The organism is Bradyrhizobium stylosanthis (genome assembly GCF_001641335.1).
Classification (GTDB): Bacteria; Pseudomonadota; Alphaproteobacteria; order Rhizobiales; family Xanthobacteraceae; genus Bradyrhizobium; species Bradyrhizobium stylosanthis.
On record NZ_LVEM01000003.1, the window covers coordinates 1 to 115,343 of the forward strand.

General features: G+C 66.1%; 98 protein-coding genes (1 of these 98 running past the window's edge). 39 read left to right on the plus strand and 59 right to left on the minus strand.

What is annotated here, in order from left to right:
* A partial coding sequence (locus A7X65_RS19865; protein ID WP_156527916.1) for a DUF1522 domain-containing protein occupies positions 1-919 on the minus strand: 919 nt, incomplete at its 3' end.
* A gap of 322 nt (positions 920-1,241) precedes the next feature.
* Here A7X65_RS19865 and flbT point away from each other — a divergent pair.
* Positions 1,242-1,682, plus strand: a complete 441-nt coding sequence (flbT, locus tag A7X65_RS19870) for a flagellar biosynthesis repressor FlbT (RefSeq protein WP_063687851.1) — start codon at positions 1,242-1,244, stop codon at positions 1,680-1,682.
* An 89-nt stretch (positions 1,683-1,771) separates the two neighbouring features.
* Here the strand turns inward: flbT and A7X65_RS19875 are convergent, their stop codons facing one another.
* The 9 genes from A7X65_RS19875 to A7X65_RS19915 form a co-directional block, all read right to left on the minus strand.
* The gene (locus A7X65_RS19875) at positions 1,772-3,268 is read right to left on the minus strand and encodes a pyridoxal phosphate-dependent decarboxylase family protein (protein ID WP_063687853.1); all 1,497 of its coding nucleotides are present in this window, start codon (positions 3,266-3,268) and stop codon (positions 1,772-1,774) included.
* Positions 3,265-4,509 carry an ATP-grasp domain-containing protein gene (locus A7X65_RS19880; protein ID WP_063687855.1) on the minus strand — a complete coding sequence of 415 codons (1,245 nt, stop codon included), beginning with the start codon at positions 4,507-4,509 and terminating at the stop codon, positions 3,265-3,267. Before A7X65_RS19880 ends, A7X65_RS19875 begins: the two co-directional genes overlap by 4 nt.
* Before the next feature lies 1 nt (position 4,510).
* A complete protein-coding gene (locus A7X65_RS19885) occupies positions 4,511-6,136 on the minus strand; it encodes a hypothetical protein (protein WP_063687857.1) in 1,626 nt (541 codons plus the stop codon).
* A gap of 10 nt (positions 6,137-6,146) precedes the next feature.
* Positions 6,147-6,929 (minus strand): methylenetetrahydrofolate reductase, encoded by a 783-nt coding sequence (locus tag A7X65_RS19890; protein ID WP_063687859.1) that lies wholly within the window; start codon positions 6,927-6,929, stop codon positions 6,147-6,149.
* A 71-nt stretch (positions 6,930-7,000) separates the two neighbouring features.
* On the minus strand, positions 7,001-8,884 hold the full coding sequence (locus A7X65_RS19895) for a flagellin family protein (protein ID WP_063687861.1): 1,884 nt from the start codon (positions 8,882-8,884) through the stop codon (positions 7,001-7,003).
* A gap of 21 nt (positions 8,885-8,905) precedes the next feature.
* Complete coding sequence (gene flgK / locus A7X65_RS19900) at positions 8,906-10,789, minus strand: flagellar hook-associated protein FlgK (RefSeq protein ID WP_063687863.1); 1,884 nt, start codon at positions 10,787-10,789, stop codon at positions 8,906-8,908.
* A gap of 34 nt (positions 10,790-10,823) precedes the next feature.
* Positions 10,824-13,100 (minus strand): flagellar hook-basal body complex protein, encoded by a 2,277-nt coding sequence (locus tag A7X65_RS19905; protein WP_063687865.1) that lies wholly within the window; start codon positions 13,098-13,100, stop codon positions 10,824-10,826.
* Between the two features lie 245 nt (positions 13,101-13,345).
* Complete coding sequence (gene msrB / locus A7X65_RS19910) at positions 13,346-13,858, minus strand: peptide-methionine (R)-S-oxide reductase MsrB (RefSeq protein ID WP_063687867.1); 513 nt, start codon at positions 13,856-13,858, stop codon at positions 13,346-13,348.
* A gap of 87 nt (positions 13,859-13,945) precedes the next feature.
* A complete protein-coding gene (locus A7X65_RS19915) occupies positions 13,946-15,415 on the minus strand; it encodes an NAD(P)/FAD-dependent oxidoreductase (RefSeq protein WP_063687869.1) in 1,470 nt (489 codons plus the stop codon).
* 195 nt (positions 15,416-15,610) lie between these two features.
* On the opposite strand from A7X65_RS19915, the gene A7X65_RS19920 reads away from it, so the two are divergent.
* Positions 15,611-16,147, plus strand: coding sequence for a SixA phosphatase family protein (locus tag A7X65_RS19920; RefSeq protein ID WP_063687871.1), 537 nt, complete (start codon positions 15,611-15,613; stop codon positions 16,145-16,147).
* A gap of 56 nt (positions 16,148-16,203) precedes the next feature.
* Positions 16,204-16,629, plus strand: coding sequence for a universal stress protein (locus A7X65_RS19925; RefSeq protein ID WP_063687873.1), 426 nt, complete (start codon positions 16,204-16,206; stop codon positions 16,627-16,629).
* Positions 16,630-17,702: 1,073 nt separating this feature from the next.
* Here A7X65_RS19925 and A7X65_RS19930 read toward each other — a convergent pair.
* Positions 17,703-17,936 (minus strand): DUF1127 domain-containing protein, encoded by a 234-nt coding sequence (locus A7X65_RS19930; RefSeq protein ID WP_063687875.1) that lies wholly within the window; start codon positions 17,934-17,936, stop codon positions 17,703-17,705.
* 186 nt (positions 17,937-18,122) lie between these two features.
* On the opposite strand from A7X65_RS19930, the gene A7X65_RS19935 reads away from it, so the two are divergent.
* Entirely contained in the window at positions 18,123-19,466 is a 1,344-nt protein-coding gene (locus tag A7X65_RS19935) for an aminotransferase-like domain-containing protein (RefSeq protein WP_063687877.1), read from the plus strand.
* A gap of 13 nt (positions 19,467-19,479) precedes the next feature.
* Here the strand turns inward: A7X65_RS19935 and A7X65_RS19940 are convergent, their stop codons facing one another.
* The gene (locus A7X65_RS19940) at positions 19,480-20,061 is read right to left on the minus strand and encodes a hypothetical protein (RefSeq protein ID WP_063687879.1); all 582 of its coding nucleotides are present in this window, start codon (positions 20,059-20,061) and stop codon (positions 19,480-19,482) included.
* A gap of 64 nt (positions 20,062-20,125) precedes the next feature.
* Between A7X65_RS19940 and A7X65_RS19945 the strand changes: the two genes are divergently transcribed.
* Positions 20,126-20,560, plus strand: coding sequence for a hypothetical protein (locus tag A7X65_RS19945; RefSeq protein WP_063687881.1), 435 nt, complete (start codon positions 20,126-20,128; stop codon positions 20,558-20,560).
* A gap of 4 nt (positions 20,561-20,564) precedes the next feature.
* Here A7X65_RS19945 and A7X65_RS19950 read toward each other — a convergent pair whose 3' ends face one another.
* The 3 genes from A7X65_RS19950 to A7X65_RS19960 all read right to left on the minus strand — a co-directional run bounded on the left by A7X65_RS19950 (position 20,565) and on the right by A7X65_RS19960 (position 25,147).
* Positions 20,565-22,964, minus strand: coding sequence for a bifunctional diguanylate cyclase/phosphodiesterase (locus A7X65_RS19950; protein ID WP_063687882.1), 2,400 nt, complete (start codon positions 22,962-22,964; stop codon positions 20,565-20,567).
* A 113-nt stretch (positions 22,965-23,077) separates the two neighbouring features.
* On the minus strand, positions 23,078-24,487 hold the full coding sequence (locus tag A7X65_RS19955) for an MFS transporter (RefSeq protein WP_063690607.1): 1,410 nt from the start codon (positions 24,485-24,487) through the stop codon (positions 23,078-23,080).
* A gap of 153 nt (positions 24,488-24,640) precedes the next feature.
* Positions 24,641-25,147 carry a YciE/YciF ferroxidase family protein gene (locus A7X65_RS19960; RefSeq protein WP_063690609.1) on the minus strand — a complete coding sequence of 169 codons (507 nt, stop codon included), beginning with the start codon at positions 25,145-25,147 and terminating at the stop codon, positions 24,641-24,643.
* Positions 25,148-25,574: 427 nt separating this feature from the next.
* Between A7X65_RS19960 and A7X65_RS19965 the strand changes: the two genes are divergently transcribed.
* The 8 genes from A7X65_RS19965 (at position 25,575) to garD (ending at position 37,074) form a co-directional block, all read left to right on the plus strand.
* A complete protein-coding gene (locus A7X65_RS19965; protein WP_063687884.1) occupies positions 25,575-26,657 on the plus strand; it encodes a lysylphosphatidylglycerol synthase transmembrane domain-containing protein in 1,083 nt (360 codons plus the stop codon).
* A 100-nt stretch (positions 26,658-26,757) separates the two neighbouring features.
* Positions 26,758-28,704: an SGNH/GDSL hydrolase family protein gene (locus tag A7X65_RS19970; RefSeq protein ID WP_063690611.1), complete on the plus strand. Its 1,947-nt coding sequence runs from the start codon at positions 26,758-26,760 to the stop codon at positions 28,702-28,704.
* 346 nt (positions 28,705-29,050) lie between these two features.
* Complete coding sequence (locus tag A7X65_RS19975) at positions 29,051-30,403, plus strand: MFS transporter (RefSeq protein ID WP_063690613.1); 1,353 nt, start codon at positions 29,051-29,053, stop codon at positions 30,401-30,403.
* Between the two features lie 124 nt (positions 30,404-30,527).
* Positions 30,528-31,433 (plus strand): LysR family transcriptional regulator, encoded by a 906-nt coding sequence (locus A7X65_RS19980; RefSeq protein WP_063687886.1) that lies wholly within the window; start codon positions 30,528-30,530, stop codon positions 31,431-31,433.
* Between the two features lie 129 nt (positions 31,434-31,562).
* Positions 31,563-32,507 (plus strand): 5-dehydro-4-deoxyglucarate dehydratase, encoded by a 945-nt coding sequence (gene kdgD, locus A7X65_RS19985; protein ID WP_063687888.1) that lies wholly within the window; start codon positions 31,563-31,565, stop codon positions 32,505-32,507.
* A gap of 26 nt (positions 32,508-32,533) precedes the next feature.
* Positions 32,534-33,877, plus strand: coding sequence for a glucarate dehydratase (gudD, locus tag A7X65_RS19990; RefSeq protein ID WP_063687890.1), 1,344 nt, complete (start codon positions 32,534-32,536; stop codon positions 33,875-33,877).
* Between the two features lie 82 nt (positions 33,878-33,959).
* The gene (locus A7X65_RS19995; protein ID WP_063687892.1) at positions 33,960-35,408 is read left to right on the plus strand and encodes an aldehyde dehydrogenase family protein; all 1,449 of its coding nucleotides are present in this window, start codon (positions 33,960-33,962) and stop codon (positions 35,406-35,408) included.
* 124 nt (positions 35,409-35,532) lie between these two features.
* The gene (gene garD / locus A7X65_RS20000; protein ID WP_063687894.1) at positions 35,533-37,074 is read left to right on the plus strand and encodes a galactarate dehydratase; all 1,542 of its coding nucleotides are present in this window, start codon (positions 35,533-35,535) and stop codon (positions 37,072-37,074) included.
* Positions 37,075-37,086: 12 nt separating this feature from the next.
* Here garD and A7X65_RS20005 read toward each other — a convergent pair whose 3' ends face one another.
* Both A7X65_RS20005 and A7X65_RS20010 read right to left on the minus strand, forming a co-directional pair.
* On the minus strand, positions 37,087-37,827 hold the full coding sequence (locus tag A7X65_RS20005) for a hypothetical protein (protein ID WP_063687897.1): 741 nt from the start codon (positions 37,825-37,827) through the stop codon (positions 37,087-37,089).
* 6 nt (positions 37,828-37,833) lie between these two features.
* The gene (locus A7X65_RS20010) at positions 37,834-38,721 is read right to left on the minus strand and encodes a MipA/OmpV family protein (protein ID WP_063687899.1); all 888 of its coding nucleotides are present in this window, start codon (positions 38,719-38,721) and stop codon (positions 37,834-37,836) included.
* Positions 38,722-39,060: 339 nt separating this feature from the next.
* On the opposite strand from A7X65_RS20010, the gene A7X65_RS20015 reads away from it, so the two are divergent.
* From A7X65_RS20015 to A7X65_RS20025, 3 genes are all read left to right on the plus strand, one after another.
* The gene (locus A7X65_RS20015) at positions 39,061-39,741 is read left to right on the plus strand and encodes a response regulator transcription factor (RefSeq protein WP_063687901.1); all 681 of its coding nucleotides are present in this window, start codon (positions 39,061-39,063) and stop codon (positions 39,739-39,741) included.
* Positions 39,738-41,102 (plus strand): sensor histidine kinase, encoded by a 1,365-nt coding sequence (locus A7X65_RS20020; protein WP_063687903.1) that lies wholly within the window; start codon positions 39,738-39,740, stop codon positions 41,100-41,102. Before A7X65_RS20015 ends, A7X65_RS20020 begins: the two co-directional genes overlap by 4 nt.
* A gap of 190 nt (positions 41,103-41,292) precedes the next feature.
* The gene (locus tag A7X65_RS20025) at positions 41,293-41,562 is read left to right on the plus strand and encodes a hypothetical protein (protein WP_063690615.1); all 270 of its coding nucleotides are present in this window, start codon (positions 41,293-41,295) and stop codon (positions 41,560-41,562) included.
* Positions 41,563-41,719: 157 nt separating this feature from the next.
* Here A7X65_RS20025 and A7X65_RS42700 read toward each other — a convergent pair whose 3' ends face one another.
* The gene (locus tag A7X65_RS42700) at positions 41,720-42,076 is read right to left on the minus strand and encodes a hypothetical protein (protein WP_063687905.1); all 357 of its coding nucleotides are present in this window, start codon (positions 42,074-42,076) and stop codon (positions 41,720-41,722) included.
* A 364-nt stretch (positions 42,077-42,440) separates the two neighbouring features.
* On the opposite strand from A7X65_RS42700, the gene A7X65_RS20035 reads away from it, so the two are divergent.
* Positions 42,441-43,571: a hypothetical protein gene (locus A7X65_RS20035; RefSeq protein ID WP_245323678.1), complete on the plus strand. Its 1,131-nt coding sequence runs from the start codon at positions 42,441-42,443 to the stop codon at positions 43,569-43,571.
* 127 nt (positions 43,572-43,698) lie between these two features.
* Here the strand turns inward: A7X65_RS20035 and A7X65_RS20040 are convergent, their stop codons facing one another.
* Entirely contained in the window at positions 43,699-44,313 is a 615-nt protein-coding gene (locus A7X65_RS20040) for a DUF2147 domain-containing protein (RefSeq protein ID WP_063687909.1), read from the minus strand.
* Between the two features lie 126 nt (positions 44,314-44,439).
* Complete coding sequence (locus A7X65_RS20045) at positions 44,440-45,468, minus strand: NAD(P)/FAD-dependent oxidoreductase (RefSeq protein WP_063687911.1); 1,029 nt, start codon at positions 45,466-45,468, stop codon at positions 44,440-44,442.
* A 182-nt stretch (positions 45,469-45,650) separates the two neighbouring features.
* Between A7X65_RS20045 and A7X65_RS20050 the strand changes: the two genes are divergently transcribed.
* The gene (locus A7X65_RS20050; protein WP_025037433.1) at positions 45,651-46,118 is read left to right on the plus strand and encodes an acyl-CoA thioesterase; all 468 of its coding nucleotides are present in this window, start codon (positions 45,651-45,653) and stop codon (positions 46,116-46,118) included.
* Positions 46,119-46,133: 15 nt separating this feature from the next.
* On the opposite strand, the gene A7X65_RS20055 is transcribed toward A7X65_RS20050, so the two are convergent.
* Both A7X65_RS20055 and A7X65_RS20060 read right to left on the minus strand, forming a co-directional pair.
* The gene (locus A7X65_RS20055; RefSeq protein ID WP_063687913.1) at positions 46,134-46,454 is read right to left on the minus strand and encodes a 2Fe-2S iron-sulfur cluster-binding protein; all 321 of its coding nucleotides are present in this window, start codon (positions 46,452-46,454) and stop codon (positions 46,134-46,136) included.
* Positions 46,455-46,628: 174 nt separating this feature from the next.
* Positions 46,629-47,003 carry an Hpt domain-containing protein gene (locus A7X65_RS20060; RefSeq protein WP_145661278.1) on the minus strand — a complete coding sequence of 125 codons (375 nt, stop codon included), beginning with the start codon at positions 47,001-47,003 and terminating at the stop codon, positions 46,629-46,631.
* Positions 47,004-47,399: 396 nt separating this feature from the next.
* Here A7X65_RS20060 and A7X65_RS20065 point away from each other — a divergent pair, with 396 nt between their 5' ends.
* A complete protein-coding gene (locus tag A7X65_RS20065) occupies positions 47,400-53,114 on the plus strand; it encodes an apolipoprotein A-IV repeat region-like domain-containing protein (RefSeq protein ID WP_063687916.1) in 5,715 nt (1,904 codons plus the stop codon).
* A gap of 67 nt (positions 53,115-53,181) precedes the next feature.
* On the opposite strand, the gene A7X65_RS20070 is transcribed toward A7X65_RS20065, so the two are convergent.
* The 7 genes from A7X65_RS20070 to A7X65_RS20100 form a co-directional block, all read right to left on the minus strand.
* Positions 53,182-53,835 (minus strand): response regulator, encoded by a 654-nt coding sequence (locus A7X65_RS20070; RefSeq protein WP_082885008.1) that lies wholly within the window; start codon positions 53,833-53,835, stop codon positions 53,182-53,184.
* A complete protein-coding gene (locus A7X65_RS20075) occupies positions 53,832-57,377 on the minus strand; it encodes a hybrid sensor histidine kinase/response regulator (protein WP_063690617.1) in 3,546 nt (1,181 codons plus the stop codon). Before A7X65_RS20075 ends, A7X65_RS20070 begins: the two co-directional genes overlap by 4 nt.
* 147 nt (positions 57,378-57,524) lie before the next feature.
* A complete protein-coding gene (mctP, locus tag A7X65_RS20080; RefSeq protein ID WP_063687920.1) occupies positions 57,525-59,018 on the minus strand; it encodes a monocarboxylate uptake permease MctP in 1,494 nt (497 codons plus the stop codon).
* Positions 59,008-59,184: a DUF3311 domain-containing protein gene (locus A7X65_RS20085; protein ID WP_063687922.1), complete on the minus strand. Its 177-nt coding sequence runs from the start codon at positions 59,182-59,184 to the stop codon at positions 59,008-59,010. Before A7X65_RS20085 ends, mctP begins: the two co-directional genes overlap by 11 nt.
* Before the next feature lie 273 nt (positions 59,185-59,457).
* Complete coding sequence (locus A7X65_RS20090) at positions 59,458-60,333, minus strand: MlaD family protein (RefSeq protein ID WP_063687924.1); 876 nt, start codon at positions 60,331-60,333, stop codon at positions 59,458-59,460.
* A gap of 28 nt (positions 60,334-60,361) precedes the next feature.
* Positions 60,362-61,132: an ABC transporter ATP-binding protein gene (locus tag A7X65_RS20095; protein ID WP_063687926.1), complete on the minus strand. Its 771-nt coding sequence runs from the start codon at positions 61,130-61,132 to the stop codon at positions 60,362-60,364.
* Positions 61,133-61,134: 2 nt separating this feature from the next.
* A complete protein-coding gene (locus tag A7X65_RS20100) occupies positions 61,135-62,268 on the minus strand; it encodes an MlaE family ABC transporter permease (protein ID WP_063687928.1) in 1,134 nt (377 codons plus the stop codon).
* Between the two features lie 134 nt (positions 62,269-62,402).
* Between A7X65_RS20100 and dgcA the strand changes: the two genes are divergently transcribed.
* Complete coding sequence (gene dgcA / locus A7X65_RS20105) at positions 62,403-63,398, plus strand: N-acetyl-D-Glu racemase DgcA (protein WP_063687930.1); 996 nt, start codon at positions 62,403-62,405, stop codon at positions 63,396-63,398.
* Here the strand turns inward: dgcA and A7X65_RS20110 are convergent.
* Positions 63,368-64,564, minus strand: coding sequence for an MFS transporter (locus A7X65_RS20110; RefSeq protein ID WP_063687932.1), 1,197 nt, complete (start codon positions 64,562-64,564; stop codon positions 63,368-63,370). The genes dgcA and A7X65_RS20110 overlap by 31 nt on opposite strands.
* A 75-nt stretch (positions 64,565-64,639) precedes the next feature.
* Between A7X65_RS20110 and A7X65_RS20115 the strand changes: the two genes are divergently transcribed.
* The 3 genes from A7X65_RS20115 (at position 64,640) to A7X65_RS20125 (ending at position 67,926) form a co-directional block, all read left to right on the plus strand.
* Positions 64,640-66,079, plus strand: a complete 1,440-nt coding sequence (locus A7X65_RS20115) for a hypothetical protein (RefSeq protein WP_063687934.1) — start codon at positions 64,640-64,642, stop codon at positions 66,077-66,079.
* A 336-nt stretch (positions 66,080-66,415) separates the two neighbouring features.
* A complete protein-coding gene (locus A7X65_RS20120) occupies positions 66,416-67,549 on the plus strand; it encodes a PDDEXK family nuclease (protein WP_156527924.1) in 1,134 nt (377 codons plus the stop codon).
* 17 nt (positions 67,550-67,566) lie between these two features.
* Entirely contained in the window at positions 67,567-67,926 is a 360-nt protein-coding gene (locus tag A7X65_RS20125; protein ID WP_063687938.1) for a hypothetical protein, read from the plus strand.
* Positions 67,927-67,930: 4 nt separating this feature from the next.
* Here the strand turns inward: A7X65_RS20125 and A7X65_RS20130 are convergent, their stop codons facing one another.
* Positions 67,931-68,290: a hypothetical protein gene (locus A7X65_RS20130; RefSeq protein ID WP_063690619.1), complete on the minus strand. Its 360-nt coding sequence runs from the start codon at positions 68,288-68,290 to the stop codon at positions 67,931-67,933.
* A gap of 173 nt (positions 68,291-68,463) precedes the next feature.
* Here A7X65_RS20130 and A7X65_RS20135 point away from each other — a divergent pair, with 173 nt between their 5' ends.
* Entirely contained in the window at positions 68,464-70,143 is a 1,680-nt protein-coding gene (locus A7X65_RS20135; protein WP_063687940.1) for a Na/Pi cotransporter family protein, read from the plus strand.
* Here the strand turns inward: A7X65_RS20135 and A7X65_RS20140 are convergent.
* The gene (locus A7X65_RS20140) at positions 70,140-70,586 is read right to left on the minus strand and encodes an RbsD/FucU family protein (protein ID WP_063687942.1); all 447 of its coding nucleotides are present in this window, start codon (positions 70,584-70,586) and stop codon (positions 70,140-70,142) included. The genes A7X65_RS20135 and A7X65_RS20140 overlap by 4 nt on opposite strands.
* Before the next feature lie 176 nt (positions 70,587-70,762).
* Between A7X65_RS20140 and A7X65_RS20145 the strand changes: the two genes are divergently transcribed.
* Positions 70,763-72,595 carry a caspase family protein gene (locus A7X65_RS20145; protein WP_063687944.1) on the plus strand — a complete coding sequence of 611 codons (1,833 nt, stop codon included), beginning with the start codon at positions 70,763-70,765 and terminating at the stop codon, positions 72,593-72,595.
* Between the two features lie 227 nt (positions 72,596-72,822).
* Here A7X65_RS20145 and A7X65_RS20150 read toward each other — a convergent pair whose 3' ends face one another.
* From A7X65_RS20150 to thiD, 4 genes are all read right to left on the minus strand, one after another.
* The gene (locus A7X65_RS20150; protein ID WP_063687946.1) at positions 72,823-73,806 is read right to left on the minus strand and encodes a threonine/serine dehydratase family protein; all 984 of its coding nucleotides are present in this window, start codon (positions 73,804-73,806) and stop codon (positions 72,823-72,825) included.
* Between the two features lie 128 nt (positions 73,807-73,934).
* Complete coding sequence (locus tag A7X65_RS20155; RefSeq protein WP_063687948.1) at positions 73,935-74,993, minus strand: glycosyltransferase family 4 protein; 1,059 nt, start codon at positions 74,991-74,993, stop codon at positions 73,935-73,937.
* Positions 74,993-75,805, minus strand: a complete 813-nt coding sequence (locus tag A7X65_RS20160) for a UDP-2,3-diacylglucosamine diphosphatase (protein WP_063687950.1) — start codon at positions 75,803-75,805, stop codon at positions 74,993-74,995. The genes A7X65_RS20155 and A7X65_RS20160 overlap by 1 nt, the downstream gene beginning before the upstream one ends.
* Before the next feature lie 216 nt (positions 75,806-76,021).
* Complete coding sequence (gene thiD, locus A7X65_RS20165; protein ID WP_063687953.1) at positions 76,022-76,822, minus strand: bifunctional hydroxymethylpyrimidine kinase/phosphomethylpyrimidine kinase; 801 nt, start codon at positions 76,820-76,822, stop codon at positions 76,022-76,024.
* A gap of 286 nt (positions 76,823-77,108) precedes the next feature.
* Between thiD and A7X65_RS20170 the strand changes: the two genes are divergently transcribed.
* Together A7X65_RS20170 and A7X65_RS20175 are read left to right on the plus strand one after the other, a co-directional pair.
* On the plus strand, positions 77,109-79,085 hold the full coding sequence (locus tag A7X65_RS20170) for an ATP-binding protein (protein WP_063687955.1): 1,977 nt from the start codon (positions 77,109-77,111) through the stop codon (positions 79,083-79,085).
* Between the two features lie 91 nt (positions 79,086-79,176).
* On the plus strand, positions 79,177-79,422 hold the full coding sequence (locus tag A7X65_RS20175) for an Lrp/AsnC ligand binding domain-containing protein (RefSeq protein WP_018317369.1): 246 nt from the start codon (positions 79,177-79,179) through the stop codon (positions 79,420-79,422).
* Between the two features lie 34 nt (positions 79,423-79,456).
* Here the strand turns inward: A7X65_RS20175 and A7X65_RS20180 are convergent, their stop codons facing one another.
* Entirely contained in the window at positions 79,457-80,386 is a 930-nt protein-coding gene (locus A7X65_RS20180; protein ID WP_063687957.1) for a c-type cytochrome, read from the minus strand.
* Positions 80,387-80,539: 153 nt separating this feature from the next.
* Between A7X65_RS20180 and A7X65_RS20185 the strand changes: the two genes are divergently transcribed.
* Both A7X65_RS20185 and A7X65_RS43580 read left to right on the plus strand, forming a co-directional pair.
* Positions 80,540-80,956, plus strand: a complete 417-nt coding sequence (locus A7X65_RS20185) for a CHRD domain-containing protein (protein WP_063687959.1) — start codon at positions 80,540-80,542, stop codon at positions 80,954-80,956.
* An 82-nt stretch (positions 80,957-81,038) separates the two neighbouring features.
* Positions 81,039-81,485 carry a VF_A0006 family four-cysteine protein gene (locus A7X65_RS43580; protein ID WP_283806165.1) on the plus strand — a complete coding sequence of 149 codons (447 nt, stop codon included), beginning with the start codon at positions 81,039-81,041 and terminating at the stop codon, positions 81,483-81,485.
* A 9-nt stretch (positions 81,486-81,494) separates the two neighbouring features.
* Here the strand turns inward: A7X65_RS43580 and A7X65_RS20195 are convergent, their stop codons facing one another.
* The 11 genes from A7X65_RS20195 to A7X65_RS20245 all read right to left on the minus strand — a co-directional run bounded on the left by A7X65_RS20195 (position 81,495) and on the right by A7X65_RS20245 (position 94,273).
* The gene (locus tag A7X65_RS20195; protein WP_063687963.1) at positions 81,495-82,778 is read right to left on the minus strand and encodes a cystathionine gamma-synthase family protein; all 1,284 of its coding nucleotides are present in this window, start codon (positions 82,776-82,778) and stop codon (positions 81,495-81,497) included.
* A gap of 298 nt (positions 82,779-83,076) precedes the next feature.
* A complete protein-coding gene (locus A7X65_RS20200; RefSeq protein WP_063687965.1) occupies positions 83,077-83,523 on the minus strand; it encodes a c-type cytochrome in 447 nt (148 codons plus the stop codon).
* A 182-nt stretch (positions 83,524-83,705) separates the two neighbouring features.
* Positions 83,706-86,015, minus strand: a complete 2,310-nt coding sequence (locus A7X65_RS20205; RefSeq protein WP_063687967.1) for a xanthine dehydrogenase family protein molybdopterin-binding subunit — start codon at positions 86,013-86,015, stop codon at positions 83,706-83,708.
* 99 nt (positions 86,016-86,114) lie between these two features.
* The gene (locus A7X65_RS20210) at positions 86,115-87,080 is read right to left on the minus strand and encodes a DUF1152 domain-containing protein (RefSeq protein ID WP_167358276.1); all 966 of its coding nucleotides are present in this window, start codon (positions 87,078-87,080) and stop codon (positions 86,115-86,117) included.
* The gene (locus A7X65_RS20215; protein WP_063687969.1) at positions 87,077-87,457 is read right to left on the minus strand and encodes a DUF1127 domain-containing protein; all 381 of its coding nucleotides are present in this window, start codon (positions 87,455-87,457) and stop codon (positions 87,077-87,079) included. Before A7X65_RS20215 ends, A7X65_RS20210 begins: the two co-directional genes overlap by 4 nt.
* A 268-nt stretch (positions 87,458-87,725) precedes the next feature.
* Positions 87,726-88,058: a hypothetical protein gene (locus tag A7X65_RS20220; RefSeq protein ID WP_063687971.1), complete on the minus strand. Its 333-nt coding sequence runs from the start codon at positions 88,056-88,058 to the stop codon at positions 87,726-87,728.
* Positions 88,059-88,157: 99 nt separating this feature from the next.
* Entirely contained in the window at positions 88,158-89,684 is a 1,527-nt protein-coding gene (murJ, locus tag A7X65_RS20225) for a murein biosynthesis integral membrane protein MurJ (protein WP_063687973.1), read from the minus strand.
* Positions 89,685-89,920: 236 nt separating this feature from the next.
* A complete protein-coding gene (locus A7X65_RS20230) occupies positions 89,921-91,072 on the minus strand; it encodes a DegT/DnrJ/EryC1/StrS family aminotransferase (protein ID WP_063687975.1) in 1,152 nt (383 codons plus the stop codon).
* Between the two features lie 33 nt (positions 91,073-91,105).
* Positions 91,106-92,110: a Gfo/Idh/MocA family protein gene (locus A7X65_RS20235; protein ID WP_063687976.1), complete on the minus strand. Its 1,005-nt coding sequence runs from the start codon at positions 92,108-92,110 to the stop codon at positions 91,106-91,108.
* Positions 92,111-92,292: 182 nt separating this feature from the next.
* Entirely contained in the window at positions 92,293-93,705 is a 1,413-nt protein-coding gene (locus tag A7X65_RS20240; RefSeq protein WP_063687978.1) for a mannose-1-phosphate guanylyltransferase/mannose-6-phosphate isomerase, read from the minus strand.
* A 7-nt stretch (positions 93,706-93,712) separates the two neighbouring features.
* Positions 93,713-94,273 carry a Rossmann-fold NAD(P)-binding domain-containing protein gene (locus tag A7X65_RS20245; RefSeq protein ID WP_063687980.1) on the minus strand — a complete coding sequence of 187 codons (561 nt, stop codon included), beginning with the start codon at positions 94,271-94,273 and terminating at the stop codon, positions 93,713-93,715.
* A gap of 243 nt (positions 94,274-94,516) precedes the next feature.
* Here A7X65_RS20245 and A7X65_RS20250 point away from each other — a divergent pair, with 243 nt between their 5' ends.
* Both A7X65_RS20250 and A7X65_RS20255 read left to right on the plus strand, forming a co-directional pair.
* Positions 94,517-95,476, plus strand: a complete 960-nt coding sequence (locus tag A7X65_RS20250) for a lysylphosphatidylglycerol synthase transmembrane domain-containing protein (RefSeq protein WP_063687982.1) — start codon at positions 94,517-94,519, stop codon at positions 95,474-95,476.
* 2 nt (positions 95,477-95,478) lie between these two features.
* Positions 95,479-96,492 carry an MraY family glycosyltransferase gene (locus tag A7X65_RS20255; protein WP_063687984.1) on the plus strand — a complete coding sequence of 338 codons (1,014 nt, stop codon included), beginning with the start codon at positions 95,479-95,481 and terminating at the stop codon, positions 96,490-96,492.
* Here A7X65_RS20255 and A7X65_RS20260 read toward each other — a convergent pair.
* The 6 genes from A7X65_RS20260 to rfaD form a co-directional block, all read right to left on the minus strand.
* A complete protein-coding gene (locus tag A7X65_RS20260) occupies positions 96,480-97,427 on the minus strand; it encodes an NAD-dependent epimerase/dehydratase family protein (protein ID WP_063687986.1) in 948 nt (315 codons plus the stop codon). The genes A7X65_RS20255 and A7X65_RS20260 overlap by 13 nt on opposite strands.
* Positions 97,424-98,644 carry a glycosyltransferase family 4 protein gene (locus A7X65_RS20265; RefSeq protein ID WP_063687988.1) on the minus strand — a complete coding sequence of 407 codons (1,221 nt, stop codon included), beginning with the start codon at positions 98,642-98,644 and terminating at the stop codon, positions 97,424-97,426. Before A7X65_RS20265 ends, A7X65_RS20260 begins: the two co-directional genes overlap by 4 nt.
* A 2-nt stretch (positions 98,645-98,646) precedes the next feature.
* The gene (locus tag A7X65_RS20270) at positions 98,647-100,560 is read right to left on the minus strand and encodes an SDR family NAD(P)-dependent oxidoreductase (RefSeq protein ID WP_063690623.1); all 1,914 of its coding nucleotides are present in this window, start codon (positions 100,558-100,560) and stop codon (positions 98,647-98,649) included.
* An 84-nt stretch (positions 100,561-100,644) separates the two neighbouring features.
* On the minus strand, positions 100,645-101,907 hold the full coding sequence (locus A7X65_RS20275) for an O-antigen ligase family protein (protein WP_063690625.1): 1,263 nt from the start codon (positions 101,905-101,907) through the stop codon (positions 100,645-100,647).
* 44 nt (positions 101,908-101,951) lie between these two features.
* Positions 101,952-103,436, minus strand: coding sequence for a D-glycero-beta-D-manno-heptose-7-phosphate kinase (rfaE1, locus tag A7X65_RS20280; protein WP_063687990.1), 1,485 nt, complete (start codon positions 103,434-103,436; stop codon positions 101,952-101,954).
* A 12-nt stretch (positions 103,437-103,448) separates the two neighbouring features.
* Complete coding sequence (gene rfaD / locus A7X65_RS20285) at positions 103,449-104,429, minus strand: ADP-glyceromanno-heptose 6-epimerase (RefSeq protein WP_063687996.1); 981 nt, start codon at positions 104,427-104,429, stop codon at positions 103,449-103,451.
* A 169-nt stretch (positions 104,430-104,598) separates the two neighbouring features.
* Here rfaD and waaF point away from each other — a divergent pair, with 169 nt between their 5' ends.
* The 3 genes from waaF to A7X65_RS20300 all read left to right on the plus strand — a co-directional run bounded on the left by waaF (position 104,599) and on the right by A7X65_RS20300 (position 106,256).
* The gene (gene waaF / locus A7X65_RS20290) at positions 104,599-105,669 is read left to right on the plus strand and encodes a lipopolysaccharide heptosyltransferase II (RefSeq protein ID WP_063687998.1); all 1,071 of its coding nucleotides are present in this window, start codon (positions 104,599-104,601) and stop codon (positions 105,667-105,669) included.
* A 92-nt stretch (positions 105,670-105,761) separates the two neighbouring features.
* On the plus strand, positions 105,762-105,944 hold the full coding sequence (locus A7X65_RS20295; RefSeq protein WP_063688000.1) for a hypothetical protein: 183 nt from the start codon (positions 105,762-105,764) through the stop codon (positions 105,942-105,944).
* Positions 105,945-105,947: 3 nt separating this feature from the next.
* A complete protein-coding gene (locus A7X65_RS20300) occupies positions 105,948-106,256 on the plus strand; it encodes a hypothetical protein (RefSeq protein ID WP_063688002.1) in 309 nt (102 codons plus the stop codon).
* A 208-nt stretch (positions 106,257-106,464) separates the two neighbouring features.
* Here the strand turns inward: A7X65_RS20300 and A7X65_RS20305 are convergent, their stop codons facing one another.
* A complete protein-coding gene (locus A7X65_RS20305; RefSeq protein WP_063688004.1) occupies positions 106,465-107,502 on the minus strand; it encodes a glycosyltransferase family 4 protein in 1,038 nt (345 codons plus the stop codon).
* A gap of 126 nt (positions 107,503-107,628) precedes the next feature.
* Between A7X65_RS20305 and galE the strand changes: the two genes are divergently transcribed.
* The 3 genes from galE to A7X65_RS20320 all read left to right on the plus strand — a co-directional run bounded on the left by galE (position 107,629) and on the right by A7X65_RS20320 (position 111,304).
* The gene (galE, locus tag A7X65_RS20310; RefSeq protein WP_063688006.1) at positions 107,629-108,642 is read left to right on the plus strand and encodes a UDP-glucose 4-epimerase GalE; all 1,014 of its coding nucleotides are present in this window, start codon (positions 107,629-107,631) and stop codon (positions 108,640-108,642) included.
* A gap of 120 nt (positions 108,643-108,762) precedes the next feature.
* A complete protein-coding gene (locus tag A7X65_RS20315) occupies positions 108,763-110,565 on the plus strand; it encodes an ABC transporter ATP-binding protein (protein ID WP_063688008.1) in 1,803 nt (600 codons plus the stop codon).
* Between the two features lie 37 nt (positions 110,566-110,602).
* Positions 110,603-111,304 carry a fumarylacetoacetate hydrolase family protein gene (locus tag A7X65_RS20320; protein WP_063688010.1) on the plus strand — a complete coding sequence of 234 codons (702 nt, stop codon included), beginning with the start codon at positions 110,603-110,605 and terminating at the stop codon, positions 111,302-111,304.
* 66 nt (positions 111,305-111,370) lie between these two features.
* On the opposite strand, the gene A7X65_RS20325 is transcribed toward A7X65_RS20320, so the two are convergent.
* Positions 111,371-111,829, minus strand: coding sequence for a YybH family protein (locus A7X65_RS20325; RefSeq protein ID WP_063690628.1), 459 nt, complete (start codon positions 111,827-111,829; stop codon positions 111,371-111,373).
* A 128-nt stretch (positions 111,830-111,957) separates the two neighbouring features.
* On the opposite strand from A7X65_RS20325, the gene A7X65_RS20330 reads away from it, so the two are divergent.
* Together A7X65_RS20330 and A7X65_RS20335 are read left to right on the plus strand one after the other, a co-directional pair.
* Complete coding sequence (locus tag A7X65_RS20330) at positions 111,958-112,500, plus strand: Spy/CpxP family protein refolding chaperone (RefSeq protein WP_063688012.1); 543 nt, start codon at positions 111,958-111,960, stop codon at positions 112,498-112,500.
* A gap of 2 nt (positions 112,501-112,502) precedes the next feature.
* A complete protein-coding gene (locus A7X65_RS20335; RefSeq protein ID WP_063688014.1) occupies positions 112,503-113,228 on the plus strand; it encodes a sulfite exporter TauE/SafE family protein in 726 nt (241 codons plus the stop codon).
* An 89-nt stretch (positions 113,229-113,317) separates the two neighbouring features.
* On the opposite strand, the gene A7X65_RS20340 is transcribed toward A7X65_RS20335, so the two are convergent.
* The 3 genes from A7X65_RS20340 to A7X65_RS20345 all read right to left on the minus strand — a co-directional run.
* Positions 113,318-114,247: an aspartyl/asparaginyl beta-hydroxylase domain-containing protein gene (locus tag A7X65_RS20340; RefSeq protein WP_063688016.1), complete on the minus strand. Its 930-nt coding sequence runs from the start codon at positions 114,245-114,247 to the stop codon at positions 113,318-113,320.
* A gap of 143 nt (positions 114,248-114,390) precedes the next feature.
* A complete protein-coding gene (locus A7X65_RS42705; protein ID WP_167358277.1) occupies positions 114,391-114,546 on the minus strand; it encodes a hypothetical protein in 156 nt (51 codons plus the stop codon).
* A gap of 146 nt (positions 114,547-114,692) precedes the next feature.
* Positions 114,693-115,343, minus strand: partial view of a LysR family transcriptional regulator gene (locus A7X65_RS20345; protein WP_063688018.1) — the 3' portion only. The gene runs 273 nt beyond the window's last position; the window shows 651 of its 924 coding nt (coding positions 274-924); its start codon lies beyond the right edge, outside the window; it ends in the stop codon at positions 114,693-114,695.

The window sequence follows — 115,343 nt, forward strand, 5'->3', positions numbered from 1 at the left end:
GGGTCACCTTGCCTGTACCGGCACTGCTCGACGGCGTCTGGTTGACGCTGTTGGTGATCGTCGCAGCACCTGCGGTGATGGACGCCGTATCCACGCCGCTGGCCAGATCGATCGCGGTCAAGAGATCGTCGGCGGTCGCAAGCGTCGACGCCGTGCCGGTGCTGCCCAGATAGACGGTGGTGTTGCCGCTACCGTCGGTGACGAGGTGGCCGTTGGCGCTCAGGCCCGAACCGGTCGGAACCGCGGTCGATGCCGGAGCGACGCCGGCGCGGAACGTGATGGTCTTGCCGTTCACGGTCAGCGTGTCGCCGTCGGAGGGCTGGGCGACGCCGGCAAGGCCGCTGGCGCTCGTGCCGTTGGTGGCGATCAGGGTGATGGTGCCGCCGAGGAGCGTGGTGCCGCCCGCGCCGGTCGTTGCCGCCGTGCCCGTGAAGGCACCGATCGTGGCGCCGAGCGTCGTGGTGCCGTTCGCCGCCGTGGTGCCGCCGGCCGTGCCGTTATAGAGCACGTTGCTGCTTGCGGTTGCGCTGGCGAAGCTCGTGGTGCCGCGCAGGTCCGCCGCCGTCGCACCGGAGATCGTGGTGGAGACGTTGGACTTGGTGGAGTAGCCGACGGTGGTCTGCAGCGCCTGGTTGGCAATCGACTTCGCGGAGTCGATCAGCTTCTGCAGCGAGGTGATGCCGGTGTTGGCAGCCTGCAGCACCTGCACGCCGTTGGCGATGCCATCGAGCAGGTTGTTGATGTCGCTGGCGCGGTTGTCGAGCGACTGGGCGGTGAAGAAGTTGGTGGGATTGTCCAGGGCCGAGTTGACGCTCTTGCCGGTCGACAGACGGTTCTGCGTGGTGGCGAGAAGATCAGCGGTGGACTGGAGAGAGAGCAGGTTCTGACGAACCGACGAGGAGAGGACGATACCTGACATAACTCTGTTACCTTTCTGGTAAACGACGCTACTGTTACGCGTCTGCTCGGATCGAGATGGACCCGGCGACCGTCGGACCCTGGCGCCGAGACCTCTAACGAAACATGAAATGAAATCGGCGCTTTCGCGCAGTCGGCGCGTGATTCGGCCGGCCCAGTCGCCGCCGGCGCTGCACCGCCAGGCAAATCCGACGTTGATATGATTGATCTTTTCCGCCCGAATGCCGGCGATTTAGAACTCGTTAACTAATGTTGAGGGAGTATTGCACCCTGATCCGCCGCAACTCACGCTCGGTTACGAAAGCGTTGATGGAGAACAGGCAATGGCTCTCAAGGTCGAGCTCAAACCGCACGAACGCATCATCGTCGGCAATTCCGTGATCACCAACACGGACCAGCGCGCTCGTCTGCTGATCGACGGTGAGAACGTGCCGATCCTGCGCGAGCGCGACATCCTCACGCCCGAGACCGCCGATACGCCCGCCAAGCTCGTCTACCTGGCGGTCCAGCTCATGTACATCTCGCCGGATCCGCAGACCCAGCACGGCACCTATTTCAACCTGGTGCGCGACATCGTCACCGCGGTGCCGAGCTCCTGGCCGATCATCGAAGGCATCAACAACAACATCCTGAACGGCGACCTCTACCGGGCGCTGAAGGAGGCCCGCAAGCTGATCGCCTATGAAGAGAAGCTGCGCAACCAGTTCGAGGCCACTCATCCCAAGGTGGAAGCGGTCAAGGACGACGTCAGCACCGCCGCCTGACAACGGTCCGCGCGGGCGACCAGGCTCCGCAAACGACAACGGCCCCGGATCGCCTCCGGGGCCGTTGTCGTTTTCGATCCTGCGTCGCGCTATTGCGCCACGAGCGGCGGCGCCTCGACGTCGATCACGCCCCCGCTCCGCCGTTCGCCGAACTCCAGCACGGCCGCGACCAGCGCATCGATATCGGTCTCGCTGGTGCGGTGATTGACGATCGCGGCGCGGATCGCGAACCTGCCGTTCAGCGTCGTGCCCGAGGGCGCGGCGATTCCTGACTCCTGAATGTCGGCGACGATCTCGCGGTTGACCGCATCGCCCGTGCGATAGCGGAAGCAGACGATGTTGAGATTCACCGGCGCCAGCAATTCCAGCCGCGGCTCGGCCAGCACGCGCGTCTCCAGATATTTCGCCAGCGCGCAGCTTCGCGCGATCACCCTGCCCAAGCGGTCGGTGCCGTAGGTCTTCAGCGTGAACCAGGTCTTCAACGCCCGGAAGCCGCGCGACAGGTCGGGACCGAGATCGCAGGGCCAGACCGTGCCCGCCGCAAGTCCCCTCGCCTCGCGGCTCAGATAGGCCGCAGGCTGCGCGAACGCCTGCCGGTGCTGTTCGCCGTCGCGCACCAGCAGGAAGCCGGCGTCATAGGGCACCTGTCCCCATTTGTGGAAGTCGAGCGCAATGGAGTCGGCGAGCTCGATGCCGCCAAGCAATGGCGCAAGTTCGGGAGAGAACATCGCGAGCGCGCCAAAAGCGCCGTCGACGTGGAACCAGATTCCTTCTTCGCGGCACAGCTCCGCGACGGCCCTGAGATCGTCGATCGCGCCGATATCGACCGTTCCGGCGGAAGCGACGACGAGGAATGGCTTGAAACCGACCTCGCGGTCGACGGCGATCTGCATGCGCAGCGCGGCGACGTCGATGCGATGATCGGCATCGACGCCGATCTTGCGCAGCGCATCGGTCCCGAGCCCCGCGATGTCCATCGCCCGGGAGACGCAGCCATGCGCGGCCTGCGAGGTATAGGCCGTGAGCAGCGCGCCGTCATTGCCGATGCCGTATTGCCGCGCCGGCATGCCGAGCGCAGATGTGCGCGCCACCAGCACCGCCATCAGATTGGCCATCGACGTGCCCGTGACGAAGATGCCGCTCGCGCTCTCGGGGAACGCGAACAGGCGGCGCATCCAGTCGACAATCTGGCGCTCGACCTCGATCGGCATGTGGTCGCGCCCGCCGAGATTGGCGTTGAGGCCGGCGGCGAGCATCTCGGCGAGCATCCCGACCGCGGTGCCGCCGCCATGCACCCAGCCCATGAAGCCGGGATGAACGTTGCCGGTCGCGTAAGGCGCGACATGCTCGGCGAACTCGCGATAAACATCGGCGAGATCGCTTGCCTCGCGCGGCACGTCGGACTTGATGGCCGCGCGGACCTCATCGGGAATCGGTTGCCAGACCGGGCGCGCACGCACGTTGGCAATGCCGTCGATCGCCTCGTCCAGCATGCGATGGGCAAGCGTGCGGAATTCGCTCCAGTCCTGCGGATCGAGCGACGTCTGCGCGAGCGAGCTTTGCGTGTTGCGGATGATCTCGTTCATGCCGCGCTCCCCTCGCCCGCTGCGTGCCGCGACAGCATCGCCGTGAACGCGGCAAATATCTTGCGCATCTGCGGCGGCTTGTACGGAAACACGGCGGGCGGATCCATGTTGTGCACGACGGCGGTGTTGTCGGCCTCGAACACCAGCAACTCGCCATCCTGGTTCTCGGCGCAGTCGACGATGAAATAGTCGAGGCCGACGCGCCTGCTCATCTCGTCGAGCGGATCCTTGTGACGCGCCGCGAAGTCATGATCGAAGTCCTGCATGAAGATGGCTTCTTCAGCGCGCTTCTCTTCACTGAACGCCATGTAGGCGTTGAGATACCAGATGTCCCAACGGTCCGCGATCGCCATGTGGCAGGCATAAGGCTTGCCGTCGACCATGGTGAGCCGGATCTTGCGAAAGAGCCCGTCGGGGCTCGCGTAGTTGACGAAGCGGGCGACGAAGAAGTCCTGCTCCTGCCGCTCGGCAAGGTAGGCTTTGAGCGCGGCCGCGTCGTCGATCTTCGCAAGCCCGACGCCGGCATGCGTGCCGCGTGGCCGCACGATCATTGGAAAGTGCAATTCGCCTGTGATCTCCGCGCAAGCGATCTGCCCCTCCGAGAGAGCCATCAACTGCGCACGGGTCGCGTTGGCGGTCACGGGAATATCGAGACCGGGAATATCAGCGAGCAACCGATAGAGCTTGTCGCGATCGAGATTGCCGATGAGCTCGGGGCGATTGAGCAGCGGCCGCGGCCAGCGCGGCGCGGCCTGCGCGATGACGGCCAGCGCCTCGCGGCATTCCTCGGAATCGGAGGCGACCACGATGGCCACGTCATGATCGGGCAATGTCTCGGGCAGGCCGACGCCCTTGATCACATAGAGCGTCAGCAGCTCGATGTCGGAGCCTTCGAGCAGGAACTCGATCGGGGTGTTGCCCCCCATGTCGATATCGGCCGCGAGCGCGAGCACGCGCAGGCGCGGTTTCGGCAGCCCGCACGGCGTGCGAAACAATTGATGGAAGGCGAGCACCTCGGTCTGGATCACGAGGCCGGCCTCCTTCTCGCCGAGAAGCTGCGCGATCAGCGACAGGTCGAGGCCCTCGCCCGCCTCCGCAATCCCGTCCGCGATCCGAGCCAAAAGCCGCTCGCGCAGCGGATGCAGGTCGCCACCCTCGAAGGCATGGCGCGTCAACTGCGCAAAGCCGATACGGTCGGAATAGGCTGGCGCGGTGACAGGCGCGGAATCGGAATGCAGCATCTTAGGCCTCGAGCACAAACTTCCGCGGCGCAGCCGTGGCACTGTTGAGCAGCAGCTCGATCTTCACCAGCACATGGGCGATGCGATCGAGGATATGCTGCAGATTGCGTTGCGATTGCGTGGCGTCCGCCGACCAGGCTTCCGTCACCAGCCGCGCGCCGACGCACAGCCGCAGCACGCCTTGCGGGTTGCCGTCCGCCCGCTCGAGCCGGACGGACTGACCGACGAGGCAGCGTTGCGCGGCAACCTGCCGGTCCGCCGCGCTGCCGTCGATGTCCTCGTTCATGTCGCGCGCGAGAGCACGATGCACGGCGCTGGTGTCGGCGATCGAAACCGGCTGCCCGTCACGGAGCAGCGTGAATGGAAAGATCGTGGCGGCCGCGAATTCCTCGTCGTCCGCGCCGGCCGACACCGATGGGTTCGGAACGGCTTGAAGCGACGGCGACAGCGCGATCATGCTGTCGATGCCGGCGGCGAGCTCGGAGAGCGCCCTGGCGCGGAATGCGCCGGGCACGGCGTAGTAGCTGCCGATCTCCGCAAGAGCGGCCTCCCAGCGCAGCCATTGGCCGAAATTCGGCCGGCGCTCGAAGCGCGAGCGCAGCGCCGTCCAGGCCATCGGCCAGTCGCAGCGGCCGGCATAGTCGAAGATACCTGGCGCGATCGCGCCGATCCGGTCGATCGACCGCGACAGGCCCTTCGGCACCAGCAGCGCGCCGCTGAAGGCGGGACCGCCGAAGAATTTGGAGCCTGTCGTCAGCACCATGTAGCCGCGGTCGAGATAGGAGCGCAGCCGGCGGCGGCCGAGCCGCGCCTGGCAGGCATCGACGACGACCTGAACCTTGCGCGGCCAGCGCCGCGCGATCTCATCGAGGCAGGCAGCACTCGGCGCGCGCCAGCCGAGTTTTGACGAATCCATGATGTGAAGGAGAACGCACCGGCCTTGCGCGAGGCTGTCCTCGACTGCACGCATTACTGCAGCATCTGCGTCCGCACGCATCGCGATGCCGGGTGCCGCGGCGTCGAGCAGCGGCACCGCGATGCTGTCGCCGGCAAGCCCGACCACGGCACCGTCCTTGCGCACCGCAAGGCCGCTCGCCGTCAGCGTGCTGAAATGGCGCCCGCCCGCGGTATGGGCCGTGCCGCTGCCGGTCTGGTCGGCGCCGACCACGATCGTCACCGGCGGGGCGCCGAGCACCGCGCGCGCCAGGAACAGCGCGTGAAGCTGGGAGTCGGTGCCCGATGGCGAGAACACGATGTCGACCCGCGGCGAAAGCTGCAGATGCCCGCGCAGCGCCTCGCGCATGCCCTCGCAGCGCGCGTCGAAGGCGACCTCGACCTCGTCGAACAGGCATTTGTGCATCAGCTCTTCGCGTGCCAGCGCGGCGCGGTCGTAGGCGAACTGCGAGATCGTGGACGCGGTCGACGAGGCGAAATTCCAGATCTCCGGCTCCGGCGAGGCCGCGCAGCCATAGGCGTTGACGCGATCCCTGGCGTCGAGCGTCAGGCGCGGATCGCCGCCCGAGACCAGAAGCGTGTCCAGCGGCGTGAAGAGATCGCGCAGGCGATAGCGCGAGCCGCCCTCGGACGCCCGCTCGATGTCTGGCAGACGGGATGCGCCGGTGCTCATCCCGGATGGCTCACGCCGCGTCGGCCGCCGCCGCGGGCGCCGGCGCGAATTGCGAGGCGATGTCGCCGTGGAACACCGACGGACCGACATGGTCGAGCGAGCTCTGGATGTCGGCCCAAATCTCCCCGCCGATATCGGTCCAGCGCTTGCAGAAGGCGAAGTCCTCGGAGAGATAGGTGCCGGTCGCGGGGTCGATCATGCATTCGAACAGCGCGAACCGGTTCTGGCTCGCGGCCAGCGTATCGTGCGAGTGCTCGCGGAAGAACTGCAGGTTCGCATAGTCCGGATGGCGGCACATCGCCTCCAGCACGTGGCGGCGGATCATCAGGAAGCCGGTGCCGGCGTAGCGCACGCGGGTAAAGCCGTTGACCACCACGATGCGGTCGGGGTCCTCGATCTCCAGCACGTAGTCGAGCGAGGCCGCCGGCACGTCGGTGCGGCCGGACTGGACCGCCCGCCTTGCCTTGTCCCAGTTCACCCGCTTGATGGGATAACAGCCCGCGACGACGTCGGCGCCGCATTCGATCAGGCGGAACACCTGCTCCGGCTTGAAGCCGATATCGGCGTCGATGAACAGGAAATGCGTCGCGTCGGGATCGTCCAGGAACATCGCGGCCGGATTGGCCCGTGCTCGCGTGATCAGCGCGTCGCCGTCGCGCAGGAGCACCTTGAGCTCGAGATTGGACATGCCGTGGACGGCGCGCTGGAGCGCGAAGATCGAGCTCGCATAGATGCTCGACACCTGCCCGCCGAAGCAAGGCGTCGCCACCACCAGCTGCATTCTGTCAGACATCGCCCGCTCCGCCCCGCTGCAATCCTCACCAAGAGGTAAACAGGCATGGTTAACGGCGTCTTAACGCATCCTTACAGGAACTTGACGAGCGAGAGCTGCGCCAGGTTCGAGGTCACCTGGTAGGACGCCTGCAACGCGTTCTGGAGCGCCAGGATCTCGCTCGCGACCTGGTCGGGCGAGGCCGATTCCGCCTGGTCGACGATGCTCTGGAGCTGCGCCTTGGCCTGGGTCTGGCGTGTGCTCGCATCCTTCATCGTGTTCTGGGCCATCGCGATGTCGGTCTGGATGTCCTCGATGCGCTGCTGGCCGGGCTGCGAGGTCAACGCCTGCGTCACCCGCTGGCTCAGCGCCGAGACCTGCCCGCCCGAATACTGCCCGGTCGGCGAGGTCGAGAACGTCCCGAACACGGCGATCGCCTGCAGCTGCCGGCGGATTGCGTCCTCGTCGGCCTGCGCGCCGTACTGCACCGTGACGGAATCGTCGACCCGCGCCACCGCCGTGGAGCGCGCCGAGCCTGGCCCGTCATTGCCGAGGTACCATTTCACTGTGGTGGCGGAGCCGTTGACCAGCGTCGTCGCCGAGCTCGCCGGCGAGGAGCCGACGCGCAGCGGCGGCTGCGTCGCGGTCACCGGCGTCGCGCTGAAGCCGAGCGAGCCGAGCGCGGCGGGATTGGAGCTCGTGATGCTCAGGCTCGCCGCATCGTCGGTGTTGATGGTGATCGCGCCGCCGTGCACGGTCGACGGCTTCGACGTCCCCGTGATCGCGTCGATCTTGCTCAGGAGGGTCTGGATGCTGTCGGTGACGTTGATCTGGTTGCCGGTCGCGCCCGAGGCGACGAAGCTGAGCGTGGTGCCGTTGACGGTGATGGTGTCGCCGGCGGCAAAGCCCGGCGAGATCGAGTCCGACGGGCCCGTACCGGACAGCGCCGTCGCACCGCTGATCGGCGCGGCCGGCGCGGCCTGGTTGGTCTTGGGCATGCCTATCGCGGAGCTCGCGGTATTGAAGAAATTGTCGCCGGCGGTCACGGCGGAGGCCGCCACCAGCGAGGTGTTCGAGAGCTTCTTGATCGCCGTGTTCAGCGCCGTGTTGAGATTGGCCGCGGTGTTGTTCGGATTGACCGGCACGCTCGCGTCGATCGCGAAGCTGCCGAGCGGCGTCGGCGTCGCCGAGGACGCGGTCAGGTCGATCTGCTCGGTGGTGCCGTCCGGCAGCGTGAACTGGATGCTCAGCTTGTCGCCGTTGCTCGGGTTGTTGCCGTTGAGATCGACGGAGAACGACACCGGCGAGCCGCTCGGGCCGGTGACGGTCGCGCCGGTCAGGGTCGAGGACACCGCCTTGATCTTGAGCCCGAACGGCGAGCCGGCGACGTCTTCCGACACCTGCACCGAGCTCGGCGTCGGCTGCGTCTGCACCAGCCGCCCCATGCCGTTGGCCCCGAGGTCGGCGGCCTGGCGTTCCGCCATCACGGTCTTGAAGCCGGCCTGCGTCGTGGTGCCGTTGATGATGTCGCCGGCGTCAGCGACCGACTGCGTGTTGACCGCCGTTCCCGAGAACAGATAGCGGTTGCCCGACTGGGTGTTGAGCACGCCGACCATCGAGCCGAACTGCGCCGCGGCGGTGTTCTGCGCGATCGTCTGTCCGTTGACGTTGAGATCCTGCGCGGTGTTGGCCGAGCCGGTCTGCACCGTGTTGCGGATCGTCGTCAGCGCCTGCAGCGCGGTGTTGGCGAGGTTGATGTTGACGTTCACGTTGGTGATCGTGTCGGTATAGGCGGAGATGTTGGAGAGCTGCGCGCGCGAGGCGATCGCGAAGCCCTCGTTGGTGCCCATCCCGGAATAGTTCTGCGACAGCTTGCCGGTCGAGAGCTGCGTCGACAGGTCGGTGAGCTGCTGATTGATGTTGCGGATCTGCGAGCCGAGAACCGACGACGAGTAGTTGATACTGCTGATCGACATCTTTCAGAGCCCTGTTACTTGTTACACTTGAGCCTGGATCAACGTGTTCATCATGCTCTGCACCACCGACATGACGTGGGCGTTGGCGGCGTAGGCATTCTGCAGCTGGATCAGGTTCGACATCTCCGAGTCCAGATTGACCTTGGAGGTCGAGTCGAACTTGGCCTGCAGCGTCGAGACCACGACGCTCTGGCCCTGCTGCAACTGGGTCGCCTGGGTCGAGGCGTTGGCCTGGACGCTCAGGAACTGCTGCAAATAGTTCGAGACGCTGCCGGTGAAGGGCTGGTTCGCCGAGCCGAGGCCGGTCGTCGGCGAATAGGAGAACACCGCATTGGTGAGCTGCGAATAGAGATAGTCCGAGCGCGTGGTGTCGCCCGCGGGCGTCACCGGCGAGGTGTTGTAGACCGACAGCCGCGTGGGATCGGCGACGAGCTGGGTGTTCACGGCGATGCGTCCGGCAAGGCCGGTCATCTGCGAGCCCGAGGCCGTGATCGCGCCGGTATAGAGCGCCTGCCCGCCGTCGGTGAACACCGCCAGTTGCGGGCTGCCCGAGGCCAGCGACGAGATCGTCTTGGACGTCGAGGCCGAATTGACCTTGGCAAGGCCGCTATTGTCGTCGGTCACCCGCAGCGTCGTGGCCGTCGCCGGCAACGGTGCGGCGGAGAACGACAGATGCGAGCCCGCCAGCGCGGTGTTGAGCGCGGAGGCGATCGCGCCCATGCCGCCGGAGAAGTTCACGCCCACCCGCATCGGATTGGCGTTGGTGGCGTTCTGCAGCGGCAGCGCCGTTGGATCGGTCACGTTGACAAGCGTGACCTGCCGCTGGGTGTTGGTCGCAGCATCCGTATAGGTGATGTTGACCGTGTTGCCCGGCAGCGCGCCGGCGAGGTCCAGGTCGAAGCCGGCCGGCGGGCCGGAGACCGTGGAGCCGGCCGTGGTCTTGTCCGACAGCGCGCTCGACATCGTGGCGGCGAGCTGGTCGAGCTGGGTCTGCGCCTGCACCAGCGTCTGGTCGCGCAGCTTGAGGTCGGCCGCGATCTGGCCCGACGAGACCACATTGTTGGCGACGACGTCGACCTTCGAGCCGTTCGGCAGCACGATGTTGAAGGCGCCGACGCCGGACTTGGCCGGGTCGGTGTTGTAGAGCGAGGTCGCCGACAGCGCGCCGGCGGAGGCAAAGGAGAATTGCGAGGCGAGCCCGGCGCCGACCAGCTGGATGCCGGTCGTGGTGTAGATGTTGGCCTGGTTCGAGCCGTCGGTGGTGACGCGGACGTCGACATATTTCGACAGCGTGTTGATGGCCTGGTCGCGCTGGTCCATCAGCGTCGCGGCCGAGGGGTCGTTGGCCGACAGACCCTGCAGCTTGGTGTTGATGTCGGCGACCTTCTGCATCGCCGCGTTGGCGGCTGCCGCCGAGGTGCCGAGATCTTGCTCGACGTTGGAGCGCAGCGACTGGACGCCCTTGGTGGCGACGTTGAGCTGCTGCGCCAGCGCCTGTGCCGCGCCCAGCGCGACGGTCTGCGCCGACGAGGCACCCGAGCTCGTCGACAGCGCCTGCAGCGCCGTGGTGAACTTGTTCAGCGCGCTTTCGAGCGTGCCGTCATTGCCGGGCGTGCCGTAGACACTCTGAAGCTGCTTCAGAATGTTGGCCATCTGGTCGGCGTAACCGCCGCCGCCGGTCTCGGTGCGCAGCTGGTTCAGCACATAGGTGTCGAGCTCCCGGCTGACGCCGGTCGTCATCGCCGTCGAGCCGAAATCGCCGGTGGTGACCTCGATCTGGTTCGCCGTCTGGACGACGTAGCCCGGCGTCTGCGCATTCGCGACGTTCGAGGAGACGATCGAGAGCGCGGCCTGGTTGGCACGCAGGCCGCTCATCGCACTGGCGAGGGCTGAACTCAAACCCATGTCACTAGCCGCCTTTGGTTACGTTACGCGCCGATCAGCGCAACACGTTCAGAAGGTCCTGCACCATCGAATTCGCGGTCGTGATCACCTTGGTGTTGGCCGAATAGGCCTGCTGGGTCACGATCAGCTTGGTGAACTCGTCGGCGATGTCGGTGTTCGAGCCTTCCAGCGACGAGCCGCTGATGGTGCCCGAAGCGCCGTCGATCGCAGGGCCCGACTGCTCGGTCGCGGCATAGGCGCCGCCATCGAGCGCCTTGAGGTAGTTGGTGCCGTTGAAGTGCGACAGCGAGACCTGCGCGAGGTCGAGGTTCTGGCCGTTGGAGAAGGTACCGACCACGAGGCCGTTGTTGTTGACGGCGACCGAGCGGAGCTGGCCGGCGGCGTAGCCGTTCTGGGTGATGGTGTTGATCGTCACCGCGCCGCTGGTGCTGGCATATTGCGTCAGGCCGCCCTGAGAGATGTTGAAAGCGAGCGAGCCGAGCGACTGACCGCCGACGGTGACATTGTTGATGGTGACGCCCGACGTGCTCGGCGAGGTCAGCGACCCGTCGGCGGCGAAGGTGAAGGCCTGCCCGGTATTGACCCAGCCGACCGTCGTACCCGTCGCATTCGGATCGGTCTGATAGAACAGGTTCCAGGTGTCGGAATGGCCGGTGCCCAGCGAGGCGCTGTCGGTCTTGGCCCAGCGCAGCTGCAGGTTCACCGGCGTACCGGCGGCGTTGTAGGCGGTGACCGCACCGCCGCTGATCGATTCCTTGGTGAACGTGGCGATGTCGTTGCCGATCACGCCGCCGGTGCCGGCTGTGCCGCCGCCGCCGCGGTTCTTGGAGACGGACGAGGTGAAGCCGAGCGCAGCGAAGGCGCTGCTGTTGTTGCTGGTCACCGTGAGGGTGGGATTGGCAATACCGGTGTTCAGGGTGATCACGCCGTTGCTGATCGAGGAACCGCTCGCACCGCTGAGCGTGTCGATCTGGGTGAGCAGGGTCGCGATGGAGTCGGTAATGTTGATCTGGTTCGGAGGGGTAGCGCCGGAGGCCACGAAGGTGATCGTATTGGCAGGTCCCGTGCCGTTGACCTGGATCGTGTTGCCGACCACGAAGGGCGTCGACAGGACTTCCGCCCCGCCGGGCTGCGCGGTGCCGCCGAGCTGTGTGCCACTCGTGATCGCAGGGGTGGACAGCACGTTGCCGCCGCGCGTCACGCTGCTGACGCCGAGCAAGCCTGCCGCAGTGCCGCCGATCGTGACGTCGGCCGTGGTGCTGGATGTGATCTGGATGTTACCGCTTGCGTTGATCGTCACGTTGGCGGCGGGAACGCCCGCTCCTGCAGCGATCTCGTTGAGGACGTCCTGCATCGTCGAGGTGGTTGGCGACTTCAGACCGATCGTGGTGACGACTGGGGGGCCTGCGGCCGTCGAAGTGTTCGAGACGGTGTTGTCGAAGTTGACGATCCGGCCGTTGACCGTCAATTGCTTGCCGGCGAGGTTGGTGAGCAGACTGGTGTTGAGATGCGTGCCCGAGCCGGAATCGAGTGACGTCGCGCCAGTTGCCACCGCCGACGCGCTGTCCAGCAGCGCCACCGTGCCGGTCGCGGTCGTCGCGGTATAGGCCGAGCGCAGATTGCCGGTCGCCGCTGCGCCGGAGACCGTCGCATTCGTATAGGGCGGCGGCGGCGTGCCGACGATCAGCGGGTTGGCGGCGAAATCGGACGGGTTCAGGCCGCCGGCCGCGAGCAGCGTGCCGGTCGCGGCGGTCGAGCTCGCCGCCGTGTTCGGGACGCTCGGCAGGTTCGCGGCGTACTGGATCGAGGTCGTCGCCTGGGCCGGAATGAAGTTGTTCTGGAATTTCAGGACGGTCGCGACGTTGCCGGTCGGATTGCCGGTCTTCGGGTCGACCGTGGTGCCCATCAGATAATAGCCGGCGCCGTTGACCAGGTTGCCGTTGGCATTGAGCTGGAAGTCGCCGCGGCGGGTGTAATAGGTGACGCCGCTGAACACGGGGACGTTGTCGACGACGCCGGTGGCCTTCTGGATCGAGAAGAAGCCGTCGCCGGTGATCGCCATGTTGGTGGCAACCGTGGAGCCGGAGATCGTGCCCTGCGTGGTGATGGTGGCCTTGGCGTTGGCGGTCACGCCGCCCGCGACCTGCTTGCTCGGCACCGAGGAGTCGGGAATGAGATCGACGAAGCTGGTGCCGATGCCCTTGTAACCGGTGGTGGATGAGTTCGCGATGTTGCCGGAAATGTTCTGCAGCGCGTAGGACTGCGCCTGCAGGCCACCCACCGAGGTGTTCATTGCATCGAAGATACCCATAACTTTGTCTCCAGATCCGATCTCGGCGGCCGGTCGACCATGGCCGCAGTCGGAAGAGACAGTCGCAAGGGCTATGCCAATGCGGGTATTCTCACGAAATCAATGACTTAATAAAAAGGCCCCGGTCCGATGACCGGGGCACAATTGCCGGGACCGGCAACAATTGCCGGGAAACATCGTCGTTCCCAGGCGATGCAAGGCATCGAACTCCGGTGCGCAATTGCGCACCTGAGAACCTCAATCCATCACGTCGCCGACGCCGCCGCCGGGTGGAAAACCAACCCGAAACCGTCGATGCAGTAGCGCAGCCCGGTCGGCTTCGGACCGTCGTCGAAGACATGGCCGAGATGGCCGCCGCAGCGCCGGCAATGCACCTCGGTGCGGAGCATGCCGTAGGTGCGGTCCTCGGTCTTGCCGACATTGCCCTCGATCGGCTGATAGAAGCTCGGCCAGCCCGTGCCGCTCTCGAACTTGGTGTCGGACGCGAACAGCGGCAGGTCGCAGCCGGCGCAGGCGAACACGCCCTTGCGGTGCTCCTTGAGCAGCGGGCTGGAGCCCGGCCGCTCGGTGCCGTGATTGCGCAGGATCTCATATTGCTGCGGCGTGAGCTGGGCCCTCCACTCGGCCTCCGTCTTGGTCACCTCGAACTTTTCCGCGGCCTTTTCGCCGGCTGCGGCCGGGGATCCCGTCAGCCAGCGGAAGGCCGAAAGGCCGAACAGGCCGGCGACAGTCGTAAGCAGGATGCGGCGGTCAAACATCTCATTCTCCGTGCGCGGGGAGTCCACGCCCTGAGATACGGGCTCTAACGGCCGACGTTACACTTCCGGGCGGAATTTTTCGCGGGTCTATTGCGAGACGGCATCATCCCGCGGAGCTGGTTCCGTCTCCCCGTGGACGCTCTGGGCCGCCTGGGCCGGCCGTGACGGCAGCCGCGGTCGCACGCCGGGCGGCGGACGGCGCGGACCGGTGCCGGCGGCCCGGTTGGCTTCGGCAAGACGCGCCTCGCGCTCCCGGTCCTTGACCCTGGCTCGCTCGCGGTAACGGGCAAGCGAGCCCGCGGCGGCGGAACTCGCCCTGCCCCAGATCCCGACCAGCTGGCCGGCGACACGGCCCGTGGCGCCGCCCGCCCACACCAGCTCGAACGGCGAGAACAGCTTCCAGCGCTCGTCGCCCCACAGGATGCTGCGCGCGATCAGCTGTCCGGCCATGGCCGAGGTGTTCATGCCCTGGCGGCCGAACCCGCTCGCCACCCACAGGCCTTTGCGCAACTGGCCGATCTGCGGCATGCCGTGCACGGTCTGGCCGGTGGCGCCGCCGAACATGTCGGTGATCTCGACGTTCCCGAGCTGCGGGAAGATGCTGCGGATCCGCCGCTTGACGCTGCCTGCAAAGCGCTGCGGACGCGCGGCCCAGGTGGTCTCGGGGCTTTCCCACATCAGGCGGTCGCCATCGACGATGCGGAAATGGTCGACCCCGTCGGAATCCATCACCGCCCCCTTGAAGCCGATGATCTCGTGCACGCGCTCGCCGAGCGGCGCGGTGATGCCGGCGTAGCGCGAGACCGGCAGCAGCGTCTCGGACAGCCGTCGCAACGGCGCGCCGAGATGGATGTTGCCGGCCAGCACGATATGAGTTGCGCGCAGCCGCGCCGACGGCGTGACGATGCGCTTGCGGATGCCGGAATGATCGATGCTGACGACCGGCGTATCCTCGAAGATGCGGGCCCCTGCCCGCCGCGCCAGCGCCGCAAGGCCGTGCACGTATTTGCGCCCGTCGACCTGGAACGCTTTGGGATAATACACCCCGTGGAAATAGTGATCGGTCTTGAGCAGCGCGCGGACGCGATCGACCTGCCAGCCCTCGACCTCGGTGTCGAAATCCTCGTTCAGCATCTGCAGCCGGCTGATCAGCCGGTCGCCGGCATCGACGTTGGAGACCTCCAGCACGCCATCGCTCGGAGCGATACCCGGCATGTTCTCCTCGGTGGCGTTGGCGCGGACGAACTCGGCCCCCTCCCGCGACAGCGCCCATAATTCGCGGGCGTCCTCGAAGCCGATGCGCTCGATCAGCTCGGCGAGCGGCAGCGCAAAGCCCGGCATCACGGTGCCGAGCTGGTTGCCGGAGGCGTTCCAGCCGATATGGCGGCCCTCGAGCACGGCGACGCTGGCCCCGAGCCGGGCCGCCTCCAGCGCGATGGAGAGCCCCGCAAGCCCGGCCCCGATCACGCAGATATCGGCGTCGATATCGAACGACAGCCGCACGCGCTCGCGAAAGCCGGCTTCTTCCTGGGACACGCTTGTGAAAGTCTCGCTCATGTCGTTTTCTTAGAGCATGATCCGGAAAACTGTGCAGCGGTTTTCCCAAGGATCATGCCCAAAAAACAGGAATTTAAAGCGCGATGTGGATTGCCCTAATCTGATCGCGCGTTAAAGGACGGTGCGGGCGCTTGTCACCTTGTCCTCAACGGGCGCCTGTAGATTATCCCTGACGTGGAACGATTCGAGAATGCCATGCGCCGTTTGATGCTGCTGCGTCACGCCAAGACCGAGACTGACGCGCCGAGCGGCCGTGACCAGGACCGCCGCCTCGACGACCGCGGCCACAAGGATGCCGCCCAGATGGGCGACTGGATCGCCAGTCACCCGCCCTTCCCCGATGCCGTGCTGGTGTCGCATGCCGTCCGGGCACGGCAGACCTGGGACATCGCCTGGCAGGCGATGAAGGACCGTGTCGCAGCGCCGCAGGTCGAGGTGCTGCCGGAACTCTACGGCGCCGATCCCGCGCAGATCCTCGACTCCATTCGCACTGCAACCGCCCCGGCGAACCCGAAGCAGTTGCTGCTGGTCGCCCACAATCCCGGCATGCACGAGGCTGCCCTGATGCTGATGGGCGGCGGCGATCCGGCCGGCGCCAAGGCGCTTTCCGACAACCTGCCCACCGCGGGGCTTGCGATCTTCGACTTTGACGTCAAGGATTGGGGCGACGTGGCCTACCGCCGCGGCAAGCTGGTGCTGTTCGTCAGCCCCAAGCTGCTTCGATCGGCCTGAGACGCGCGGGCGCCCGTCTCGACCGGTTGACCAGCTTGGTCAATAGGGAGGCGCAGATGTTCAAGTCCATCCTCGTGCCCATCGACCTCGCCGACACCGATCTCGCCAAGCCGGCAATCGCGACCGCGGCCACGCTGTCGCAGACCTGGAGCGGGTCGATACGGCTGCTCAACGTGTTGCCGATGACGCCGGTGATGCTGGCCGAATACGTGCCGGCCGATTTCGACGAGCAGCAGCGCCAGACCTCGGAAGAAGCCCTCGCCATCGTCGCACGCGAATCCGGCATCGAGCCGGCGCGCATCTCCAGCGTGGTCCGCCAGGGCGGCATCTATCACGAGATCCTGGAAGAAGCCGTGCACATGAAGGCGGATTTGATCGTGATGACCTCGCACCGGCCGGCGATGCGCACCTATTTCCTCGGCTCCAATGCCGGCCACGTGGTGCGCTACGCAAAATGCTCGGTGCTGGTGGTGAGGCACTGAGGGCTGCGAGCGAGCGCACAATTCGTAGCCCGGGTGAGCGAAGCGACACCCGGGACCGCTCGCGCAACGAAATCCCGGATATCGCTTCGCTCATCCGGGCTACAAGACCGTGTGTTGTCCGACGGGCAAAACGCACATTCCCTCGGTCAATGCGCACCGCGAAAAATATTCCACTTTACCGAAATTCGGAAACAGCGTATTCGTCGCCGCAACCCGGCCCTTGGGAAGAGGGGCGTATCGCGATCGTCACGAACGCGGGCCGGGCGGCGGTGGACGTGGGTCACATCGGCGCGAAGGGTTTTGCAGGGCGGGCAACCGTGAGCAAGGACGTCGCGCACACGACCGGTGCGGCTCTCGTACGGCAAAATCGTGTGGTCCTGGCGCCCGGGGTCTGTGCGTCAAGTCCCAGCGGTGATGTGGCGGCCCGACCGGGCACGTACATCAGTCATCTCGCGGGACGACGGGGGCAATAGTGCAACGCTCCCCGGGGAGAGCGCGACATAAGCCGTAAAGCCACTGCGCAGGGAAGGCCGGATGTTTGGCTTCACCTGTATGCCGCTGTGCAAATTCTTGCTGCCACCTTCCGCACAGTGGACCGTGGGTGCCCGGCCGGCACCCGGCCTTCCCTGCGCCCTCTTTCATTGAGGGTGACGCATCGAGGCAAAGCTCGGGCGAGATCAGCCGCGAGGATGCGAAGGCGTGCGTGCGAGGAGCGTAGGATGGGTAGAGCGCAGCGAAACCCATCATCTTTCCACGAAGGAAGTGTTGATGGGTTTCGCTGCGCTCTACCCATCCTACGAGCTGCCAACCACGCTCCGTCATTGCGAGGAGCGCTTGCGACGAAGCAGTCCAGACTACCCCGCACAGGCATTCTGGATTGCTTCGCTTCGCTGGCAATGACGGTGTGGAAATACTGGTGCGCCGAAACCGCGCTCTCGTGCCCCGGACGCTGCGCAGCGCGAAGTGATGCGCTGCAGAGCCGGGGCCCATGTCGCAGCGAACTCTGCAGCCTTCTGGGTCCCGGCTCTGCGCAGCAGCGCTTGCGCGCTGCAGCGCGTCCGGGACAAGAGGGCTTACAGATACCGCGACAGCTCGGTCTTGAACTGCCCGTACACCGCGTCCTCGATCTGGCTGCGGTTGATGCCGATGTCGCGCAGGGCGCGGTCGTCGAGCTCGTTCAGGGTCTTGACGGCGGAGCGGCGCTCCAGGCGGTCGAACAGCGTGGTGGCGGCATTGGCGAGCGTGGCAAAAAATCCGCTCGACGAGGGGCGTAAACTCCGCCCGGCAGTTTGCGAGATGGTGGTCATGTTTCTTCTCCGGCGTATGTCCCGCGCGGCGAAGCAGCTGCCGTTGGCGCGGACGCTTGTGGGCGCCTGCACCTCATTTGCCGTCGGATTGCTCTCGCTCACCTCGGCTCAATCGCGGAACTTGATGGAACTTAAATGCTCCAGTACACTACTCGGAGCAAGTAAAACATTGCTCTCGGTGCAATAATGTCCAAGTTCGAGTACGTGAAGCTTGCCGATGCCATTGCCTCGGATATCTCTAACGGCACGTTAAGGCCCGGCGACCGGCTGCCGCCGCAGCGCAATTTTGCCTATGACCGCGGCATCGCGGTCTCTACTGCGAGCCGGGTTTATACGGAGTTGCTCCGACGCGGCCTCGTGGTCGGCGAGGTCGGCCGCGGCACCTTCATCTCCGGCGACATCAGGCGCGAGGTCGAGGCGCTGAGCGAGCCGCGCGATACTCGGATCGATTTCGAGGTCAATTATCCGTTATTGCCGCAGCAATGGGCGATGATCGCCAAGAGCCTCGCCGGGCTCGAACGCGTCGACGCGCTCGAATCCGCGCTGCGCGTCTCCACCAGCACCGGCACCAAGAGTGCGCGCAATGCGGCGGCGGCCTATCTCGCGCGCAAGGATTTTGCGCCGCAGGCCGAGCACATCGTCTTCACCGCCAACGGCAAGCAGTCGCTCGCGGCCGCCCTCGCCGCGCTGGTCCCGACGGGCGGGCGCTGCGGCGTCGAGGCGCTGACCTACCCTTACGTCAAGAGCATCGCCGCGCGGCTCGGCATCACGCTGGTCCCGATTCCCATGGACGAGCACGGCGCGCGGCCCGACGCGATCCAAAAGGCACATCGCGAGGCGCATCTGTCGGCGCTGTATCTGCAGCCCATCATCCAGAACCCGCTCGGCGTCACCATGAACGCGACGCGGCGCGCCGACATCATGCGCGTCGCCGAGAAGCTCGATCTCACCATCATCGAGGACACCGTCTACGGCTTCCTCGCCGACGACACGCCGCTGGCAGCGCTCGGGCCCGACCGCTGCATCGTGATCGACAGCCTGTCCAAGAAAGTCGCACCGGGCCTCGCGCTCGGCATCCTCGTGACACCGCCGCACCTTCGTGAAAGCGTGATGAGCGCGGTGCGCACCGGCGGCTGGATCGCCTCCGGCCACGCACTCGCCTCCGGGCAGCGGCTGATGGCCGACGGCACCGTCGCCGAGCTGACGCGCCTGAAACGCATCGACGCCGCGCGCCGCCAGCAGACCGCGGCAAGGCTGCTCAACGGCTACCAGATCGCCGCGGATACGCGCGCCTATCATCTCTGGCTGACGCTGCCGCCGCACTGGCGCTCACAGACCTTCGTCGCCGCAGCCGCACGGCGCGGCATCGCGCTGACGCCGTCCTCGACCTTTGCGGTCGCCCATGGCCATGCACCGAACGCGGTGCGCCTCGCGCTTGCCCCGCCTACCCTCGAGCAGCTCGATTCCGGCCTGCGCACGATCGTCTCGCTGCTCGGCACCAAGGAMGAGGATTTCGACTCGACGGAGTAGTGCGCGTCCAGAGCTAAGGCAGCAGGGCCCTCGGCACCTGTTCGAAGCTGTAGCTCTGCGGCTGGTTGCGCCGGACGAAGCCGCCGACCTGCCAGACGAACAGCGCGGCAAAGCCGAGGATGAAGAGCACGCCGGCGAATTCGCCGATCATGAGCGCGCGGATCAGAAGTCCCGCCATCGCAACCGCCAGCACCGCCAGGAATGCCAGCACCGCCGCATAGGTCCTGCGGCCGAGGCCTGCGGTCAATTCGGCGCGGCTGCCCGCCTTCGCCATCCGCGCATGGAGCTCGATGAGAAAATCGCGAAAGCCATTGTCCTGCGGCGCCATCAGGGCCGCGGTCTGCCAGCTCGTCGAGAGGATGGCGATGCGGCCGCCGCCCTTGTGGCTGACATCGGCGCGAAAGCGGTGCTGCTGCATCGACACCGGGCGGAACGACAGCCGGATCGCCGAGATCTCGTCATAGCGCCACAGGCCCGACCGTCCGGCGATGTGCCAGGACAGCCCCTCCTCGGTCAGCTCGAAGCGATGCGCCGAGCCGATCAGCGACGCCTTGTAGGCGTAGCTCGTGGCCGCCCCGGCTCCGGAAACCTGCATCTCGAAATCAATCCCGTCCGCGATCCGCTTGCGCGGCCGCCCTCGCCCATCCTACAAGCGGGACATGGCTGAGACGACCTTTTTTCCGCGCCGCCTGATTCTCGGGGCCGCCATGATCTCCGGCGTGCTGCTGGCGCTCGCGGTGCACATGCTGGGCGCGCGCTACGGGCTCGACCTCGGCGGCCTCTGGCGCTCCGACGCGCACGAGTACATTCCGGCCGGCGCGGCGATCGCGTGGTGGCTGATCGCCACCGTCGGATTCTCCGGCGGCTATTTCACCGCAAGCCTGATGCAGAGCGCCGTCTCCGGCCAGATTCCGCAGCGCATGCGGCAATTCCTGATCGCGGTCGGCGTGCTGCTGCTTGCGGGGGCCGGCCAGGTGGCCTCGGCGCCGAGCCCGATCCCGACCGTCTCGGGCGTGCTGGCCGGGCTTGCCGCCCTCTGCCTCGGCGCCGTGATGGCATTCTGCGGCGCGCATTTCGCGCTGCGCCGCGGCTGATCCCTTACGCCGAGACGCGCAGCCGTGGCCGTTCCAGCATCATCGCGACGTCGGAAGCGGGCCGCGGCTTGCTGAACAGGTAGCCCTGCGCCTGGGTGCAGCCCTCGCGCCGGAGCAGCTCAAGCTGCGCATCGTTTTCGACGCCTTCCGCCGTGGTGACGATGCCGAGGCTGCGGCCAAGGCCGGTCACGGCGCGGATGATCGCCATGGAATCCTCGCGCGTCGCCAGCTCCGAGACGAAGGAGCGGTCGATCTTGATCTTGTCGAACGGGAAGCTGCGCAAGTAGCTCAGCGACGAATAGCCGGTGCCGAAATCGTCGAGCGAGATCCGCACGCCCATGGCGCGCAGCTCGTGCAGCGTGGTCAGCGTCGCCTCGCTGTTCTGGAGCAGCACGGATTCGGTGATCTCGAGCTCGAGACGGTTCGCGCTCAGTCCGGAGGCGGCCAGCGCCGAGGTCACGGATGCGATCAGGTTCGGGCTCTTGAACTGCACCGGCGACAAATTGACGGCGACGTCGATGTCGTCGGGCCAGCTGGTCGCGTCGGTGCAGGCGGATCGCAGCACGAATTCGCCGAGCTGGACGATGAGGCCGGTCTCCTCGGCCAGCGGAATGAAGCTGATGGGCGCGATCAGGCCGCGCTGCGGATGATTCCAGCGCAGCAGCGCCTCGAAGGCGACGACACGGCCGCTGGCGACGTCGCGGATCGGCTGGTAGTACGCCTGGAACTCGTCGCGTTGCACCGCTGCGCGCAGATCCATCTCCAGGAGGCGCCGCGCCTGCGCGCGGGCATCCATGCCGGTCTCGAAGAAACGATAGGTGCCGCGTCCGTCCGCCTTGGCGCGGTACAGCGCGAGGTCGGCGTTTTTCAGCAACTCGTCCGAATTGCTGCCGTCCTGCGGCGACAGCGAGATGCCGATCGAGACGCCGATCACGATCTGATGGTCGTCGATCTCGTAGGGCGCCGAGATCACTTCGACGAGACGGCCGGCCAGCGATCGCGCGGCGGCTTCCTCGGAACGTCCGATCTGGACCACGGCGAATTCGTCGCCGCCGAGCCGGGCCACTGTGTCGTGCTCGCCGGCGGCAGCCTTGAGCCTGCGGCCGACCTCCTTGAGCAGCGCATCGCCAATGGGATGGCCGAGCGAATCGTTGATGTCCTTGAAGTGATCGAGATCGAGGCAGAGCACCGCGAGCTGGTCGTCCGACTTCGTCCGGTGCAGTCCCTGCTCGAGCTGCTCGTGGAACAGCACGCGGTTCGGCAGGCCGGTCAGCGCGTCATGGCGCGCCATGTGCGAGATCTTGGCCTGTGCCTCCAGCCATTCGGTGATGTCCTCGAAGGTCGCGACCCAGCCTCCGCCCTGCATCGGCTGGTTGACGACCCGGATCGAGCGGCCGAACCGGTTGACGACGTCGGTCGTGGTGCGGCCCTCGCGTGCGTCGGCGACGAGGCGCGCGAAGAATTCGTCCGCATCGCCCTGCCACTGTCCCTTGGCCTGCTCTTCCCTGAGCACCTCGACCAGCAGACGGCCGGTGAGCGCGATGTCGGTGCGGCGAAGCATCGAGGCGTAGCGCTCGTTGAACAGGATGATCTTGCCCTCGGCATCGAACATGCACAGCCCCTGCGACATGTTCTCGAGCGCGGAGTCCAGCACCAGTTGCTGGCGTCCCAGTTCGCCCTTGGCGCGGCGGTCGAGCAGCGCGGCGACGAGCGCGATCGCGATGATCGCGACCGCCGCACTGGCCGTGAGGAAGGACATCGAGGCCGGCGGGATCGACAGCCCGCTGATCGCGAGCGTCGGGTCCGGCGTCAGCAGCACCGCGCCCATCGCGGTGAAATGATGCGCGACGATCGCCAGCGTCAGCAAGACGGTCGCGCCCAGTGCATGGGAGAGATCGTCGCGCCGCGCGGCGACGAACAGCGCGAGTGCTGCGAAGACTGCTCCGAGCAGCACCGAGGCGGTCACCGTGCTTCCGACCCAGTCCACGCGGGCCGGCATCTCCAGCGCCGCCATTCCGGTGTAGTGCATCGCGGCAACGCCGCCGCCGACGATGGCACCGCCGACGACGATCCAGACCGGGCGTGTGGACGAGACCGCAACGCTCAAGCCCACGAAGGTGATGGAGATCGCAAGGATCAGCGAGAGAATCGTGATGGGGATGTTGTAGGCGCCCGCGCCGCCCGGCCCATAGGCCAGCATCGCGATGAAATGCGTCGCCCAGACGCCGCACCCGCTGACGGCCGCATCAAGGCTGATCCAGGCGAGGCGTCCCGGGCCCTGCGTGGCGCGGGCCCGGTGAAACAGGCTGATCGCCGCGGCGCTCGCGAGCAGGCACACCGCGCCGCCCAGTGCGACCAGTCGCCAATCATGCTCGTCGGTGAGACAGTAAAGAACTTGATACATTGCGGGCCCCTATCAACCCGCACTTCAAACCGACAGAGGTGGACGATCGGTAACCGGCTATGTTCCGGCTCCGGGAATGGTGAACGGGAGATGTGCTCATTCGCTCGGATTGTTCATCCCCGCGAAGGCGCGCCGATCCTGATCACGGCCGCGGCGAGCAGCAACACGGCCGCCGATACCGCCAGCGAGGCGTGCAGCCCGGCCATGAAGGCGCCCTCGGAGGCCACCAGCGCGCCGAACAATGCGACGCCGAGCACGCTGCCGGTCTGCCGCGTCGCGTTCAGGACGCCGGCCGCGATTCCGGAGCGCGCCTTCTCGACGCTGCCCAGCAAGGTCGAGGTGAGCGGCGGCACCAGCAGCCCAAGCCCGCCGCTGATCGCGATCATCTGCCCGCAGATCATCCAGTAATGCGTATCGGCCTCGATCCACAGCAGGCCGAGACAGCCGAGTGCAGAAATGCAGGCGCCGGCGACGATGGTCGGGCACGCGCCGATGCGCTCGGCGAGGACCGGGGCCAGCAGGTTGACCGGCAGCACCGCCCCCATCATCGGCACGAAGGCGAGCCCCGTCCACCACGCCGACAGCCCGTTGATCCGCTGGAAGTACAGGCTGAGCACGAAGATCAGGCCATAGATGGCGATGTTGACGAGCAGGCCGACGATCGTCGTCAGCGTAAACAAGCGGTGACCGAACAGCGACAGCGGCAGCATCGGCTGCACGGCGCGGCTCTCCCGCCAGACAAACAGCACGGCCAGCACCAGGGCCGACGCGAAGGCGAAGAGCACGGCGGGATGTCCCCAGCCAAGCGCGCCGCCCTCGATGATCGCACCGGCCAGCGCGCCGAGCGCGCCGATCGCCGCGAGCTGGCCGGGCAGATCGATCTCGCGCGAACGCGCCCGCGTGGTCTCGGTCGCATAACGCCAGCTCAGCCAGAGACCGACGAGCCCGATCGGCAAGTTGACCAGGAAGATCGCGCGCCAGCCGACCAGCGTGATCAGCGCGCCGCCGACGAAGGGGCCCGCGGTGAGCGCCAGGCTGGCGCCCGCGGCCCAGACCGCGACAGCGCGGCCGCGCGCACGATCGTCCGCATAGGCATGGTTGAGCAGCGCCAGCGAATTCGGCACCAGGATCGCCGCCGCCAGTCCCTGGACCAGTCGCGCCGCGATCAGCACGACGGCGTTGGGCGACAGCGCACAGGCGAGCGAGGCCGCGGTGAAGATGGCAAATCCGGCCATGAAGACACGCTTGGCGCCAATCCGGTCGCCCAGCGCGCCGGCCGTCAGGATGAAGGCGGCAAAGGCGATCGTGTAGGCGCTGACCACCCATTGCAGCTCGGCAACGCCGCCCCCGAGGGTTTTGCCCATCGCAACGAGCGCGGTGTTGACGATGGTGACGTCGAGCTGCACCACGCCATAGCCGAGGCTCATCGCCGCCAGCGTCAGCGAAGTCGCAAGGCGCGACGAGGCGCGCCGTGCGCCGGCGTCGTCCCCGAGAGATTGATATCTGAGGGTGTTGGCTCGCATGCTGCACCTCGATTGCAGCCCCATGCGAATATAGGCCTTCAGCACGAAGTCATGTTTCGACAATGACCGAATGATGGCTGTGCGTGCGCGCAACTCGACAATCGGCGCGCTTTCCCCTCTCCCCTTGTGGGAGAGGGGAAGCGCTTTCGTTGCTCAGCTCGCCGCGCGCAAATTCACCTTGCTCTCGGCAAGCGTGGTCAGCTTTTTGTCGGTCGCCTTCTCCTCCTCGAGCGTCTTGGTGAGCACGTTGGCGCAGTCGGTCCGGCCGAGCTGCTTGGCCCAGGCGATCAGGCTGCCGTAGCGTACAATTTCGTAATGTTCAGCGGCCTGCGCCGCGTTAATCAGGGCCGCGTCCAGCACCGCCTTGTCGGCGACTTCGCCCGCGGTCTCGTCGGCCTCCTCGATGATGCCGTCGATCGCGGGGCAGTCGACCGCCTTCACCTGCGCGCCGTGCATCCTGAACACTTCCTCCAGGCGGGCGACGTGCTGCCTGGTTTCTTCAAGGTGCGTCAAAAAGCCCTGTTTCAGCTGCGGATCGGTGGCCTTGGCCGCCATTTTCGGCAACGCCTTGGTGAGCTGCTGCTCGGCGTAATAGATGTCCTGGAGCTGGTGCACGAACAGGTCGTTCATGGTCTTGATGTCTTTTGTGAACAGTCCCATCGTTCCGATCCTCTTGGGTTTCGGGAACACGGAGGCGCCGGCTTGCAGGAAAAGCCGCATATTCCGCCATGTTCGATTGCCGATGGGGCGCTAACGGACGCCCGGGATCGACGTTCCTAAAAAGCCCGCAGCGCTTGAGCTGGAACAATGCCGGCGGCGACACGATATGAAACCGTGCCGGCATGAGAATGGACGATCCGGACCTATCTGCCGACTCATATGCTTAACGCGCAAGCGATGTGAACCGCATATGACAAAAGTAGCGGGTCTGGCGCAGAACCTATCCTTGTCAAGGGCTGCACAAGCCACCGTTTTTGCCTTAAATGAGCTGGATCATATCTAGCGATCGACGCCTGTCTTCGGCAACGATCGCACCCGACTGGCCAACGCCCGGCCGGGTCGGTCTTGCCCCCCGCCGGGAGGATGAATGCACGGACTGCTGACCGCGCTGAAGCGCGGCTTCAAGAGATGGATCGGCTGGCGACGGCTCGGTGTTGCCGCGAGCGTCTTCATCATCGCCTTCGCGATCACGACGCTTGTGCGCACGCTCAAGCACATCGATACCGGCGTCATCCTGACCGCGTTGACCGAGATTCCCCGCGCCAATATCGGCTTGGCCGCGCTCTGCGTCGTCTTCGCGTTCTGCACGCTGACGTTCTATGACTTTTTTGCACTGCGAACGATCGGCAAGAAGCATGTGCCCTATCGCATCGCAGCACTCTCGAGCTTCACGTCCTATTCGATCGGCCACAATATCGGCGCGACCGTCTTCACCGGCGGCGCGATCCGTTTCCGGATCTATTCGGACTACGGGCTGAACGCGATCGACGTTGCCAAGATCTGCTTCCTGTCTGGCCTGACCTTCTGGCTCGGTAACATCTTCGTGCTCTCGATCGGCATGGTCATCCATCCGGATGCCGCCTCGTCGATGGATCAGCTCCCGTCCTCGATCAACCGGCTGATCGGGATCGGCGGCCTCGCCTCGATTGCCGCCTATCTGGTCTGGCTCTGCATGGGCGAGAAGCGCCGCGAGCTCGGCCAGAAGGGCTGGAAGGTGGCGCTGCCCTCGGCGCCGCTGACGCTGGTCCAGATCCTGATCGGCGTGGTCGACCTCGGCTTCTGCGCCACGGCGATGTACCTGCTGATGCCGGCCAATCCGCCGATCGACTTCATGTCGCTGGCGGTGGTGTTCATCCTGGCGACGCTGATCGGCTTCGCCAGCCATGCCCCCGGCTCGATCGGCGTGTTCGACGTCGCCATGCTGCTGGCGCTGCCCGAATTCGGCCGCGAGCAGCTCCTGGCGACGCTGCTGGTGTTCCGCATTCTCTATTTCGTGATCCCGTTCGGCCTCGCCATCTCCATCATGGGCACGCGCGAGCTCTGGATGAACGTGGTCGAGCCCTGGCAGGAGCGGCGGCGGCTGGCCGAGGCCTGCGCCCAGGCCAACCTGCCGAAGCAGGTGACGCCGATGGAGCGCGAGCGGTCGCTGCGGCAGGCCAGCAAGCGCTGAACCGCCGGGAGCGGCCCGCAGGATCATCAGTCAAAGGTTGCGGGCGGAGGCGCAATCCTCTCTTATTTCCGCCTCAACTTTGCCGTTGAAGACGCGGGCCATGATCTCTGTAGTCCTTCGTACCCTCTCCGCAGGCGCCGTGCTGCTTGCCGGCATTCTGTCCGCCCTGCCCGAGCGAGCCGCCGCGCAGGACGGGAGCCTGCAGATCAGCTGGGAGGTGCGCAATCGCTTCCGCCTATTCCGCGAGGAGCGCGACTTCCTGCTCCATGTCGAGAACGCGCGTAACCGCAACATTCTCGCCGCCGAGCAGTCGCTGGAGCTGCAGAGCGAGGGCCGCGGCTGGGCCCGCAACATGGTCAACCGGCTCTGCATCGACCTCCAGGGCCGGGTCAACCAGCCCTGCACCCGCGACAACGTCAAAGAGAACTACATCACCCCGATCGACCATCCCGTGACCGTGCGCCTGACCGGCGCGGTGCCGGTCGGCGCCACCTGCGCCTGGTCGTTCGACGACGGCGACGGACCGCAGGCCTCGACCTTCGACTGCGCCGAGCCGGTCAATCTGCGCGTCCGCTACGGCAAGCAGACGGTCGCGACCGTCGACGTCTCCTCGGGCTCCGATCCGACCCAACGCGTCCAGACCGAGATCCAGGTCCGCGACATCTTCGTTGCCGGCCTCGGCGACAGCATCGCTTCCGGCGAAGGCAATCCGGACCGGCCGCTGGCGTTGTCGGACGAAGGCTTCTGCTTCCGCTCCTATCTCGGCACCGCCGGCGCACAGTATTACCGGCCAAGCCGCGCCGGCTACAAGGGCGGCCGCGCCTGCGAGGCGCCGGACACGCTCGCCAACTGGCAGCACTACAGCGCGCAGTGGTTCAACGCGCCCTGCCATCGCTCGCTGTACAGCTACCAGGCCCGCACCGCGCTGGCGCTCGCCGTGCGGTACACTCACATCGCGGTGACGTTCCTGCCGCTCGCCTGCACCGGCGCCAGCATCGGCGACGGGCTGCTCGGCTCGCAGCGCGCCCGCGAATGCCCGCCCGGCAAGACCGGCGTCTGCAACACCAGCGTCAACGCGCAGGTCGCCGAGCTGAAGGAAGCGCTCACCGCCGCCAGGAAGCGCCAGCCCGACCGCACGCTCGATCTCGTGCTGCTCTCGGTCGGCGCCAACGACGTCTATTTCTCCGGCCTCGTCGCCGACGTCATCGTCGAGACCGCGACCGAGCGCGCGCTGTTCCGCCGCTCCGGCGTAATGGCGAGCGTCGACAATTCCCGCGACGCGCTGGCACGCGAGCTGCCCCAAAACTTCGTTAAGCTGCGCGAGGCGCTGAAGCCGCTGGTCGGTGGCGATCTCTCGCATGTGGTCTATGTTTCCTACGCCAACCCGGCGCTCGCCGACGGCGGCGTGCCCTGCCGCGGCGGCCGCGCCGGCTTCGACATCCATCCCTCGTTCAACGCCGATCCGCAGCGCCTCGCCCGCGTCTCGACCTTCGTCGACACCGAATTCCTGCCGCAGCTGAAGGGTCTTGCCACCTGCACCCGCGGCGCGCTGTGCCGCGATCCCGAAGCCGACCGCATGACCTTCGTCGACGCGCACCAGGCCGCGTTCGCCGATCACGGTTTTTGCGCGCATTCGGGCAATGATCCGGAATTCGACCGCGCCTGCTTTGCCGAGAACGGCCAGAGCTTCAACCCCGACATCGTGAGCGCGGCGAGCCAGCCGATGCTGTGCGGCCGCGGCGCGTCCGAATACCGCGCCTACCTGCCGCGCGCGCGCTGGATCCGCGACGCCAATGACAGCTACTTCGCAGCGATGACCTATCCGCAAGGCCTGCCCGCCGCGAGCCAGCCGACCGACATCCACGATGCCACATGGGGCGTGCTCTCCGCCGTCTATGGCGGCGCCGTGCATCCGAGCGCCGAAGGTCACGCCGCGATGGCGGACGCGGCACTGCCGGCGGCAAGCGCGGTGCTCGGCCTCGATGCCGTGCCGCCCGGCGTGACCAGCGGTTTCCTGCCGCAGCTGCTGCCGAGCGCAAGGCAGTAGCAAGGACAGTGCCGTAGCCCGGATGAGCGCAAGCGACATCCGGGACCACTGCCCCCGCATATCGCTTCGCTCATGCGGGCTACGCGCTGCCACCACGCCGTCATTGCGAGCGCAGCGAAGCAATCCAGAATCTTTCCGCGGGTAGGCTCTGGATTGCTTCGCTGCGCTCGCAATGACGAGCGTGTCGTTCGCATTTCGACGCTTCGCCGCCCTTCGTTCCCCGCACCTGCCGTTCCATCAATCCAAAAACGGCATTGATCGATACTGCCTTGAACTTGGACACCTTGCCGCACGCGCCTCTAGGACTCGCCTCGAGGAAACATTTCGAGTTCTAAGGAGGCGCATGATGAGCGCAGTGGTGTCCGCAGCGGACGTGAGGAGGTCTCGCGTCAGGCTGTTCATCGTGACCATGTTGTTCCTGGTCACCACCGTGAATTATGCCGATCGCGCCACGCTTTCGATCGCGGGTCCCGCGCTCTCCAAGGAGTTGCATCTCGATCCCGTCGCCATGGGCTGGATCTTCTCGGCCTTCGGCTGGTCCTATGTCGCGGCGCAGGTGCCGGGCGGCTGGCTGCTCGACCGCTACGGCTCGCGCGTCGTCTATGCCTTCAGCATCATCGTCTGGTCGCTGTTCACCCTGATGCAGGGCTGGGTCGGCTTCCTCAGCGCCGGCGCCGCCGTCGCCGTGCTGTTCGTGCTTCGCCTGCTCGTCGGCGTCGCGGAAGCGCCGTCCTTCCCGGCCAATGCGCGCATCGTCGCGGCCTGGTTTCCCGGCAACGAGCGCGGCACCGCGTCGGCCTTCTTCAACTCGGGGCAGTATTTCGCCACCGTGATCTTCGCGCCGCTGATGGGCTGGATCGCGCACAGCTACGGCTGGCGCTTCGTGTTCTTCGTGATGGGCGCACTCGGCGTGGTCATGGGCCTCGTCTGGCTCAAGACCATCTACGGCCCGAAGGAGCATCCATCGATCAACGAGGCGGAGTTCGACTACATCAAGGAGGGCGGCGCGCTGGTCGATCTCGACGCGCCCAAGGACGATGCGCTGCGCGCGCGTGCGCCCGAGGCCGGCTCCGGCTGGGACCACATCCGCCAGCTGCTCTCCAACCGCATGATGCTCGGTGTCTATCTCGGCCAGTACTGCATCAACACGCTGACCTATTTCTTCCTGACCTGGTTTCCGGTCTACCTCGTCAAGGAGCGCGGCCTCTCGATCCTCCAAGCCGGCTTTGTCGCGACCCTGCCGGCGCTGTGCGGCTTCATCGGCGGCGTGCTCGGCGGCATCATCTCCGATGCCATCCTGCGCCGGACCGGCTCGCTGACCATGGCGCGCAAGATCCCGATCGTCGGCGGCATGCTGCTGTCGATGTCGATCATCGCCTGCAACTATGTCGACGGACATGCGATGGTGGTCGGCTTCATGGCGCTCGCCTTCTTCGGCAAGGGCATCGGCGCGCTCGGCTGGGCGGTCGTCTCCGACACCTCGCCAAAGGAAGCCGGCGGCGTCTCCGGCGGCCTGTTCAACACTTTCGGCAACCTCTCCTCGATCACCACCCCGATCGTGATCGGCTACATCCTGGCCGCGACCGGCTCCTTCAACGGTGCGCTGGTGTTCGTCGGTGCCAACGCGCTGGTGGCCGCCTTCGCCTATCTCGTGGTGGTCGGCAAGATCGAGCGAGTGGTGCTCAAACGTTCCTCCTGAGGGCTCCCATGGGAGCTTGACCAGGCAACTCAACGGCGGCCCTCAAAAGCCGCCGTCTTTGTTTTGGGGGTGATCGATGCTAGAAGTGCCGGGGAAACGCCTTATCCATCTAAGGCATGTATCGATGTTCGACCTCAACCAGCTCCGCTGTTTCGTCACGGTGGCGGAGGAATTGCATTTCGGCCGCGCCGCGGCGCGGCTCAACATGACCCAGCCGCCGCTGTCGCGGCAAATCCAGGTGCTCGAGCACATCATCGATGCGCCGCTGCTGGAGCGCACCAGCCGCTCGGTGCGCCTGACGCCGGCCGGGCGCAGCTTCCTGCCGGAGGCACGGCGCATCCTCAAACTCGCCGAAAGCGCCTCGCAGGTCGCCCGCCGCATCGCGCTCGGCAAGACCGGCTCGCTGAAGATCGGCTTCACCGCGGCCGCCGCCTACGGCTTCCTGCCCGAGCTCGTCGCGGCCTGCCGCGCCAAGCTGCCGGAAGTGGATTTCTCCCTGAAGGAGATGGTGTCGGGCGACCAGTTCGAGGCGCTGACCTCGGGCCAGATCGACGCCGGCCTGCTCCGGCCGCCGATCGCGCGGCCCGAGCTGACCAGCCGCCGCGTCGTCGCCGAGCCCCTGCTCGCCGCGATCCCGAAGAAGCATCCGCTGGCGAACGCCGAGAACATCACCATCAAGGATTTCGACGACCAGCCCTTCGTGATGTATTCGCCCTATGAGAGCCGCTACTTCCACGATCTCTTGGTGGCGCTGTTCACCCGCGCCGACGTGCTGCCGCGCTACGTGCAGCATCTCAGCCAGATCCACTCGATCCTCGCCATGGTCCGCGCCGGCCTCGGCCTTGCCATCGTGCCGGCCGCCGCCGCGAGCCTGAAGATCTCCGACGTGCGGCTGCGCCCGCTGAAGCTGCGCACGCGCGTCCCCGTCGAGCTGTTCATGGTCTGGCGCCGCGACGACGAGAATCCGCTGCTGTCGGCGCTGGTCAAGATTGCCGGTGAATTGTCCTCCGCCGAGGCGATGGACGATTGATGCTGAATTCGCATCGGTCGATATAGGCTTTGGCTTGGACGCGCATCGAACCGTTGCCTAAACCACGGCGCATGGACGCGCGGCCTTCTGCTTGCGTCCTCCACAACACGCAATAAGGGAGCAGCGCCCATGAGCAAGATGACCCCGCAGGAAATGGCCCAGAAGATCGGATCGGGCCTCCTGTCCTTCCCCGTCACGCCGTTCAAGGCTGACTACTCCTTCGACGAGGCGACCTATCGCGCCAACATGGACTGGCTGTGCGGCTATGACGTCGCAGGCCTGTTCGCCGCCGGCGGCACCGGCGAGTTCTTCTCGCTGACGCCGACCGAGGTTCCGCAAGTCGTGAAGGTCGCCGTCGAGGAGACCAAGGGCCGCGTGCCCGTGCTCGCCGGTACCGGCTACGGCACCGCGATCGCCCGCGAGATCGCGATTGGCGCGGAAAAGGCCGGCGCCGACGGCCTCCTGCTGCTGCCGCCCTATCTCACCCATTCCGAGCAGGAAGGCCTTGCCGCCCATGTCGAGGCGGTCTGCGCCGCCGTGAAGATCGGCGTCATCGTCTACAACCGCGACAACGCCATCCTCCAGCCCGACACGCTCGCGCGCCTTGCCGAGCGCTGCCCGAACCTCGTCGGCTACAAGGACGGCATCGGCGACATCGAGCTGATGACCCGCGTCTACACCAAGCTCGGCGATCGCCTAACCTATGTCGGCGGCCTGCCGACCGCGGAAACCTTCGCGCTGCCCTATCTCGACATGGGCGTGACGACCTACTCTTCGGCCGTGTTCAACTTCGTCCCCGAATTCGCCACCAGCTTCTACGCCGCCGTGCGCAAGCGCGACCATGCGGCGATCCACGCCGGCCTGAAGGATTTCATCCTGCCGCTGATCGCGATCCGCAACCGCAAGAAGGGCTACGCGGTCTCGATCATCAAGGCCGGCATGAAGGTGATCGGCCGCGATTCCGGCCCGGTCCGCCCGCCGCTGACCGATCTCACCGAGCAGGAGGTCGCTGAGCTGGCCGCGCTGGTCAAGAAGCTGCCCGCCGCACGATCGTCACAACAGGCTGCAGAATAGAAGCACACAACAGGGAGGAGCATGCGATGGCCCAGACTGATATCGCCGGTGCACCGATCGTCACGGCGATGCAGGTGATCCCGGTCGCAGGCCGCGACAGCATGCTCCTCAACCTAAGCGGCGCGCATGCGCCGTTCTTCACCCGCAACATCGTCATCCTTACCGACAATGCCGGCCACACCGGCGTCGGCGAGGTGCCGGGCGGACAGAAGATCTGGCAGACGCTGCAGGACGCCCGGGATCTCGTGATCGGCAAGACCGTCGGCGCGATGAACAACATCCTGGCCGACGTCCGCACCGCCTTCGCCGACCGCGACGCGGGCGGCCGCGGCAAGCAGACCTTCGACCTCCGCGTCATGATCCACGCGGTCACCGCGATCGAATCCGCGCTGCTCGATTTGCTCGGCCAGCATCTCAACCTGCCCGTCGCCGCCCTGCTCGGCGAAGGCCAGCAGCGCAAGAGCGTCGAGACGCTCGGCTACCTCTTCTTCGTCGGCGATCGTCGCAGATCGAAGCTCGATTACGTCACGGGCGAGACCGGCAAGCCCGACTGGTTCAACCTCCGCCATCAGGAGGCGATGACGCCCGAGACCGTGGTGCGGCTCGCCGAAGCCACCCACGACCATTACGGCTTCGCCGATTTCAAGCTCAAGGGCGGCGTGCTCCGCGGCGAGCAGGAGATCGAGGCCGTCACCGCGATTGCAAAGCGCTTCCCCAACGCACGCGTCACGCTCGACCCCAACGGCGCCTGGTCGCTCGACGAGGCGATCGGCCTCTGCAAGAACATGCACGGCATCCTCGCCTATGCCGAGGATCCCTGCGGCGCCGAGGCCGGCTTCTCCGGCCGCGAGATCATGGCCGAGTTCCGCCGCGCCACGGGGCTGCCGACCGCCACCAACATGATCGCCACCGACTGGCGGCAGCTCTCCCATGCGCTGCGTCTCGGCGCGGTGGACATCCCGCTGGCCGATCCCCATTTCTGGACCATGCAGGGCTCGGTGCGCGTGGCCCAGACCTGCCGTGACAACGGCCTGACCTGGGGCTCGCACTCCAACAACCACTTTGACATTTCACTCGCCATGTTCACCCATGTCGGCGCCGCCGCCCCCGGCAAGGTCACAGCGATCGACACCCACTGGATCTGGCAGGATGGCCAGGCCCTGACCAAGGAGCCGCTCCAGATCAGGGGTGGCAAGATCGCCGTTCCGGATCGTCCGGGCCTCGGCATCGAGATCGACCGCGCCGCCATCGAGGCCGCGCATGAGCTCTACAAGAAGCATGGACTCGGCGCCCGGGATGACGCTATGGCCATGCAGGACCTGATCCCCGGCTGGACCTTCGACGACAAGCGTCCCTGCCTCGTGCGTTAGGACGTGATCCCAAGAAAGTGGACACCGGTTCTCCGGCAAGGATCACGCCAAACTGGAAATGAAACCTTCTCTGGAGGAAACGATGACTGCGATCCTTAAAAACTTCATCGGCGGCGAATGGGTCGACGGCTCCGGCGTCACCAAGAATATCAACCCCTCCAACACCAACGATCTCGTCGGCGAATACGCCAAGGCCGACAAGGCGCAGACCGAGAAGGCCATCGCCGCCGCCAAGGCCGCCTTCCCCGCCTGGGCGCAGTCGACCCCGCAGGTGCGCTACGACGCGCTCAACAAGATTTCCCTCGAAATCCTCGCCCGCAAGGAAGAGCTCGGCCGCCTGCTCGCCCGCGAGGAAGGCAAGACGCTGCCGGAAGGTATCGGCGAGGTCGCCCGCGCCGGCCAGATCTTCGCGTTCTTCGCCGGCGAGGCGCTGCGCCTGATCGGCGAGAAGGGCGCCTCGGTGCGTCCCGGCCTCGACGTCGAGCTCACCCGTGAGCCGGTCGGCGTCGTCGGCATGATCACGCCCTGGAATTTCCCGATCGCGATCCCCGCCTGGAAGATCGCGCCCGCGCTCTGCTACGGCAACACCGTGGTGTTCAAACCGGCTGAGCTGGTGCCCGGCTCGGCGCATGCGCTGTCCGAGATCATCACCCGCTCCGGCATTCCCGCCGGTGTGTTCAATCTCGTCGTCGGCTCCGGCTCCGTCGTCGGCCAGACCCTGCTCGATCATCCGGATGTCGCGGCCATCTCCTTCACGGGCTCGGTGCAGACCGGCCGCAAGATCGCGCAGGCCTGCGTGCTCTCGAACCCCATGAAGAAGTTCCAGCTCGAGATGGGCGGCAAGAACCCGCTGGTCGTGCTTGACGACGCCGACCTCAAGACCGCCGTCGAGGTCGCCGTCAACGGCGCCTATTTCTCGACCGGCCAGCGCTGCACCGCCTCGTCCCGCCTGATCGTCACCGAGGGCATCCACGACCGCTTCGTCGCGGCGATGGCCGAGCGCCTGAACAGCCTGTCGGTGGACGACGCGCTCAAGGCCGGCGTGCATATCGGCCCCGTTGTCGACCAGAGCCAGCTCGACCAGGATCTCCGCTACATCAAGATCGGCAAGGACGAAGGCGCAAAGCTCGCCTTCGGCGGCGAACTGCTCAAGCGCGAGAACCCCGGCCATTATCTCCAGCCGGCGCTGTTCACCGAAGCCAACAACAACATGCGCATTGCGCGTGAGGAGATCTTTGGCCCGGTCGCCGCCGTCATTCGTGCCAAGAACTACGAAGAGGCGCTGGCGATCTCCAACGACACCGAGTTCGGCCTCGCCTCGGGCATCTGCACCAGCAGCCTGAAATACGCCTCGCACTACAAGCGCAACAGCGAGTCCGGCATGGTGATGGTCAATCTGCCGACCGCCGGCGTCGACTATCACGTGCCGTTCGGCGGCCGGAAGGGCTCGAGCTACGGCGCCCGCGAGCAGGGCTCCTATGCCCGCGAGTTCTACACCACGGTGAAGACGGCCTATACGTTCCCGGGTTGAGGGGACATCGTAGGGTGGGCAAAGCGAAGCGTGCCCACCATCTACGTTTGACGTGAAGACTGGTGGGCACGGCGCGGTGCGCCTTTGCCCACCCTACGACTTCAGTTTCTGAGGGCTAGAGCAGATGGACCAGGACGTCGCAGCGAAAGAGCAGCCCCGCTACATCAAGCTCAACGAGCGCGACAATGTCGCGATCGTGGTCAATGATTTCGGGCTTCCCGCCGGCTCCCGCTTTGCCGATGGGCTGACGCTGCGCGCCTTCGTGCCGCAAGGGCACAAGACGGCGCTGGTCGACATCGCGCAAGACGCACCGATCATCCGCTATGGCGAGATCATCGGCTACGCGCTGTCGCCGATCCTGGCCGGCGAATGGGTCGACGAGGCTCGCATCCGCATGCCGGAGGCCCCTGCCCTCGACAAGCTCGAAATCTCCACCGCCGTGCCCGCGCCGCTGCCGCCGCTCGAAGGCTTCACCTTCGAAGGCTTCCGCAATCCGGATGGCTCGGTCGGCACCAAGAATATCCTCGGCATCTCCTCCTCCGTGCAATGCGTCAAGGGCACGATGGAATACGCCGTGAAGCGCATCCGTGCCGAGCTGCTGCCGAAATACCCCAACGTCGACGACGTCGTGCCGCTGACGCATGCCTATGGCTGCGGCGTCGCGATCACCGCGCCCGATGCGGTCGTACCGATCCGCACGCTGCAGAACCTCGCGCTGAACCCGAATTTCGGCGGCGAGATCCTCGTCGTCGGTCTCGGCTGCGAGAAGCTGGCACCCGAACGGCTGGTGCCGGAGGGCGTGAGTGATGCCATCGTCCGCATGCAGGACGAAGCCTTCGACGGCTTTGGCGCCATCGTCGATGCGATCATGACCCAGGCGGAAGCCCGCCTGAAGGTGCTCAACACCCGCAAGCGCGAGACCTGCCCCGCTGCCGACCTCGTCATCGGTCTGCAATGCGGCGGCAGCGACGCCTTCTCCGGCGTCACCGCCAATCCCGCCGTCGGCTTCGCCGCGGACCTGCTGGTGCGCGCCGGCGCCACCGTGATGTTCTCGGAAGTCACGGAAGTGCGCGACGCCATCCAGCTCCTCACCCGCCGCGCCATCAACGAGGATGTCGGCCGCGCGCTGGTGCGCGAGATGGCCTGGTACGATTCCTATCTGGCCCGCGGCGGCGCCGATCGCAGCGCCAACACCACGCCCGGCAACAAGAAGGGCGGCCTTGCCAACATCGTCGAGAAGTCACTCGGCTCGATCGTCAAGTCCGGCTCCTCTGCCATTACGGGCGTGCTCTCGCCCGGCGAGAAGGCGACGCAGAAGGGCATGCTGTTCGCGGCAACACCGGCAAGCGACTTCATCTGCGGCACGCTGCAGCTCGCTTCCGGCATGACGCTTCAGGTGTTCACCACCGGCCGCGGCACGCCCTACGGCCTTGCCGCCGCCCCCGTGATCAAGGTCGCGACCCGCAGCGAGCTCGCACGGCGCTGGAAGGACCTGATCGATTTCGATTCAGGCAGCATCGCTACCGGCGAGAAGACCATCGAGGAATGCGGCTGGGACCTGTTCCGCCTGATCCTCGACGTCGCCTCCGGCCGCACCAAGCCCTGGTCGGATCGCTGGGGCATCCACAACGATCTCACGCTGTTCAATCCGGCGCCGGTGACCTGACGCCGGCAGGCCTCACTGGCCCTCGATCAGGTGCATGTCGCCGAGCGTGATCGGCAGGCTGCGCCCGATCAGGTCCGCGACTGCCGCGCGCAGCCGCTCGCCCGAAGCAGCACCGCCGAACGTCTCGTCGACCGGCCCGCTCGGCCCCGCGAGCCGCAGCGTCCCCGTGTTGTCGAGCGGCGCGGCCGCCCGCTTCTCGATTACGTCGAACGATTTGCCGTCGATCACGCGCACCTCGTAGAGCACGTGGACCAGGCCGTAATCCGCAAGCAGCGTGCGATATTCGGCAAGCCCGACACCTTCGACCATGCGGCCGTTGCCGAGCTTCGATCTCGCGCGGGTAATGACGATGTACGCGTCCAGCCCCTGCGGTGCGACATCGCTGCGGACCAGCTCCTTGAACGGATCGCTACGCAGCAGGTTGACCGGTGTTACCGCTGAATCCCTGACAGCAGCGAAGGCCGGGCGTCTGTAGGTCACCGGCTGCACGCGAAAGCGTCCACCCAATAGCTTCGTCGCCTGCTGGACGATCAGCTCGTCCAGCCCCCAAGCGCTGATCGGGAGACTTTGCGCGGCGTTGCCAAGCCCGGTCAGGCCGGCCCGCGTCAGGCTCATCTCCTCGCCGATGGCCGAGACGATGCCGACGGTCTTGATCGCCTGCAGCCGGCTCGCCCGTGTCTCGAACGCGGCGGCGGCACCGAGGACGGCGGTCGCGATCGCGAAGCCAATCCATAGAACAGCTATGCGGCGCATGACGGCTCAACGAATCCTGAAGTCGAAGGAATAGGACGCACCGATGCCGACGGTCGTCTGGTTCGACGACCCCCGCAGCTTGACCAGCGGGCTATCCGCGGCATCGCCGAGCAGCTTCTCGTACTCGACATAGGCATGGACCTCCCATTGCGGATTGATGCGGTAGGAGATCTGGCTGCCGAAGCCGACCGAATGCGCGCCGCCTTTGGCGTCATATGTCGGCAACCCCGACGCCAGCGCCTGCGCGGCATCGACGCCGAAATAGGGCGCGGTCGCCTTGGTGCTCTTCCAGGTGAAGCGCGGGCCGGCCGAGATCGTGAGCCGCTGGATCAGCGGCACGATGACGTCGGCGGAGACGTCCGCCACCGTGCCGGTGTGGCCACCCACGCCCTGGCGTAATTCGCTGCGCAGGCGCAGCCAGTCGACCGGATAATACTCGACGAAGCCGCCGAGCTCGTAGGCGGCCTTGACGTCGCCGAGACCGGTCAGCTCGGCATATTTGTCGCTCTTGCGCGACGAGACGTATTTGAACGCGGGACCGGCGCGAAAATTGCCGACGTCGAGCAGCGCAATGCTGGCGCTGTCGCGCGGCCCGCGAAACTGGTCGACCGATCCGGCGCGGCGGATGGTGAAGATCGGAATCGGGCGAAACTTGCTGTTCTTCGATCCCACGAAGTCAGGCGTGTAGTCGCCGCCGATGCCGACCATCACGGTCCAGTTTCCCGACGGCGACGGCAGCATCGGCAGCTCGAATGGCGGGGCCGGCAGCGTGAAGGCAGTCTGCGCCGATGCGGATTGTGCTGTCGCCATGATCGCACCAAGTGCGGCAAGACTGGCGGTCGTCCACCGCGCATTCACCGTGAGGCGGAGAGCGGCTTCGTCGAAATTCTTCATTGCAGGGCCCCGGACCGGCCTTGCCGGCCTGATCGACTGATGTGGTTTGGAGCCCAGCATGTGGCCCAGCAAAATTGCCCCAAGATTGCAACGATGAAATACCCCTGCGACATTCCGCGCCAGGTGCGCCGCTGCAACCAACATTGCCCGAACATTGCCGGACGCGCGTTCACGCGGAGAAGTTTTGCGCGCGCGTGCCGTTCAACCCCTGCGTTCCTGCCTTTTATTCGCCAAGCTCGCTGCCTTAAAGGGAACCCGCGCACAAACCGAACCGCCGGACTTCGGCCAGGAAGCGTCAACGTCGGGGCTTGTGCCCCAGGAGAGTCGAGGACGACCCGCGTGCGCTCGCTCGTGATCGAAGACGAACCGCAGATCGGCGCCTATGTCAGCCGCCTCCTCGGACAATTGCATGGGGTCGTCGACCTCGTCGGCTCGATTGCCGACGCCCGTCAGGCGCTGGACAATTTCAAATATGATCTCGCGATCGTCGACCGCATGCTGCCCGACGGTGATGCGCTCGAGGTCGTCACCGCGCTGAGCCGGTCGCCGGATCGCCCCGCCATCATCATGCTGACGTCCAAGGACGCCAAGGAGGACGTCGTCGACGGTCTCAACGGCGGCGCCGACGACTATCTCGGCAAGCCGTTCGAGCCGCAGGAATTGATCGCGCGGGTGCGCGCCGTCCTACGCCGGCCCCGCCTGCTCGCACCTTCGGTCCTGTCGCTCGGCAATGTCGAGCTGCATCTCGGCAGCAACGAGGTCGTGGTTGCCGACAGGAAGATCCTGCTGCGCCGGCGCGAGGCGCTGATCCTGGGCGCACTCTTGATGCGTCGCGACCGCGTCATCACCCGCGCCGCGCTGATCGAGGAGATCTACGGCTTCGACGACGAGATCGAATCCAACACGCTCGAAGCGCAGGTCTCGCGCCTGAGGAAGAAGCTGGCGACGTTCGGCGGCGACGTGGAAATCCGCAGCATGCGGGGCATCGGCTACATCCTGCGGCTGGCAACGCCGCGATGACCTCGATCGCCCGGACCTTCGCGCTGTCGCTCGGCATTGCCGCGACCACGATCTTCCTAATCATGCTCGGCCTCTTCACGTGGCGCTATCCGATGGAAGAACGCGAGTTCAGGGCTTGCCGCGTCGTGGCTGCCGTTCTCGATCGTGCCACCGACACCGAAGGGCAAACCCTCAACGTTCGCCCGACCAGCGCGCTCGAGGAGCTGAAGGCGGACAGCCCGAACCTCTGGTATGTCGTGTCCGCAGGCGATCTGGTCAGCGAATACGGCAGCGAACGCCGGCCCGCCCTGCCCTTCGCGTTTCCCTATCGCGGCCCCGTCGGCTCGTCGGTGTTCAGCACGCTCGACCAGAAGAGCACATTCTGCCTCGCCGTCATGCAAAGAGGTTCGTTGCAGCTCACGATCATGGTCGGCGAGCCTCAGGTGCGCTTCGGCCGGATCGCAAGGAATTTTCTCATCCGCAGCGCCTTTTCGATCATCGTGCTGGCGCTGGCCTTTGCCGCGACCGTCGCGGCCGGCGCGGCGCTGGCCGCACGTTTCGTCTCACGCGGCATCGAGCGGGTGGCGCTCCGCGCGCTCGCAATCGACCCTGCAGCACCGCAAGGCCTGATCTCCCTGTCCGAAGTTCCGCGCGAGCTGAAACCTCTGGTCAAGGCGCTGAACCGCGCCTTCGGCGAGATCGACGCCTATATCAGGATGCAGCGCCGCTTTCTCGGCAATGCGGCCCATCAGCTCCGCACGCCGCTGACGCTGCTGCGCGCCAAGATCGACGACGTGCCCGATCCGGCCCTGAAGGCCGAGCTGGTGCGCGACGTCCGCCGCCTGACATCGCTGGTCTCCGCCATGCTCGATCTCGCACGCCTGCAGAATCATGCGATCGCGAAGCGGCCGATCGACCTGGCCGCAATCGCACTGGACGTGCTGGCCGATTTCGGTCCGTCGGCGCTGGACGCCGGCATCGAGCTGGCGCTGGAGCGTGCCCACAAAGGGCCACTCCTGGTGCAAGGCGTCGACGCCGCCATTCGCAGCGCGCTCGCCAATCTCGTCGGCAATGCGCTCATCCACGCCTACGGCGCACGGCGCGTTGTCGTCACGCTCGGCCGCGGCAGCATCGCGGTCGAGGATGACGGCGCAGGCCTGCCCGACGGCGGGGAACGCAAGCTGCTGGAGCCGTTCCAGACCGGCAACACCGCAGGCGGCGGCGCGGGTCTCGGCCTGTCGATCGTCCGCGAGATCATGGCGGCGCATGGCGGCGAGCTCGTCATCTCCTCGGATCCCGGCTGCGGCACGACGATGCGCCTGAGTTTCCCCGAGGCCGCCGCGGCGGCCGGATCGCCGCAGCTCGATCTGCAGGAGCACTAGGCCGCGCGAGCCGGCCCGCGTGAAACCGTCCGGAAACATTGGCGCGAAAAACTTCGTCCGCGTTTCACGCCTTCGCACCAAGCAACCAATATGTGCGCTGGAGGCAACAGGAATGTTCGCATACGAGCGAACCTGCGCCGGCATCGACGCGACCAAACCTCCGATTGACATCTTTCACGGAGATTTTCCAATGCGCGTTCTTTCATTGAGTGCCGTTGCCGGTGCAATGATTGCCAGCTCGGCCGCAGCGTTCGCCGGCGAGCTTCCCTCTTACGAAGTGCAGTCGTTTCCGATCTCGACGACGCAGGTCCAGGTGCTCGGCGGCGCCGGCGTCGAAGAGCAGTCGACCGCGCCCACGATGATCGTCGCCGGCATGCCCGCCTCGCCCGCGCAGGTGTCAGTGCTGTCGCCGCGCGTGAAGCGGCTCGCGAGCGCGAACGCGCAGAGCGAAGCGCGCTAGGCTTCCGTCATCTCCCAACGACGACGACGACGTCATGGCCGGGCTTGTCCCGGCCATCCACGTCTTACCTCACGGCAGCAAGAACGTGGATGCCCGGGACAGGCCCGGGCATGACGACGTGTTCCACTCCGTCCACGCTCCTACGCCCTCGCGACCTCTACGTCATGCTGCCCGGCATGAAGCAGCGCACGCGTGGATGGCCGTCGATATAGTGCTTCCACACCATGGTTCGGCCGATCTTGTTCGGCACGGTGATCACGGCCCCCTCCGGCACCACCACCCATTCACCGTCGAGCTGCACGCGATAGCGTCCCTTGTCGGATTCCCAATCGACATCGGCGACGACGTAACCGTCGGCATCCGAACAGCATTGGCCGAACTCGCTGTGCAGGCTCTCGAACCAGGGTTTGAGCGGCGAGTTGGCGTAGCGTCCGTCATCGCGCGCCAGCGCTGAAGTGGCGAGCAGCGCCCCTGCGCCGAGCAGCAGCGCCGCACATGGTCTTGCAAGTCTCATGTCGTGTTCCCGCGGATCGAGATCGTCGCCGCGGGGGGACAATGCCGCCCGCGCCCCGCGCGGTGGAACGTGCGCGGCGGCGGCGACTCGTTCCCCCAGCAGCTTTGCGACAGCTATGCAAATCGGGCGCCAACGCGCATTCCGGGGAACTACTGCCGCACGCACTTGCCCACGATTGCGCAGGCCTGCATGCATGCCGCGCCAGCGATTTGTCGCGGCCATTTTCGAGGCTTTCCTTGTCGCATCTCAACGTGTACGAACAGGGCCGCGACCCGCATCGCATCCTTTAACCGGCTGTTTCGATTGAGAAATCAGGTGACGGCGTGACTGGCATTGGACCGTCGGCGCTATGAGTTCGAGAGAGTTGCTCCCTGGCCAGCAGGACGCGACCGATCTGCCCGCAAACCAGGTTCAGTTTGCGCTGGTGATTTCGCGCATGCTCGAGACGGTGAAGGACGACGCCGAAGCCCGGCGGCAGATGGTCTACGATCTGGCCCGCTACAAGCTCCAGGAGCAATTCACCTACGCCGACGCCAAGAACATCGACCAGATGAAGCAGGCGCTCGAGGTCGCAATCCAGGAAGTCGAGAAGTTCTCGCGTGAAGCGGGAGAGCTGGAGCGCTTGCCGCAACATCAGCTCGCCTCGCCCAGGATGGCCGAGGCCGGCGGCGTTCTGATGTCCGGCGATGCCACCGTTCTGCGCTCGGGGATCGAGACATCACGCAGCAAGCCACCTGCAGTCTCGGGCCCGCTCCTGCCGGTGATCAAGCGCACCGCGGCGATCCTGCTCGCCGCCGGCGCCGTGATCCTGATCGTCTCGCAGCGGGACAATATCGCCGCACTGCGCCGGCTGATCACGTCCCAGTCCCATGAGATCGCGCAGGTCGCGCCAAGGCCGGAGACGACGGTCGCGGTCGCGAAACCGGAAATGGTGACGCAAGCCGCCCCCGCTCCGACGCGCGTGCTTCCGACCGATTACGGCGTCTACGCTCTGATCGACGACAAGTCGCTGGCCGAGCTGATTGCGACCGGCGTGATGGCACCGGACATCCGCGTTGCGATCTCGCCGGAGTTCAGGAAGCCCGACAAGCCGCATCTGCCGAACGGCCGCGTCAAGTTCATCGTGTTCCGCCGCGACGTCGCCAGCGTGGTGCCCGAGCGCGTCGAGGTCCGGGTCGTCGCGAAGATCGCGAGGGAGTTTTCGAGCGAGGCCGCAGGCCGGGCGCTCAGCGGCGGAGACAATGCCGGCGTCATCCGCAACTTCTCCTATCCCTTCCGCGTCGCGCCGATTCCGGGAAAGGCCGAGATGTACGAGATCCACGGCGGCGATTCCGAGCTCGAGCTTCCGCCGGGACATTACGTCCTGAGCCTCGGGCCGCAGGCCTATTATTTCCAGGTCGACGGCGACATCACCGATCCCCGGCAGTGCCTCGAGCGCGTCGTTGCAGGCAGCGGCACCTTCTATGCGCCGTGCAAGATCGCAAAGACGTATTGACGGTCTCGTAGTCCGGGTGAGCGCAGCGACACCCGGGACAAGCGGTCGCGCATGTCGCTTCGCTCATGCAGGCTTCGGCAATCTCAAGTGAAGCCAACTGCGGCGACAACGATGTCGCGCGAAGTCCCTACTGCTTCGGCGCCGGCGCCATCATCGCGCCGCCCTTCTTGGCTGCGGGCGCGGGCGCCGGCTTCGTCGTCGCGGCAGTCGCCTGCGCCGGCAGATATTTGGCGACGATGGCGGGATCGACCTGGGCGATGTTCGCGTCGGGCAGGCGCGTCCAGGTCTCGTCCTTGCCGAACAGGGAAATGCCGAGGAAGCCGCGCATGGTCAGGGTCTGGCCATCCGGGCTCACACTCATCTTCGCCTTCCAGATGTTGCCGTCGCGCGGATTGACGACATTGCCGCCGTCATACTTCAAGCCGTCGCGCTTCATGTCGCGGATGAAGGAGAGTCCGAGCACCGGCTGGTTCTTGCGATCGTCGGTGCATTTCGTGCACGCCTCGTTCGGATCGTCGCCGGGGCGCGGAAAGGTTTTTGCGATCACGCCTTCGAAGATGCCGTTGTGGTCGATGAAGAGGAACCATCCCACGGTCTTGCCGTCTTCGACCTTCTGCCAGAGCCCGGCGGCGGTTGGCTGAGCCGAGGTCGCAGCCGGGACTTGCGCCGCAGCCGGACTCACCGCGCCGAGCAACAGCGCGAGGACGGGCAGCAGCCGGAAGCCGGAAAAAAGAGTTCGCATTATCATCACCTTGCTGAGCCAAACGCCTTTGCCAAGCCGCCTTTTGGAATGGCCGCAGACTACGGCGATTTCGCGGGCGGTTCCAGCACCAGAAACATGGGGCATGGCCGTCCCGGCCGCCCGGTGTCAGTTGACTCCGAGCTTCTTTTGCAGGCTGGAGGACGAGGTCGTGTACTGGAACACGAGCCGCTTCTCCGGATAGACATAACGATGGGCTTTTTGCGACATCAGCGCGCCCTCGTGGAAGCCGCACAGGATCAGCTTGATCTTGCCGGGATAGGTGTTGATGTCGCCGATGGCGAAGATGCCCGGCACGTTGGTCTCGAATGCGCTGGTCTCGACCGGCACCAGATTGTTCTCGAGCGCGATGCCCCAGTTCGCGACCGGACCGAGCTTCATGGTCAGGCCGAAGAACGGCAACATGGTGTCGCAGGCAATTTCGCTGACATTGTTGTCGTTGCCCTTGACGGTGGCGCCGGTCAGCTGGCCGTCGGCGCCGGTGAGCCCGGTGACCTGGCCGAGCCGCAGATCCATCTTGCCGCCGGCAACCAGCGCACGCATCTGCTCGACGCTGTGGGGCGCCGCACGGAAATCGTCGCGACGGTGCAGCAGCGTGATGCGCTTGGCCAGCGGATGCAGATTGAGCGTCCAGTCGAGCGCGGAATCGCCGCCGCCGACGATCAGCACGTTCTTGTCGCGGAAGGTTTCCATCTTGCGCACGGCGTAGTGCACCGAGGTGCCTTCATAGGCCTCGATGCCCGGCACGGGCGGACGCTTGGGCTGGAACGAGCCGCCGCCGGCGGCGATCACCACCACCTTGCATTCGAACACCTTGCCGGCGTCGGTGGTGCAGCGAAAGCCGGGATCGCCGATCTTCTCCACGGTCTCGATCATCTCGCCGAGATGGAAGGTCGGGTGGAACGGCTTGATCTGCTCCATCAGCGCGTCGGTGAGCCCCTGCCCCGACACCTGCGGAATTCCGGGAATGTCGTAGATCGGCTTTTCCGGATAGAGTTCGGCGCACTGGCCGCCGACCTTGTCGAGGATGTCGACGAAATGCGCCTTCATGTCGAGAAGGCCAAGCTCGAAGGCGGCGAACAGGCCGCAGGGGCCCGCGCCAATAATCAGCACATCGGTTTTGATCACGTCGCTCATGTCGTCTCTTTATCGATCGTTATCGGTTGGACGGCGCCCGTTGGGCAGAGGTGACCCTGCCTGTCTAGCCAACGGGGATGGATCAGGGAAGGCATAAAAGCGGGATCGCCCCGCAGCCACGCCCACTTGCCGGGCCAAAATAACTGGGCTGTAACGAGGTTGGATATGACGGAGATCAATCGGTGAACGCACCCGCCCGCCTCGACACGACGCCGCGCCTTGAGGACTTTCCGTTTCGGCTCAGCGACAACGTCCGCTTCGGCGACCTCGACCCGAACCAGCACGTCAACAACGCGGTCTACGCCACCTATTTCGAGACCGGCCGTGTCACGCTGATGAAGCTTCCCGAATACGGGCTGACCCCGCCGGGCCTCGCCTGGATCATGGTGCGGCTCGACATGCATTTTCGCGCGGAGCTGCACTGGCCGAACACGATCGAGCTCGGCCTTGGCGTCGTGAAACTGGGACGGACCTCGGTGACGTTCGAGCAGGTCGTGTTCTCGAACGGGACGTGCATTGCGTCGGCGACGTCGGTGGGCGTCCTGCTCGACGAGGCGACGCGGCGACCCGCGCCGCTGACCGCGGAGGTGATCGAGAAGCTCAGACCCTGGCACAAGCGCGGCATCGAGGTCGCGCCGCCGAGCATCTAGTATCCTAGGGGACGATCAGGCCTGACGTTCAGGCGTTCCGACGACGAGCCCGTCGAGTTCGTCGGAGACCTTGATCTGGCAGGACAGGCGCGAGTTCGGGCGCACGTCGAAGCCGAAATCGAGCATGTCCTCTTCCATCGGCGTCGGGCTGCCGACCTTCTCGCGCCAGGCTTCGTCGACATAGACATGACAGGTCGCGCAGGCACAGGCGCCGCCGCATTCGGCTTCGATGCCGGGGATGCTGTTGCGGATGGCGGCTTCCATCACGGTTGCGCCGTTCTCGACTTCCACCGTACGGGTTTCGCCCTTGTGGTCGACAAAGTGAATCTTGGCCATGTGTGCTCGTGCTGCCGCGATGTTGGGAATGAAGGAGGGTCCGGGCTGTCCTATAACGGGTCGGTTAGCCCGGCGCCATAGCGTTTTCGAGCGGCGAGGATCCCACCGCGCGCGCAGAAAACCCGTCAAATCAAACGGCTACTGCGCGGAGCCCCACATTTGTGGGGGGCCTGCCTAATGCTTCAGGATCGCGGCGATGGCGGCGCGGGCCTCGGCCACCGCCTCTTTCAGCGCGGCCAGGGCATGCGGCCGATCATGGCCGGTCCGGATCGCCGTCTCGAGGCCGGCAGCGGCGTCGGCCACCGCAAAGGCGCCGATCCCGCGGGCCGAGCCCTTGAGCTTGTGCGCGAGGGCGCCGGTCTCGGCCGGCACGGCCGTCATGGCCGCGAGCAGGCGAACCGCCTGCTCGGCGAACATTGCGAGCACTTCCTGCTCCAGCTCGGTGTCGCCAAGCGTCATCCGGGAGAGGTGGTCGAGGTCGAGCGGGCTGTCGACGGGCGCAAGCGGGGGCGAGGGCATCCAGTCTATCCGTTGCAGTTCAGGCGTCATGGCGCTGGCCCCGGCATCGCGTGACGGTTCCGCCGGTCCGGCGGCGAGTTCGCCCCACCCAAGCATGGAAATGGTTAACGAAATGTTTGGGCCGTTTTACCTAAATCCGCCCGCATATTGACGAAAAGTTGCCGCAATCGGCCGAGTCCGGTGGAGAATTGCATTTGTTGCTAAGGCGTTAGGGCGCGATCCTGTTAACGATGATTAAGATTGTCTTAATCGCAGGCATTTCATTCGCGACGCTCTGCCAATAGGATGTTGCGGAAATTGGCGGACAAGCCGTCCGGGTGGGGACGGCTCGGAGATCCGCATAAGCGGCATGATCCGGTCTGTGGGCTTGCGTAGCGCGCAGGGCTCGCGGGGGGCGTGTACAAGTAACGAGGGCTCGGACTGAACATGGCGAACACTCCCAAAAAGGTCAAAGACCCCACAGAAGTTGCGCTTTCTGCGATCCAGGAAGCCCTGAACATCAGCGATACCGCTGCGGACACCAGCCGCAACGCCTCGATGCGCGGCGAAACGGCGCCCCAGGTGGCGCCGCCCGCGCCCCCGGCGTTCGACGAGCCGGACTTCGAGCCGCGCCCCGCCGCCAACGAGCGCTCGACCGTGTTCGACACGATCGAGGAGCCGCGCACCACGCGCCGCGCCGCCAATGACGACCGCGAGACCATCGGCCAGCTGCTCCAGGCGCTTCAGAAGGGCCGCCCTGCCCGCAGCGTCTACACCTTCGCCACCATCTTTGCCGGCGTCTGGCTCGCCGCCTGCGCCGCGCTGACCGTCGGCTTCCTGCCCTCGATCCAGGCCGCCATGGGCCAGAGCGGCGGCGTGCTCGTCATCGCCGGCCTGATCGCGATGTTCTTCGCACCCATCATGCTGTTCTACTTCCTGGCGAGCCTCGTCTGGCGCGGCCAGGAAATGCGCATGATCGCCCAGGCGATGGCCCAGGTCGCGATCCGCTTCTCCGAGCCCGAAGGCTCGGCCTCCGATTCCATGGTCACCGTCGGCCAGGCCATCCGCCGCGAGGTCGCGGCGATGGGCGACGGCATCGAGCGCGCGATCGCGCGCGCCGGCGAGCTCGAAACGCTGGTCGCCAACGAGGTCGCGGCGCTCGAGCGCGCCTATAGCGACAACGAAGTGCGCATCCGCGCCCTGCTCCAGGACATCGCGCATCAGCGTGACAATCTGGTCGGCCAGGCCGAGCAGGTCCGCAGCGCCATCTCCGGCGTGCAGATCGACCTGCGCCACGACATCGCGCTGATCTCCGACGCCATCGCCTCGCGCGTCGACGAGGTCGCCAAGTCCATCACCGGCGCGCTGGAAGAGCGCGGCGCCCACATCACCAGCGCGCTGAGCAATGCCGGCGACAACATGATCCTGGCGCTCGGCGAGCGCGGCGGCGACCTGCTCGACCGCCTCGAGGAAGCCAGCAACGAGACCACGCGCGCCGTGCTCGATGCCAGCGAGCGGCTGACCACCAGCCTCAACTTCAAGACCGGCCACGTCCACGACGAGTTCGTCGACCTCGCCGACCGCGTCCACGAGATGCTGAACGAGCGTATCGACCGCATCACCGGCGAGTTCGAGCAGCGCTCCGCCGCGATCGTCGACGGTATCTCCGAGCGCACCGAGCAGGTGCACGACTCCTTGAAGAACTCGTCGGACTCGCTGCTGCTCGAGCTCGAGCTGCGCTCCAACGACCTCTCGGCCAAGATCGACGACGCCGGCAGCCGCCTCGCCAACCACATCATGACGAGCGGCGACAAGGCGAGTGAGGCGCTCGACGCCACCGTCAACACCCTCGTCGCCAAGGTCGTCAGCCAGACCGAGACCGCGCACGACTCGCTGTCGCTGCAGATGAGCGCCTTCGACGAGCTGGTGAAGAACCAGGGCACCGAGCTGGTCGAGAAGTTCGCGCGCGATTCCGGCACGCTGGGCGCGCTGATCACCCGCCACATCTCCGAGTTCGACCGCACCGTGAAGACGTTCGGCGGCGAGATCGTCGATCGCATGGGCCAGCGCACGCAGGACATCCACGAGTCGCTGAAGACCTATGTCGACAATTTCGACACCCGCCTCACCTCGAACGGCGGCCAGATCACGGCCGTGCTCGACCAGCGCCTGGTCGAGTTCGAGACCACGATCGGCGAACGCGTCACCAACCTCGACGCCTCGCTGAACGGCAAGATCGCCGGCCTCGACAACACGATCGAAGGCCACATCAAGACCTTCGACGAGCAGCTCGGCGGCCGCGTCGGCGCGCTGGAGCAGTCGTTCGACACCCGCGCGAGGTCCGTCACCGAGACCATCGACGGGCGTCTCAACACGCTCGCGACCTCGCTCACCGACGGTGCCGCGCAGGCGATCCAGTCGATCGACTCCCGCCTCACCCACCTCACGTCGTCCCTCACCGACGGCGCTTCGCAGGCCATCGAGACCATCGATGCGCGCCTCAACCACCTCTCGACCTCGCTGACCGATGGTGCGTCGCAGACCATCCAGTCGATCGACACTCGCCTGACCCACCTCACGACGACGCTCAACGGCGGCGCGACGCAGGCGCTCGAATCCATCGACTCCCGCCTCACCTACCTGACGACCGCCGTGACCAACGGCGCCTCGCAGGCCGTGCAGTCGATCGACACGCGCCTCACGCTGCTGACCTCGACGATCACCGACGGCACCGCGCAGGCGATCGAGGCGGTCGACCGCCGCATCACCGGCGTCACCGAGCTGATCGACGGCCGCAGCACGCACCTGACCGACACGGTCACGGCGCGCTTCCAGGACATCCAGCAGGCCATCGAGACCAAGGTCGGCTCGGTCGCCAACGACATCGACGTCCGCGTGGCGCAGTTCGAAGACCTGCTCGGCTCGCGCGTCGAGGCCGTGGCCGGCCGCATCGAGAGCAGCGGCCGCCAGGCCAGCGAGGACATGATGTCCCGCGCCGAGATGATCTCGACCGCGATCCGCTCGCATGTCGAGGACGCCGAGCGCTCGCTCACCAACCTCGTCGTCAACACCAGCGAGACGATCCAGACCGGTGCGCGCACCGCCCAGCAGTCGCTGATGACGGTCTCCTCCGACGTCAACGCCCAGCTCAAGATGACCTCGTCCGAGGTCGAGCGCGCGCTGACCGCGGTCGGCACCGGCGCTGCGAACTCGATCCTGACCAGCGCCCGCGAGGCGCAGTCGAGCCTGGTCGCCGCCTCGGGCGATGCGTCCACCCAGATCAAGGGCCTCGCGGCCGACGTCGAACGCACGCTGTCCGCGGCGGGCTCGGCGACCGCAGCCTCGATCCTGGCCGGCGCCCGCGAGGTGCAGACCACGCTCGTCACGGCGTCCTCGGACGCGGCCAACCACGTCAAGACGCTCACCGCCGACGTGCAGCGCTCGCTCTCGATGGCAGGCACCACCACGGCGGAATCGATCACCGCCGGCGCCCGCGACGCGCAGAGCGCGCTGGTCGCGGTCTCGAGCGAGACCGCCAACCAGATCAAGGCGCTGTCCTCGGACGTGCAGCGCTCGCTCTCGATGGCAGGCACCGCGACGGCCGAGAGCATCATGGCCGGCGCCCGCGAAGCCCAGAGCACGCTGGTCACGGCATCCACGGATGCGGCAAGCCAGGTCAAGTCGCTCGCGGCCGAAGTGCATCGTTCGCTCTCGCAGGTCGGTCAGACCACCGCCGAGACGATCACCACCAGCGCCCGCGACGCCCAGAGCACGCTTCTTGCTGTCTCCGCCGAGCAGACCGGCCAGGTCCGTTCGCTCGCGGCCGAGATGCAGCGCGCGCTGGCGACCGCCGGCGGCGCCACCATCGAGGCGCTCACCAGCGGCGTGCGCGAGGCGCAGGGCACCCTGATCTCCTCCTCCACGGAAGCTGCGAGCCAGATCAAATCGCTCACCACGGATATCGAGCGCACGCTGACCGCGGTCGGCGCCGACACCGCCTCGACCATCCTGAACAGCGCGCGTGAGGCCCAGACCTCGCTGACCTCGACCTCGGCGGACGCCGCGAGCCAGATCCGCACGATCTCGACCGAGATCGAGCGTGCGCTGAGCTCGGCGACCACGAACGCGACCAACGACATCCAGACCAGCGCGCTGAATGCCCAGAACGCGCTGATCTCCGCCTCCAACGAGGCGAGCTCGCGCGTCAAGTCGAGCTCGGCCGACGTCGAGCGCTCCGTGCTCGCCGCCAGCTCCAGCTTCGGCCAGGCCATGACTGGCAAGACCGACGAGATCGTCACCTATGTGCAGCAGCAGGCCGACCGCCTGTCGAACATGATCGACTCCAAGCGCGGCGCCCTGGTCGACGCGATCGGCTCGAAGACCAGCCAGCTCACGCTCGACATCGACCGCGTCACCTCCGATGCGCTCAAGTCGATCGAGACGCGCGGCCATGCGTTCTCGCAGACCATGATGGGCAACGGCTCCGAAGTCGCCCGCACCATCAACGCGGCAAGCGAGATCGCCACCAGCGCGGTGGGCAAGTCGCTCAAGGACCTCGAGCAGGCCTCGCGTTCCGCGATCGACCAGTCGCGCCAGGTCTCGATCGCGGCCGTCACCGAGATGCAGGAGACCAGCAAGATCCTGCGCACCGACACGGTCGCCCTGTTCGAGCGCCTGCGCGAAGGCAACATCCTCCTCCAGGAGGTGCTGACCGGTGCGCACGACAACCTCAACTCGCTCGAGCGGGCGCTGGTGACGCGTGTCGCCGACTTCGTCTCGGCGATGAACGACGTCACCTCGCGCAACGGTGCGGCGACGCAGAACCTGGAAGACCAGCTCAACGTCTTCAACAGCAAGACCACGAAGGCGCTCCAGGACCTCGGCGAGCTGTCGACCCAGTTCGACGCACACGGCAAGGCCCTGGTCGACGCCGCCCAGGTCGTCGAGCAGAGCAACAAGAACACCACCGCCTCGCTCGCCGAGCGCAAGCAGGCGCTGGAATCGCTCGTCACCACGATCGACCTGCGCACGGCCGATCTCGACCAGCGACTGTCGCGCTTCACCGGCCTGCTCGATGAATCGCTGGCCGCGGCCGAAGAGCGTGCCCGCGACATCGCCCGCGTCGTCGCCGAGACCGCCGGTGCGGGATCTGCCGCGATCACCCGCCAGTTCGAGGCGGTGCGGTCGGCGTCCGAGGAAGAGCACCGCCAGACCATCGAGGCGATGCACGACATCTACCGCCAGACTACGGACGAGGCGGATGCGATGTTCAAGCAGTCGACCGAGAAGTTCACCAACCTCGTGTCCAGCATGAAGCAGATGGCCTTCGAGATGCACAACGAGCTCGAAGCCACCCGCAACGAGCTGCGCCGCGGCGTGCTCGAGATGCCGCAGGAGGCCGCCGAGAGCACTGCGCAGATGCGCAAGGTGATCGTCGACCAGATCGAGGCCCTCGCCGAGCTCAACCGTATCGTGGCCCAGCATGGCCGCGGCCTCGACGTCAGCACGACGGGCCGCGCGTCCGTCGCCGTCCAGCGCCAGGAAGAGCCGATGATGGCGTCTGCCGGCGGTCGTGGCACGGAGACCCGCATGCGCGACACCGGCAGCGCCTCGACGCTGCCGCCGCCGGACCTCGGCATGCCCGCCACCTCGCGCCGCACCGAAGCGCCGCCGGTCGCCCCCGGCAACGACCAGGGCCGCGACGGCTGGCTGTCGGACCTGCTGAACCGCACGGACGCCAACCAGGCCGCTCCGGCCGGCCGTCCCGAGGCTCCGCGTGCACGCCCGGCGCCCGCCCCGCAACCGCAGGCCCCGCAGGGTAGCGGCAATCCGCTGGAATCGCTGTCGCTCGACATCGGCCGGCTGATGGACCGCAACCTCGCCGCCGAGATGTGGGACCGCTACCAGCGCGGCGAGAACAAGGCCTTCACCAAGCGCCTGTACACGCCCGCCGGCCAGAAGGCCTTTGACGAGGTCGCCCGCAAGTACCGCGCCGACCGCAACTTCAAGGGCACGGTCGACCGCTACGTCGCCGAGTTCGAGCGCCTGCTCGACGAAGTCGCCCGCGACGGCCGCGGCCCGCAGGAGCTGCGCGGCCACCTGACCTCGGAGACGGGTCTGGTCTACACGCTGCTCGCCCACGCGGCGGGCCGGCTGGGGTAAGCGCGACAACGACACGAATAGAAAACGGAGGCCTCACGGCCTCCGTTTTTGTTTGGATGTCCCTGGCTCAATTGCCGCCGGGTTGGGCGAACGACAGCCGCTCGGCCAGCACCGCGGCCTGGGTGCGCGAACCGACGCCGAGCTTGCGCAGGATCGTCGAGACGTGGCCTTTCACGGTCTGCTCGGCGATGTCGAGCTCGCCAGCGATCTGCTTGTTGAGCTTGCCCTCCACGATCATCGCGAGAATGCGCAGCTGCTGCGCCGACAGCGTGGCCATTCGCGCGGCGAGCTCGACATCGGAGCTCTGGATCGAGCCGCGGCCGCCGACATTGGGAGGCATCCAGATCTCGCCTGCGAGGATCTTCGTGATCGCCTCCGCCATCTCCGGCAGGCCGAGCGATTTCGGAATGTAGCCGGATGCGCCGTAGGCGATGGCGCGGCGGATCGTGGCGGCGTCCTGCCGCGCCGAGATGATCGCCACCGGCACCGTCGGGAACTGGGCCGAGAGGATGAACAGCGCGGCAAACCCCTGGATGCCCGGCATGGTCAGGTCCCAGAGGATCAGGTCGATGTCGTCCGACTGGACCGTCAGGACGCCGATCGCCTCGTCCAGCGACTGGCAGGCGACGATGTCGAGATCGGGCAACACGCTCGACAGCGCGCTGCGCAACGCGGCCTGCACCAGCGGATGGTCGTCGCCGATCAGGATGCGCATTGTCAGGGAGTCCTCTGTTTGGTCCCGAACTGCCGGCTCAGGGCTTCGCCGCCGAGGAAACGCCGCAGCGCCGCCGGCTTGACCGGCTTCGACAGGACCTCGCAGCCGCGCCCCCGCGCCTCCTTGCGCATCGCTTCACTGCGATCGCCGGTGACGACCAGCGCGCGGACGTCGCGCCCCGACTTCTGCCTTAGATCGTCGAGAAAGTCCAAGCCGTTGCGGTCGCCATCGAGATGGTAGTCGAGCAGCACGATATCGGGTGGGGCGGCGGTGGCCGCTTCCATCGCCTCCGCTGCATCGGCTGCGACCAGCACGCGATGTCCCCAGCCGCCGAGCAGCGCCGTCAGGCCCTCGAGGATCGCCGCATCATTGTCCAGGCACAGGATCGTCAGCGGCCGCTCCGGCGCCGCTGGCGCGGTCATCACGGGATTGCGTTGAAGCGGACGGCCCGGCCCGGGAGCAAGCGGCACCGTGACGGCAAAGCACGAGCCATGTCCCGGACGCGAGCGGACGTCGACGGCGTGGTCGAGCAACCGCGACACACGCTCGACGATGGCGAGCCCGAGGCCCAATCCCTTTGCCGCCCCGGGCGCGAGGCGCTGGAACTCCTCGAAGATGCGCTTCTGGTCCTCGGCAGCGATTCCGACGCCGGTGTCCCAGACCTCGATGCGCAGGCCGCCGCCGCGCCGCCGGCAGCCCAGCAGGATGCGCCCCCCGGGCGTGTAGCGAAGTGCGTTCGACAGCAGGTTCTGCAGGATCCGGCGCAGGAGATGCGGATCGCTGCGCACCGCGAGGCGGCAATCGACGACGCGCAGAACGAGCCCGCGTTCGCGCGCCATCGCCGAGAACTCGACGTTCAGTTGCGCCAGCATATCCGCGATCGGGAAGTCGGATATCTCGGCGCGAACGGCGCCGGCATCGTAGGAGGATATGTCGAGCAGCCTGTCGAGCACGTGCTCGGTCGAGCGCAGCGCCGTGATCGCGCTGGTCGCGAGGGTGCGCTCCTTGCCGGCATCGCCGGCGCGCGAGGCGGCGTGCAGACTCTCGTCGAGTGCCGACAGGAACAGACGGGCCGCATTCAGCGGCTGCAGCAGGTCGTGGCTTGCCGCCGCCAGGAAGCGGGTCTTGCCGAGATTGGCCTGCTCGGCTTCGGCCTTCGCCTGTTCGAGCGCCTCTGTCCGCTCGCGGACGCGCAGCTCGAGTCCCTCATTGGCGCGCCGCAAGGCTTCGGCGGCACGGTGGCGCTCGGTCACGTCGGTATAGGTCGAGACGTAACCGCCCTCGGCGGTGCGGTCATAGACGATCTCGAGCACCGTGCCGTCGGGCCGCTTGCGCTCATAAAGATACGGCCAGCTTTGCCTGGCGACGTCACGGTTGACCAGCAGCGCGGCGAATTCGGAGGCGGCATATTCGCCGCGCTCGACGTTGAAGACGATGAGGTCCGCGAGCGGAAGCCCCACGCGCACGAAATCCGGCGGCAGATCCAGCAGCGCGATGAAGCGGCCGTTCCATGCCGTGATATTGAACTCGGCATCGAACGCGCAGATGCCCTGCGGCACGCTCTCGAGAGTGCTCTGCAACAGGCTGCGGTTGAAGCGCAACGCTTCGGAGGCCTCGTCGAGCATCGCCATCGCCGCCCGCCGCGACAGCGAATGCCCTTCCAGCGAGGCCGCGATCACCACCCGCGCCGAAGCCGCGCCGATCGCGCCGGCGAGCAGGTTCTCGGTGAACCGGATCGCGTCGAGATCGACGAGCCCCGACGGATCGAGGCGCGGCCCGGCACCTGCGACACGGGCCGCCAGATAATTGTCGAAGGCCGCGGCGCCGCGCTCGGCGCCGACGAAGCGCAGCGCCAGCGCACGGAGATCGTTCAGCCCGACCACCACGCGCGAGGACAGTTTCGGGATCGACTCGCGGACGACGCCATCGGCGAACGCGGCGGCCTGGTTGCGCTCGACGGTCGATTGCCGTCCGAGCATCGAGAACATCACGAAGCAGACGAGGTTGGCCCCGAGGCTCCAGAGCGTGGCGTGCGAGATCGGATCGACCCCTTCGAGACCGAACAGCGCGTTGGGCTTGAGCCAGGCGAGCTGCCAGGGGCCCTGGCGAACGATCTCCGCAATCCCCGGCCAGAGCGGCGCGGCCGAGGGAAGCAGCAGCGTATAGGCCCAGATGAAGAAGCCGGCCGCGATCCCGATCGAGGCGCCGGCCTTGTTGGCGCGCGGCCAGAACAGCCCTCCGACGAACGCCGGACCGAACTGGGCTACCGCGACGAACGACAGGAGGCCGATCACGGTGAGCGGATAGGACTGGTTGACAAGGCGGTGCATCAGATAGGCGAGCAGCAGGATGCCGAGGATCGAGAGCCGCCGCACCGCCACGAGCACCGACGTCATCGGGCGGCTCTGCGCGCGCGGCCCGAACACGCGCGAGCGCAACAGCAGCGGCATGATGACGTCGTTGCAGAGCATGGTGCTGAGTGCGACGGACGTCATGATGACCATGCCGGTTGCGGCCGACAGACCGCCGAGGAAGGCGATCAGGCTGACAGTGCCCGCATCCGCCGCGATCGGCAGGGAGATGACGTAGGTGTCGGGGTCCATCATCGCGCCGAACCGGGTCAGCCCGGCTGCAGCGATCGGCAGGATCAGCAGGCTGAACAGCGCAAGATAGGCCGGATAGAGCCACGCGGCGGTGCGCGTGTGGTTCGGGCTCTCATTCTCGACGACGGCGACGTGGAACGCCTGCGGCAGGCACAGGAAAGCGATGGCTGAGATGATGATCGTCGCAGGCCACACCGGCTGCGCCGGATCGAAGGTCAGAATGCCCGCCAGTTGCGGCTCGGATTGCAGCTGCGACAACAGCGCAGCCGGCCCGCCTGATAGCCCGAACAGCACGAAAAGTGCGACGATGAGAAACGCCAGCAGCTTGACGACGCTCTCGAACGCGATCGCGAGCATGAGCCCGCGATGATGCTCGCTGGCATGGACATGCCGGACGCCGAACACGATCGCGAACAGCGCCATCGACGCTGCCACGCCGAACGCCGAGTCCTGCCAGAACCTCAATGTCTCACCGCCGGCGCGCTCGGGCTGCAGGATCAGATAGTCGAAACTCTTGCCGACCGCCTTGAGCTGAAGCGCGATATAGGGAAGCACGCCCAGCAGCGACGCGAGCGTCACGAAGGCCGCGAGCACCTGGCTCTTGCCGTAGCGCGCGGCGATGAAGTCCGCGATCGAGGTAACGTTCTGCGCCTTGGCGATCGCGATCACCTTGGACAGGAGCTTCTGGCCGAACAGCAGCACCAGCGTCGGACCGATATAGATCGTGGCAAAGTCCAGCCCGCTGGTGGCCGCGCGTCCGACGGATCCGTAAAAGCTCCACGACGTGTTGTAGACCGCAAGCGTCAGGCAATAGCTGATCGCGGCCGTCGCGGAGCTCGGCGACACCAGCGCGCCTCCGGCGCTCCGCCGGTCGCCCCACCAGGCCACCAGGAACAGCGTGGTCACATAGCCGGCAGCGACCGCAAGAACGAACCACGCCTGCAAGATATCCTCACCCGAGACCATCCGATCCGCCGGCGACGAGCGGGGCCGGATCGCGGGCGGATACTATAGCGTTTTCAACTGCATGAAAGGCCATTTCAATGCGGAGACGAGCGGCGGCCGAAGCGATTTCCCGGCCGCCGATCACAGTCACTCAGCCGCCTCGCGGGACAGCCGTTGCTGCGGTGCGCGCTTGAGCACGAGGTTGACCACGACGGCCACCACGATGTTGAGCGCGAGCGCCAACAGACCGGTGTAGACCGCGACCGGACCCGCGCCGAGGTCCATGCTGTGCAGCGGCTTCAATCCGTCCGACCAGGCGAGCCACGATCCACCCGCGAGGCCGACGGCCCAGCCGGCCAGAAGCGCCGAGCTCGAGAACCAGTTCAGATAGAGACCGAACACCAGCGCCGGCAGCGTCTGCAGGATCCAGAGGCCCCCGAGCAGCTGCAGGTCGAGCGCGAACTGCGTCGGCATCAGGAGGATGGCGAGCAGCGCACCGACCTTCACCAGCATGGAGGTGATCTTGGCGACCTTCGCCTCACCTGCCGGCGTCACCTTCGGATCGACCCACACCTTCCAGAAATTGCGGGTGAACAGGTTGGCCGCGCCGATGCTCATGACGGCGGCCGGCACGAGCGCGCCGATCGCGATCGCGGCGAAGGCAAAGCCCGCGAACCAGCTCGGAAACAGCGTCTTGAACAGCTCCGGCACGACGTCGTTGTTGCTCGCGAGCTTCAGCCCCGCCGCATGGCCCATGTAGCCCAGCAGCGCGAGCAGGCCGAGCAGCAGCGTGTAGGCCGGCAGCAACATCGCGTTCTTGCGGATGGTATTGCCGCCCGAGGAGGCGAAGATGCCGGTCAGCGTGTGCGGGTACATGAACGCGGCGAGCGCCGAGCCCAGCGCCAACGAGGCATAGGGCACGATCTGCGCCGGCGACAGCAGGATGCCGCCTGTGCCTTTCTTGGCGAAGGCCGCGTCCGCCGCGGTGAAGATCTCACCGTAGCCACCGAGCTTGGACGGCACGATCGCGATCGCTGCGATCACCACGATGTAGATCATGATGTCCTTGACGAAGGCGATCAGCGCCGGCGCGCGCAGGCCCGACGAATAGGTGTAGAGCGCCAGCACCAGGAAGGCGAGCACGAGCGGCACCTCGCCGTGAAGGCCGAGCGCCTTGATCGCGACCTCCATGCCGATCAGCTGGAGCGCGATGTAAGGCATCGTCGCCAGCACACCGGTCGCGGCGACCGCAAGCTCGAGCCCGCGCGATCCGTAGGCGCCGCGTACGACGTCGCCCGCGGTGACGTAGCCGCGCTCCTTGGCAACCTTCCACAGCACCGGCATCACCGCGAACACGAAGGGATAAACGATGATGGTGTAGGGCAACGCAAAGAAGCCGTAGGCGCCGACTGCATAGACCAGGGCCGGAACGGCGATCACGGTGTAGGCGGTGTAGAAATCGCCGCCGACCAGGAACCAGGTGATCCAGGTCCCGAACTTGCGGCCCCCGAGGCCCCACTCGTCGAGATGGGCGAGCGTCTCCGGCTTGCGCCAGCGCGAGGCGACGAAGCCCATGCCCGTGACGAGGACGAAAAGAGCGAGGAATACGGCGAATGCCGCGCTATCTACATTAGTCAGCACGGCGCACGCTCCTGTAGACGATGTAGGTGAGGAGCGAGGTCAGGGGCACCCAGGCGAGCTGGTACCAATAGAAGAACGGGAAGCCGAACAGATAGGGCTCCCGGATATTGTAGAACGGCACGATCATCAGGCCGATGAACGGCAACAACAGTAACAGACGTATCACGCTCTCCTCCCCATGTGAGTGAAGTCGACGCCTTTGCGTGGGCGCGACTTGAGCGCGATATAGCGGACAAAGACGGCCAGCCCCTCCCCCTACCTTGGCTCGGCCACCCCCCATACTTTCGTATCGCCATGGCCCGCCGCGCACTCCGTCGTTGCGAGCAATCCGCGACAAGATTGCGTAGCAGTCTTACGCAGGCAACGAAGCAATCCCGACTGCCTCGATAGAGACAATCTGGATTGCTTCGCTACGCTCGCAATGACGGAGGAGAGTGCGTTACTGCTGCCGCCTGGGCGGCGTCGCCGCCGGCTTCGGCGGCTCGGGCGGCGGGGCGGCTTGCGATGAGTTGCTGGCGCCGAACAGCACGCGGGTCGGGTTGCGGTCGAAATTGTTCACGGCGCGGCTGATGTCGCCGAGCGTGCGACGGCCGTCGGCCATCAACGCACCGGAGCGCTTGTCGAAATCGTCGGCGAGCTCGCGGATCGACTTCACCGCCTGGAACAGCTCGCCGCCGTCCTTGCCGCCGGCCAGCGTGTTGAGGCCGAGCATGAGGCTGTCAGCCTTGAGCATGACGCCGTCGACCTTGGCCATCACGCCGTCGATCTTCTCGGAGTTGCGCGCCAGCGAGTTGGTGAAGGTCTCGAGATTCTTCAGCGAGTTCTTCACCGACTCCTGATTGTCGGCGACGATCTTGTTGATGTTCTGCAGCGTGCCGCGGATCGCCTCGGTGACGTCCTGCAGCTTGTTGGGATCGGCCGTCAGCGTCGGGATGCCGTCCTGGTCGAGCGGTGGCGGGGCGGCCGCCTCCTCGCCGCCCTTAAGCGAGATCGCGGCGACGCCGGTCAGGCCCTGGAATTCGAGGCCGACCAGGGTGTCCTTGCGGATCGGGGCGTTGTTCTCGATCATGGCGAGTGCGACAACCCGCCGCGGGTTGTCCAGCTTCACCGAGACCACCTCACCCACCCGGATACCGTTGAAGTTGACGCTGCCGCCGTTGCGCAGGCCCGCCGCCGGCCCCTCGAACACGACGCGCAGCGGGCTGCGCTGCTTGGTCGTGTGCAGCGACTGGAACCAGAGCACGAAGCCGATCGCCGCGGCGATCACCGCCAGCGTGAAGGATCCGATCAATACGTAATTCGCCCGCGTTTCCATCAGGTGCTCCGGCTACTCAACCCAGCTACTAACCCATGACCGCGCGGGCGCGCTTGCCATGGAAATACTGCCTCAGCCAGGGATGCTGCGAGGCCTGCATGTCGGCGATCGACCCTGCCGCAATGATCTTACCGTTCCCTAAAACGGCGATGCGGTCGCAAGCGGTGTAAAGGCTGTCGAGGTCGTGGGTTACCATGAAAACCGTCAGCCCCAAAGTGCGCTGGAGGGTCCGCACCAGCTCGTCGAAATCGCCGGCGCCGATCGGATCGAGGCCCGAGGTCGGCTCGTCCAGGAATACGAGGTCGGGATCGAGCGACAGCGCGCGCGCCAGCGCGACGCGCTTGATCATGCCGCCCGACAGCTCCGAGGGGAAACGGTCGGCAACTTCGGGCTTGAGCCCGACCATGGTCAGCTTGGCCATGGTGATCTCGTCCATCAGCCGCTGCGAGACGCGAAGATATTCGCGCATCGGAAACTGGATGTTCTGCCGCACGGTCAGCGAGGAGAACAGCGCGCCCTGCTGGAACAGCACTCCCCAGCGCCGTTCGACATTGCGGCGCTGCGAGGTGTTCGAGGAATCGAGGTCGACGCCGAACACTTCGATGGAGCCCGCGACCTTCGGTACCAGACCGATGATGGTGCGCGTCAACACGGACTTGCCCGCGCCCGACGGGCCGACAAATCCCAGGATCTCACCGCGCTTGACGTCGAGATTGAGACCGTCGAGCACGCGCGTCGCGCCGAACTGCACGGTGATGTCGCGGACGCGGATGATGGGGTTTTGAATTTCACCAGCCATCGTCACATCCCGATCGAGGCGAAGAAGATGGCGAACACGCCGTCCATGACGATGACGAAGAAGATGCCCTTCACCACCGACGCGGTGGTGTGCTGTCCTAGCGATTCCGCGCTGCCCTGCACGGCGAGGCCTTCGACGCAGGCGACGATGCCGATCACCGCAGCCATGACAGGTGCTTTCACGATGCCGACGATGAAATGGTCGATCGAGATGGCATCGCGCAGGCGCAGCAGGAAGGCCTCGGGATCGACGCCGCCATAGAGCCAGGCGACGAGACCGCCGCCATAGAGCGCGGCCATGGCGCCGAGGAAGGCGAGGATCGGCAGCGCCAGCACCAGCGCCAGCATGCGCGGCAGCACCAGCACCTCGATCGGGTCGAACCCCATCGTGCGCAGCGCGTCGATCTCCTCGCGCATCTTCATCGAGCCGAGCTCGGCGGTGTAGGCGCTGCCCGAGCGGCCCGCGACCATGATCGCAACCAGCAGCACGCCGATCTCGCGCAGGACCAGCACGCCGAGCATGTCGACCACGAAGATGTCGGCGCCGAAGCGGCGGAAATGGAAGATGCCTTGCTGGGCGATGATGCAGCCGATCAGGAAGGTGATCAGCACGATGATCGGCACCGCGCGCCAGCAGACCTGCTCCATGTGGTGCACGGTCGAGGTCAGGCGGAACGAACGGGGATGGATCAGCACGCGGAAGCCCGCCGCGAGCACCGCACCGAGCATGTCGATCAGGCCGGCCACGGTGCCGCCGACGCCGGCCACGGCCCGGCCGATCTGCTCCAGCATGCCGGTGATGGTGACCGTCGAGGTCTCGACCACGGGGGTCGCCCTGACCCGCCGCACCTCGTCGACGAGGCTCGAATAATTGGCCGAGAGCCCCGCGATCTGTGCCTCGACCGCCCCATGCGTCAGGCTGCGGCGCAGCCGTTCGATCAGCCAGGCGCCGAAGGTGTCGAGCTTGGCGACCTCGGAGACGTCGATGAAGATGCTTTGGGGGCTGCCGGCGAGCTTCTCGGCGTCCGCCACCATTCGCTCCAGGACCGGCGCAAAGCTCGCGGTCCAGGTTCCGGTGGCGCAGAGTGCCAGCGCGTTGCCCTTCGCAATCCGCTCCAGCTTCGGATCGCTGCTCAAGTTGTCCGCTCCCGTACCGGGGCGGAGAAAATCAGATAGTTGCGCACGCGCCCTTACCCAGAGAAGGTATCCCCAACTGGTTAACGTTAGTTGCTAGAGGTAACTAGCAGGTTCAGATTTCGCCAGAGTTCAAAATGACTTCCAGCAAAGTTCCGGCCCTTCTGGCGCGAATCGAGCGCTTTCCCATTGCCGGCAGTTTCACGATCAGCCGGGGCGCCAAGACCGAGGCCGTGACCGTCGTAGCCGAAGTGAGCCTGGACGGCCTCACCGGCCGCGGCGAATGCGTGCCCTATCCCCGCTATGGCGAGACCCCCGAGGCGACCCTAGCAGCCATCGAGGCCATGCAGGGAGCCGTGGCCGGCGGCATGACCCGGCAGGCCCTGCAGGCCGCCATGCCCCCCGGCGCGGCCCGCAACGCGCTGGATTGCGCCCTGATCGACCTCGAAGCCAAGGCGGCCGGCCTCCGGGCCTGGAACCTGCTCGGCCGTCCCCTGCCCGGCGAGCGCACCACCGCCTACACGATCTCGTTAGGGACCCCCGAGGCCATGGCCGCCGCAACGGCCAAAGCCGCGCACAGGCCGCTGCTCAAGATCAAGCTCGGCGGCGATGGCGATCCGGAGCGGATCGCGGCGGTGCGCAAGGCAGCCCCCGAATCCGAGCTGATCGTGGACGCCAACGAATCCTGGACCGAGGCCAATCTGGAAGCGAACCTCGCCGCCTGCGACGCCGTCGGCGTCACCCTGGTCGAGCAGCCGCTGCCGGCGGGCAAGGACGACGCCCTGGCGCGGATCAGGCGACCGCTGGTGGTCTGCGCCGACGAGAGCGTGCATGACCGCAACTCGCTGGCCCCGCTCCGCGAGCGCTACGACGCGGTGAACATCAAGCTCGACAAGACCGGCGGGCTCACCGAGGCATTGGCGATGGCGGACGCCGCGCAGGCGCTCGGCTTCGAGATCATGATCGGCTGCATGGTGGCGACCTCGCTGTCGATGGCGCCCGCCATGCTGGTGACGCCGCAGGCGCGCTTCGTCGATCTCGACGGCCCGCTGCTGCTGGCGCGCGACCGCGATCACGCCCTGCGCTATGACGACAGCCTGGTCTATCCGCCGGACGCCTCGCTCTGGGGCTGAGCCTTCAGCCGATGCCGCGCCGACCAGATCACGAGCGCACCGGCAGCCGCCATCGCGGCCATCACGTAGTAGAGGCTGTCGCCGATGCGGGCATAGATCGCGCCTGACGCGATCGAGGTCGCAGCGCCCAAGAGGCCGTTGCAGGCGGCATAATAGCCCTGCCCGCGCGCGATCTGATGCGAGGGCACGCGCTGCACCAGCAGGTTCATCGTGCCGACGATGGTCATGCCGAAGCTGAGGCCGTGGCCGAGCTGCACGATCGCGAGCAGCGCGAGCGGCGGCTCGCTGGCGGTGACGACCCAGCGCACGACGGCGCTCAGGCCGCCGATCGCAATCATCGTGGACGGATGCAGCGAGAAGCGCGGCGACAGCGCGAACACGACGATCTCGGCGATCACGCCGAGCGTCCACAGCCCCGCAATGGTCAGCCCGCTGATGCCATGGAGCTGCCAGTTGATCGCCGAGAAGGTGTAGTAGGCGACGTGGCTGCCCTGGATCAGCGCAGCCGAGGCGATGACCGCCCAGAAGCCGGCGTCGCGCAGCAGCGCGGTGTCGGCACGCGCCCCTGCGCTCTTGCGCCTGATGTCGTCGAGCGGCTGCAGCAGCAGGCTAGCGAGGATGGCAACGACCGCCCAGGCGACGATGACCCAGATCAGCTCGCGCGCCGCGATGACGTCGACGAGATAGCCGCAGGCGAGCGAGCCCGCCGCGAACGCCGCCGAGCCCCACAGCCTCAAGGGGCCGTAATCGAGCCCGTAGCGCGCGACGCCGCGCAGCGCATAAGCATCGGTCAGCGGCATCGTCGGCGTCCACATCATGCAGGTCAGCGCGTAGATCAGGAACAGCGCCAGCGGCTGCTGCTGCAGGCCCACGGCCGTGAAGCCGATCGCGGTCGCCAGCACCGACACCATCATGGCGGCGCGAATGGCGTGCCGCTTTTCGGCAAAGGCGGTCACTTGCGGCAGCGTCGTGAAGCGCGTGATCGCCGGCAGCGCGTTGATGAGGCCGATCCAGGCCGCGTCGATGCCGATCGCCTTCAGCCAGACCGGAAAGAACGGCAGATGCGTGCCGGAGACCGCGAAGACGGCCGAATAGAACAGCGCCAGACTGACGGCGAATCGCCGCTTCGCCGATGCTGGCGTGGGGATTTGTGATTCGGTCTGCATCAAACCAATTGCGATTCGGTCGATATCGTGGTGATCGTTACAGTAACGCGCACTGATTTGCGCGACGAGATTGTCATGGCCAACGAAGCATTCGCCCTTTCGCCCATGTCTGCCCGCGCGGCCGAGCCGAACGAGCAGGATTACGACGCGATCCGCGAAGCCTTCATGGAGACCGCGCGCGGCCGCTGGTTCCTCGGCGAATATGCCAAGCGCAACCGCAATGCGGACACCCGCATGGTGCTCGATGCGGTCGCCAAAATCGAAGAAACCCTTGCGGCACAGCGACAACCCGTCGTCGAGGACCGCCTGCCCCAGGCACTGATCGAGATCCGCCGCGCCATCCGCGAGGCCGAGACGATCGCGATCGCAGCGTTCGATCCCGCCGCGATGGAGGCGAGCCTCGCGCCGATCCCGCGCGGCGTGCGCATCATCAAGGAGATCTCCTGGCGCTGGCGCGAGATCGGCGCCGACGGGCGAATCTGCGACCTCATTGATTCGCAGCTCGCCTCGATCGAGTCGGCGTGCGGGCAGATTTCGACCATCGACCCCCGCGTCGAGCTCAAGGCCGCATTCGATTTGCTCAGGGAACGGATCGAGCAGACCGAGGGCGGCGCTGTGCCGCAGGCTGAGCGTTCCTCGCCCGCGCCTGCACAGGAATCACCGCCACCCGTCGCGGAAGCTGCGCCTGTCGAGGCCGCGCCCGCCGCGATGACGAGCGAAGCACCCGTGGCTTTTACGGAGATGCCGCAGGAGGTCGCAGCGACCTCCGAGCCAGAAGCCGCCACAGAGGAAGCCGGCACGACCGAGGCCTTCGCAATGGCCGAGCAGGCCATGGACGCGACCGTCGCGCCGGAGGCTGTGGCGGACAGCGAGATCGCGTTCGACGCGGCGGCGGTCGAGACCATCGCGGTCGAGGAGACTGTTGCTGCGGAGCCGGCCGCCGAGCCCGCCGCCATCGCCGATGTCAGCGACGCGTTTTCGCTCGACGCTGCTGCGGAGGCCGAGGACGAAGCCATCCTCGAGGCCATCGCGCTGGAGATGGCCGCGCCCGATCCGGAGTTCGACGAAATCATCGAGCCGGTCGAGATGGCCGTTGCAAGCCCGGAGCCAAGTCTGGACTCAAGTCCGGAGCCTGCGGCCGCAGTGGCGGTCGAAGCCCCGATTGCCGCCGAGCTCGCCGAGCCGGCTGCGCCGCAGCCCATTGCCGCGACCATCGCGGAAGAGCCGGCCGCCGACGCACCGATCGCGATGGACTCGCTCGCGCGCCTCACCGACGCCATCGCGGAAGCCGCCGCCGAAGTGATGGAGCAGCCGGCGCCTGCCATGGCGGCCACGGCAACGTTCGCCGCGGCGCCCGCTGCGGCGCTGCCCATGCCCTCGCCGCTCCCCGAGGCCTCGCTCGGCGCCACCATCCTCGCCAGCGGCATCCTGCAAAAGCCCCGCGCGCCGGCCAACGACCCGCTCGCGCCGATCCGCCGCATGACCCAGGCCGAGAAGATCGCGTTCTTCTCGTAAGGGGACGCAAATCTCTCTCGCTCGTGTCCCGGACGCCCTGCAGCGCGCCAGCGTTGCTGCACAGAGCCGGGACCCAAACGCCGCAGTCTCCATCGCAACATGGCGCACCGTCAAAGGGACGCTGCGCTGCGTCCGAGGCACGGAGCGAATTGCCGCGCGCCCTCGCTCCACATCGTCATTGCGAGCGCAGCGAAGCAATCCAGACTGCCGCCGCGGAAAGATTCTGGATTGCTTCGCTGCGCTCGCAATGACGCAACCACAACCATCTCGTCCTATGGTTGAACTTGCCTGCACGCACGGACTCTGACTTTCTGCCAAAAAAAGGAGACGCAATTCGTGGCAGAGAATTCCGGAGTTTTCTTGTTGCGGGGGGAAGACTCCCTGGTGCCGATGCAGCCCGGCAAATTTGACCTTGAGGATCATTTCCAGCGTCTTCTCGCTCGCTTCCCTGAACTCCTCGTCGGAGATCAGATCGATCCACAAAATCCAAGACGATGGATATTGGTCAAGCGAGAGCAAGCCATATCGACCGGCGAGATCGGCTCTCCGACATGGGCCGTGGACCTTGTCTTTCTTGACCAGGATGGCATTCCCACCCTCGTCGAGATCAAGCGCAAGGAAGACAGCCGCCTCAGGCGCGGGGTCGTGGGCCAGATGCTCGACTACGCCGCCAATTGCAGAACCCACTGGACCGCTGAAGCACTTCAGATCAGCTTCGAGAACTCCTGCCGGGACGAAGGCAAGTCGCACGAAAAGGTGCTCGACGGCCTGCTGGAGGAATCCGGCACCACACCACCCGAATTCTGGGAGCTGGTCAGGACCAATCTGAAGGAAAAGAACATCCGCCTGTTGTTCGTCGCGGACTCGATCCCGATCGAGCTGCGCCGGGTGGTCGCGTTCCTCAACGAGCAAATGAAGGACGTCGAAGTCCTGGCCGTCGAGCTCCGGCAATTCGTCAGCGGCGATCTCAAGACGATCGTACCGACCGTCTATGGTCATCAACCGCTTTCCCCCAAGCGCGCGACCGGGCAGAGATGGAACGAAACGTCCCTCTTCGCGCAATTCGAGCAAACTCTCGATGAGCAGGAATTGGCGATTGCACGCGCCATCTACGCGTGGATGCAAAAGGGTGGCGCGAGGAAAGTCATTTTCGGAACCGGCAAGGACTATGGCTCGGTCTATCCGCTCTTCAGGCCGAACGGCATCTCGATCAATCCGGCCTACCTCTCGACTGACGGCAGCCTCTGGCTGCAGTTCGCATCGCTGGACAAGAAGCCGGTGTTCGGGCCGATCCCGGCGCGACAGGCCTTGATGCAGCAGTTCAACGCCATCAAGGGCGTGGACCTCAAGGACAGCGATCTGACAAGATATCCATCCATAACGCTTCGCACGATCGCCGAGGATCCGGAAGGCGAAACCAAGGTGTTGAATGCCCTGAAATGGATGGAAGAGCAGATCGAGCGGGCCTGAGAACAACACATGCATCGATGACGAAAGCGGCTAGCGAAAACACCATCACGCTTTGGCGCCCCGTCGGCCCGAAGGAGCTCGAGCTGATCGCGCAATCCGGCATGCGCGCGTTTCCGCCGCGCCTGCCGGACCAGCCGATCTTCTATCCGGTGCTGACCGAGGACTACGCCGTCAAGATCGCGCGCGACTGGAATGTGCCGGCGAGCGGTTCGGGATTCGTGACACGGTTTGAGGTCAGGCGCGACTTCATCGCGAAGTACGACGTGCAGGAGGCCGGCGGGCGCTCACACCTCGAATATTGGATTCCGGCCGAAGAGCTTGACGCCTTCAATGCCGCGATCGTCGGATTGATCGAGGTCGTCCGCAGCTTTCCTTAAGCCGTCACCCGCAATTCCACACCGCGCCGATCGGCGTGCGCGTCCAGCACGGGCCAAAGCTGCCGCCGTTGTAGCGGCCGCCGCCGAAGCCGGGCCGGCCGAAATAGTGCCACTCGCCGTCCCAGCGGTAATATTGCGGAACCGGGTCGATGTACCAATGGCGGCGCTCGTTGCGCGCGAGGCGCCGCATCGCGTCCTTCTGCTTGTAGAGCGGAAGGCTGTTGCTCAGCGGCTGGCGATAGCCCGGCAGGAAGCCGTAGCCCTTCCAGACCGGCTTGGGTCGCTTTTGAGCGGGCTCAGCGGATGCGACAGCCGGCAGCAGCGAGAGGATGACAGCAACGAATAGACACACAAGGCGAGACATGGATCGACCATAGACGCTCGCCTCCTGGAAGGCCATTCAAATTCGAGTGGGAGGCTTCTTGCCGCTTCGAATTCGAAGGCCTGTCCCTCGCGTAACAATTGATCCGACCCATCGGGCTTTGTTGCTGTACTCTCTGCCTCGCTATTCGTGGTGCAGTATCGCGAGGCGCATGCATGTCCACCGCGATCTCGACGCTCGGCGGAGTAGGTCTCTTTCTGCTCGGCATGACCGTGATGACGGAGGGCCTGAAGGCGCTGGCGGGTTCCGCTCTGCGCGCGGTGCTCGGCAAGGCGGCGTCGACGCCGCTGCTCGGCTCATTCTGGGGAGCCATCGTCACGTTGCTGGTGCAGTCCTCCAGCGCAACGACGATGACGACGATCGGTCTCGTCAGCGCCGGCCTGCTGACGTTCCAGCAGGGGTTGAGCCTGGTCTTCGGTGCGAATATCGGCACCACGGGAACCGGCTGGCTGGTCGCGCTGATCGGCGTCCGCGTCTCGCTCACGGCCGCGGCGTTGCCGATGATCTTCGTTGGCGCGTTGACCAGGCTGCTCGGCCGCGGACGAATTGCCGGCACCGGTGCCGCGCTCGCGGGATTTGGACTCGTGCTGTTCGGACTGACGACCCTGCAGCAGGGCATGGGCGGGCTGGCGGAGCGTTTGCACCCGGCGGACCTGCCTGCGGTCCTCGGCAGTCCTGGGACGCCGTGGTGGTCGGGCCTGCTCGGCGTGCTGGCGCTGGTCGTGACCGGATTGGTCATGACCGCACTGATGCAGTCGTCGACGGCCGCCATCGCAGTGACCTTGTCCGGCTATTTCGCCGGCGCAATCGGGTTGGATCAGGCCTGCGCGCTGATCATCGGCCAGAACATCGGAACGGCCACGAGTTCCGCGCTCGCCGCGATCGGCGCGAGTGCCACCGCAAAACGATTGGCCATCGCCTACGTCCTGTTCAAGCTGATCGCCGCGCTCATCGCGCTGGTGGCTTTTCCCGTCGTGACGCCCTTGCTGCTGCGCGCCTCGGATACGATCGACGGCGTTACGCTGCTCGCCGGATACCACACCGCGTTCAACGTCCTCGGTGTCGCGGTCCTGCTGCCGCTGATCAACCCGTTCACGCGGCTGGTCGAACGGATTCTGCCCGAGCGCGGCTCGCCGCTGACGCGATGTCTCGATCCCTCGGCGCTGCAGACCCCGATCGTGGCGGTGGAAGCGGTCCGGCGCACGATCGCGCGCGTGCTCATGACGGTGTGCGGTTCGGTCGAGGCGCAACTGGCGGCCCGCGCGGGACCGATGCGCCTGGGACGGGACACCGTGTCCGTGCAGGAAGCGGCCGGCGCCGTGCGCCAGGCGCAACTATTCCTGTCGGACGTGGCCGGACCACCCGAGACCGACGACGAGCAACGGCGTCTCACGAGCACGCTCCACGCGCTGGATCACGCGACGCGACTGACGGACCTCGCAAATGGGAGCAACAATTCCAGCGCGGCGGCAGGCGGACCGGAGGACATCCGCGCCGGAGAGCTGTGTGCGGAGGTGATGCTGACCGCCGCCGCGATTGCGCGCGGCGTAGCGGCGCCGCCCCGCGTCGATGGATCGACACACGCCCCGCATACCGGGGACATCCTGGCGGGTCCCCGCGCGGATCCGCCCGACGAGGCCATCGCCGAGCTCGAGCGTTGCACGGCGCAACTCCGCGACATGCTGCGCGCCCACCGCAGCGCGACGCTCGGTGCGGTGGCCAATGGAACGCTGACCGCCGACGCTGCGCTCCTTCGCGTCGATGCGGTTCGAAACCTCGAGGCGTTGTCGCAGCACGCATGGCGTTCGGCGATCCATCTCATCGGTCGCGGCTAGCTTGAGATCACGCCCTTGCGGATCAGGAAGCAGCCATAGCCCCTGTTGTCGCCGACCTGCACGACGCCGAAGCCTGCCGCTGCCGCACGATAGAAATCCGGACGCGCGAGCTTGCCGGGCGTGACGGCGCTGCCGGCGGCACGCGCGATCTCCGCCAGCACCGCGCGCTGCACGTCGGGCACACGGTCGGGATCGTCCACCGGCGCCATCACGCGCACCGGGTCCGGATCGAAATCGTCGAGCGGATAGACCGACATGATGGCGCGGATCGCGGCCTCCATGGTCATGCCCGGCAGCTGGATCAGGCGCTGCGACGTCGTGCTCTGCGCGATGCGGGTGGCGGGGTGATTGGCATCGACGAAGACCAGGTCGTCGCCGTGGCCCATCGAGGCCAGCAGCCAGAGCAGGTCGGGCGTGAGGATCGGATCGATCGATTTCAGCATGAAGTCTCCCAAACGTCTCGTGGCCGGCAAGCAGCCGCTAACCAAGGCCGGTTCCAAGCGTGATTCAGATCACGCAGCCTATCATGGTGATTGCGGTCACGGACCTCTTCCTCGAACGCGGCCAGTCTTCCTCGCAACCAATCTCGCATCGAGATCAGTGCCGAAAGGAGCACGCCATGTTCCGCCTGAGACCCTTCCTGATGACGGCCGGCCTCTTGGGAAGCCTGTTCGGCTTCGCCTGCGGCCCCGTTTCCGCCCAAGTCGCCCCGGTCCAACCCGCCCCCACCGCGCTGCAGGGGCCGGAGCAGCGCGTCGCGCTGGTGATCGGCAATTCGAACTACCAGAACGCGCCGCAGCTCGCCAATCCCGACAACGACGCCCAGTCGATGGCCCAGTTCCTGAACTCCGCCGGGTTCGAGGTCGTCTCGGCAACCGATCTGGGCCAGAACGACATGCTCCGCGTCGTCCAGGACTTCTCCGCCAAAGTGTCAGCGCGGGGCCCGAACACGGTGGCGATGGTGTACTACGCCGGTCACGGCGTGCAGCTCGCCGGCGAGAACTATCTCGTTCCCGTGGACGCCAAGGTCGGCAACCCGACCGAGCTCGTCAACAACTCGGTGCGCCTCGTCGACGTGATGTCGACGCTGGAGACGATCCCCAGCCGCATGCGCATCGTCATTCTCGATGCCTGCCGCAACAACCCGTTCCCGAACGTGAACGACGCCGGCCGTGGCTTGGCCATCGTCGATGCGCCGAACGGCTCGATCGTCGGCTATTCCACCGCGCCGGGCGCCGAAGCGCAGGACGGCACCAACGGCCACAGCCCCTACACGCAAGCCTTCCTGGACGTTGCCCGCGAGCCCAATGTGCCGATCGAGCAGCTGTTCAAGCGCGTGCGTCTGCAGGTGAACCAGACCACCAGCGGCGCGCAGATCCCGTGGGAGAGCTCCTCGCTCACGAGCGACTTCACCTTCTTCGGCGACACCGCGGTTGCCGCCAACCGCGCGCCGGTGAATGCACCCGTCGTGCAGATGGCCGCGAACCTGCCGAGCCGCTCGACGCGGCAGGCCTATGACTATGTCGTGTCCGAGGGCCGGCCGGAGTACTATCAGGAGTTCATCCAGATGTACCCGCACGATCCGCTGTGCGACCACATCCGCTGGCTGCTCAACAATCTCCTGCTCACGCAGGCCTGGCACAAGGCGGTGCTGGCCAACTCGCCGCTCGGCTATCAGACCTTCTACGACAGCTATGGCAACAGCCCCTATGGCGTCTCCGCGCTGAAGCTCGCGGCCCAGCCGAAGCTGATCCCGCTGATGCAGGCGACCAAGTTCCTGGCGCCGCAGAACATTGCCCCGATCTTCAAGATGGGCAATCTCGGCCAGCCCAAATATATGCCGCTGATGCAGCAGGGTAATGGTGGCGGCCAGATCAACGGCAACCTGCCGGTCGTGCAGAAGCCGATCGACAGCAACGTTATCGGAAAGCTCGGCAACGGCGGCCAGGTCGTCAACCTGCCGGCGGGCAACAACCAGCCGAACGGCACGCCGTCGCAGACCCCGGGCAAGATCGTCACCCTGCCCGCGCCGACCACCGGCACCAACACCACCGGCACCGGCAAGATCGTGACCCTGCCCGTGACCAACACCAAGCCGAACGGCGGCATCACTGCCGGCACGGCCAACGGCACCACCAATGGCACGACCAACGGCAACCCCGGCAAGATCGTGAGCATGCCGGTGAATGTCGGCAAGGGCGGCTCGACCGTCGATGTGAAGCCGGTTCAGACCCAGAACGACCCGATCCGCGTCAACAACGGCAACACCGGCATCGTGAAGCTCAACAACAATCCGGTGAACAAGGTGCAGATCCAGAACCAGAACAACAACCGTCCGCAGCTCAATGCGACCAACCGGATGGTGAGCAACGGCGGCAACAACTTCCGCCAGTCGATGAACCAGGCCCCGAGCACGGGCGGCGGCAACAACCATCGCGGCTTCATGCACTGATCGCGGCAAGCCACACCACGAGAAAGGGCGGAGCGGAAACGCTCTGCCCCTTCTTTATGTCGGGGAATAGAAAGTGGTCAGCTAAGGTGCAGCGTGGTTGCTTGCCTCATTCGCAGACCTGGAAGAGCTCGTCATGCCCGGGCTTGGCTTGTCCCGGGCATCCACGTTCTTCGTGCTGTGAGGCAAGCCGTGGATGGCCGGGACAAGCCCGGCCATGACGCTGTGGCTCAGGCCACCAGCTCGGCGAACAGGTCGGCATCCACATTGCCGCCCGACAGCACGATGACGACGTTCTTGCCGGCGACATCGAGACGTCCGGCCAGCAATGCGGCAAGGCCAACCGCACCGCCCGGCTCCACCACCAGCTTCAGCTCGCGATAGGCGAACGCAACGGCCGCGCCGACTTCCTTGTCCGAGGCGGTCACGCCGCGTGCGAGCAGCTTGCTGTTGATCGCAAACGTCATCTCGCCGGGCATCAGCGCCATCAGCGCGTCGCAGATGGTGCGGCCGGCCGGCGGATGCGGCTCGCGGTGGCCCGCGGTCAGCGAGATGCCGTGATCGTCGAACGCCTCGGGCTCGGCCACCACGATCTCGGCTTGCGGATAGCGCGCCTTCACAGCCGTCGCGACGCCCGCGATCAAGCCGCCGCCGGAGGCCGGCGCCACCACGATGTCGGGGGCAAGGCCGAGCGTCGCCATGTCCTCCGCGATCTCGCGGCCGGCAGTGCCCTGCCCCGCGATCACGAAGGGATCGTCATACGGCTTGACCAGCGTTGCGCCGCGCTTCTCGGCGATGCCGCGCGAGATCGCCTCGCGGTCGTCCTTGTCGCGGTCATACAGCACCACCTCGGCGCCGTAGGATTTGGTGCGCTCGCGCTTGGACAGCGGGGCGTCCGCCGGCATCACGATGGTCGCCTGCATGTCGAGGATCTTCGCCGCCGCGGCCACGCCCTGGGCGTGGTTGCCGGAGGAGAACGCGACGACGCCGCCGGCACGCTTGTCCTGCGGGATCGAGAACACCTTGTTGAAGGCGCCGCGGAACTTGAAGGAGCCGGTGCGCTGGAGCATCTCCGGCTTCAAAAACACCTTCGCACCGACGCGCTCGTTGAGCACGGGAAAGGACAACAGCGGGGTGCGGATCGCATAGGGCGCGATCACGCGCGCTGCGGCATCGATGTCGGCAGGGCCGACCGGGAGGAGCTGTTCGGTCATGGCCGAATGTTATCGCGGCCGGTGAGGCTCGGGCAAGACACCTCTGTGCGAGGATCCGCAGAGCATTTTCGAGCGAAGCGGGTACCGGTTCGCGCCAGGAAAACGCGTCAAAACAAGAATCTACCCCGTCAGGCGACGAAGCGAGGCTGTTCCGCGCCGTTCCGGCCGGGCAGCACGGCCCCCACAGCCTGGATGCTGTCGACAAAAGCCCGCGCCGAGGCTTCCCAGGTGTAATTGGCGGCAAATTCGACGCAGTCCTGCCGGGAAATGTCGAGCGCGGCGAAGCAGGCGTTGCGCAGGTCGTGATCGAGGGCGCCGACCGGGGCATCGCCGATCACGTCGCGGGGGCCCTTCACCGGGAAGGCCGCGACCGGCAGGCCGCTGGCGAGCGCTTCCAGCAGCACCAGGCCGAACGTATCGGTCTTGCTCGGGAAGACGAACACGTCGGCGGCCGCATAGATATCAGCCAGTTCCTCGCCGTGCTTCTCGCCGAGGAAGATCGCATCGGGATATGCCTCTTCCAGCGCGACGCGCGCCGGGCCGTCGCCGACGATGACCTTGGTGCCGGGCAGGTCGAGGTCGAGGAACGCCTCGAGATTCTTCTCCACCGCGACGCGGCCGACCGACAGGAACACCGGCGACGGCAGGCAAAGGTCGATGGCGCGGGGATGGAACAGGCCGGTGTCCACGCCGCGCGGCCACAGCACGACGTTGTCGAAACCGCGCTCGCCGAGTTCGCGGGCGAGCGCCGGCGTCGCCGCCATCACGGCGCGGCTCGGCGCATGAAAACGGCGCAGCGCCCGCCAGATCAGCGAGCCCGGTACGGGGACACGGGCGCGGACATATTCGGGGAAGCGGGTGTGGAAGCTGGTTGTGAACGGCAGCTTGCGCTGGCGGCAGTAGCGGCGGACCATCAGGCCGATCGGACCTTCGGTCGCGATGTGGATGCTGTCGGGCCGTGCCTCCTCGATCAGCTTCGCAATCCGCGCCGGCCGCGGCATGGCCAAGCGCACGTCGCGATAGCTCGGCATCGCAAAGGTGCGGAACGATTGCGGCGTCAGGAACGTGAATTCGACGCCAGAACCTTGAACGTTAAGCCCCTTGGCGGCGTCAGCGAGCTTGGTCAGCGTCCGAACCACACCGTTGACTTGCGGGTGCCAGGCGTCGGTCGCGACCAGGATGCGCATCAGGCTGCCCTTGCCGCGACCTGCGGCACCTGCGCTGGCTTCTGCGCCTGGTCCGCCCAGGTGATGATCTCGAAATGGCCGTCGTCGTGCTCGACGAGGGCCGTGCAGCTCTCGACCCAGTCACCGCAATTCATGTAGCGGATGCCGGCCTCGTCGCGGATCACGGCGTAGTGGATGTGGCCGCAGATCACGCCGTCGGCGTCGTGACGCCGCGCCTCGGCGGCGAGCGCCTGCTCGAACGCGCCGATATAGTTGACGGCGTTCTTGACCTTCTGCTTGGCCCATTGCGAGAGCGACCAATAGGGCACCTTGAACATGCGCCGGAAGAAGTTGACGAAGCGATTCATCTGGATCGCGAAGTCGTAGGCCTTGTCGCCGAGATGGGCGAGCCAGCGCGCGTTCTGCACCACGAGGTCGAAGATGTCGCCGTGGATGACGAGATAGCGCTTGCCGTCCACGCCGGTGTGGACGGTGTTCTCGACCACGTCGATGCCGCCGAAATGCGTGCCGTAATAGTTGCGCAGGAACTCGTCGTGATTGCCGGGAATGTAGATGACCTTGGCACCCTTGCGCGCCTTGCGCAAAAGCTTCTGGACGAGGTCGTTATGCGATTGCGGCCAGTGCCAGTTTGACTTCAGCGCCCAGCCGTCGACGATGTCGCCGACGAGATAGATCGTATCGGCGTCATGATAGCGCAGGAAGTCGAGCAGAAGATCGGCTTGAGAACCGCGGGCTCCGAGATGAACGTCGGAGATGAACAACGTGCGAAAGCGCCGCTCCGGGCTCTCGTCACTCACATCGTAACTTCCCATGCGCCAGCCTGTAACAATGTCCCGTGACAGGGGGATGACCAATTGAACCTGTGAGGCACCTTCAAATACGAATCACGCCTTGCCTCGCCCTCCCCGCGAATATCAGTCGCATGCGACAATCAGGCGACATGGCACAGCAGCCGCCTCCGCAAAACCCCGGACCGGCATGGCCTGATTGGTTAACGGAGGAGCTGAGGCGCTGCGCGAGCGCGCCCGTCAGTAGAATTTGTGGAAATGATGGACCGGCCCATGGCCATGGCCGACGCTGAAGCGGTCGGCAGACGCGATCGCCGCGCTGATCCAGGCCTTCGCGGTCCGCACGGCAGGCTCGAGCTCCGCACCCTTGGCGAGTTCGGCTGCGATCGCCGAGGACAGCGAACAGCCGGTGCCATGGGTGTTTTTCGTGGCGATACGGGGCGCGGGGAGCGCGAGGCTGTGTGCGGAGGTGACGAGATAATCGGTGCTCTCGGCGCCCTCGCCGTGGCCGCCCTTGATCAGCACCGCACGGCAGCCGAGCGCCAGCAGCCGGCGCCCCTGGGCCTCGATCGCGGCCTCGCTCGCAGCGATCGGCTCGCCGAGGAGAGCTGCGGCCTCCGGCAGGTTCGGCGTGATCACCGAGGCCAGCGGCATCAGCCTCGTGCGCAAGGCATCGACGGCCTCGGACGCCAGCAGGCGGTCGCCTGAGGTCGCCACCATCACGGGATCGAGCACGATGTGCTGCGGCTTCCAGCGCGACAGCGCGGCCGCGATCGCATCGATGCTGGCAGCCTGCGCCACCATGCCGATCTTCACCGCGCCGACATCGAGATCGGAGAACACCGCATCGATCTGCGCGGTGACGAAATCGGCGGGCACCGCATGAATGCCGGTGACGCCGCGCGTGTTCTGCGCCGTCAGCGCCGCGATGGCCGAGGCGCCATAGACGCCGAGCGCGGCAAACGTCTTGAGATCGGCCTGGATGCCGGCGCCGCCGCTGGAATCCGAGCCGGCAATGGTGAGCGCGACCGGGGTCGTCATCGCCGGGGACACGCGTTTGAGGGGGAAGCCGCCATACCCTGTCCTAGCGCGCCCCGGATGGGCCAGCAAGCCGGGGCCGGCGAATCAGCCGAACGCCACGGGCATCCCTGTCGTCCCCCCAGCGTGCACATGCCAAGTGATATTCCCTATGCCTGGAGATATTCCCTCGGCATCGCCCGGCCTTGGCAGAGATTCGGTTGAATGAGAGGTTGACGGGTGGATTCGTCCAGCGACTCCATGTTGCGGGCCAGCCTCGGCCCGCAATCCTCTCGGGATACAAGCAATCATGTGGGCCTATTTCGCACGTCTCCTCGATTCCTCGATGTTCTCACCGCACGGGATCTGCCTGCTGTGGGAACCGGAGCTGATCTGGCTGCACGTCGTCTCGGACGCCTGTATTGCGCTCGCCTATTTCTCGATCCCGTTTGCGCTCGCGATCCTCGTCACCAAGCGCCGCGACCTCAAATTCGGATGGGTGTTCTGGGCCTTCGCCGTCTTCATCATGGCCTGCGGGCTGACCCATGTGCTGTCGATCTACACACTCTGGGTCCCGATCTACGGCATCGAGGGCATGGTCAAGGCGGCAACGGCGGTAGCATCGATCTTCACCGCCGGTGCGCTCTGGCCGCTGCTGCCGAAGCTCCTCGCCATCCCCTCGCCGTTCGAGCTCCGGAAGGTCCAGGCCGCGCTCCAGGAGGAGGAGACCAAGAACCGGGACGCGGCGCAGCTACTGCAGCAGGTCAACGAAGCCCAGCGCGCGCTGCGCGAGAGCATGACGCGTCTCACCGCGGTGGTCGACACCGCGGTCGACGGCGTCATCCTGTTCGACGCGCAGGCCCGCATCCTCCTGTTCAATCCCGCCTGCGAACGGCTGTTCGGCTACCGCGCCGACGAGGTCATGAATCTCGACATCGGCATGCTGATGTCCCACGAGGTCGGGTCCTCGAGCGCCCATGCGCGGGGCTTCGCAACCGGTGAAGCCGCGGGCCTGCGCAAGGACGGATCGAGCTTTCCGATGGACCTGTCAGTCGGCCAGGCCTGGCAGGACGGCGAGCTGATCTATGTCGGCATCGTCCACGACCTCACCGCGCGCAAGCTCACCGAGCAGCAGCTGCAGCAGGCGCAGAAGATGGAGACGGTCGGACAGCTCTCCGGCGGCATCGCCCACGACTTCAACAATCTGCTCACCGTCATCATCGGCAACGCGGAATTCCTCAGCGAGCAGCTCAAGGCCCGTCCGGACCTGCGCCGCTTCGCCGACGACATCTGCCAGTCGGGCGAGCGCGGCGCCGAGCTGACGCAGCGGCTGCTCGCGTTCAGCCGCCGCCAATTGCTGCAGCCCCGCGCGATCGAGTGCCGCGAGCTCCTGACCTCCATGCACAAGCTGCTCAAGCGCACCCTGCGCGAGAACATCGAGACCAAGACGGCGTTCGGATCCGGCTCCATCCTGGCCTTCGCCGACCGCGCCCAGCTCGAATCCGCCGTGCTCAACCTCGCGCTCAACGCGCAGGACGCGATGCCGTCGGGCGGGCATCTCACCCTCAGCACCGAGCTCACCGCGATCGACGAGCACTACCGCATCCAGCACCCGGAGGTGGTTTCCGGCAGCTACGCGATGATCTCGGTCACCGACGACGGCGAGGGCATGACGCCCGAGGTCATCGAGCGCGCCTTCGAGCCGTTCTTCACCACCAAGGAGGTCGGCAAGGGCTCCGGCCTCGGGCTCAGCATGGTCTACGGCTTTGCCAAGCAGTCGGGCGGACATGTCTCGATCTACAGCGAGCCGGGTCTCGGCACGACGGTCCGCATCTACCTGCCTCATGCCGGCGGCGAGCAGTCGCTGGCCGACATCGCGGCGCGCGAGGAGGCTGCCCCCCGCGGCCACGAGACGGTCCTGGTCGCCGAGGACGATCCGTTCGTGCGCTCCTCCGTCACGCTGCGCGTCGAGGCGCTCGGATATCGCGTGATCTCGGCCGTCAACGGCAAGGAGGCCCTGCAGCTGCTCCGCAGCAATCCGGCCATCGACCTGCTGTTCACCGACATCGTGATGCCCGGCGGGATGAGCGGCTGGGAGCTCGCCGACGAGGCCCGGCGCATCCGCCCCGGCCTGCCGGTCGTGTTCTCGTCCGGCTACGCCCTGGAGACCCTGGTCGAGCAGGGCCGCGCGCACGCACAGTCGATCGTGCTGACCAAGCCCTATCGCAACGCCGAGCTCGCCCGGCGCCTGCGGGAGGCGTTTGCCGCCGCGCCGCTTCCGTCCTAAAAGCGCCTCCGGCCCGGGCCGGCGAGTTCGCTTGCCAAGCCCGGCCGGTTTTGGCCTATTAGCGGCCAGATGCGCTTTCGGAGTGACTGCAATGGTTCCCTTTTTCGTCCAGATCAAATGCAAGCTTGGCCAGTCCTACACGGTCGCCAATGCGCTCGCCGAAGCCGAGATCGCCTCCGAGATCTATTCCACCGCCGGCCAGTACGATCTGCTGGTGAAGTTCTACGTCGACAAGGACACCGACATCGGCCACTTCGTCAACGAGAAGGTGCAGGTGTTGCCGGGCATCCAGGACACGCTCACCATCATCACCTTCAAGGCGTTCGGCGCGAGCTAGCGCGCGGCGATCGACGCGGCCCGGCCATCGCCGCTCAGGCGCCGCCCTCCTTGCGCTTTGGCCGCGGCGGACCGTCGACCGGCGGCAGCGACTTCAGGTAATCCGCCATCGCGGCGAGATCCGCATCCGGCAAATGCGAGGTGTTCCTGATCACGCGCGTCATCGCGCCGCCGATGCTGTCGCCGTCGGGCAATTCGCCGGTCTTCAGGAAATAGGCGATATCCTTCGCGCTCCACTCGCCGAGGCGCTTCTGGGTGATGTTGGGCACCCAGCCCTCGCCTTCCGGATTCGGCCCGCCGGCAAAGCGCTCGCCTGCGATGATGCCGCCGAGCGCATTGCGCGGGCTGTGGCATTCGGCGCAATGGCCGAAGCTGTTGACGAGATAGGCCCCGCGATTCCACTCCGGCGATTTGCTGCCGTCGGCGACGAACGGCTTGCCGTCCAGAAATAAGAATTTCCAGATGCCGATGTTGCGGCGGATGTTGAAGGGAAAGCCGACGTCGTGGTCGCGCACTTTTCCGCTAACGGCGGGCAGCGTTTTCAGATAGGCGAAGAGATCGAGCACGTCGTCGCGCCTGGCATGCTGATAGGAGGTGTAGGGAAAGGCCGGGAAATAATGCTGCCCGTCCGGCGAGACCCCGTGCATCACCGCGTTGACGAAATCGGTGTCGGTCCATTTGCCGATGCCGTAGGTCGGATCGGATGAGATGTTCGGCGCGTAGAACGTTCCGAACGGCGACTTGATCGCGACGCCGCCGCCGAGCTTCAGGCGGTCGGGCTGGTCGGGAACGGCGTGGCAGGACGCGCAGCCGCCGGCATTGAACATCACCTCGCCATTGGCGAGGTTCGGGACATGGGCCGGTGCGGCGCCGGCCGCGGCCACCACCGGCGCGCTGAGCCACCAATAGACGCCGCCTGCAATGACCGCGGTGAGCAGCGCCGCGAGGATTGTTCGTTGCAACATGCAGATCCATTCATCGTTGCGGCGAACTTACGGCCGATATCCGCGCGGCTCCAGCCACGAAGAATTTAGCCCGCCCTGGCCGGAAACGGGAATAAACTGAAACGCCAGATGTTGGAAGTTTGGTTGCCCAACGAAGCCACCAGGGAGAATGTCATGAACAAGACCGTCATTGCCATGATCGCGCTCGGCGCCGCTGCTTTTGCCGGCTCCGCCAGCGCCGAGAAGCTGAAAGCAACGCTCGACGGCAAGGCCGAGGTCCCGGCCACCACGAGCAGCGGCACCGGAACGGCCGATCTGAACTATGACGCGGCGAGCAAGAAATTGTCCTGGACCGTCACCTATTCCGGGCTCTCCGGCCCCGCGACCGCCGCCCATTTCCACGGCCCGGCCGAGGCCGGCAAGAACGCCGGCGTCGCGGTTGCGATCCCGAATGCGGCGGCAAGCCCCGTCAAGGGCGAGGCGACGCTCACCGACGCGCAGGCCGCCGATCTGCTCGCCGGCAAATATTACGTCAACATCCACACCGCCGCGAACCCCGGCGGCGAGATCCGTGGTCAGGTGACGAAGTAAAGCGAAGACGCAGCTTCGTCGCGGAAAGGCCGGGCGCAGGAGGGAGCGCCCGGCCTTTTCGATTTGCACGCAGGTACCTGCGATGTGCAGGCCCGTACCTTGCCAGCTCCGATCGTTCGGCCGTAAACTTCGGCCTTCACCAGCTCCAGAGTGCACCGTGCGACTTGTTTCCAGCGTTCCCGATCGGCGCAACGGCGCTAGCGCAAGAAGGGCGCGTAGGTGCCCGCATGGTCTGGCAGGCCTGCTCGCTGCCGGCGCACTGCTTTGGTTCTCGGCTCCCGTCGCCGCGCAAAGCGACATGGAAAGGCAGGCTCAATGCGAGCTGTCCGCCATCCGCGACACGCGCTCGCCCCTGGCCGTGCAGTACATCCGTTCGGCCTGCAACTGGCTCGCCGTCAACGGCGATTCCCTGCTGAACGCATCCAGCAAGGGCTATTACGTCTGCCTCGTGCGGCAGCTCTCGGGCGCGCAGAGCAACGAGGCCGCCGCGGCGATCATGTCGGCGTGCCGCGCGTCCAACCCGCTTTAGTCCCACCACTCAAGCCGCGTTCAGCGCCTGCGCGAGATCGGCGATCAGATCCGACGGGTTCTCGATCCCGATCGACAGGCGGATCGTTGAATCGAGCACGCCGATCTTCTGGCGGATGTCGGCGGGAACGCCGGAATGGGTCATCGTCGCCGGCAGGCTCGCGAGCGACTCGGTGCCGCCAAGGCTCACCGCGAGCTTGAGGATCTGCAGCGCATTGAGGAATTTGACTGCGGCCTCCTTGCCGCCGACGATGTCGAACGAGAAGGTCGATCCCGCCCCCAGGCACTGCCGCGCGAACACGCGTCCCGCCGGCGAGGTTTCGGGATGATGACCGAGATAGTGCACTTTCGCGACCTTGGGGTGATCGCGCAGATAGCTCGCGACGAGGCGCGCATTCGCGTCGGCCTTCTCCATGCGCAGGCTCAGCGTCTCCAGCGAGCGGTTGATCATCCAGCACGAATGCGGATCGAGCTGGGTGCCGATGGCGCCGCGCAGCGCCTTGATGCCCTTCATGATCGCCTTCGTACCGAGCGCGGCGCCCGCGATCAGGTCGGAATGACCGCCGACATATTTGGTCAGCGAATACAGTGACACGTCCGCGCCGTGCTCGATCGGCCGCTGAAACACCGGCCCGAGCAGCGTATTGTCGCAGGCGATGATCGGCGTGTGTCCCTGCGCCTTGCCGATGGAATCGGCGATGCGGCGGATCAGCGCGATGTCGACGAGGCCGTTGGTCGGATTGGCCGGGGTTTCGATCAGAATCATCGAGACCCGGCCCTTGCCCATCGCCTCGTCCGCGGCCTGCCTGACCGAGGCTTCATCGATGCCGTCGGCGAATCCGACGGCGCCGATCGACAGCCGTGCCAGCGTGTTCGTCAGCAGGGTTTCGGTCCCGCCATAGAGCGGCTGTGAATGCAGGATGACATCGCCCGGGCGGACGAACGCCAGGATGGTGGTCGAGATCGCCGCCATGCCGGACGAGAACAGCGCGCAGCTCTCGGTGCGCTCGTACACCGCGAGCCTGTCCTCGACGATCTCGCTGTTGGGATGGTTGAAGCGCGAATAGACCAGGCCCGCCCCCATCCCCTCCGGGGGCTCGCGCCGGCCGGCGACGAAATCGAAGAAGTCCTGGCCGTCCTCGGCGGTCCTGAACACGAAGGTGGAGGTCAGAAACACCGGCGGCTTGATCGCGCCTTCCGACAATTGCGGATCGTAGCCATAGGTCAGCATCAGGGTTTCCGGATGCAGCATATGGTTGCCGATATGGGTCTTCGACGGGAACGGTTTTGCCATGGCCAGTCTCGCTGTTCTGGTGCCCGCCGCGCGTTGGAACTCCCGACGTCTGGGGTCGGGGGAGATGCGTCGACTCGTGTCAGCGCACGGCCGTTGACATCAAGATAGCGGCTCCAGGTGCGATCCGTCAGACCTTGCGAACAGAATTTCCCGTGGGGCTGAGCGCCGACTCATCCGGGCCACGAGCTTGGCGCTGCCCCAACAAAAAAGGCGGCTGCTGTCGCAACCGCCCTTTCCTGATTTGGTCTCCCGTATTTCGCTTCGCTCCATCCGGGCTACGAAGCTACGAGGCTATGCCTCAGCTGTTCTTGAGGCGGAACGTCTCGTGGCAGGCGCCGCATTCCTTGCCGACGGCGGGGAAATTCGCCTTGAGCGTATCGAGGTCCTTGATCTTGCCCTTGGCTTCGCCGACGACCTTGGCGAAGCTCGCGACCTTGGCGTCGAAGCCGGCCTTGTCCTCCCAGATCTTCGGCGACGCCGAGTAGTCGCCCTCGGGCTTCACGCCCTTGGCGCTGGCCGGAAACAGGTTCGGCAGCTTCTTGGCGGTGTCCTCGAACTGCGCCAGCGCCGTATCGACTGTGGCCTGATCGTAGGGCTTCTCGCCCTTGACCATCGCGGCGACCGCACCGGCGTTCTTGCCGTTGCCCTTCATGAGGGCCTGGACCTCCTTGACGGAGTCCTGCTGTGCCCAAACGGCGCCCATGCCGAGCAACAGCGCGCCCGCGACAACCAAAACTCGTTTCATTCGCAAAATCCCTTTCCTTGAGACAGGATCGTGCTGACCCCACATTGGGCCAACACCGACAGGCAGACTTCATTCCACCGGGAGAGCGAGGATAAATTGTCGCGCTCCCCGTTGTTCGTCGGACACGATCGCCCGTGCAAACGCGCTTTTGCGCGTTTGTCGCGAGCTAATCATGCTTCGGCTTACAGGCTATGACGGCGGTGATGCTCGTTGATGGCGATCCACACCCGCTCGGGGGTTGCCGGCATGTCGATGTGGTCGATCTTGTATTCGCGCCAGAGCGCATCGACGATGGCATTGACGATCGCCGGACAGGAGCCGATCGCGCCGGCCTCGCCCGCGCCCTTCACCCCCAGCGGATTGGTCTTGCAGGGGACGTTGGCGGTCTCGAACACGAACGCCGGACCGTCCGCCGCGCGCGGCAGCGCGTAGTCCATGAAGGTCGCGGTGATGAGCTGGCCGTCGGTCGGCCCATAGACCACCTGCTCCATCAGCGCCTGGCCGATGCCCTGCATGGCGCCGCCATGCACCTGCCCCGCCAGCAGCAGCGGATTGAGCGTCTTGCCGAAATCGTCGACGATCACGTAGTTGACGATTCTGATGATGCCCGTGGCCGGATCGAGCTCGACTTCCGCCAGATGCGTGCCGTTGGGATAGGTGCCGTCGGCGCTGGCGAAGGTCGCGCTGCCGTTGAGCTTCGATGGATCGGCGCCGGGCCGCTTGGCGAGATCGGCGAACGAGATCGAACGGTCGGTGCCGGAGATGCGAACCACGCCGTCGGTGATCTCGAGGTCGCCGGCACTCGCTTCCAGCGCTTGCGCCGCAAGCTCCTTCAGCTTCTTGCCCAGCTCGCCCGCAGCACGCTCCACGCAGACGCCGCCGGTGGGTATAGAAGCCGAGCCGCCGGTGCCGAGACCCGTCGCGATCTCGCCGGTGTCGCCCTGGCGGACATGCACCCGCTCCGGCGGCAGGCCGAACTGCTCAGCGATGATCTGCGCATAGGCGGTCTGATGACCCTGCCCGCTCGATTGCGTACCGATCAGGACGGTGACGTCGCCACTGGGATCGAGGCGAACGTTGGCCGTCTCCTCGCCCATCACGCCGCAAATCTCGACATAGCTTGCGAGGCCAATGCCGCGGATCAGGCCGCCCTTCTTGGCCGTCTTGGCGCGCTTTGCAAACTCCTTCCACTCGCCGATCTCCATCGCGCGCTTGAGATGCGCGGCGAAGTCGCCGGAATCGTAGACCTTGCCGGTCGCGGTCTTGTACGGCAGCGCCTTCGGCGGAATGAAATTCTTGCGGCGGATGGCATCCGGCGTCATGTCGAGCTTTCGCGCACAGGCATCGACCAGGCGCTCGATCACATAGGCCGCCTCAGGCCGGCCCGCGCCGCGATAGGCGTCCACGGGAACGCTGTGGGTGAAGATGGTGCGCACCCGGCAATGGAAGGCCTGGATGTCGTAGAGGCCCGGCAGCATGCCGGCGCCGCCATGCGGGATGTAGGGGCCGAAGGTGGAGAGATAGGCGCCCATATCGCCCATCAGGTCGCAATCCATGGCGAGGAACTTGCCGTCTTCAGTCAGCGCCATCTTCGCGGTTGTGACGTTGTCGCGGCCCTGCGCGTCGCCCATGAAATGCTCGGAGCGGTCGGCCGCCCATTTCACAGCCTTCTTCAGCTTGCGAGCGGCGACTGCCATCAGGGCGTATTCCCGGTACGGAAACAGCTTCGTGCCGAAGCCGCCGCCGACGTCGGGGCAGATCACCCGCATCTTGTCGGTCGGGATATTGAGCACGTTCTGGCACAGGATGTCGCGCAGGCGATGGCTGCCCTGGCTGCCGACCGTCAGCGTCAGATGGTCGTGCTTGGCATCGTATTCGCAGACCGCCGCGCGCGTCTCCATGAAGCTCGCGACCACGCGCGGATTGACGATGGAGATTTCGGCGACCGCATGCGCTTTCGCAAATGCAGCTTCGGTTGCGGCCTTGTCGCCGATCGAGACGTCGAACAGCACGTTGCCGGCCTTGTCCGGCCAGACCTGCGGGGCGCCCTTCTTCACGGCGTTGACGACGCCGGTCACCGCCGGCAGCGGCGACCATTTGACCTCGATCGCCTCGATCGCGTCGCGGGCCTGATCGATGGTCTCGGCGACGACGAAGGCGATGGAATCGCCGACATGACGCACCTCGTCCTTGGCCAGGATCGGGTAAGGCGGGCCGGTGAACGGATCGGTCTCGAGATTGAACAGGCACGGCAGATTGCCGAGATCCGCCACGTCGTCCGCGGTCAGGATCAGCGCGACGCCGGGCAGGCCGCGGGCACGGCTCGCATCGATGGTGTATTTGGCATGCGCATGCGGCGAGCGCAGCACGAGGCAGCGCAGCGCGGCTTGCGGCGCGTAATCGTCGGTATAGCGGCCCTTGCCGCGGATGAGCGCGTCATCCTCCTTGCGCAGCACGCTTTGGCCAACGCCGAACTTGATGGGAGCCGCCATTTTCTTATCCCGTCCTATGGTTGTTTTGCCGGCATATTGCCGTGGAAAAAGTGGCAAGGCAAATGGGTTCGGGCGGGCAAAACCGGGGCACCCTCGTCCTCAGAGAGGGATCGGACGGAAGGGTCGCAACTCACTGGTCTCCCTGTGGAGATCGATGATCCTGCGGGCATCCTCGAACCGCTCGGTCTCGGCCAATTGGCTGGCATAGGCCATGCTGCGAACGACGGCGGCCGACCGGAAGGTCCAGTACTGCGACATCAGCGGATTGATGAACAGCTCGTTCCCGCTGGTCCGGTTGGTGGCATGATAGTTGCCGAACTCACCCCGCAGTGCACTCGCAATCGAATTGCACACGATACTCGGATGCTGCGGCTGGCGCTGGTTGGCGTATTCCACTAGGTCGAGGAAGGCCTCGGCCTCTTTGCTGCCCTGCGACAGCGAGAACATGCCAAGAAACCCGCCATCCCGAATCAGCTGCGCGGTATTCTCCAGGAAGGCGTGATGCGAGATGCCGTGATAGTGATCGACGCCGAAGCCGATCGCGGCGAGCAGCACGTTGCCGCCTGCGGCCTGATCCGCGGCGACGAGCGAGACCGCGTCCTCGACGACGCTGCCGACACCGGGCTCATCGCCGAACACGAGACTGTCCGTTCCGCCGTCGATCAGGATCGCAGTGTCGATGTCGTGGCGATCGATGATCAGGCGATACGCCGCAGCGAGCGGACGAACGCCGCTCTTGGCAAAAGCGTAGATCGGCGCGAGTTGCTCGCGGCGACCGAGCCATTCGGCCAGCCACTTCTCCGGGAAGTACGGAATCTCTGCAGCGAGCTGATCCACACGCCAAATCGTCTCGCCGACACGCTCGCCGCCGCATAGCCATAAATTCGTGAACGAGAAGCTGGCGAACACGACCTGTTTTCCCTGCGCCGCCAGACGCTGCGCGAGCGGGACTCCGGCGAAGACGTCGAAGCCGCCGCCGCAGCCCGCAACGAGCACTTTGCTTGCGCGGTCGAGCCGTTCGAGAAACGGGATCATATTCGCCGAACCGTCCGGTTGATCGATCACATGACACCCCGGCTCCATGGATCCGCGGCGCGATCTCTCAGCCTATCGATGACACGTTCCGGCGTGAAGTGGTCGATCTCGCCGCGCGTCAGGCCGATGTCCATCAACTCCCTGTCGCTCAGATCCTGCAACGTCAGCCGGGCGTTCTGGCGCCGCCAAAACGCACTCCAATATTGCTTGAGCAGACCGAGGACACCCGTTGGTCCGGCAGCATCCTTATCCGACAACGCACTTTCCAGCGCCGCCGCGGACGCCTTGAGGCGTGCTGCCAACGCCTGGTCGACCGCGCTCTTCGCCTGCACGATGGAGAGGCCGAGGCCGCGCCTTGCGGCATCGTCCTCGATTCCGGCTGATATGTCCGTCAGTTGTGGTGGCATCGCATGCTCCTGCTGTCGTGCCGGCAGGGAGCGTGGCCAAAGAAAAAGCCCCGTCCGATGCCGGCGGGGCCTGGTGGAAAAGATGTCGTCGTCAATCTCCTAGCGCGCGACTCCTCCCACGGCCCAGCCGAAGCGGGTCATGTGGTTGCGGTTGAGTTTGCGCGACGATTTGATCATGCGCGGCTCGTAGCACGGCAATCGCGAAAAATCAAGAGATGCGTCGTGATCGGTTACATCCTGGAGGCGAGCAGCCGCTTCAGCGCATTCTTCACCTCGGATTGATCCGAACCGTCCCCTCGGCCATCGGGCGATTATCCGGTCCGAGCGTGACCCAAGTCGGATGCGCGAGAGCCTGGTTTGGATCGAGCGGCTTTGCGCTGCCGCTGCCTTGCGGTCTCGCCGGCATTCTCGGATCAAAGCTGACATATTCCTCGCGCACTAGGCTGTTGCCAATCCTGACCGAGCATCCCGTCTGATAGTCCCAGATGGCTTCCAGATTGTAGGCCGCCCATCGATCCTTGCAGCGATCGCTGGCGATGTAGGAAATGACGACGAGGGTGAGTACGGTGAGCGATCCAGCTCCAATCCAGAATATTCGCATGGTGCTCGTCAGCTCTCAGTTGAAGTGCAGAGATACAACGGTCGTTAGACACAACCAGATGTTGCACGTCAGATCAAGAGCCAATGGGATGATGCAGGCCTAGCCGCGCACGAGCGAGACCAGCCAGCGACGGTCGAATAAGACGAGGATCGCGAGCGCGTAGACGATCGTGCCTCCGACGGCCAGCAGGGCCAGCGTCACTTCGTCGTGGAAGCGCATCGCGCCCAGCGACGCCCCGCTGAACCGCGCGATCAGCCAGAACGCGGCGGCGAGGATGATCCCGGTCAGCAGGAATTTGCCTAGCGACATCAGCCAGATGCGATCGAGCACGAGAAAACCGCGGCGCACGGCGAAGAACAGCACCAGCAAGAGATTGGTCCAGACACCAATAGCCGTCGCCAGCGCGAGGCCGATCTGCGCCAGCGATCCCATCAAGGCAACTTTGAGCGCAACGTTGACGGCGATGCCGGTCAGCGACGCCCGCACCGGCGTCGCGGTGTCCTTGCGCGCATAGAAGGTCGCGACCGCGCTGCGGATCAGCACGAAGGGAATGAGGCCGATGGCATAGGCCGCGAGCGTGGCGCCGGCGGCGGCGGCATCGGCTTTCGAGAACGCGCCGCGGGCGAACAGCGCGCGCATGATCTCGTCGGGCACGGTAAGGAAGGCCGCGACGAACGGCACCGAGAACAGCAGCGTGAAATCGAAGGCGCGGCGCTGCGCCTTCATCGCGCCGTCATGGTCGTTGGCGGTGATGCGCCGCGACATCTCCGGCAGCAGCACCGTGCCGATGGCGATGCCGATCACGCCGATCGGCAATTGGTTGAGGCGATCCGCATAATAGAGCGCCGACAGCGCGCCGGCCGGCAGGAAGGTCGCGATGATGGTGTCGGCGAACAGCGCCACCTGCGTGCCCATCGAGCCCAGCGTCGCGGGTCCCAGCGCCCTGAAGAAGCCGCGAACGTCCTCGTCGAGCTTCAAGGGCGCAAAGCGCGGCAGGCCGCCATGGCGCGCGAGGTCGCCGGCGAGCAGGAAATATTGCAGGAAGCCGGAGATCAAGACGCCCCAGGCCGCGGCATGGCCCGCGGTCGGAAACCAGACCGCGACCGCCAGCGTCATCATCATAGCGACGTTGAGAAAGATCGACGCCGCCGCGGCGCTCGCAAAGCGCTGCATCACGTTGAGCATGCCGCCATAGAGCGTCACCAGCGTGATCAGAAGCAGATAGGGAAAGGTGATCCGGGTCAGTTCGATCGCGAGCTTGCGCTGCTCGGCATCCTCGGAAAAGCCCGGCGCCAGAATGCTCATGGCCTGCGGCATGAACAGCCATGCGACGATCAGCAGCACCACCTGCGAGGCCAGCAGCAGCGTGAAGATGCGGTCGGCGAACAGCTTTGCCGCCGCCTCCCCCTTCTCGCCATGGACATGCGCATAGGCCGGCACCCAGGCGGCGTTGAAGGCGCCTTCGGCGAAGATCGCGCGGAAATGATTGGGCAGCCGCAGCGCCACGAAAAAGGCGTCGGCCACCGGGCCGGCGCCGAGGATCGCAGCGAGCATGATGTCGCGGGCAAACCCCGTCAGCCGCGAGAGCAGCGTATAACCACCGACCGTGAAGATGCGTCCGAGCATGCGTCTGTTTTAGAGCATGGCGCGATTAGGTCTAGGTGGAAGCGGCGGCGGAGGTCCGCCCCTCCCTGCCTGCGGGTCCGGCAATAGGACCCGACGCGTTCGCTAGCGGGCTCCGACAGTCGCCACAGCGTCATGGCCGGGCTTGTCCCGGCCATCCACGCCTTCATGTTGCACAAAAAACGTGGATGCCCGGGACAAGCCCGGGCATGACGACCAGCGCAACAGAAAGCGCGAGATCAGCCCGCGAGCGCGCCTTGCACGGCGGCAATGATTCGCTCCTGATCGGCTTCGGTCAGGTAGGCATGCATCGGCAGGCTGATGACGTCCTGCGACAGGCTTTCGCAGCCCGGCAAGCCGCCCTCGGCGACCGGATACTGCTTGTAGGCGCTCTGCTGGTGCATCGACTTGCCGTAATAGATCGCGGTCGGCACGCCCTGGGCCTTCAGCGCGGCGGCGAAGCCGTCGCGGTCGGTGCCCTTCGGCAGACGGATCGTGTACTGCGCCCAGACCGAGGTGTTGCCCGGCGCAAGCCGCGGCACCGTGACCACGTTGGACAGCCCACGCGCGTAGCGCTCGGCGACCCGGTTGCGGGCGGCGATCTCGTCGTCAAAGATCTTCAGCTTCTCGATCAGAACCGCGGCCTGCATGGTGTCGAGCCGGCCGGTGAGGCCGAGGCGGACGTTGTCGTATTTGTCGGTGCCCTGCCCGTGCACGCGGATGCTGCGCAGCGTCGCCGCGAGCTCGTCGTCATCGGTGAAGATCGCGCCGCCGTCGCCGAAGCAGCCGAGCGGTTTTGCGGGGAAGAAGCTGGTCGCGGTGGCGAGCCCGAAGGTGCCGAGCTTGCGGCCCTTGTAGCTCGCACCAAAGCCCTGCGCGGCGTCGTCAAGCACGAACAGGCCTTCGGCCCGGGCGATCTCGGCGATCGCATCGTGATCGGCGGGCTGGCCGAACAGATCGACCGGAATCACGGCGACCGGCTTGAGCCCGGCCTTTTTGGCGGTCGCGATACCGCGCTTGAGCGATTCCGGGCTCATGTTGAAGGTGGTCTCGTCGACGTCGACATAGACCGGCGTCGCACCGGTCCGCGCCACCGGCGAAGCCGTCGCGATGAAGGTGAAGGACGGACAGAACACGGCATCGCCGGGCCCGACATTCTTCGCCATCATCACCATCAGGATCGCATCGGTGCCGCTGGCGCAGCCGATCATGTGCTTGGCGCCCGAATAGGCCGCAAGCTGCTTTTCGAGCTCGGCGACTTCAGGGCCGTTGACGAACTGGCAGTGGTCCATCACGCGCTTCACGGCGGCATCGAGCGAGGCGCCGAGCCGGCGGCGCTGCGAGGCGACGTCGATGAAGGGAATGGGTTCGGAACGCAGATGCTGGTTCATGACGCCTTCTTGTGGTGTCGACATGGAAAGGGTTCAGCCGGCGACGCGGCGCGGACCTTTGAGCGCAGGCGATTTGGCTGCGGGCCGCGACGGCGCCTCCAGGCACTGCGTCGCGATCTCGAGGCTGGCGACGCCTTCGTCGCCGGTGACCGCCGGCGTCTCGCCGTTGCGCACCGCCTTGAGGAACGCCAGCAGCTCGGCGCGCAGCGGCTCGTCATGGCCGACCGGCAGATGCCGCATCGAATAGCTGCCGTCGGGCTTGAAGCCGAAGCATTCGGTGACCTGGCGCGTCAAGAGATCGCCCATCACGTATTTGCCGCGCGTTGCGACCGTGACGCTGCGCGCCTTGAACGGCGTCAGCCAGTTGGTGTTGATGTGGGCGAGCACGCCACTCTCGGTGCGGAACTGCAGGAGCGCGATGTCCTCGCGCTCGGCGACCGCGCTCGAGAGTTGCGGCTGCACCTCGACGATGTCGGATTCGGTGAACCAGCGGATCAGGTCGATGTCGTGCACGGCGAGGTCGATGACGACGCCGACATTGGACATGCGCGGCGGGAACGGGCCGACGCGCGTGATCGCGATGGAGAGGATGTCCTCGCCCGCGATGGCCTGCTTGACGGCGGCCACCGCCGGATTGAAGCGCTCGACATGGCCGACCATCAGCGTCACGCCGGCCTTTTGCGCGGCAGCGACGATCTCGCGGCCCTCTTCCACCGTGGATGCGATCGGCTTCTCGACCAGAACATGGATGTTCTTGGCGATGCAGGCGAGCGCGACCTCGTGGTGCAGATGGGTCGGCGCAGCGATGGTGACGGCGTCGACGCCGGCGGCGACGAGCTGGTCGAGCGTCTCGAAACCCTGGCAGTTCGCAAGCTCGGTGGTGCGCGTCAGATGCGCCGGCGAGGGATCGACCACGCCGACGAGATTGACGCCGGGAAGACCGCTCAGCACACGCGCGTGGTTGCTGCCCATCACGCCCGCGCCAATGACGCCGACGCGCAAGCCGGCCTTTGCCGGTGCTGACCCTTTGGAACTCATGTGAGCAAACCCCGATTCAACGCAAATCCCCGGGCCGCTTCTAGCACGGGTGCCACATTTGTGGCGAATGCCGGCTTAGTTGACCGGACACGATTTGATTCAAAAAATTACACGTTCTCCGGGCCTTAGGCCGCCCGAGGCGGGCCTTTCAGGCCCGGATCGCGTGATTCGGAGCTTGCTGGTTACGACCTTTGATAGTCGTCTTCAATCCGGATGATATCGTCCTCCCCGAGATAGGAGCCGGTCTGGACCTCGATCAGTTCCAGCATGATTTTACCGGGGTTCTCCATCCGGTGCACCGCGCCCATCGGGATGTAGATCGACTCGTTCTCGTGCACGGTCTTCACGGTCTCGTTGACGGTGACGCGGGCTGCGCCGCGGACCACGATCCAGTGCTCGGCGCGATGATGGTGCTTCTGCAGCGACAGGCGCCCGCCCGGCTTCACCACGATGCGCTTGACCTGGTGGCGCTCGCCATTGTCGACCGACTGGTAGCTGCCCCAGGGCCGGTGCACCTTGAGATGCTCCTCGGTGACCTTCGGCGCGACCGCCTTGAGTTTGGTCACGAGCCGCTTCAGGCCGTTGGCATCCTTCTGGCGCGAGACCAGCACGGCGTCGGCGGTCGCGACCACGACGAGATCGTCGACGCCCTCGAGCGCGACCAGCGCCTGATCCGTCGTGACGTTGCAGTTGCGCGAGTCTTCGAACACGGCGGCGCCATGCGCCGCGTTGCCCTGCGCGTCCTTCGGCGAGAGCTCCCATACCGCATGCCAGGAGCCGACGTCGGACCAGCCGCAGGACACCGGCACCACGGCGGCGCGCGCCGTCTTCTCCATCACGGCATAGTCGATCGAGATCGCCTTCGCCGCGCCGAACGCCTCCGGCTCCAGCGTCACGAAGCCGAGATCGCGGCCGGCATTGTTGACCGCATTGGTGACGGCGTCGACGCTGGCCGCATCGACCTTGCGGTATTCGTCGAGCAGGACGCTCGCCGGGAACATGAAGTTGCCGCTGTTCCAGAGATAGCCCGAATTGACATAGTCCGCGGCCTTGACCGCATCCGGCTTCTCGACGAAGCGCGAGACCGCATGCACCTCGCCCGAGATCACATCGCCCGGGCTGATATAGCCGTATTCAGTTGCCGGCCGCTCCGGCTTGACGCCGAAGGTCACGATGCGCCCCGCGCTCGCGGCGGTGAGGCCCTCGCGGCATGCGGCGACGAAGGCGGCGTTGTCCTGCACCACGTGGTCGGCGGCGAGTGCCAGCACGATCGCTTCACTGGCGCGGTTCTGAGCGAACACGGCGCCCGCGGCGATCGCCGGGCCGGAGTCGCGCCGCATCGGCTCGAGGATCACGTCGGCCTCGATGCCGATCTCGGCGAGCTGCTCCAGCACCATGAAGCGATAGGACGCATTGGTGATGACAACAGGACGATCGAACAGCGAGGCGTCCGAGACGCGCAGCAGCGTGTCCTGGAAGGTCGAGCGGGCGCCGAACAGCGGCAGGAACTGCTTCGGGCGCACCTCGCGCGAGGCGGGCCACAGCCGCGTGCCGGCACCGCCGCACATGATCAGGGGGATAATGCGTTTGTCCATCGTCATTTCAAACCTTGAAGGAGTCCCGATACCAGGTGACAAAATTACGAACCCCGAGCGCGATCGGCATTGTGCAAAGCCGGCCGCGCATCAGATGCTCGACATCCGCGAACGTTTCCAAGACATTCCCCGGCTGCATCGGCGGCAATTCTTCGATCGCCGTCCGACCCAGCGCCTGCTCCCGGAGTTCGACGGCGTGCGTCTGCTCCTCGGGGCGGTGGTTGCCGACATTGTAGACCTTAGACGGCGCATTTGCGGCAGCCGGATCGTCCGCGGGCACCTGATCGACCAGCTTGGACACGACAGCGGTGACGCCGTCAATACAGCTGAAGCCTGCGCGCATCCTGCCGCGGTCAAGGAGCCGGATCGGCCGTCCCTCCATGATGGCGTTCACACACGGAAACATGGCCATATGCCCGACATGCGTGAGTCTGTGGCGCGCCTCGCTCGGCGCCGGATCGTGGCAGCTGTCGAGATTGCCGGGCCCGCCTTCCGCCGGGAGCTGCAGGACGGGGTGAATGCCGATGCATCCGGCGGCATCCGTGACCAAAATCGCCTGATCCGTCATCCTGTTCCCTGGGGGACCCGATCCCCAGCCACCGGCGCCTCTTTAGCCGCCGCACGGAGGGGGTCGCAAGTGCCGTCCGGCCCGTCATAACGGCCGTTCATGACCGCCACTTATAACCGCTCCGATCAGCGCGCTGATCACCGCTATTGCAAGATCGGCGCCAAGACCATACCAAAGCGGCCGAATTCGGCGCCTCGCGTCGGGTTGCCTCGAATCTTCGCAAACCCTGACCATGCGGGCGAGATGCGCCGAATCCTGCTTTCTGCGGCCAAGATCCTGATTTCCGCGGCGCTGCTCTATTTGGCGCTGCGCAAGGTCAACCTGACCGAGCTGTTTTCGCGTTTCACCGTGGGCAGCCTGTTCTGGATCGGCCTCGCGATCGCGATCACCTTCCTGCAGATTTTCGTCGGCGTGCTGCGCTGGCGCGAGATCAGCGCCGAATGCGGTGCGCCGCTCGAGCTCGCCCGCGCCATGCGCTACAACGTGATCGGCTCGTTCTTCAACCAGACCCTGCCCTCGGCGATCGGCGGCGATGCGGTCCGGCTGTGGCTGGTCGCGCGCGCCGGCGCCGGCTGGCGCGCCGCGACCTACTCGATCTTCGTCGACCGCGCGATCGGCCTGATCGCGCTCGCGATCCTGATCGTCGCGAGCCTGCCCTGGAGCTACGCCCTCATCACCGATCCGCACGGGCGCTCGGCGCTGCTGCTCGTCGACCTTGCCGCGCTCGCGGGCGGTCTCGGCTTCCTGGTCTTCGGCGCGCTGAAATGGCGCTGGCTGAAGACGTGGTGGGCCACGCATCACATCCACGCCTGCGCGGTGATCGCGAACCGCGTGCTCTTCAGCCGCGGGCGCGGACCGGTCGTCTCCATCCTGTCGCTCGCCGTGCACGTGCTCACCGTCGTCATCGCCTGGTGCGTCGTGCAGTCGATCGCCGCTCCGGTCGGCTTCAGCGACGTCTTCCAGCTCGTGCCGCCGGTGATGCTGATCACGATGATGCCGATCTCGATCGCGGGCTGGGGCGTGCGTGAAGCCACCATGGGCCTTGCCTTCGGCTTCGCCGGCCTTGCCTCCAACGAGGGCGTCAACATCTCGCTGCTGTTCGGCGCGGTCTACTTCATCGTCGGCGCGGTCGGCGGCCTCGTCTGGATCCTGAGCGCGGAGAAAGCCGCGCAAGGCTCGGCGCAGCTCGGAGTGCCGGAGTGACGATGCTCTTCGCGACCGAGGGCGGCGCGACCGGACTGGCGCTGTTCGCGCTCGCGCCGGCCGTGCTGGCTGCACCGATCTCTGCCTGCACCACATGGCTGAGCATGCCGCTGCTCCAGCGTTACGCGCTGGCACGTCCGAACGCGCGCTCGTCACACAGGATTCCGACCCCCCAAGGCGGGGGCATCGCGGTGATCGCGGCCACCCTCCTCGTGGCCGGGTCTCTCGCCGGGATTCCCCTGCCCCTGATCGGCTCCGCCGTACTCATCGCCCTGGTCGGGCTCGTCGACGACATCAGGCCCCTGCCCGTCTGGCTTCGGCTCCTGCTGCAGGCGGCAGCCGTGGCCGCCGTCGTATTCACGGCGCCGGAGACGCTGCGGATCGTTCCGGCCCTGCCGCTTGCCGCCGAACGCGTCCTCATTCTCATCGCCGGAATCTGGTTCGTGAACCTCGTCAATTTCATGGACGGGCTCGACCTGATGACGGTGGCGGAAGTGGTGCCGGTCACCGCTGCGCTCGGACTGCTCGGATGGTTTGGTGACCTCTCGCTGTCCGCCGCGCTGCTCGCCACCGCGCTGTGCGGCGCCATGCTCGGCTTCGCGCCGTTCAACAAGCCGATCGCAAAAGTGTTTCTGGGCGATGTCGGCAGCCTGCCGATCGGCCTCCTGCTCGGCTGGTGCCTGCTCGAGCTCGCCTGGCACGGACATGCGGCGGCGGCGCTGCTGCTCCCGGCCTATTACCTCGCCGATTCCACCATCACGCTGTTCCGCCGCATCGCGCGCCGCGAGCAGTTCTGGTCGGCGCACCGCTCTCATTTCTATCAACGCGCGACCGACAATGGGTTCACCGTCCGGCAGGTGGTCGGCGAAGTGTTCGCGCTCAATCTCGTGCTGGCAATGCTTGCCATCGTCGCCGTTCGCGCCGGCTCGGTGGCGGTCACCGCCGTCTCGCTGCTCGCAGGCGCGATCGCCATCGGATTCCTGCTGCGCCGCTTCTCCCGCCCTCAGGCGCCCTGAGCCGACAGCGCCAGCAGCAGACCCTCGTCGAGCGAGACCTCCGGCTGCCAGCCGGTCGCGAGCGCCTTGGAGACGTTGAGCTCGAGCGAGCCGATCAGGCTGTCATGCGTATCCTGCCGTCCCATCGCGTTGAGCAGCATGCCGAGCAGGTCCGGCGGCATGCCGAACAGCCGCGGGCTCTTGCCGGAGGCCCGCGCCAGCCGCTCGATGAATTCGGGCGTCGAGACCTGCTCCTTGTCGGCCACCAGGAATATCTCGAAATTGCTGACGGGATCGGGATGAGAGAGCCGGCGCAGGATGAACGACGACAGGTTCTGCACGGCAAGGAAGGCGCGGTGGTTGCGGATCGCGGCAAACGGAAGCGGCAGGCCGATGCTGACCGCACGCGTCAGCAGCGCGAAATTGCCCTTGGCGCCGGCGCCATAGACCAGCGGCGGCCTGATCACCGAGATCTTCATCTCGCCGTCGCGCGCCAGTGTCCTCAAGCCCGCCTCGGCCGCGGCCTTGGACATGCCGTAGAGGCCGCGCGGCGTCAGGATGTCGCTCTCGCTGAACGGTGCGCGGCCCTCATTGCTGCGGCCATGCACCAGCACGGTGCTGACGAAGATGAACTGGCGCACGCCGGCCTTCGACGCGGAGCGCGCCAGGTGCAGCGTGCCCGCGATGTTGACGTTGCGGTAGAGCTGGACCGCGTGCTCCTCGTGCTTGTGATGCACGCGCGCGGCGAGATGGACGACGGCATCGACGCCTTCGAGCGCCGCGTGCCAATCGGTGTCGGGTCCGATCGTCTCGATCACGGTCTCGTCGTCGCCGCCCTCGGGGCTGCGCACCGCGCGGCGGACCGACCAGCCCGCGCCTGCGAGGGCGGGCACGACATGACCGCCGACAAAGCCGCTCGCTCCCGTCACCAGCACCACCGGTTTGCGCTCGCTCATCGCTGCTCCGGAAGGTCGGGGTTGCGCAACAATTCGTCGATCAGGGCCGCATAGGCGTTCATCGCGGTGGCGCGGTCGAACTTCGCCGCCGCCTTGACCGCGCGCTCCGCCATGGCACCGTCGCCGGAACGGGACGCCGCACGGATCGCGTCTGCAAGCTGGTCGGCGCGGCCCGGCGTCACGACCCAGCCGAGCCCGTTCTCCGTCACCGTCAGCGCGGCTTCGGCCTCCGGCTCGGAGACCAGCGCCACGGGACGGCCGACCGCAAGGAGATTGTAGAACCGGCTCGGCACCGACACCCCCGCAACGTCCTTCCGATACGGAATGATCCAGAGATTGGCCGCTGCCAGAAACGCCTCGAGCTCGGCGTCTTCGACCCGCGCCACGAAGGACACATTGGGCAGGTTCGCCTCGGCCTGCAACTGCTTCAGCCGCGCGAAGCCGATGCCCCACCCCGAGAGCAGGAAATGGATGTCCGGCTCGTCCCTGAGCAGGCGCGCCGCCTCGAACACGATCTCGGGATCGTGGGTGAAGCCGAGATTGCCGGACAGGCCGACGACGAAGCGCGCGGAGAGTTGTTTGCGGAACGGATTGTCCTGCGACAGCGGACGCGGGCCCGGCACCAGCGTCGCCCAGTTCGGGATGAAGCGGATCTTGTTCCGCCTCATGCCGGAATAGCTCAGCAGCGGCCGCTCGGCGTCACGGCCGATGGTGATGACCGCATTGAGCGCGCGGAACATCAGGCTGTTGGCGAAGCGCATCGTCCGCGTCACGAGCGAGCCCGGCTTCAACAGGCCCGCCATCACCAGCACGTCGGGAAAGAGGTCGTGCATGATCAGCGCGGAGCGCGCGCCCCTGAGCTTTGCCGCCGCGGCAACCGCGTAAGGCAGCATGAACGGCGCGGTCACGGTGAGCACGACGTCGCCTGCCCTGAGCTCCCGGAGCAGCGCGAAGAAGGTGCGCGCAACGAACAGCAATTCGGACAGGCCGCGCCGCACCAGCGCTGCCTTGCCCGCCATCCGGTTCTTGATGGCGACGACACGCGGCTTGCCCGGACCGGTCTGCGCGGCCGGCAATGCGCCCGGCGAGCCCGACAGCACGACGACCTCGTGATCCCCGGCGACGCGGCAGGCGATCTCAGCCATGATCGCCGCCGTCGTGCTCGGATCCGGCGGGTAATGCTGGCTCGCGACGACGATCTTGCCTCTGGATTGCATGATCAGGCCGCGGTCGACCCGAATTCGGGGACCGCATCCTTCAGGATGGTCCTGATCGTGGCGCGATCGTCGCGCGCGATCGCCTGCTCCAGCGCCGCGGTCCATTTGCGCAGCGTCTGCATCGGCGGCTCGTTCGGCTGCGCCGCCATGATGCCGGCAACGCCGATCTCGCGGGTCGGCTCCTCCGAGGCGAACAGGATCTCGTGCAGGCGTTCGCCCGGCCGCATGCCGGTGAACACGATCTCGATGTCGTAGCCGGGCTGCAGGCCGGACAGGCGGATCATGCGTTCGGCGAGATCGACGATCTTCACCGGCTGGCCCATATTGAGCACGTAGACCGAGACGTCCGAACGCTGCGTTCCGAGCGCATGCGTCGCCGCCGTGATGACGAGATCGCAGGCCTCGCGGATGGTCATGAAGTAGCGGACCATGTCGGGATGCGTCACCGTCACGGGACCGCCGGCCTCGATCTGGGCCTTGAACTTCGGCACCACCGAGCCGTTCGAGGCCAGCACGTTGCCGAACCGGACCGAGATCAGCCGCATCGGCGGCTTGCCGCCACCGCCCGCCGCCGCGAGGTCGTGGTCGAGCGCCTGGCAATACATCTCGGCGAAGCGCTTGGTGAGGCCGAGCATCGACACCGGCTCGATCGCCTTGTCGGTCGAGATCATCACCATGGCCTCGGCGCCGGCGGCATGCGCGGCATCGGCGATGTTGATCGAGCCGAAGATGTTGGTCTTGACGCCCTCGCTCCAGTCGCGTTCGAGGATCGGCACGTGTTTCAGCGCCGCGGCGTGGAACACGATGTCAGGCTTGAACTCCGCCATCAGGCGCATGATGCGCTCGCGGTCGCGGATGTCGGCGATCCGTCCTTCGATCTCGGCGGCCGTATTGTCCGCGGCGAGCGCCTCGGTGATCGCGTAGAGGGCCGGCTCGGAATTCTCCACGATCAGCAGCCGCGCCGCGCCGAAGGCGACGACGCGCTCGCAGATCTCGGAACCGATCGAGCCGCCGCCGCCGGTGACGATGACGGCCTTGCCCCTGATCAGCGCTTCCAGGCGCGCATAGTCGATCTTCTCGCTCGGCCGCAGCAGAAGGTCCTCGACCGCGACCGCCGTGAGGCGCGGCGTGTCGCCGCTCTCCAGCGAAGGCATGCGGTTGACGATCACGCCGAGCTTGCGCGCCCGCATCAGGATCTGCTCCGGATGCGCCTCCGGCTCGAACGCCGACGGCGTCATGACGAGGCGCGCGATGGGCTTGTTGCGCTTGGCGAAGTCGGCGATGACGTCCTCGATGTCGTCGATGCCGCCCAGCACCGGCACGTTGCGGATGAACTGGCCGCGATCCGAGCTCGACGGCGATAGCACGCCGACCGGCCAGATGCGCTTGATCGCCCCGCTCTCGATGCCGCGCAGGAGCACCTCGGCGTCCGCGGCACGGCCGATCAGCAGCGTCGGCGCCGCATCCTCGGTGCGGGCATGACGCCGCACCCGCGTGTAGCGGAAGTAGCGGTAGGCCATACGCGACGCGCTGAGGAAGGCGATCTCGAGGAACCAGTAGAGGACGATGGTCACCTTGCCGAGGAAGAAGGCGCCGCGGACATTGGGAGCGACGAAGACGTAGTCGAGCACCAGTAGCGCAACCGTCAGCACGCTCGCGACGCGGATGATGTTCAGCGCGTCCGGCAGCGAGATGAAGCGCCATTTGGTCGTCGTCAGGTTGAAGACGAAGAACACGACCACGCTGAAGGCGAGGAAGTAGGGCAGTATCTGGAACAACAGCGGCAGGCGGTCGTAGAAGCCGTCACCGCCCTCGAAACGCAGATAGAACGCGGCGAACAGCGCCGCCGCGGTCGCCAGGAGGTCGTGGAGCGCGATCAGAAAATTGCGCAAGGTAAGATGCGAAAGACGCGTCATCCGCCGACCGATGAATATCCCATTGGGTGCAACCTGTCCGCGCTGATAGCCCATCTGAACCGGACTTGCCAGCCGCGCGGCCGTTCAGGAACCGGCTTCCCCCATCTTCGCCTCGGCCTGTTGTGCCCGGATCACCATGCCGCCGGCGACGCCGACGCCGATGACGTACATCCAGCCCTCGTGAAAATCGAACAAATGGGAGTTGAACAGCGAGGTGAAGACGTTCTGCACCACGACCAGAAGGCCGACCCAGTTGGCGAGGCCATCGCCGCGGAACAGGCGCAGATGCAGGATCCAGATCGCGTAGAGGATGACGATACCGATGACGCCCCATTGCACGGCGACGTTCAGCGTCTGGTTATGGGGATTGCCGATCACCTCGGCGGAGGCCTGGTACTGACCGCTGGGTGTGGCAACACGCTCGAACAATCCGCGCGTCGAGCCCGTTCCATGGCCCTTGATCGGCGCCTCCGCGAAGAAGCCGAGCGACTTCCGCCAGAATTCGAGCCGCAGGCCCGCCGAGGTCGGCTCGCCCTTCTCGACATAGCGATTGTAGTCGCTGGCAAAAGTGTCGGCGGTCCTGCGCAATTGCGGCGAGGCCTGCCAGGCGACGAGCGCGCCGGCGAGCAGAACGGCCGAGATGATCGCGATGTTGCGCCAGCTCAAATGAAGCAGCGCGAACACGCCGAACATGATCGGAACGGTGACGAGCGCGGTGCGCGACACCACCACGAACGCCATGTTGACGAAGAAGCTGAGCGCCAGCGCCGTGAGCAGCCCGGCGATCCAATAGCGCTTCTGGCGCAGCAGCATCACGACGGGATAGGCGAGCGCAACCGCGCACAGCGCGAATTCCTGGCTCTGGTCGATGTAGTTCTTGACGAAGATGCCGCGCTCGGGCGGATCGTTCTTGAGCGCGAGGTTCGGGTAGAGGGCGACCAGCCAGGACATCACCGACAACAGCGCGCAGGACACCAGAAAGGCGACGAAGATCCAGCGGCCGCGCGACGAGCGCTCGAAATGGTAGAGCAGGACCGGCAGCACCAGCAGCTTGACGGTCGGATTGACCGCATAGAAACGGGCGCCCCAGGCCGCGTCAGACCACAGCGTTCCGACCAGCGCGAGCAGGACCAACGCGATCGGCGCGACGCAGATCGGACGCTTCAGCGATTGCAGGAAGGCGCGGATGTCGAGGAACGGCACCATGCAGACAAGCATCAGCGCGTTGAAGATCCCCGCCAGCGACGTCGACCAGGGCAGCGAAGCGGCGGTGAGGATCGCGAACAGGTCGACCGTCTCGCTCCAGGCCGCCGGGCTGCGCAGGCGACGCGACAGCATCTGGCCCATCGTCTCCCGTGCGAGCGCCGGCGCCTGGCCAGTCACTTGAGCCGTCACTTGCCCCCTCCCCGCGCGCGATGCACCAGCGCGGTGGTGCTGAAGCCCTTGAGGATGTCCACCAGCACGACCACGCCGCCCGCGGCCTCGACGACCTCGTGGCCGACCACTTGCTCGCGGGTGTAGTCGCCGCCCTTCACCAGCGCGCTCGGCTTGATCCGGGTGATCAGCTCGATCGGCGTGTCTTCCTCGAAGATGACGACGAGATCGACCGCTTCGAGCGCGGCCAGCACTTCCGCACGCGCGCGCTCGTCCTGGACCGGGCGATCGGCGCCCTTCAGCCGGCGCACCGAGGCGTCGCTGTTGAGGCCGACGATCAGGCGGTCGCAGGCGGCGCGCGCCGCGGTCAGCACCTTGACGTGGCCGGGATGCAGGATGTCGAAGCAGCCATTGGTGAAGCCGACGCGCAGGTCCTGGCGGCGCCATTCGGCGAGCTGCGCGTCGAGCGTATCAGGCTCGAGCACGATCTTCTCCTCGGCCGCAAGATAGGCGTGCGGCAGGATCTTGCGCCGCAGCTCGTCCGCACTCACGCTGGCGGTGCCCCGTTTGCCGACGGCGACCGCGGCGGCGGCATTGGCCACACGCAGCGCCGTGTCCCAGTCCGCGCCCGCCGCGAGCGACACCGCAAGCGCGGCAGCGACGGTGTCGCCGGCGCCAGAGACGTCGCGCACCTTCACCGGGACGGCCGGAACGTGAACCGCCTCGCCATTGCGCGGCACCAGCGTCATGCCGTGCTCGCCCTGCGTGACCAGGATCGCCTCGCAATCGGCGAGCCGCATCACGTCCTCACTGGCGTCGACAATGCTCTGCGGCGTGTCGGCGCGGCTGCGGGTGGCTTCCGCGAATTCCTTGCGATTGGGCGTCAGCAGCGTCGCGCCGCGATAGATCGCCCAGTTCAGGCTCTTGGGATCGACGATCACGGACTTGCCGAGCTTTCGCGCGGCATCGATGGTGTGGCGGATCACGCGCGCGGTCAGCACGCCCTTGGCGTAGTCGGACAGCAGCACGATGTCGGCGCGCGCGATCTGCGGCAGGATCGCCTCAATCAGCTCGGTCTCGACCGCGTCGGAGGCCGCTGTCGCCTGCTCCCAGTCCGCACGCAGCATGTGCGTGGAAAAATGCTCGGAGACGAAACGGACCTTGCGCGTAGTCGGCCGCGACGGGTCGCACACCAGCACGCTTTCGATGGCGCCATGTTCGGCCAGTGCCGAAGCGAGCCGCGTGCCCGCATCGTCCGCGCCGACGAGGCCGACGAAGATGCAGCGCGCGCCGAGCGAGGCGATATTGCGCGCGACATTGCCGGCGCCGCCGATGTGGATCTCGCTGCGCTGGGCCGCGATCACCGGCGTCGGCGCTTCCGGCGAGATCCGCGACACCTCGCCATAGACGAACTCGTCCAGCATGATGTCGCCGATGCAGAGCACCGTGCGGCCTGAGATGGTTTGCGCGAGGGCATCGAAATCGAGAATGGGCGTCGCCATGATCAAAAAGCCTCAGCGGAAGCGGTCGGGCCGGTCGAGATAATCCCCGACATAGGCCTTTACCGCGTCCTCGAGTGTCGTGAAGCCGCCATTGTAGCCGGCGCGGCAGAGGCGATCGACCTCGCTCTGGGTGAAGTACTGGTAGGCACCGCGGATGCTCTCGGGCATGTCGATATATTCGATATTGGGCTTGGCGCCGAGCGCGGCATAGGCAGCCAGCATCAGATCCTTGAAGCTGCGCGCCTTGCCGGTGCCGACGTTGAAGAGGCCTGAGACGGAGGGCGTTGCCAGCAGCCACATGACGACGCGCACGACGTCATCGACATAGATGAAGTCGCGGCGCTGGTCGCCGTGGGCGATGCCCTCGCGGTGCGACTTGAACAGCTGCACGACGCGGCCGGCCTTGACGTCGTCGAAGCGTCGCGCCAGCACGCTCATCATCGAGCCCTTGTGGTACTCGTTCGGGCCGAACACGTTGAAGAATTTCAGGCCTGCCCATTGCGGCGGGAGCGGATCGCCGTTGGCGACGCGCCCGGCGACCGCGAGATCGAACATGTGCTTGCTCCAGCCGTAGAGATTCATCGGCCGCAGCTTCTTCAGCGCCGTCAGCGAAGCGTCGTCGTCGAAACCGGTCTCACCGTCGCCGTAGGTCGCCGCCGACGAGGCGTAGATGAACGGCACGGCGCCGGCCGTGCACCACTCCAGCAGGCGCATCGACATGCGGAAGTTGGTCTCGAACACGAGGTCGCCGTCGGTTGCGGTGGTCGCGGAGATCGCGCCGAGATGGATCACGGCATCGAGCTTGCGGCCCTTCAGCCAGTCCATCAGTTCGGCCGGCGGCACGATATCCACAAGCTGGCGCTTGGCCAGGTTCCGCCATTTGCCGTCGCTGCCGAGCAGGTCGCAGACCACGACGTCGCTGCGGCCGGCGTCATTGAGCGCGGCCACGACATTCGATCCGATAAAACCGGCCCCGCCGGTCACCAGCAACATTCCACCTACCTGCCCGATTTCTTAAGGTCCGATCCTGCCGTAGCGCATCATCTGCCAAAGTGTAAGCATTTTGGGCGGGCGCTTTGGACTTGCGCTCTCCCGGCTTTACGTTCCGGCCCGGAGCAGCTAACCGAACCGCCACATCAGCCCTCTTCGGTCCTATTAACGAATGAACCAAGATTCGCAACTTAGTGGAGACGCAGACCGGAGCGACACGCGCCCGATCCTGATCGTTCCCTATATGTGGATCGGCGATTTCGTGCGGAATCACACCGTGGTGCGGGTCCTGAAGGAGCGCTGGCCGAACCGGCCGGTGGATCTCCTGACCACGTCCCTGTGCGCCCCGCTGGTCGATTACATGCCCGGCGTGCGCCAGGGCATTGTTTGGGACCTGCCGCGCAGCCGGCTGGCCGTAGGCCGGCAGTTCGGGCTGGCGAAGCTTTTGCGCGAGCGGAACTACGGCACCGCCCTGGTGCTGCCCCGGACCTGGAAGGCGGCCATTGCGCCGGCGCTGGCCGGCATCCCCGAACGGGTCGGCTTCGTCGGCGAGTTCCGGTTCGGCCTGCTCAACCGCTGGCGCTGGGGCGAGAAGAAGCTGCCCCGCTTCATCGACAAGAACGCTGCGCTGGCCCAGCCCGACGGCGCGCCCCTGCCGCCGGAATGGCCGGTGCCGCAATTGCGGGTCCCTGCCGACGAGATCGCCCGCTGGCGCCAGGCCAACGGGCTCAGCACCGGCGCCGCCGTGGCGCTTGCCCCCGGCTCGGTCGGCGTCTCCAAGCGCTGGACCTATTACCCGGAAGCCGCCCGTCTCCTGGTCGAGCGCGGCCTCGAGGTCTGGGTGGTCGGCGGCCCCGCCGAAAAAGGCCTCGCCCAGGAGATCGTCGCCGCGGGCGGCCCCAAGGTGCGGGACCTCACCGGTAACGATTTGCGCAACGGCGTGATGGCCATGGCGGCGGCCGGCGTTGCGATCTCCAACGATTCCGGCCTGATGCACATCGCAGCCGCACTCGGTACGCCCACCATGGGCATTTTCGGCCCCACCAGCCCCTATCTCTGGGCGCCCCTCAACGGCCTTGCCGCGACCGTGGTCCAGGACAAGAGCGTGCTGTCGTGCCAGCCCTGCCAGAGCACGATCTGCAAGATGAACGACCATCGCTGCATGCGGGACATCGCGGCGAGCGAGGTGGTGGCGATTGCGCAGCGCGTGCTGGGGGAAGCTGCCGCACGGGTCACGACCTGAGCGGCGCCGCCATGCGTGGCGGCCAGCCTAACATATGTTGCTTACACCCCCGGGAAGAATTGGCATCCTCTTGCTTCAAGGGGAAACAGCCAATGGACGAAGACTTCATCAGGAGACGCGCCGAGCACATCCGCGAGCTCGCGACGAAGGCTGACCCTTTCATCCAAAAGCGTCTGCTCGATCTTGCAGACAGCTATGAGCGCAGGCTTCGCCCGCCGCCGCACACGGCAGCGCGAGCAACCGGCGTCTATTCGCAGCTGCAGGCGCAGCGCTAGGGAATGCCCACGGAAAAGGAACGTGAGAGCCGGCGCGTCGCCTTCGAGCGGCCGCTGACGGCGCAGATGATGGCAATCGACGGCACCTGGCGTCGTCCCTGCCTGGTCAAGGACGTGTCCGAGAATTCGGCCACGCTGCGCGTCGAAACCTCCATCGAAGGCCTCGCGCTGACCGAGTTCTTCCTCGTGCTGTCCTCGACCGGGCTTGCCTATCGCAGGTGCCAGCTCGATCGCGTCAATGGCGACGAGCTTGAAGTCAGCTTCCTGCGCCAGAACGCGAAAAAGAAGCCGAGCCGCGAGGCGTCGGTCTGATCGAATCGCGCGGAAGGCGCGGAGTCCGGGCCTGCAGCGGCGGTGCGATCGGGCGTTTTGGGATGCTACCTGCGTAGCACTGTTTTGCCCGACGGGTCAAATCGACTTCGAAAAATCCGCAAGAGGCGACGCCCGCCGCCAAGCCGTTGATTCCGTTATTGCCAGCTACTGTGCATGGGGTTGTTTTCGCAGTTTTGTTGAGCGGCGCTTACAGCAGCGGCCGATAGACCTCGCCGATCCGCGCCGCTTCGGCATCGAGGCTGAATTTTTCGAGCACCCGCGCCCGCCCCCGCTCGCCCATTGCCGTCGCAGCCGCGACGTCGCGCATCAGCGGTTCGAGTGCTGCGGCCAGCGCATCCGCATCCCCGGTCGGAATCAGCACGCCGGTGACGCCCTCCTCGACCACGAGCTCGGCCGCGCCGGCGCGCGCGGCGACCAGCGCGCTGCCCGCCGCCATCGCCTCGATCAGTGTCAGACCGAAACCTTCGTTGCGTGAGGTGAAGGCGTAGATGGTCAACCGCTGATACCAGCGCTGCACCGCTTCGATTTCCAGTTCGCCGGTGATGACGATGCGCGCTTGCAGGCCGGCGGCCTCGATGCGCTTCTTCAGATCGTTCGCGAAGGGCGTCTGCTCGGCGGTGATTTGCCCGACGATGACGGCGGTGAAATCCGGATGCTGCGGCAGCAGGCGGCACATCGCATCGACGAACACGTCGGTGCCCTTCTGCGCGCGCACGCGACCGAAGCAGCCGATGGCATAGCGGCCCGGCAGACCGCTTTCGGCAAAGGCCGCGGCGCGATCGGTCGGCGGCGCATAGACGTCGGTGTCCACGCCATGCGGGATCACGGTCGCCTTCACCTTCAGGAACGAGGCGGAGATATCTGACGTCGCGATGATCGCGTCCATGCGGCGGATCAGCCAGCGCGTGATCCATGAATGATGCCGCTGCGCCGCCGAGGTGAACACCAGCTTCAGCGGCCAGCCGAGCGCGCGCAGCACGACGCCCGCGATCATCTCGTTGTTGCGCCGCGCATGCCAGATCAGGGGCTGCCTGCGGCGCCAGAGCTTGAAGAGCTCGCTCCCGCCGAGCCGCGCAATCCCCTCCGGCGCGTCGGAGCCGAACCAGGCGGCGCGATACAGCTTCGCCAGCCGCGGCGCGACCATCCGGTTGGTCGCGGTGACCCCGGAATAGCGCCTGTGCAGATTTGGCACGATCACTTCGAGATCGGCTGGGGAATTCGCCACGTCATGCTCCGTTTCGAAAGGTCCCTATACGCAACATTAAGCATAGTGACCAGTTCAGCCGCGCCGATACCCCCTCTTCACCACGCAAGCGCTAGCTTTGCGCGTTGATCGCAGACGGGTGAGACCATGACTGTGCTAGTCACCGGCGGCGCCGGTTATATCGGAAGCCATACGGTCCTGGCGCTGGCGGAAGCCGGCGAGGACGTCGTCGTGATCGACGATCTGTCGACCGGTTTCTCGGCCTATCTTCCCGAGGGCGTGCCGCTGTTCATTGGCGATGCCGGCGACGAGAACCTGCTCGAGGGTGTGATCGCCCAGCACAACATCGAAAGCATCATCCATTTCGCGGGCTCCGTGGTCGTGCCGGATTCGATGCGCGATCCGCTCGGCTACTACCGCAACAATTTCACCACCGCACGCAACCTGCTCAACGTCGCGGTCAAGCGCGGCATCGGCCGCTTCATCTTCTCCTCGACCGCCGCGGTGTACGGCAATCCGGACCAGGTGCCGGTGCCCGAGCACGCGCCGACGCGGCCGCTGTCGCCTTACGGCTCCTCGAAGCTGATGACCGAGATCATGCTGCACGACGTCGCCGCCGCCTACGGCATGCAGTACGTCACCTTGCGCTATTTCAACGTCGCGGGCGCCGATCCGCAGGCGCGCATCGGGCTCGCCACGGTCGGCGCGACGCATCTGCTCAAGATCGCGGTCGAAGCCGCCACCGGCCAGCGTGCCAAGATCGACGTGTTCGGCACCGACTATCCGACCCAGGACGGCAGCTGCATCCGCGACTTCATCCACGTCACGGACCTCTCGCAGGCCCATCGCTCGGCGCTCGCCTATTTGCGCAATGGCGGCGCCTCGACAACGCTGAACTGCGGCTACGGCCGCGGCTATTCGGTGCTGGAGACCATCGACGCCGTGCGGCGGGTTTCGGGGCGCAGCTTCGCGGTCCAGTACGCCCCGCGCCGGCCCGGCGACATCATGACCATGGTCGCCGACACCAGCCGCATCCGCGGCCTGCTCGACTGGAAACCGCAATACGACGACCTCGAGACCATCGCAGCCCATGCGCTGGCCTGGGAGGACAAGCTGTTCCGCGAACGCCATGGCGAGCTCCGCCACGCCGCCTCGGCCTAGAATCGTCCCCAGCGCAAGCCCTTAATTGGGCTTGAAAAACCCCGCTTGAGCGGGCACAGAGGCCCATCGATCCCTGACGCGCGGGCAGGCTTTTAAGCCTGAGCCGTCAATGGACACCGGATGGCTCAGTTTCCAAAGAAAATCACCGACGACCCCTATGCGGCAGCGGTCCTGATTCGCCGCCTCGTCACCGAACAGGGCGTCGTCTACTGGCGGCGCTACCTCGTCGCCTTCGCGCTGATGGCGCTCGCTGCGGGCTCGACTGCCGGCGCGACCTATGTGCTCGGCCAGGTCATCAACCAGGCCTATGTCGACAAGAACATCCCGGGCATCGCGATGTTCTCCGGGATCACGGTGGTGCTGCTCTTCATCAAGGGCGTCGCGACCTACGGCCACATGGTGATCCTGACCAAGATCTCCAACACCATCCTCGCCACCAACCAGCGCCAGCTGTTCGCGAAGCTGATGCGCGAGAGCGTCGGCTTCTTCTCCGAGCGTCATTCGTCCGAGTTCCTGGCGCGGCTGACGGCCGGCGCCAAATCCATCACCGACGTGCTCAACATGCTGGTCAACGCCATCGGCCGTGACCTGTTGATGCTGCTCGCGATGATCGGCGTGATGGTGTGGCAGGACCCGCTGATGTCGTTCATCGGCCTCGTCGCTGTGCCGCCGGCGATGCTGGTGCTGCGCAAGCTGGTCAAGCGCATCAAGGGCCTCGCCTTCAACCAGTTCACCGGCACCGCCGACATCATGGAGACGATGCAGGAATCGCTGCAGGGCATCCGCACCGTCAAGGCGTTCACGCTCGAAGAGACCATGCAGAAGCGCATCGACGAGAACATCGCGATCGTCGAGCGCAACGCCAACAAGATGGCCCGCGTCGCCAACCGCTCCAATCCGCTGATGGAGATGCTCGGTGGCTTCGCCGTCGCCGGCTGCCTGATGTACGGCGGGTACGCCGTGGTCGCGCTCAACGCCACGCCCGGCGCGTTCTTCTCGTTCATGACCGCGTTCCTGATGGCGACCGAGCCGGCCAAGCGGCTGGCGCGGCTCAACATCGACCTCAACAGCCAGCTCGTCGGCGCCCGCATGCTGCTCGAGATCATCGACAGCCCGGCGAGCGAGCGGTCAGACGACGACAAGCCGGCGCTGAAGCTCTCCGACGCCCGGATCGAGCTGCGCGATGTCAGCTTCTCCTATCGTGCCAACGAGACCATCCTCAACCGCATGAGCTTCGTCGCCGAGCCCGGCAAGGTCACCGCGCTGGTCGGCCCGTCCGGCGGCGGCAAGTCGACCGTGCTGGCGCTGCTGCTTCGGTTCTACGAGGTGACGCAGGGCGACATCGTGATCGACGGCCAGTCGATCGGCGCGATCTCGCGCAAATCGCTGCGCGCCCAGACCGCCTATGTCGGCCAGGACGTCTATCTGTTCCGCGACACCATCCGGAACAACATCGCCTTCGGCAAGCCGGGCGCGAGCGAGGACGAGATCATCGAGGCCGCCAAGGCGGCCTGCGCGCACGATTTCATTGCGGGCTTCCCGCTCGGCTACGACACGCCGGTCGGCGAGCACGGCACGCAACTCTCCGGCGGCCAGCGCCAGCGCATTGCGGTGGCGCGCGCGCTGCTCAAGAACGCGCCGATCATCCTGCTCGATGAGGCCACCGCCGCGCTCGACTCGGAGTCCGAGCGGCAGGTGCAGGAGGCGATCGAGCATCTCTGCCAGAACCGCACCACCATCGTGATCGCGCACCGCCTGCACACCATCATGCACGCCGACGCCATCCTGGTGGTCGAGGGCGGCGAGATCGTCGAGCAGGGCCGCCACGACGAGTTGCTGCGCCGCTCCGGCCGCTACGCCTCGTTCTTCCGCCTGCAACATCGCGACGCCGGCACTCTGGCGCCGATCAGCGCAACCGCATAGAGTTCCTTCACCCCACCAAGAGCAGCGAGACCGCTCCATGAACGCCGCCTCCTACGTCATCCCGCTCCCGCCCCAGGCTTCGCTTCCCGTCGTCGGGGAGAGCGGCCGCTTTCCCGTGCGCCGCATCTGGTGCGTCGGCCGCAACTATCTCGAGCACATCCGCGAGATGGGCAATGACGAGCGCGCCCCGCCGTTCTTCTTCGCCAAGCACGCCGACATGCTGGTGCCCGACGGCGCCACCATTCCCTATCCGCCGCTGACCAAGGACCTGCATCACGAGGTCGAGCTGATCGTCGCGCTCAAGAGCGGCGGCCTCAACATTCCCGCCGAGAAGGCGCTCGACCATGTCTACGGCTATGCCGTCGGCATCGACCTCACCCGCCGCGACCTCCAGATCGCCTCGCGCAAGAAGGAGCGTCCGTGGGAGATCGGCAAGTCGTTCGACGGCTCCGCGCCCGCCTCCGCGGTGCAGCCGGCCTCGAAGATCGGCCACCCCACGAAGGGCAAGATCTGGCTCACGGTCAACGGCAAGGAAGCCCAGACGGGCGATCTCGAGCAGATGATCTGGAACGTGCCGGAGACGATCTGGCAGCTCTCCCAGCAGGTGAAGCTCGCCGCCGGCGACATCATCATGACGGGCACGCCGGCCGGCGTGTCGCAGCTGCAGCCCGGCGACAAGCTCGAATGCGGCGTCGACGGCGTCGGCACGCTGAAGGTCAGCATCGGCCAGCCCGAGTAGGCTCCGCGACATATCGAAATCGAAAGGCCCCAGACACGTCCGGGGCCTTTTCTATTCCGGTCGCGTCTACCAGGCCTTCACCGGCCGGTTGGCGTGGCTCGCCTGCGGCACACCGCGATTGAGCGACATGTGCGAATGCACGCACAGCCAGCGATCGCCGTTCTTCGAAAAGATCATGGTCGCGCGGCCCGGGCGCGCAAACGCGCTGCCATCGGGGTGATAGCCCGTGCTGGTCCATGGCGCGATCACCGTCGCCATCGTGCCGTCAGGTGAAGCCAAGACCGAGATCTGATCGAGGACGAAACGGAAGTCGCTCGTCTTCGGCCAGACGTTGTCCCACTGTGTCGCGACCCATTGATCGAGCCCGGGGATGACATCGTTATGCGTGCCGAAGGCCAGCACATCAGGATGGAAGAGCGGCCGCGCCGAGGCATAGTCGACCTCGCGGACATAACCCGCAAAGGTTTCCAGCCACCCGCGGAAGAATTGCGCGATCTCGATGTTCGCAAGTGGCAAGGGCACCATTGCCTGCTCCATGTCTGGCTATCCGATCAAGGCAATCCTGTTGCCACGGCACGAACCATCCAGCAAGATATGAGAGCGCCGGTGAAGATCGAACGACGAACCGGCGCTGATGTCATGGAGCCAGTCTCATGAGACGCCTTGTCCTGCTTGCGGCCATGCTTATCGTCACCTGCAGCGCTGCCGGCGCACAGTCGGGCCAGCCTTATGCCGGCATGGAGCAGCGCTCCATCAAGGCTCTGTCGCATCAACAGATCGACGATCTCCGGACTGGACGCGGCATGGGCCTGGCACTTGCCGCTGAACTCAATGGCTACCCGGGCCCGAGCCACGTGCTTGAGCTCGGCGACCGCCTTGAGCTGACACCGGATCAACGCGTTCAGGTCCAGCGCCTATTCGATGCCATGAAGGAAGAGGCGATCCCGCTGGGCCACAAGCTGGTCGAGCAGGAAATGGAGCTGGACCGGCTGTTCTCGGCCCGCGTCGTCACATCGGAGTCGCTCAGGGCGACCATTGCCGCCATTTCCGAAACCCAAGCTCGGCTTCGTGAGGGCCATCTCAAGTATCATCTGTCGACCGCAGTCTTGCTCAGCCAGAGCCAGACGCAGCGATATGCGGAGCTGCGAGGCTATTTGCGCCCCGACAGCTCCGAAGGACACAAGCACCGTCACTAGCAATGCTGACGGTCTGCTTCGCTGTCGTCTCGCTTCTCTATGCGACGGTCGGACAAGCCGGCGGCACGGCATTTCTTGCCTTGATGGCCTTTGCCTCGTTTCCTCCAAACGAGATGCGGCCAACGGCTTTGCTGCTGAATATCGTCGCAGCCACTTATTCCACGTGGCTGTTCAATCGCGGCCGCCATATCGACTGGGTGAAGCTCAAGCCGCTTCTGGTCGCCTCACTGCCGACCACCCTGCTCGGCGCATCCATTGTGCTCAACGACGACATCTACCACACACTGACGGGGCTCGTGCTCCTGCTTGCAGCGGTCGTCCTGATCATGGGGCGGAGCGACGGCACTGCGCCCGATCACGTCACGCCGCTGTGGGCCGCTACATGCACGGGCGCCGGTGTCGGTTTCATCTCCGGGCTCACCGGCGTCGGTGGCGGCGTCTTTCTCGCCCCCATCCTGGTCGGAATGCGCTGGGCCTCGCCCAGACAGACGGCGGCACTCTCCGCGCCATTCATCCTCGGCAATTCCACTGTTGGCTTGCTCGGCACGCTCTATGTGGGACAGGTGCCATCGCCCCAGACCTGGCTCTATGCCTTGAGTGCACTGGCGGGCGCGATGATCGGGACCACGATTGGCCTGCGATGGTTTTCGCAGGCGGCAACGCGTTACATCCTCGCCGCCGTTCTCGGCTCTGCCGGCGTTCAACTCGTGGCGTTCGCAGCCAGATGATGCTGGGCGTCGTCGGGGGATTCGGCGTCAGCGCCGTAGCCCGGATGAAGCGCAACGCAACACAAGCTAGGCTCTTCGCCGATCCGCACCTACTTCAGCGCCGAAAACACGATCAGCCCAAGAACCAGCGCCGTCAGCGAGTATTTCAGCGTGTAGTAAACGTTGCGGTTCCACTCCTTGACCTTGCGGCTGCCGAGATGGATCTCGTAGAGCTTGCCGAACACCTTGTTGAGCACGCCGACACTCTCGCCCTCGACGTTCTGGGTCGCCGACGCCTTGACGATGTGGTGGCTGACCCAGCGGTTGATCGCGGTCATGAAGCCGAACTTCATCGGACGCTCGACGTCGCAGAACAGGATGATGCGGTTGACGTCGGTCTGGTTCTCGGCGCTGTGGATGAAGGTCTCGTCGAACATGAAGGCCTCGCCATCGCGCCAGACGCATTCGACGCCGTCGACGAGGATGCGGCACTTGTTCGAGTTCGGCGTGACGAGGCCGAGATGGTAGCGCAGCGAACCGGCGAAGGGATCGCGGTGCGCACCGAGCTTGCCGCCCGGCGGCAGCATCGCGAACATCGCGCCGTGCACGCTCGGGATCGACTTGAGCAGCTCCACCGTCTTCGGGCACAGCGTGTTCGCCGACGGCAGGAAGTCGTCGTACCATTTCAGGTAAAACCGCTTCCAGCCGCTCTTGAAGAACGAGTAGAAGCCCCAGTCGTTGTTCTTGGCGGCCGCGCGGATGAAACCTTCGTCGAACAGGCGCACGGCCTCGTCGCGGATGGTCTCCCAGTTCTCGCTGAGCGGCTTGAGCTCCGGAAACTGATCGACCGAGATCACCGGCTTGTTCGGCACAGCCGAGCCCGCATACATCAGCACGTTGTAGGGTGCGAGATAGGTCGAGTGATCGCCAAGCTGGCGCGCGAAGCGCAGCCGCTGCTTGCCGCGGAAGTGAACGTAAATCGTCGAGGCCGCAAGCACGTACAGAATGACGAGTTGCGGCGCAAAAAGCTGTTTCAGCATTTCCCCAATCCCAAGTGACCCAGCCGGGGTGTCGTGTAACCCGGCCCGACCCCACCGGGCAAGATATCACCGGTGGGTTGTGGTCACGCTCAGGAGAGCGGAGGGGATGGAACCTGGAGCGAAACGGACCGAAACGAGCCGAATCACGTCCGGGACAGCGCCTGCAGGCCCTTGAAGGTCAGGCGCTTGGGGTCGGTGACGCCGGCGAGATAGAGCTGGCGGATAAAGGCGACGACAGCGCTTCGGTCGCAATCGGTCAGCGCGACGACGGCGTCGACCGCGATCTTCTGGGCTTCCATTGGGCTCACCTCGGCCTTGCGAGTAACCCCGGCCGAGACAGGCTAGGACTCATCGGTTAAGCCGACCTTAACCGTTTGGGAACCATCGCCGATTCAGGCAGCCCACCGTATACGCGAAACAACGCATTGCGGGCGCGCGAAGCGGCTCAAGCTGCGCCGATGCTCTTCTTCAGCAGTGCAAACTGCTTCTTCAGCCGGGGTACGGCGAAATCGGTGAAAGCGCGCACCTTGGGCACCGACAGCCGGCCCTGCGGGCAGATCAGATGCGCCGGCATCTCCGGATCCTCGTCGTCCGCCAGCACGATCTCGAGCTCGCCGCGCCCGACCTGCTCGGCCACCTGGTACGAATACATCCGCGCCACGCCACGCCCGGCGACGGCAGAGGCCACCGCCGCATAGGTGCTGTTGACGAGGAGCCGCGGGGTGAACTGGACCGAGCGCGGCGCCGACGAGCCCGGCTGCGGCGCAAAGGTCCAGGAATTGGGCAGATGCGCCATCGCCACGATCTGGTGCTTGGCGAGATCGCCGGGCTCGGTGATGCGCGGGTGCTGCTTCAGATAGCGGGGCGCGGCCACCACGACGCGGCTGATCGCGCCGACCCGCATGGCCACCATGGCTGAATCCGCCAAAGGGCCGATCCGCAGCGCGACATCGACGCCCTCCTCGATCAGATTGACCGCGCGGTCGAACAGCAGAAGCTTGGCCGACACGGTCGGGTACGCGTCGAGAAACGCATCGAGGATCGGACGCAACACCATCTCGCCCGAGACCACGGGGGCGGTGATCGTGAGCAGGCC

Bases quoted from the DNA above. Each gene is read 5' to 3' on its own strand.
- A7X65_RS20020 (WP_063687903.1), top strand. From the start codon at position 39,738: ATGACCTCGATCGCCCGGACCTTCGCGCTGTCGCTCGGCATTGCCGCG.
- A7X65_RS19970 (WP_063690611.1), top strand. From the start codon at position 26,758: ATGATCTCTGTAGTCCTTCGTACCCTCTCCGCAGGCGCCGTGCTGCTT.
- flgK (WP_063687863.1), bottom strand. From the start codon at position 10,789: ATGGGTTTGAGTTCAGCCCTCGCCAGTGCGATGAGCGGCCTGCGTGCC.
- A7X65_RS20240 (WP_063687978.1), bottom strand. From the start codon at position 93,705: ATGGACAAACGCATTATCCCCCTGATCATGTGCGGCGGTGCCGGCACG.
- A7X65_RS20170 (WP_063687955.1), top strand. From the start codon at position 77,109: ATGTGGGCCTATTTCGCACGTCTCCTCGATTCCTCGATGTTCTCACCG.
- rfaD (WP_063687996.1), bottom strand. From the start codon at position 104,429: ATGTTGCTGGTGACCGGCGGGGCCGGTTTTATCGGATCGAATGTCGTG.
- A7X65_RS20095 (WP_063687926.1), bottom strand. From the start codon at position 61,132: ATGGCTGGTGAAATTCAAAACCCCATCATCCGCGTCCGCGACATCACC.
- A7X65_RS20260 (WP_063687986.1), bottom strand. From the start codon at position 97,427: ATGAGCGAGCGCAAACCGGTGGTGCTGGTGACGGGAGCGAGCGGCTTT.
- A7X65_RS19890 (WP_063687859.1), bottom strand. From the start codon at position 6,929: ATGTCTGACAGAATGCAGCTGGTGGTGGCGACGCCTTGCTTCGGCGGG.
- A7X65_RS20125 (WP_063687938.1), top strand. From the start codon at position 67,567: ATGACGAAAGCGGCTAGCGAAAACACCATCACGCTTTGGCGCCCCGTC.
- A7X65_RS19980 (WP_063687886.1), top strand. From the start codon at position 30,528: ATGTTCGACCTCAACCAGCTCCGCTGTTTCGTCACGGTGGCGGAGGAA.
- A7X65_RS20045 (WP_063687911.1), bottom strand. From the start codon at position 45,468: ATGAGCGACGTGATCAAAACCGATGTGCTGATTATTGGCGCGGGCCCC.
- A7X65_RS20330 (WP_063688012.1), top strand. From the start codon at position 111,958: ATGAGACGCCTTGTCCTGCTTGCGGCCATGCTTATCGTCACCTGCAGC.
- A7X65_RS19925 (WP_063687873.1), top strand. From the start codon at position 16,204: ATGTTCAAGTCCATCCTCGTGCCCATCGACCTCGCCGACACCGATCTC.
- msrB (WP_063687867.1), bottom strand. From the start codon at position 13,858: ATGTTTGACCGCCGCATCCTGCTTACGACTGTCGCCGGCCTGTTCGGC.
- A7X65_RS20265 (WP_063687988.1), bottom strand. From the start codon at position 98,644: ATGCAATCCAGAGGCAAGATCGTCGTCGCGAGCCAGCATTACCCGCCG.
- A7X65_RS20135 (WP_063687940.1), top strand. From the start codon at position 68,464: ATGTCCACCGCGATCTCGACGCTCGGCGGAGTAGGTCTCTTTCTGCTC.
- A7X65_RS20130 (WP_063690619.1), bottom strand. From the start codon at position 68,290: ATGTCTCGCCTTGTGTGTCTATTCGTTGCTGTCATCCTCTCGCTGCTG.
- A7X65_RS20180 (WP_063687957.1), bottom strand. From the start codon at position 80,386: ATGTTGCAACGAACAATCCTCGCGGCGCTGCTCACCGCGGTCATTGCA.
- A7X65_RS20235 (WP_063687976.1), bottom strand. From the start codon at position 92,110: ATGAGTTCCAAAGGGTCAGCACCGGCAAAGGCCGGCTTGCGCGTCGGC.
- A7X65_RS19930 (WP_063687875.1), bottom strand. From the start codon at position 17,936: ATGACCACCATCTCGCAAACTGCCGGGCGGAGTTTACGCCCCTCGTCG.
- A7X65_RS19940 (WP_063687879.1), bottom strand. From the start codon at position 20,061: ATGCAGGTTTCCGGAGCCGGGGCGGCCACGAGCTACGCCTACAAGGCG.
- A7X65_RS20295 (WP_063688000.1), top strand. From the start codon at position 105,762: ATGGACGAAGACTTCATCAGGAGACGCGCCGAGCACATCCGCGAGCTC.
- A7X65_RS43580 (WP_283806165.1), top strand. From the start codon at position 81,039: ATGTGCAGGCCCGTACCTTGCCAGCTCCGATCGTTCGGCCGTAAACTT.
- A7X65_RS20055 (WP_063687913.1), bottom strand. From the start codon at position 46,454: ATGGCCAAGATTCACTTTGTCGACCACAAGGGCGAAACCCGTACGGTG.
- garD (WP_063687894.1), top strand. From the start codon at position 35,533: ATGGACCAGGACGTCGCAGCGAAAGAGCAGCCCCGCTACATCAAGCTC.
- A7X65_RS20185 (WP_063687959.1), top strand. From the start codon at position 80,540: ATGAACAAGACCGTCATTGCCATGATCGCGCTCGGCGCCGCTGCTTTT.
- A7X65_RS20340 (WP_063688016.1), bottom strand. From the start codon at position 114,247: ATGCTGAAACAGCTTTTTGCGCCGCAACTCGTCATTCTGTACGTGCTT.
- A7X65_RS20010 (WP_063687899.1), bottom strand. From the start codon at position 38,721: ATGAAGAATTTCGACGAAGCCGCTCTCCGCCTCACGGTGAATGCGCGG.
- A7X65_RS20270 (WP_063690623.1), bottom strand. From the start codon at position 100,560: ATGACGCGTCTTTCGCATCTTACCTTGCGCAATTTTCTGATCGCGCTC.
- A7X65_RS20205 (WP_063687967.1), bottom strand. From the start codon at position 86,015: ATGGCGGCTCCCATCAAGTTCGGCGTTGGCCAAAGCGTGCTGCGCAAG.
- A7X65_RS20315 (WP_063688008.1), top strand. From the start codon at position 108,763: ATGGCTCAGTTTCCAAAGAAAATCACCGACGACCCCTATGCGGCAGCG.
- A7X65_RS42700 (WP_063687905.1), bottom strand. From the start codon at position 42,076: ATGAGACTTGCAAGACCATGTGCGGCGCTGCTGCTCGGCGCAGGGGCG.
- rfaE1 (WP_063687990.1), bottom strand. From the start codon at position 103,436: ATGGCGACGCCCATTCTCGATTTCGATGCCCTCGCGCAAACCATCTCA.
- A7X65_RS20335 (WP_063688014.1), top strand. From the start codon at position 112,503: ATGCTGACGGTCTGCTTCGCTGTCGTCTCGCTTCTCTATGCGACGGTC.
- A7X65_RS20255 (WP_063687984.1), top strand. From the start codon at position 95,479: ATGCTCTTCGCGACCGAGGGCGGCGCGACCGGACTGGCGCTGTTCGCG.
- A7X65_RS20065 (WP_063687916.1), top strand. From the start codon at position 47,400: ATGGCGAACACTCCCAAAAAGGTCAAAGACCCCACAGAAGTTGCGCTT.
- A7X65_RS19875 (WP_063687853.1), bottom strand. From the start codon at position 3,268: ATGAACGAGATCATCCGCAACACGCAAAGCTCGCTCGCGCAGACGTCG.
- waaF (WP_063687998.1), top strand. From the start codon at position 104,599: ATGAACCAAGATTCGCAACTTAGTGGAGACGCAGACCGGAGCGACACG.
- A7X65_RS19975 (WP_063690613.1), top strand. From the start codon at position 29,051: ATGAGCGCAGTGGTGTCCGCAGCGGACGTGAGGAGGTCTCGCGTCAGG.
- flbT (WP_063687851.1), top strand. From the start codon at position 1,242: ATGGCTCTCAAGGTCGAGCTCAAACCGCACGAACGCATCATCGTCGGC.
- A7X65_RS19905 (WP_063687865.1), bottom strand. From the start codon at position 13,100: ATGGGTATCTTCGATGCAATGAACACCTCGGTGGGTGGCCTGCAGGCG.
- A7X65_RS19885 (WP_063687857.1), bottom strand. From the start codon at position 6,136: ATGAGCACCGGCGCATCCCGTCTGCCAGACATCGAGCGGGCGTCCGAG.
- A7X65_RS20320 (WP_063688010.1), top strand. From the start codon at position 110,603: ATGAACGCCGCCTCCTACGTCATCCCGCTCCCGCCCCAGGCTTCGCTT.
- A7X65_RS20200 (WP_063687965.1), bottom strand. From the start codon at position 83,523: ATGAAACGAGTTTTGGTTGTCGCGGGCGCGCTGTTGCTCGGCATGGGC.
- A7X65_RS19995 (WP_063687892.1), top strand. From the start codon at position 33,960: ATGACTGCGATCCTTAAAAACTTCATCGGCGGCGAATGGGTCGACGGC.
- A7X65_RS19895 (WP_063687861.1), bottom strand. From the start codon at position 8,884: ATGTCGATCAGCAGTATCAACTACTCGTCGTCGGTTCTCGGCTCGCAG.
- A7X65_RS42705 (WP_167358277.1), bottom strand. From the start codon at position 114,546: ATGGAAGCCCAGAAGATCGCGGTCGACGCCGTCGTCGCGCTGACCGAT.
- A7X65_RS20150 (WP_063687946.1), bottom strand. From the start codon at position 73,806: ATGACCGAACAGCTCCTCCCGGTCGGCCCTGCCGACATCGATGCCGCA.
- A7X65_RS20155 (WP_063687948.1), bottom strand. From the start codon at position 74,993: ATGCGCATCCTGGTCGCGACCGACGCCTGGCACCCGCAAGTCAACGGT.
- kdgD (WP_063687888.1), top strand. From the start codon at position 31,563: ATGAGCAAGATGACCCCGCAGGAAATGGCCCAGAAGATCGGATCGGGC.
- A7X65_RS19880 (WP_063687855.1), bottom strand. From the start codon at position 4,509: ATGCTGCATTCCGATTCCGCGCCTGTCACCGCGCCAGCCTATTCCGAC.
- A7X65_RS20040 (WP_063687909.1), bottom strand. From the start codon at position 44,313: ATGCGAACTCTTTTTTCCGGCTTCCGGCTGCTGCCCGTCCTCGCGCTG.
- A7X65_RS20220 (WP_063687971.1), bottom strand. From the start codon at position 88,058: ATGCGAATATTCTGGATTGGAGCTGGATCGCTCACCGTACTCACCCTC.
- A7X65_RS20325 (WP_063690628.1), bottom strand. From the start codon at position 111,829: ATGGTGCCCTTGCCACTTGCGAACATCGAGATCGCGCAATTCTTCCGC.
- A7X65_RS20005 (WP_063687897.1), bottom strand. From the start codon at position 37,827: ATGCGCCGCATAGCTGTTCTATGGATTGGCTTCGCGATCGCGACCGCC.
- A7X65_RS19945 (WP_063687881.1), top strand. From the start codon at position 20,126: ATGGCTGAGACGACCTTTTTTCCGCGCCGCCTGATTCTCGGGGCCGCC.
- A7X65_RS20145 (WP_063687944.1), top strand. From the start codon at position 70,763: ATGTTCCGCCTGAGACCCTTCCTGATGACGGCCGGCCTCTTGGGAAGC.
- A7X65_RS19915 (WP_063687869.1), bottom strand. From the start codon at position 15,415: ATGAGCGAGACTTTCACAAGCGTGTCCCAGGAAGAAGCCGGCTTTCGC.
- A7X65_RS20300 (WP_063688002.1), top strand. From the start codon at position 105,948: ATGCCCACGGAAAAGGAACGTGAGAGCCGGCGCGTCGCCTTCGAGCGG.
- galE (WP_063688006.1), top strand. From the start codon at position 107,629: ATGACTGTGCTAGTCACCGGCGGCGCCGGTTATATCGGAAGCCATACG.
- A7X65_RS20090 (WP_063687924.1), bottom strand. From the start codon at position 60,333: ATGGAAACGCGGGCGAATTACGTATTGATCGGATCCTTCACGCTGGCG.
- A7X65_RS19955 (WP_063690607.1), bottom strand. From the start codon at position 24,487: ATGCGAGCCAACACCCTCAGATATCAATCTCTCGGGGACGACGCCGGC.
- A7X65_RS20115 (WP_063687934.1), top strand. From the start codon at position 64,640: ATGGCCAACGAAGCATTCGCCCTTTCGCCCATGTCTGCCCGCGCGGCC.
- dgcA (WP_063687930.1), top strand. From the start codon at position 62,403: ATGACTTCCAGCAAAGTTCCGGCCCTTCTGGCGCGAATCGAGCGCTTT.
- A7X65_RS20275 (WP_063690625.1), bottom strand. From the start codon at position 101,907: ATGGGCCAGATGCTGTCGCGTCGCCTGCGCAGCCCGGCGGCCTGGAGC.
- murJ (WP_063687973.1), bottom strand. From the start codon at position 89,684: ATGCTCGGACGCATCTTCACGGTCGGTGGTTATACGCTGCTCTCGCGG.
- thiD (WP_063687953.1), bottom strand. From the start codon at position 76,822: ATGACGACCCCGGTCGCGCTCACCATTGCCGGCTCGGATTCCAGCGGC.
- A7X65_RS19920 (WP_063687871.1), top strand. From the start codon at position 15,611: ATGCGCCGTTTGATGCTGCTGCGTCACGCCAAGACCGAGACTGACGCG.
- A7X65_RS20110 (WP_063687932.1), bottom strand. From the start codon at position 64,564: ATGCAGACCGAATCACAAATCCCCACGCCAGCATCGGCGAAGCGGCGA.
- A7X65_RS20140 (WP_063687942.1), bottom strand. From the start codon at position 70,586: ATGCTGAAATCGATCGATCCGATCCTCACGCCCGACCTGCTCTGGCTG.
- A7X65_RS20245 (WP_063687980.1), bottom strand. From the start codon at position 94,273: ATGACGGATCAGGCGATTTTGGTCACGGATGCCGCCGGATGCATCGGC.
- A7X65_RS20215 (WP_063687969.1), bottom strand. From the start codon at position 87,457: ATGCCACCACAACTGACGGACATATCAGCCGGAATCGAGGACGATGCC.
- gudD (WP_063687890.1), top strand. From the start codon at position 32,534: ATGGCCCAGACTGATATCGCCGGTGCACCGATCGTCACGGCGATGCAG.
- A7X65_RS20230 (WP_063687975.1), bottom strand. From the start codon at position 91,072: ATGAACCAGCATCTGCGTTCCGAACCCATTCCCTTCATCGACGTCGCC.
- A7X65_RS20025 (WP_063690615.1), top strand. From the start codon at position 41,293: ATGCGCGTTCTTTCATTGAGTGCCGTTGCCGGTGCAATGATTGCCAGC.
- A7X65_RS20160 (WP_063687950.1), bottom strand. From the start codon at position 75,805: ATGGGAAGTTACGATGTGAGTGACGAGAGCCCGGAGCGGCGCTTTCGC.
- A7X65_RS19960 (WP_063690609.1), bottom strand. From the start codon at position 25,147: ATGGGACTGTTCACAAAAGACATCAAGACCATGAACGACCTGTTCGTG.
- A7X65_RS20250 (WP_063687982.1), top strand. From the start codon at position 94,517: ATGCGCCGAATCCTGCTTTCTGCGGCCAAGATCCTGATTTCCGCGGCG.
- A7X65_RS20060 (WP_145661278.1), bottom strand. From the start codon at position 47,003: ATGACGCCTGAACTGCAACGGATAGACTGGATGCCCTCGCCCCCGCTT.
- A7X65_RS20195 (WP_063687963.1), bottom strand. From the start codon at position 82,778: ATGGCAAAACCGTTCCCGTCGAAGACCCATATCGGCAACCATATGCTG.
- A7X65_RS19950 (WP_063687882.1), bottom strand. From the start codon at position 22,964: ATGTATCAAGTTCTTTACTGTCTCACCGACGAGCATGATTGGCGACTG.
- A7X65_RS19965 (WP_063687884.1), top strand. From the start codon at position 25,575: ATGCACGGACTGCTGACCGCGCTGAAGCGCGGCTTCAAGAGATGGATC.
- A7X65_RS20175 (WP_018317369.1), top strand. From the start codon at position 79,177: ATGGTTCCCTTTTTCGTCCAGATCAAATGCAAGCTTGGCCAGTCCTAC.